We start from the raw sequence: 113,184 nt of genomic DNA on the forward strand, positions 1-113,184 counted from the left end.
CCATCCCAGACCGAAAAATCTTTCCAACTGCTGACCATGCGATCGCAGCTCATATCCGGTATTAGACGCCGTTTCCAGCGCTTATCCCAGAGTCAGGGGCAGGTTGCTCACGTGTTACTCACCCGTTCGCCACTGATCCACAGAGCAAGCTCTGCTTCACCGTTCGACTTGCATGTGTTAAGCACGCCGCCAGCGTTCATCCTGAGCCAGGATCAAACTCTCCGTAAAAGAAAAATACTGACAACGACCGGAATAGGCCGAAGCAGCGAGTTTGAACTGACCAAAAAGATAAATCATTGCTGACTATCCATCGCCGACACCGAAATGCCGACTTTGATCCAAAGGAATCTCACCTCAGCCGAAGCCGAGATCGAGGTTATTTGGCATTTGACAAGTGCACGCTGTTGAGTTCTCAAGGATCGGATGCTCCCACACCACCCCCGCAAGGGCTTCGTAGTGAGGCAACTTCTCTACCTTAGGACGACACCCGCGAACCCGTCAAACCCGACACGCCGGCGATCTCGAAAGATCCGGAGTGTGGGAGGTGACGGCTGCGGGAGCGTCCCGATGCCCCGTCCTAGACCTGAGGTCAGACCCAATCGCAGAGCGACTGTTTCTTCTTGGAGGGGGTGGTTCGCCATCTTGAGGGCGGCGGGCCTTTCGGCCTCTCGCTCTTCCCTGTGGGGCGAACAAGTAATAAGTTACGCGGGGTTCGGGGACTGGGCAAATCAGCCCCGCATCCCGGGCGTGTCGGGCTCGCAGACCCGCTCAGCGCTTGTAATTCGGCGCCTCGACGACGATCTGGACGTCGTGCGGGTGGGACTCCTTCAGACCGGCCGAGGTGATGCGCACGAACTTGCCGCGCGCCTTCAGCTCCTCGATCGTGCGGGCGCCCACATAGAACATCGACTGGCGAAGCCCACCGACGAGCTGGTACGCGACGGCCGAGACCGGACCGCGGTATGCGACCTGCCCCTCGATGCCTTCGGGGATCAGCTTGTCGTCGCTCGGCACGTCCGCCTGGAAGTAACGGTCCTTCGAGTAGGAGGTCTTCTTGCCACGCGTCTGCAGCGCACCGAGCGAACCCATCCCCCGGTAGAGCTTGAACTGCTTGCCGCCCTGGAAGACGACCTCCCCCGGGGACTCGTCGGTACCCGCCAGGAGTGAACCGAGCATGACCGTGTCCGCACCGGCGACGAGCGCCTTCGCGATATCTCCCGAGTACTGCAGACCACCGTCTGCGATGATCGGCACGCCGGCCTCGCGCGCCGCGAGCCACGCCTCGTAGATGGCGGTCACCTGCGGCACGCCCACGCCGGCGACGACGCGGGTCGTGCAGATCGACCCCGGCCCGACGCCGACCTTGACGGCATCCACTCCGGCGTCGATCAACGCCTGCGCGCCTTCGCGGGTCGCGACGTTGCCGCCGATCACGTCGATGTGGGCGAACGAGGCGTCGGCCTTGATCCGCTTGACCATGTCGATGACTCCGGCGGACTGGCCGTTGGCCGTGTCCACCACGATGACGTCGACCCCGGCATCCCGCAGCGCCTCGGCGCGCTCCCAGGCGTCGCCGAAGAACCCGATCGCTGCGCCGACCCGCAGCCGGCCCTGATCGTCCTTCGTGGCGAGCGGGTACTTCTCGCTCTTGTCGAAGTCCTTGATGGTGATGAGCCCGGCGAGCTTTCCCTCCTCATCGATGAGGGGGAGCTTCTCGACACGGTGGTGGGCGAAGAGGGCGATGACCTCGTTCGCCCCGATGCCGACCTTGCCGGTGACGAGGTTCTCGCTCGTCATGACGTCGCGCACCTTCGTCGTCTGGCGCTCGAAGCCCGAGACGAAACGCATGTCGCGGTTGGTGACGATGCCGACGAGGTGCCCCTCGTCATCCACCACGGGGAGACCCGAGATGCGGTATTGCCCGCAGAGCGCGTCCACCTCTTCGATGGTCGCGTCGGGGGTCGTCGTGATCGGGTCGGTGATCATCCCCGACTCGCTGCGCTTCACGCGGTCGACCATGGATGCCTGGTCGGCGATCGACAGGTTGCGGTGGATGATGCCGATGCCGCCCTCGCGCGCGATGGCGATCGCGAGGCGCGACTCGGTGACGGTGTCCATCGCGGCGGAGAGGAGAGGAGTCGCGACGGTGATGCGTCGCGTGACCCGGGAGGAGGTGTCGGCCTCGGACGGGATGACGTCCGTGTGACCGGGCAGCAGCAGGACATCGTCGTACGTCAGTCCCACGAATCCGAACGGGTCGTTGTGCTCCATGTGCTCTCCTGCATCGAACGGCTTGTCTGAATTCTAAGGCGCGGGGCGCTGCTTTCATTCCCTCCGCCCGAGATGAGGGCAAGAGGCGGAGTGTCGATGGTTGCGGCAGGGAAACACAGCGGCAACAATCGCTGGATACGGTCGTGTGGCGCCGGGGGCACCCGTACCTCTGCGCGCTGACCATGCTTCAACCAGGAGGTGTCGGTGACGACCACCCGCTCTGTGCGCGCCCGCAATCGATGGCGACGCGCACTCGTAGCCCTCATCGCCGGAGTCTTCTCCGGCGCTCTGCTGTTCGGCCTCGCGAATCCCGCGATGGCCGGCACCCAAGATCCGGAGGATTTCCCTTTCGCCGTCCAAGGCAACGTCCGGGCCGCTGGTGAGCCCGTCGAAGGTGCCACGGTGGTCGTGATGGGCGGTGAATACACGGGTGAGGCGGAGACCGCAGCGAACGGATCGTGGCGCGTGCCCGTCCCCACGAAGGACGTGCCCTACACGGTCGAGCTCGTCGAGGACTCGCTTCCGGACGGCGTGAGCGCGCCCGACGGCTTCGAGTTCACGCAAGAGGTGGAGTTCGGCGCGACGAGCAACGTGACGCGCAACTTCACGCTGGGAGCGGCGGAACGGACGACGACGTCCTTCTTCGACCAGTTCCTGTCTCGAGCCGTGAACGGGCTGAACTTCGGTCTCATGCTCGCCCTCGCCGCGATCGGCGCCTCCCTCGTCTTCGGCACGACCGGTCTGTCGAACTTCGCGCACGGCGAGATGGTGACCTTCGGCGCACTGGCAGCGCTCTTCTTCTCCGTAGCCGTGGACATGCCGATCTGGATCGCGATCCCGCTCGCGGTGATCGTCTCGGGGCTGTTCGGATTCGGGATGGATGCCGGCCTGTGGCGGCCATTGCGACGAAAGGGCATCGGCACGGTCCAGCTCATGATCGTCTCGATCGGCCTGTCGCTGGCGCTGCGCTACGTCTTCCAGATGTTCGTCGGCGGTGGGACGGTCAATCTGCCGGGCGGAGCATCCGCAACGATCCCGGGGCTCGGCCCGATCCGGCTGACGGTGACCGACCTGATCAGCATGGGCGTCTCCATCGTCGTCATCGTGGCATTCGCCTTCTGGCTCATGCGCACCCGCATCGGTCGCGCGACGCGCGCCGTCTCCGACAATCCGTCCTTGGCAGCGGCAAGCGGCATCGACGTCGACAACGTCGTCCGCATCGTCTGGATCATGGCCGCTGCGCTCGCGGGACTGTCGGGCGTCCTGTGGGCTTACTTCCGCCCGGGGATCAAGTGGGACATGGGCACGAGCATCCTGCTCCTGGTCTTCGCCGCCATCACGCTGGGCGGTCTCGGCACCGCCTTCGGCGCGCTCGTGGGCGCGATCATCGTCGGCCTGCTCGTCGAGGTCTCGACGCTGTGGATCCCGTCCGATTTGAAGTACGTCGGCGCGCTCGTCGTGCTCATCGTCATCCTTCTGTTCCGTCCGCAGGGTCTCCTCGGGCGCCGAGAGCGAATCGGATAACGCCTCATGGACTTCCTCCAGATCCTCAGCAACACCGCGGCGCAGATCCTGTCGCCGGTCACCCTCGGCTTCGTTCTCGCGGCGATCGGTCTCTCCGTTCATTTCGGCTTCGCCGGCCTGCTCAACATGGGCGTCGCGGGCTTCATGGCCGTCGGCGCTTACGGCTTCGCGATCTCGACACTCACCTTCGGCCTTCCCTGGGCGGTGGCAGCCCTGATCGGCTTGGTCGGCGCGGTGCTGTTCTCCCTGGTCATGGGCATCCCGACTCTGCGTCTGCGAGGGGACTACCTGGCCATCGTCACGATCGCTGCGGCGGAGGTGGTGCGTCTGCTCTTCCTGACGTCCTCCTACCGCGAGGTGACGGGTTCGGCGGACGGCCTCTCGGGCTTCCAGCGCGACTTCCGCGCGAGCAACCCGCTGCCGCCGGGCCGCTACGGCTTCGGACCGTGGACGTATCAGTCCGACCAGTGGTGGGTCATCATCGTCGGCATCGTCGTCATCGCGGTCGTCGTCGCCTTCGTCTGGCTGCTGATGCGGAGTCCCTGGGGACGTGTCATCCGCGGGATCCGCGAAGACGAGGACGCCGTGCGCTCGTTGGGGAAGAACGTGTTCGCCTTCAAGATGCAGGCGCTCATCGTGGGCGGCGTGATCATCGCGGCCGGCGGAATCGTGACGGCGATGGGTACCAACGTGAACCCGAACGTGTACGTGACGTCGCAGACGTTCTACGTCTGGACGGCCCTGCTGCTCGGCGGCGCCGCCACGATCTTCGGCCCCGTGCTCGGAGCGGTGCTCTTCTGGGTCGTCCGCGCATTCCTGTCCAACCTCCTCCCCGCGCTCGTGAAGATCGGCTGGCTGCCCTTCCTCACCGCGGAGCAGAGCCAGATGCTCGTGTTCGTCCTGGTGGGTGTCGCCCTCATGCTGCTGGTCATCTTCCGACCGCAGGGCATCCTCGGAAGCAAGAAGGAGCTGACCTTTGTCCGCTGACGTCGCGCCCCCCGCTCCCCGTCCCAAGGCCACCGGCCTGCACAAGGGCGAGATCCGCCCCGGTGTGGAGAAGGTCGACCCGATCATCGTCGCCGACGGTGTCAAGCGAGTCTTCGGCGGCTTGACCGCCGTCGACGTCGACCACCTCGAGATCCCGCGGAATGCCATCACCGCGCTCATCGGCCCGAACGGTGCCGGCAAGACCACCTTGTTCAACCTGCTGACCGGGTTCGACAAGCCCAACGAGGGCACCTGGTCCTTCGACGGCCAGAACCTCGCCGGCATCCCGGCGTTCAAGGCCGCCCGGATGGGCCAGGTGCGCACCTTCCAGCTGACGAAGTCGCTGGGACTGCTCACGGTGCTCGAGAACATGAAGCTCGGGGCGCCCGGTCAGGGTGGCGAGACCATCTGGCGCGGCATCCTGCCGTTCCTCTGGCGCAAGCAGGAAGCAGCGATCGAGGACAAGGCCCGCGGCCTGCTCGCCCGGTTCAAGCTCGACGCCAAGGAGAAGGACTTCGCAGCATCGCTTTCTGGCGGTCAGCGCAAACTCCTCGAGATGGCGCGCGCCCTGATGAGCGACCCGACGCTGGTCATGCTCGACGAGCCGATGGCCGGCGTCAACCCGGCGCTCACGCAGTCCCTCCTCGACCACATCCTGGATCTCAAGGACCTCGGGATGACGGTGCTCTTCGTCGAGCACGACATGCACATGGTCCGTCACATCGCCGACTGGGTCGTCGTGATGGCCGAGGGGAAGGTCGTCGCCGAGGGGCCGCCCGACACCGTCATGAAAGAGCAGGCCGTCATCGACGCCTACCTCGGGGCCCACCAGGACGTCGATCTCGGCGTCGTCACGGGCCGCTACGAGGGCGAGCTGACCGCCGAAGCTCAGGAACTGATCGAGGAGCAGCACAAGCTGCAGGACACCGTCGAGGCGGATGCCACGACGCACGCCGCGGAGGATTCGTCGGCACCCGGCACTCCGGGCTCGACGCGCGGAACGGAGGAGACCAAGTGAGCGACACCGCCGCATCCCCCGCGGGCGCGACTGCGACTGCACGTGCTCAGAACGTCGTCGAGCTGCGAGATGTGCACGCCGGCTATCTGCCGGGCGTCAACATCCTCAACGGCGCCAATCTGACGGCCGCGAAGGGCGAGCTCATCGGGATCATCGGCCCCAACGGCGCCGGTAAGTCCACGATGCTCAAGGCGATCTTCGGGCAGGTGAAGGTCCGCTCCGGTGCCGTCATGCTCAATGGCGAGGAGATCACGGGCCTGCGAGCGAACAAGCTGGTGGCGAAGGGTGTCGGGTTCGTCCCGCAGACGAACAACGTCTTCCCGAGCCTGTCGATCGCTGAGAACCTGCAGATGGGTGCGTATCAGCGGCCGAAGGTCGTCAACGAACGCATCGACTTCGTGACGTCGATCTTCCCCGACCTCGCCAAGCGTCTGCAGCAACGGGCCGGTTCGCTCTCGGGCGGCGAGCGGCAGATGGTCGCCATGGGCCGCGCACTGATGATGGACCCCTACGTCCTCCTGCTGGACGAGCCGTCGGCCGGTCTGTCGCCGTCCCGCCAGGACGAGGCGTTCCTCCGCGTCTCGGAGATCAACAAAGCCGGTGTGACGACCATCATGGTCGAGCAGAACGCGCGCCGGTGCCTGCAAATCTGCGACCGGGGCTACGTCCTCGATCAGGGCCGTGACGCCTACACGGGCACCGGCCGCGAGCTGCTCAACGATCCGAAGGTCATCGGCCTCTACCTGGGGACGCTCGGCACCTGACCTCCAGAAGGACCCTTCGACGCCCCCGGCTTTCGGTCGGGGGCGTCGTCATGTGCGCACGAAATGCCGCCGGCGGACGTCCTCGGCGGCGGCATCCGCTCCCCTGCCGCGATGCACCGAGCGCCGGCCCATCGCTGCCGGTGACAGCGCGTCGGGCGCACAGAGAACGGCCCCGGTCCGAGGACCGGGGCCGTTCTGTGATCGTCGAATCAGCCGACGTTGAGGAACGAGTAGTTGTTGTCCTCGCCGTACTGGAAGACACCGATGGATGCCTCCGTCGGGTCGCCCACCTCGTTGAAGGTGATGGGGCCCGAGACACCGTCGTAGTCGGCGACCTCACCGGCGTTGATGATGTCGGCGCACTCCGCATAGGTGGTGCACTTCGTGCCGTCACCCGAGCCGCCGGACACCTGCTGCAAGTGCGCAGCGACGTCCGGACCCTCGCTGGAGCCGGCCTCGAGGGCAGCGAGTGCGAGGAGGATGACCGCGTCGTAGGACTCGGGACCGTAGGTGTAGTCCTTGAGCTCCTCGTTGCCCTCGCCCGTCCAGAACGCGTTGAGATCCTCGCGGAACGTGGCGATGCTGTCGGGGTCGACGGCGGGGTAGGTTCCCTTGGCGCCCGTCAGGGTGCCGGCCTCGAATTCGTCGCCGAAGTTCGAGAGGTTGCCGTCCACGAGGTACATCTTGTCCTTCGGGAAGTCGGCACCCACGAGCTCGGGGATGATCGTCTTCACCTCTTCGAACGTGATCAGCGCGATGGCGTCGGGGTCAGCCGCGAGGACGTCCTCGACCTGAGCCGAGAAGTTGGTGTCACCCGTGTTGTACAGCGACGCGGAGACCACCTCGCCGCCGGCGTTCTCGAAGGCGGCCTTCGTGAAGCAGGCGAGACCCGTTCCGTACGAGTCGTTGAGGATGATCATGCCGAGCGTCTCGGCGCCGTCGCCCGCGATGAGGTTGCCGAGCACCTCGCCCTGCAGGACGTCGGAAGGAGCGGTGCGCCAGTAGAGACCCTTGTCCTCGTAACCCGTGAAGGCGGCCGAGGTGTTGGCGGGCGAGAACTGGATCGCGTCGGCGGCGATGACCTGATCGATGAACTGCAGCGACGTGCCGGAGGACGCCGCGCCGATGATCGCCGTGGCGCCCGCGTTCAGCAGACGGGGGATCTCGGTCTCGTAGGCCTTGTTGTCGGTGTCGCCCGAGTCGCCCTGGACGAGGTTGATGGTCACACCCTTCGCCGCTTCGTTGACCTCAGCGGCAGCGAATTCAGTGCCGGCGATCTCGGGCGGGCCGAGGAAGGCGAGGTTTCCGGTGACAGGCAACGCGGTGCCGATGGTGAACTCGAGGTCGGTGGCGGGGCCCTCCGACGTGGAGGTGTACTCCGGGGTGTACGAGGCCGGTTCGGCCTCGTCGCAGTTGACCGGGAACTTGAAACCGGCCGGCTCGTTGGACGCGCCGCCGGACGCTGTGGGGGTCGAGGATCCGGCGCAACCGGCCAGGACCAATGCGCTCGCGCCGACCAGGGCGATGGCGCCCATGACCTTTGCGGAACGCGAACGGGAGAGAACGCTCATTGTGCTCCTTGCTGTGGTGACACGGGTCAGTTCGGGACCAGCCCGGTGTGTTCAACCTAGTGGCGCGCTCGTCTCCCCAATGTTGCCGTTCGTTAACGATGTGTAACGAGGTGGGCACGCTCCCATAACGGTCTCGGAAAGCGCGGTCAGACGGGGTCGGGCACCAGCGCTTCGGCGCGGGTCCGGTTGCGCCGGGACGACAGAAGCGAGTCCACCGTGAAGACCGCGACGGCGACCCAGACGAGGCCGAATCCGATCCAGCGCTCGAAGGGCATCGGCTCGCCGAGGATGAGCACCCCGGTGAGGAACTGCATGATCGGCGCGATGAACTGCAGGATGCCGACCACGGTCAGCGTGGTGCGGCGGGCGCCGGCGGAGAAGAAGAGGAGCGGAACGGCGGTGACGGCCCCCGCCAGCAGGAGCAGGACGGTGTGCCCGGTCCCTTCGCGGCCCATCGTCAGTCCGGAGGTGACGCCGACGAGGACGAGCTGGAGGACGGCGATCGGCACGAGCCAGAAGGACTCGAGGGTGAGGCCGCTCACGGCATCCACCGACGGTCCGATCTTCTTTTTGACGAGACCGTACGTCGCGAAGCTCGCCGCGAGGGCGAGCGCGATCCAGGGCACGCGGCCGACCGCGACGATGATCACGACCACCGCGACGCCCGCGATGCCGACCGCGACCCACTGCGCAGTGCGCAGGCGTTCCTTCAGCACGATGACGCCGAGGAGCACGGTCGCGATCGGGTTGATGAAGTACCCGAGGCTCGTCTCTACGACGTGACCGGTCAGGGTCCCGATGAGGAAGACCTGCCAGTTGACGTAGATGAGCAGGCCCGCCAGGAGCGTCCAAAGCATGAGGCGACGATCGCGCAGGATGACCCGCATCCGCCCCCAGCCGCGGGTGATCGCGAGCAGCGCGATGCAGAAGACGAGGCTCAGCAGGATGCGCCAGCCGACGACCTCCCACGGGGTCGTCGGGGCGAGGCTGACGAAGTAGAGCGGCAGGAAGCCCCACAGGACGTAGGCCGAGAAGACGAAGACGCCCCCGAGGGACTTCTCGCGCGCGGCCTGCTCGGGTGTCATGAGCACAAGCCTACGACGGTCATGACAGCGGGCGCGTCATCCGCACTGCCGTCGATCGCCCGGATCCTGCCATCAACGGAACAGGGCCCGGATGCCGAAGCATCCGGGCCCTGCGCTGCAGTCGCTGCGTGTCAGCGGACGACGACCGCCAGGACGTCGCGAGCCGACAGGACGAGGAACTCGTCGGCGCCGAACTTGACCTCGGTGCCGCCGTACTTGCTGTACAGGACGCGGTCGCCGACGGCGACGTCGAGCGGAACGCGGTTGCCGTTGTCGTCGATGCGGCCGGGGCCCACGGCCACGACCTCGCCCTCCTGGGGCTTCTCCTTGGCGGTGTCAGGGATGACCAGGCCACTTGCGGTGGTCTGCTCGGCCTCGACCTGCTTGATGACGATGCGGTCTTCGAGCGGCTTGATGGAAACCGACACGGTCTACCTCTTTCTTGCTGGTGGGGTCCTGCTACAAGACTCATCAGCACTCGCTTACCGAGAGTGCTAACAAGAGTCTAGAGCGCGGTTGGCACTCATGCAACGCGAGTGCCAACACGATGACGGATGCGGCGACGCACCATCCGACCGCGGAGACCTAGGCTGGCCGGATGGACAAGGCCGAGCTCACCGCCCTCCTGACCCCCCAGGGGCTGCGGATGATCGACGAGGTCGGACCCCTGGCATCCACCGCCGAGGTCGCGGCGGCCGTCTCGCGGCTGCGTGCCGCCGGCCACTCCCCCGATCTCGTGTCGGCCGTCGTCGGTCAGGCGCACCTGCGGGTGCGTGCAGAGGGCAAGTTCGGTCCGTTCGCCGAGCGCATGCTGTTCACCCGCGCGGGACTCGAGCAGGCGACCCGCCTCGAGGTCGCCGCCCGGCACGCCGGACGGTTCCGGGCCGCGGGGATCACCCGCGTCGCCGACCTCGGATGCGGCATCGGCGGCGACGCCCTGGGACTCGCGGGCATCGGCCTCGACGTGCTCGCGGTCGACGCCGACGAGACGACGGCCGCCCTCGCCGCCTACAACCTCGCGCCGTTCGGCGATGCGGTCACCGTGCGGCAGGGCCTCGCCGAGGAGACCGACCTGGACGGCTGGGACGCGGTCTGGCTCGACCCCGCCCGTCGGACCGCGGGGCACAGCGAGACCAGCCGCACCCGGCCCGAGGACTGGTCGCCCTCGCTCGACTGGGCGTTCGCCCTCGCAGAGCGGATGCCGGTGGGCATCAAACTCGGACCGGGCCTCGATCGCAGCCTGCTCCCCGACGACGTCGAGGCGCAGTGGATCAGCGTCGACGGTTCGACCGTCGAGCTCGTGCTGTGGTCGGGCGCCCTGCGTCGCGACGGCGTGGCACGCTCGGCGCTCGTGATGCGGGGCCGGGCCGCGGCGGAACTGACGGCGGCCGCCGACGCGCCCGACGAGCCGGTCCGCGAGCTCGGCGCCTTCCTCCACGAGCCCGAGGGCGCCGTCATCCGCGCGCGCCTGATCGGCGAGGTCGCCCGGGAACTGCGGGCGGGGATGGTGGCCGAGGGCATCGCCTACCTGACCTCGGATGCCGCCTTGACGAACCCCTTCGTGCGGACGTTCCGGGTGCGGGACGTCCTGCCGATGAAGGTGCCCGCGATCAACGCCGCTCTCCGCGACAGGGGCGTCGGCACGGTCGAGATCAAGAAGCGCGGCGTCGACGTCGACCCGGCGCAGTTCCGGCGCAAGCTCGCGCTGCGCGGCGACGCCTCAGCGACGCTGATCCTCACGAGGGTCGGCGAGGGGCGGGACGCGAAGCGGGTCGCCGTGCTCGCGGAGCGCGTCTGAGTCAGGCGGACAGGGCGCCCTGCGAGGCCGCCCACCACAGCCAACCGGCGCTGTAGGCGAGCGAGGCGATGCTCAGGCCGAGCCCCCAGAGCGCGGTCTCGCGCTTCTCCCACGGGCGTCGCAGCGCGAGGACCGCGAGGACGACGCCGATCACGCCGACCGGGAACCCCCAGCCGACGAAGCAGGCCAGCACGAGCGCGAGCGACCCGAACAGCAGCGACCAGCCGGCGCTCCGCGGCAGCACCGGCGCCGGGGGGATCCAGCGGACGTCCGGGGCGGCGGCCTCGGCGGGATCCGGGTGCACCGCGAGTGGCGGCGCGACGGGCAGCGGCTGCGTGAGCTCCCGACGGAAACCGCCCCGGTGCACGCCGGGGAGCGCGGTGTCCGTCGGCGCGAGGACGACGTCGGGCGATGCCACCTCGACGGCGGGGGCGGCGGGGGGCTCGTCCGCGGCAGGTACGGCGGGCGGCGGCATCCGCTCGTCGCTCATGACGAGGGCTCCACCTGGATCGTCGTGACGGGCAGGGTCGAGTCGGCGCCGAACGCGAGGGTCGAGGCGGGGCGACCGCTCATGATGAGCTCGGACGCCAGTGCCGCGATCATCGCCCCGTTGTCGGTGCAGAGCGAGAGGGGCGGGATGCGGACGGCCACCCCCGCGGCCTGCGCACGCTCGAGCGCGACGTCGCGCAGGCGCTTGTTCGCGATCACGCCGCCGCCCAGCAGCAGGCGGGGCACGTCGTGACGCGCGCAGGCGTCGAGCGCCTTCGTCACGAGGACGTCGACGACCGCTTCGCGGAAGGATGCCGCCACGTCGGGCACCGAGACGGGCTCACCGGCCGCCTCGCGCTGCTCGACCCAGCGCGCGACGGCCGTCTTGAGCCCTGAGAACGAGAAGTCGTAGCGGTGCTCGGCCATGTCCGACGCACGCGACATGCCGCGCGGGAACCGGATCGCCTGCGGGTCGCCCGTCGCGGCGGCCTTGTCGATCTCGGGGCCGCCGGGATAGGGCAGACCGAGGATGCGGGCGATCTTGTCGAAGGCCTCGCCGGCGGCGTCGTCCATCGTCTCGCCGAGCAGCTCGACGTCGGAGACGAGGTCGCGGACGAGGAGCAACGAGGTGTGCCCGCCGCTCACGAGCAGCGCGACGGTCGGGTACTCGACCTCGTCACCGGTGAGGATGTCGGCGGCGATGTGCCCCACGAGGTGGTTCACGGCGTACAGCGGTTTGTCGAGGCTGACGGCGAGCGCCTTGGCGGCGCCCACGCCGACCATGAGGGCGCCGGCGAGACCCGGCCCGCTCGTGACGGCGACCGCGTCGAGGTCGGCGAGCGAGACCTGCGCCTCGGCGAGCGCCGCCTCGATCGCCGGCTGCAGCGCCTCGAGGTGGGCGCGCGCGGCGACCTCGGGCACGACGCCGCCGTAGCGGGCGTGCTCGTCCATCGAGCTCGCGATCGTGTTCGAGAGCAGGGTGCGACCCCGGACGATGCCGATGCCGGTCTCGTCGCAGCTCGTCTCGATACCGAGCACCAGGGGTTCGTGCGTCATCTCAGCACCATCCTTCGGCGGCGGTCGGCGCCGCGGTGCGACGGGCGTCCCAGGCGACGAGATTCAGCTGCATGACGACCGCGTCGACGTCGTCGGGCTGGTAGTAGCGCGGCCGGCGGCCCACCTCGGCGAACCCTTCGGACAGGTAGAGCGCGGCGGCTCCGGGATTGTCGGCGCGCACCTCGAGGAACACCTCGCGCGCGCCGCGGGACCGGGCCGTCGCGAGCAGTTCGCGCAGCAGCGCGCGGCCCCGGCCGTGCCCCCGCGCGTCGGCGGCGATGGCGATCGTCTGGATGTCGGCATCCGCTGCGCCCTGCACGGCGCGCACACCGCCGTACCCGACGAGGCGGCCCGCCTCGACGTCGACGACGTACCGCCCGTGGGGGGAGGCGAGCTCGCCCGCCATGAGGGCGTCGCTCCACGCGTCGGTCGGGAAGGACGCGCGCTCGAGGCGCATGATGTCGTCGAGGTCCGCGGCGGTCGCGGTGCGGAGGGTCACGAGCCGACCCTCTTGCGAGCGCCGGGGAGGGTGACGTCGGGTGCGCGCAGGTAGAGCGGCTCGCCGAGGGACTCGACCCGGCCCGCCGCGACCGCGCGCGCCGCGACGAGCGCGACCATCGCGCCCGGGATCGCCGTCACGTCCCGGCGCTCGGCGCCGTGCGCGGCGAGCGCGTCGTCGACGGCGTCGCGCGGGGTCAGGGTGGCGTCGATCACGCGCCGCGGGAGTCCGTCGTCGTCGATGCCGTCGTAGACGGTGTACGCGAACTCGCGGCGGCGGACGTCGGTAACGACCGCGAACCGCGGCAGCTCGGCGAACGGGTCGGCGAGCAGCACCGCGAGGGCGGCCACGTCGTGGCTGCGGACGGGGACGACCGGGATGCCACGGCCCAGCGCGAACGCGCGCGCCGCCGCGATTCCGACCCGCAGCCCCGTGAACGGCCCGGGACCCATGCCCGCGGCCACGTGGGTCAGGGCGACGGGCTGCGGAGCGCCGGTCGCACCGATGGGGCCGTGCGCGGCATCCGTCATCACCTGCTGCAGCAGGGAGCCGATGATCTCGGCGTGCCCGAGCGGGTCGGCACTGGCGACCTCGGCGCGCACCGCACCGTCGACATCGGTGACGGCGACGGCCGTGCCGAGGGACGTGTCGATGCCGAGGATCACAGGATCAAGGGTATCGGGAGGACGGATGCCGCGACGCGGCCGCCGCGGTCAGGGACGTCGCGTGACGGTGACGATGCGCGGCGCGGCGTCTTCGAGCTCGGCGGCGTAGGGGCCGGTCGTGCCGCAGGCGTTGTCGATGCCCGTACCGCTCCAGCCGCGCTCGATCTCGAGCTCCCACCACGTGTCGACGAGGCCGTCGACCATGCCGCGCCCCCATTCGACGATCGTGACCGACCGGTCGGGGTCGAGGCCCAGGTCGTCGAGCTCGGCCGGGGAACCGAGCCGGTAGGCGTCGACGTGCACGAGCGCCGGGCCGCCGACTTCGGACGGGTGGGTGCGGGCGATCACGAATGTGGGGCTCTGGACCGGGCCGCGGACCCCCAGACCCGCGCCGATGCCGCGGGTGAGCGTCGTCTTGCCGGCGCCGAGGGGACCCGTGAGGACGAGCAGGTCGCCGGCGCGCAGGGCGCCGCCCAGCTCGCGGCCGAGTCGCTCCATGTCCTCGGGCGAGGCGACCTCTCGGCGCCCCTCGAAGTGCTCCATCCCGGTCACGACCGCACCTCCCGTCGCGGCACGCGCGGGCCGATGCGCGTGACGATCTCGTAGTTGATGGTGTCGGCGGCGTCGGCCCAGTCGGTCGCCGCGGGCACACCCGTCGCGGGGTCGCCGAAGAGCACGGCCTCGTCGCCGACCGCGACCGGGGCGTCGCCGACGTCGACGACGAACTGGTCCATCGCGATGCGTCCGGCGACGGGGAACGTGCGCCCGCCGATCGAGACGGGGCCGGCTCCCGAGGCCGCGCGCGGAACACCGTCGGCGTAGCCCATCGAGATCAGCGCGAGCGTCGACTCGCTGGCCGTGCGGTGCAGGTAGCCGTAGGAGACCCCCTGCCCCGCGGGCACGCGGCGCACAGCGGCGACCGCCGCCCGGAGCGTCATCGCGGGACGCAGCCCGAGGTCGGCGGACGACCGGTCGGCGAACGGCGACAGCCCGTAGATCGCGACACCGAGACGGACGCAGCCCAGGCGCGCCTCGGGCAGGTCGAGGGCGGCGTGGGATGCCGCGATGTGACGCAACGGCGGACGGAGACCCGCCGCTTCGGCCGCCGCCTGGGCGACCGTGAAGCGCGACAGCGCCGTGCGGTCGTCGGCGGCGGACGTGTTGGAGAGGTGACTGAACAGGCCCAGGACCCGGATGACACCGGCCTCCTCGAGGGCCGCCGCCTCGGCGAACACCGCGCCGTAGTCGGCGGGGGCGATGCCGTTCCGGCCGAGGCCCGTCTCGACCTTGAGCTGCACCGTGACGGGCCGCTCCGGCGACCCGGCCGCCGCGGCGGCGCGGACCTGCTCGAGGCTCGACACGCCGAGCTCGACGCGGGCGGCGGCGGCCTCGGCGAAATCCGCGCCCGGGGCGTGCAACCAGGCGAGCACGGGGGCGTCGATGCCCGCGGCGCGCAGCTCGAGCGCTTCGCCGACGTCGGCGACCGCCAGGCGCGCCGCCCCGCCGGCGAGGGCCGCCCGCGCCGAGCGGACGGCTCCGTGACCGTACCCGTCGGCCTTCACGACGGCGATGACCTCGGACGCGGTCACCCGCGCGAGGTGTCGTACGTTGTGCTCGATCGCGCCGACGTCGATGACCGCTTCCCGCGCGACGCCCTCCGGCATCCGGGTCACGATCCCACCTCCGCGACGACGTAGGCCGTCGCGAGTCCCGCGTCGTGCGAGAGCGACAGGTGCACGGTCGTGATGCCGCGGTCGGCGACGGTGACGGCGGTCTCGCCCGACAGCGCGAAGACGGGGCGCCCCGAAGGTTCGGAGGCCACCTCGATGTCGGTCCAGTGCACGCCGTCCGAGCCGCCGAGCGCCTTGATGAGCGCCTCCTTCGCCGCGTAGCGGGCGGCGAGCGAGTGCGGCTTGAGGGTCTGCTCGGCGGGCGTGAACAGGCGCTGCATGAGTTTCGGGGTGCGGGCGATCGACGCCTCGAAGCGCGGGATGTCGACGAGGTCGACGCCGATGCCGATGATCATGCCGCCTCCCCCTCGCCGCGCTCTACGGCATCAGATCAGGATATCCGGGGTGCGCGGCAGGACGTTCGCACGGCGCGGCCGGCACGTACTTCGGAGATCCGGCGCCGGTGTGCGAGGAGAAAGGCGGACTTTCCGCCCGGAGTCGCTCCGTGGCGCCGATTTCTCCGCGGATGTTGCCGCCGCCGGGATCAGCCGCCGGGATCAGCCGCCGGGATCAGCCGACGGGATCAGCCGCCGAGATCAGCCGCCGGGATCAGCCGACGGCGAGGCGGACGACGCGCTCGACGGCGTCGAGACCCGGCGAGAGCTGCGCGTCGGAGCGTGCGTAGGTCTCGCGGGAGCGTCCGTAGGGGTCGACCACGTCGTCGTCGGCGGGATCCGCGGGCGGGAGCACGAGACCGCGCTGCCCCGACAGGACGGCGAGCGCGCCGCGGAGGCGGTCCCGCGGCTCCGCGCCGACCGCACCGGCCCGCAGCGCCTCGTCGGGGGTCGCCGCGGCGAGCCGCTCGAACTCACGGATCGTGAACGCGGTCCGCAGCTGACCGGGGGCGAGCTCGACCACCGCGCGCCGGTGGTCGCGATCCATGGCGAGCACCAGGTCGGGGCCCTGCAGGATCGCCTCGGTCAGGTACCGCGATCCGTGGGCCGCGATCCGGTCGGCGGGCACGCCGCGGGCGATCGCAAGCTCAGCGGCTTCGACCGGCATCCGCACTCCCTCGCGAGCGCGGATGCCCGCGCTCGTCGCCACCACGCCGAGGTCCGCGAGGCGCTGCTCGAGGACGAGCGCCACGAGCGGCGAGCGGCAGATGTTGCCCGTGCAGACGGTGAGGATGTGGATCACGCGGGGCCCTTCGAGACGGATGCCGCGACTCGCCCTCGCCGGAGTCTCCCCCTCGGTGCTCGGCGGGACGGTGGCGCGGGGGTGGGACGCGGACGGGCACCCGATACGGTAGGCCCGTGCAGGATCAGCTTAGCGACGGCCCCTCGTCCCCCGCGGCGGAGGCGGAGACCCCGATCGCCGAGCCCGAGCACCGCCCCGACGGCGATGAGCGGCGCCGCCGCGGCCGTCGCCGGCGCCGCACCGACTGGCGCCTCGGCGGCACCGGGGTGCGCCCCTGGAACGGCAGCCTGCTGGTCATCGCGCTGCTCAGCCTGGGCGCGGCGATCTTCGCCGGCTCGCTCGTGCAGCTGCTGTGGCGGTCGCCGTCGGCGCCGCTGGTCTCGACGGCGGTCCTGTGGGTCGGGATGCTGGTCCCCGTCGTGGTGGCGTTCCGCCGAGGACGCCCGGCCGGGCTGCTGCGCGTGCGCGGCGCGGACCTGATCTACGGACTCGCTCTGGGCCTCGGCCTGCGGGTGATCGAGGGATGGGTGTCGGATGCCGCGGCCCGCCCGTTCCCGTCCGCGAACCTCACCTCGTCGTGGCTGCTGACCGAGGCGATCCCGTCGGGGCTCGTCGGCCCGGTGGTCGAGGAGTTCTTCTTCCGCACCGTCATCCTCGTCGCGATGTACGGGCTGCTCCGTCGCACCGCGGGTCGCGCGGCGGCGGCGGTCGCGGCGGTCCTCGTCTCGACGGCGAGCTTCATCCTCATCCACGTCGTCGACGGCTCGCTGCCGCTCGGCGAGTCCCTCTCGGTGGGCGCCGTCGGCCTCGTCTGCGCGACCCTCGTCATCCTGACCGGTCGCGTGTGGGGCGCCGTGTTCGCGCACATCGTCTACAACGCGACGGCGCTGCTCCTGATGGCGGCGGGCGCGGCGATCTCCGGCGGGCAGTGACACCACCCGCCGGAGCGCAGCGCATCGGTCAGGGGCGACCCATCCCGTAGTACGTCCAGCCGGCGGCGCGCCACGCGGCGGGGTCGAGGGCGTTGCGGCCGTCGACGACGACGCGGCCGGTGGCGAGGGATGCCGCATGCTCGGGGGCGAGCTCGCGACGGTACTCGTCCCACTCGGTGACGAGGATGACGGCGTCGGCGCCGGTCAGCGCCTCGTCGCGGTCGGCCACGTAGGTGAGCTGCGGGTGCTGGCGACGGGCGTTCTCGATGGCCTCCGGGTCGGTGAGGGTGACGTTCGCGCCGAGCCCGTGCAGCCGAACGGCGACGTCGAGACCCGGGGAGTCGCGGATGTCGTCGGAGTGCGGCTTGAAGGCGGCACCGAGCACGGTGACCTTCTTGCCGTAGACCTCGCCGCCGAGGCCCTCCTGGACGAGCTGGACGGCGCGCTCGCGGCGACGCATGTTGATCTCGTCGACCTCGCGCAGGAACGCGACCGACTCACCGCGGCCGAGTTCCTCCGCGCGGGCGGAGAAGGCGCGGATGTCCTTCGGCAGGCAGCCGCCGCCGAACCCGATGCCGGCGCCGAGGAACCGGCGACCGATGCGAGCGTCGTGGCCGATCGCGTCGGCGAGCATCGTGACGTCGGCGCCGGCGACCTCGGCGATCTCGGCCATCGCGTTGATGAAGCTGATCTTCGTCGCGAGGAACGCGTTGGCCGACACCTTCACGAGTTCGGCGGTCGCGTAGTCGGTCACGATGAAGGGCGTGCCCTTCGCGATCGACGGGTGGTAGACCTCGCGGAGCACCTGGGTGGCGCGCTCGCCCTCGTCACCTGCGGGGACACCGGCGACGAGGCGGTCGGGGTCGATCGTGTCCTGCACGGCGAACCCCTCGCGCAGGAACTCGGGGTTCCAGACGAGGGTCGCGCCCGTCGCGCTGACGCGGGGAGCGAGGGATGCAGCGGTGCCCACCGGAACCGTCGACTTGCCCGCGACGATGTCGCCCTCGGACAGGTGCGGGAGGAGCGCGTCGACGGCCGCGTTGACGTAGGTCAGGTCGGCCGCGTAGCCGCCCTTGACCTGGGGCGTGCCGACACCGACGAAGTGGACGGCCGCGCCCGCGGCGGCGGCGAAGTCGGTCGAGAAGGACAGTCGACCGGAGGCGATGCCCTCGGAGAGGATCTCGGACAGGCCGGGCTCGAAGAACGGCGCCTCCCCCGCGGCGAGCGACGCGATCTTGCGCTCATCCACGTCGATGCCGACCACCTCGTGGCCGATCGAGGCCATGGCCGCGGCGTGCACGGCGCCCAGGTAGCCGCATCCGATGACAGAAAGTCGCATTGAAAAAGTCCCTCCACAACGAACGCCGTGTCGTCGACGCCCCGGTCGTGTCTACCAGATTCCGGTCACGTTCTTTTTTCGCCGCCGTGTCGTCGCGCGTGCGGATCGTGTCGACGGGCCGGGTCCGACACGTGACGCCGAGGGCACGGGTCGCTATCGTGAGCGCAACCGCACCATCGCTTCCGAGTTCTGACATCACCTCACCCGAAGAGGACGTCACGATGAGCACCTCCGCAGAAGGCGCCTCACAGGCCGGATCACCTCCGCCTGCGCACACCGACGCGCCCGCGTACACGCCCGACGACCGCGTCGCCCCCGAGGATCATTCGCTCCTCTGGCCAGACGCGCACCTCCTGGCCGCGCCGCCGCCGGACTACGAGCCGCTCGAGATGCCGGAGGTGTGGGAGCCGGATGCCGCGCCGGCGGCGCCCCCGCAGCCGTGGCCGTACGCGCCGTATGCGCCGACCCGGCAGCAGCCGCCGGAACCGGAGCCCGCGCCGGCGGCCGGTCCCGTCCCGGGCTACGTCATCTCGGTGCCCTACGAGGGGTCACCGGCCCCGGCCGCGACGCCCCGCGCTCCCGCGGGGCCGGCGACGCCGCGGAGCTTCCGGGACCTCCGCACCGGTCCGCTCGCCGGCCGGGATTTCGGGTCGATGCAGGAGTTCGCGGTCGCGGCCGTGCTCGAGGCGGGCTATGCGCAGGCGGACGTCGCCCGGCTGTTCCGGTTCGCGCCGTGGCAGCTGCGCGCCTGGGTCGACGAGGCGCGGAACGCGTCGTTCGGGCCGGGACCGAACCCGGCCTGACTCACTCGACCGTGACGGACTTCGCGAGGTTGCGCGGCTGATCGACGTCGAGGCCCTTCGCCGTGGCGAGACCCATCGCGAAGATGTGGAGCGGCACGACCGCGAGCAGCGGCTCGAAGAGCGGACCGGCCAGCGGGATGCGGAGCACCTCGTCGGCGAACGGGAGGACGGCGGCATCCCCCTCTTCGGCGACGGCGATCACACGAGCGCCGCGAGCGCGGATCTCTTGGATGTTCGAGACGACCTTCTTGTGCAGCTCGCGCGAGGCCCGCGGCGACGGGACGATGACGAACACCGCCTGACCGGGCTCGATGAGCGCGATCGGGCCGTGCTTGAGCTCGCCGGCCGCGAACCCCTCGGCGTGGATGTAGGCGAGCTCCTTGAGCTTCAGTGCACCCTCGAGGGCGATCGGGTACCCGACGTGACGGCCGAGGAAGAGCACCGACTGGGTGTCGCCCATCCACCGCGCGAACTGCTCGATGTGCTCCTGCTCGGTCTCGAGGACCCGTGCGATGCCGGCCGGGACGGCCTCGAGCTGGGCGACGGCGTCGCGGGCGACCTCCGTCGCCAGCGACCCGCGGACGCGCCCGATGTGGAGGGCCAGCAGGTAGAGGGCGGTGATCTGGGCGACGAACGCCTTCGTCGAGGCGACGGCGACCTCAGGACCGGCGTGCGTGTAGACGATCGCGTCGGACTCGCGCGGGATCGTCGCGCCCTGCGTGTTGCAGATCGACAGCGTCTTGGCGCCCTGCTCACGGGCGTACTTGACGGCCATGAGGGTGTCCATCGTCTCGCCCGACTGCGAGATCGAGACAACGAGGGTGTCGGGGCCGATGACGGGGTCGCGGTAGCGGAACTCGTGCGCGAGCTCGACGTCGACGGGCACGCGCGTCCACTGCTCGAGCGCGTACTTGCCGACCATGCCGGCGTACGCGGCGGTGCCGCAGGCGACGACGATGACGCGGTTGATGCCGAGGAACAGGTCGTCGAGCCCGTCGAGCTCGGGGATGACGACCGCACCCTCGTGCAGTCGGCCGCGGAGCGTGTTCGCGACGGCTTCGGGCTCTTCCGAGACCTCCTTGGCCATGAACGACGACCAGCCGCCCTTCTCGGCGGCGGACGCGTCCCAGACGACCTCGAACGGCTCGACCTCGACGGTGCTCCCGGCGAAGTCGGTGACCTCGACGCCCTGCGGCGTGATGGCGACGATCTGGTCCTGCCCGATCGCGAGGGCGTTGCGGGTGTGCTCGACGAAGGCGGCGACGTCGGAGCCGAGGAAGTTCTCCCCCTCGCCGAGCCCGATCACCAGCGGCGAGTTGCGACGCGCGCCGACGACGAGGCCCGGCTGGTCCTGGTGCATCGCGAGCAGCGTGAACGCCCCCTCGAGACGGGCGACGACGGCGCGGAAGGCGGCGACCAGATCGTGGGATGCCGCGAACTCCCGCCCGAGCAGGACGGCGGCGACCTCGGTGTCGGTCTCGCTGCGGAACGTGTAGCCCTCGGCGAGGAGCTCGGCCTTGAGCTCGGCGAAGTTCTCGATGATGCCGTTGTGGATGACGGCGAGCTTGCCGTCGTCGGCGAGGTGCGGGTGCGCGTTGACGTCGGTCGGTCCGCCGTGGGTGGCCCACCGCGTGTGGCCGATGCCCGTCGTGCCGTCGGCCATCGGGTGCGCGGTCAGGTCGTCGCGGAGCACCTGGAGCTTGCCGGCGCGCTTGCGCATGTCGAGGTCGCCCTCGCGGTCGATGACGGCGATGCCGGCGGAGTCGTAGCCACGGTACTCGAGACGGGCGAGACCCGAGAGAAGGATGGCCTGGCTGTCCCGAGGCCCCACGTATCCGACGATTCCACACATGCGCTCCATGCTAGGTGCGGGCGGCTGGGACTCCGCCCCCGGCGGGGCGCCGGGCGCGTCGCCGTCGGCAACGGCAAGGGGTGGTGCCCGAAACATGCGTTTGGTACCTATGGACTTCCGCGTCCCCAGCGCGGCCGTGCCCCCACACGATGGAGTTCCCCCCATGTCCGCATCCCCTCGCGTCCGACGACGGTCGGCGCTCGCCCTCACCGCGGCCCTCGCGCTCGCCCTCTCCGTGCTGCCCGCCGGCACGGCGTCGGCGGCCGTGTCGACGTCCTGCACCGGAACGACCCAGTCCGCTGTGCAGAAGCGGATCCTGGCCGACGTGAACGCCGCCCGGAAGGCGAAGGGCAAGTCCGCCCTGTCGCTGAACTCGGCGATGTCGACCGTCGCGGTGAACTGGTCCGGCAAGCAGGCCGCCGCCAACCGGATGAGCCACAACCCGTACTACGCATCGCAGATCCCGAAGGGATGGACCCGCGCGGGTGAGAACGTCGCCTTCGGGTACACCCCGCAGAAGGTGACCGCCGCGTGGATGGGATCGACGGGTCACCGCGCCAACATCCTGGGTTCGTACAACCGCATCGGGATCGGCGTCGCGTGCTCGTCGAAGGGCCTCCCCTATTACACGCAGGTGTTCGGGTACTACCCGGCGCGGTGACGGGCGCGGTGACGGGCGCGCGCTGCGGTGCCGGGAGAACGGCCGGCGTTTCGAGCGGGACACCGGCCGTTCTCAGACGTCACCGCACCGTGATCGGCTTGCTCGTCTTGCTCGTCGTGGCATACAGCTTCTTGGTGGCCGTCACCTCGACGCTGATCTTCTTTCCCTTGTCCGCCTTCGTGAGCGTGTAGGTCGACTTCACCGCGCCACGGATCGCCTTGCCGTCGCGAAGCCATCGGTACGAGAGGGTCGCCGTCGCGGGGGCCCACGTACCGGGCTTGGCCGTGAGCTTCTTGCCCACGGTTGCCAAGCCGGAGATCGTCGGAGTGGGGGCTTTCGTGAAGGAGTAGAGCGGCTTGACGGCCTTGCTGGTGCGCGTCACGGAGACGTAGCCGGACTTGGAGCCTGTCGTGCGGACCGAGAGGGATGTTCCCGCATCAGCAGCGACGACCTTGTACGTGGACGACGTCGCCTTCGCGATCGGCTTGCCGTTGCGGAGCCACTGGTACGAGACCTTCACGCCAGACGGTGCCCACGTGCCGGCTTCGGCCGTCAGAGTCTTGCCGACGCGGGGCGGTCCGGAGATGCTCGCCGTCGGCGTCTTCGTGAGCTTCTGGCCGATGGTGAGGGTGTACGTCTTGCCCCACGTCATGCGGTTGTTCCGGCTGTACACCCGCAGGTAGACGTACCCCTTCGGTGCCGTCACGCGTTGCGCTGCGAGCCAGGATCCGGTGTTGACGACGCTGTCCAGATCCGCGCTGAAGAGACTGTTCCCGATGGCGTCGTACAGTTCGACGTCGTACGTGCTGCCGCTCGTTCCGCGGGGACCGCGTAAGTCGACGACGAGGGGCCCGGCTGAGGGGACCCGAACGGCGTACCAGTCCTCGTCGTAGTAGGACGCCGTCAACGAGGAACCCGACACGGTCTTGCCGAGCGAGATCAGATCCGCCGCGGCCTGCTCGCCGTTGCCCTCCGTCTCGACGTACCCCGCCTTCGAGGTCACCGACAGGGAGTAGGACGCGCCCCAGCTGTCACGATTGTTCCTGCCGTACACGTGGATGAACGCGCGCCCCGCGGACAGGTACGTGGCGGAGTCACGAAGCGCCTTGCCGTCGTAGTCGAGAGCGTTGAGGTCGAACGCGTATCTCTGATTGCCGGCTGCGTCATAGACCTCGAAGTCGTACGCCTGACCCGTGAGATTCCGCGGGAATCGCACATCGAACGTCACCCTCCCCGCCTGCGGGATGTCGACCGCGTACCAGTCGTCGTCGTAATAGGACGACGACAACGACGAAGCCGACACGGTCTTGCCGAGCGAGATCAGATCCGCCGCGGCCTGCTCGCCGTTGCCCTCCGTCTCGACGTACCCCGCCTTCGAGGTCACCGACAGGGAGTAGGACGCGCCCCAGCTGTCACGATTGTTCCTGCCGTACACGTGGATGAACGCGCGCCCCGCGGACAGGTACGTGGCGGAGTCACGAAGCGCCTTGCCGTCGTAGTCGAGAGCGTTGAGGTCGAACGCGTATCTCTGATTGCCGGCTGCGTCATAGACCTCGAAGTCGTACGCCTGACCCGTGAGATTCCGCGGGAATCGCACATCGAACGTCACCCTCCCCGCCTGCGGGATGTCGACCGCGTACCAGTCGTCGTCGTAATAGGACGACGACAACGACGAAGCCGACACCGTGTCACCCAACGCGATGAGGTTGGCCGCCGCCATCCCGTTGTTCGGCTCCACCTCCGACACCGTTGCTGCGGTCGCTGCCGATCCGCCGCCCAACGTGAGCACGGATGCGACGAGGGCCGTCGCGATCGATACCGCGGCGGCCCGGAAACCCCTGATCTTGCGCGCTGAAACGCTCATTGTTCTCCCCAGAATCCAGGGATCCCCACGACCCCTGGCCGCAACCTAGCAGAGTGGGGGAGGCCGTGGTGTGTCATGACGATGTGAGCCCGCGCGGGCCGTAGACTCGCGCTCACGTCGCAGCGTCGCGTCACCCCCGAGGAGGACCGATGCCCGACACCCCGCCCCCGCTGCCGCCGGGGACGCCGCCCCGCCCGCCGCTTCCCGCGCGGACGCGGCGACCGCCGGCATCCGTCCCCGTGCTCGTCCTGGCGGGGTACCTGCTGTTGCTCGCGGTCATCGCGTTCTGGCCGACGCCCGTCGACGCCGATGTCGCCCCGCTGATCGACGCGCTCTCGCGGCGCCTGCCCGCGATCACGCGACCCCGTGTCGAGTTCGCGGCCAACGTCGCCCTGTTCGTGCCGTTCGGAGTGCTGCTGCCGCTGATCCTGCGCCGCTCGCCCGAACTCGTGCTGCCGATCGCCCTGGTCGCGACCGTCACGATCGAGTGCGGGCAGGCGCTGCTGCTCAGCCACCGGGTGCCGAGCGTGCTCGACATCGTCGCGAACGTGACCGGAGCGAGTATCGGGATGCTGGTGCTCGCCCTGTGGCGCCGGATGCGGCGCGCCTGAGTCAGAGCTTGCGCAGGCGCACCGTCTCGACGGTGTGGTCCGCGGCCTTGCGGAGGATGAGCCTCGCACGGTGACGGGTGGGTTCGACGTTCTCGACCAGGTTGGGGAGGTTGATCTCGTTCCAGTATCCGAGCGCGCGTGTCACGGCCTCGTCGTCGGAGATGTCGGCGAAGACCTTGAAGAACGAGTTCGGGTTCGAGAACGCCGCTTCGCGGAGGGCGAGGAAGCGGTTCACGTACCACTGGGCGATGTGGTCGTGGTCGGCGTCGACGTAGACCGAGAAGTCGAACAGCTCGCTGACGGCGATGTCGTGGGGATTCGGTGCCGGGGCGAGCACGTTCAACCCCTCGACGATGATGACGTCCGGCCGGCGCACCGTGACCTGGGCGTCGGGGATGATGTCGTACCGCATGTGCGAGTAGTAGGGCGCCTTCACCTCTGCCTCGCCGGACTTCACCGCGAGCAGGAACTCGACGAGCGCGCGGCGGTCGTACGACTCGGGGAAGCCCTTTCGGTCCATGATCCCGCGGCGTTCGAGCTCGGCGTTGGGGTAGAGGAAGCCGTCGGTCGTCACGAGTTCGACGCGCGGGGTCCCGGGCCACCGGCTCATCAGCTCGCGGAGCAGTCGGGCGACCGTCGACTTGCCGACCGCGACCGATCCCGCCACCGCGACGATGAACGGCGTCGTGGCGTCGTTCTCGCCGACGAACTCCGCCGTGTCGGCGCCGAGCCGTTTGGTCGCCGAGGCGTACAGGGACAGCAGCCGGCTCAGCGGCAGGTAGACCTCGCGCACCTCGGTGATGTCGAGGCGGTCGCCGATGCCGCGCAGCTGCACGACCTCGGTCTCGGTGAGGGGCTGCTCCATGCCGGCGGCCATCCGCGCCCATTCGGCACGGGGGATCTCGCGGTACAACGAATCGTTCGTCGTCGGCGTCTCGTCGGGGGACATTGCGGCAACTCTAGCCGTGCCGCCGTCGCCCCTGACGCGCGCGCGTGCGGGTCCGCGTGCCGTACCCTGAGATCCGGTGTTCCGACGCGGCGATTCTGCCGCTCTCGACGGGGGTTTTCCATGTTCCGACGCGTGCTCGCGGTCGCGACCGCGCTCGTGCTCGCGGCATCCCTCGGCATCGCCGCGACACCGACGACGGCGGATGCCGCGACGGCCCCCCTGTCGTGGCTGAAGACCAACGGCAACAAGATCCAGTACGTCTCGACCGGCAAGACGTTCACGATCCGCGCGACATCGTGGTTCGGCATGGAGACCGAGACCTGCGCGCCCCACGGACTGTGGTCGATCTCGCTCGATCAGGGCATGGCGCAGATCGCCGGCATGGGGTTCAACACCGTCCGCGTGCCGTTCTCGAACGAGTGCCTGGCGAAGAAGTCCGTCGGGTCGGTGAACACGGCCCTCAACCCGAAGCTCGCGGGCGCCTCGACGCTGACGGTATTGGATGCCGTCGTCGCGACGGCGCGCAAGTACAAGCTGCGCGTGATCCTCGACCGGCACCGCCCGGGGTCGGACGCGCAGTCCGCGCTCTGGTACACCGCGCGCTACTCCGAGGCGAAATGGATCTCGGACTGGAAGGCGCTCGCGAAGCGCTACAAGGGCGAGCCGACGGTCTTCGGGTTCGACCTGCACAACGAGCCGAGCGGGAACGCCTGCTGGGGGTGCGGCGTGCGTTCGCGCGACTGGCGGGCCGCGGCGATGCGGGCGGGTGACGCGATCCACGCCGTCAACCCGAAGCTGCTCATGATCGTCGAGGGCGTCCAGTACGGCGCCGACGGCAGCAACTCCTGGTGGGGCGGCAACCTGACCGGCGTGAAGACGAAGCCGGTCACCTTGAAGGTGAAGAACCGGGTCGTCTACTCGCCGCACGAGTACCCCGCCTCGGTGTTCGACCAGACCTGGTTCTCCGCGAAGAACTACCCCGCGAACCTCACCTCGGTGTGGGACAAGCAGTGGGGCTACATCTCGCGGAAGAACATCGCTCCGGTCTTCGTCGGCGAGTTCGGGACGAAGCTGCAGAGCGCGTCCGACAAAGCGTGGATGAAGAAGCTCGTCGCCTACCTGAAGGATCGGCGCATGAGCTGGGGGTACTGGTCGTTCAACCCGAACAGCGGTGACACCGGCGGCCTGCTGAAGGACGACTGGTACACCCGCGAGAAGACGAAGCTCGCGGCGCTGAAGCCGATCCTGACGCCGAAGAAGGTGCCGTACCCGGCGCCGCCGGTACCGAGCCAGCAGCCGCAGCCGCAGCCGCAGCCGCAGCCGCAGCCGAGCCAGCCCTCGCAGCCGCAGCCGTCGCAGCCGCCCGCCGTCGGCGGGACGTCGAGTGCGTCGTCGAACGGGGTGTCGGCGACGCTGACCGTCACGAGCGCGTGGCAGGGCAAGTACCAGGTCGGGCTCTCGCTGACCGCACCGTCGACGGGCAGGGTGCGGTCGTGGACGACCTCCTGGGCGTCGCCGGGGGCCAGCGCGATCGACAACGCGTGGGGCATGTCGTGCGCCGTCGCAGGGGCCGGCTCGTCGTCGGCACGCGTCACGTGCCGCGGTTCCGAGTGGGGTGTCGCAAACCTCACGAACGGCGCGCGCGTCGACGTCGGTGTCATCCTCAGCGCGCCGCAGCCGCCCGCGAGGCCGAAACTCTCGCTCTCGGTCACCCGCTAGCCCCGGATTGGAACGCGCCGGGCGTCTGACGGTCAGGGCGTGACCATGCCGCCGTTGACGTTGAGGGTCTCGCCCGAGACGTAGCTGGACTCCGCCGACGCGAGGAAGACGAAGGCCGGTGCGACCTCGGCGGGTTGGCCGGCGCGCTTGTACTCGTTCTCCTCGTCGAACGCGCGCATCTGCTCGTCAGAGACCCCGTCGCTCACCTGCAGGGCCGTCCATACCGGGCCGGGAGCGACGACGTTGACCCGGATGCCGCGAGGCGCCAACTGCTGCGCGAGACCCTTCGACAGGTTGTTGACCGCGGCCTTCGTCGCCGCGTAGTCGAGGCGGTCGGGCGCCGGCTTGTAGGCCTCGAGAGAGGCGGTGCTGATGATGGATGCCCCGGGAGGCATGTGAACCAGGGCGGCCTTCACGATCCAGAAGAACGCGAAGACGTTGGTCTCGAACGTCTCGCTGAACTGCTCGTCGGAGAGGTCCTCGACGCGCTCGACCGCCACCTGCTTGCCCGCGTTGCTGACGAGGATGTCGATGCCGCCGAGGAACTCCGCGGCCTCGGCCACGAGTTCACGGCACTGCTCACGATCGCTGATGTCGGCGACGATCGCATGACCGCGGACGCCCGCGTCGGCGATGACCTCCAGGACGTGGTCGGCATCCTCCTGCTCGTCGGCCAGGTGCACGATGACGACGTCGGCGCCCTCGCGCGCGAACGCGATCGCCGCCGCCGCGCCGATGCCCGAGTCGCCGCCCGTGACGAGCGCCCGGCGCCCGCGCAGCCGCTCCGACCCGCGGTACGTCGACTCGCCGAGGTCGGGCACCGGCGTCATTCGCGCCTGCACGCCCGGCTCGGGCTGGTGCTGCAGGGGCGGCTCGACACGCGGGTACCGGGTGACAGGATTGTCGAACGTGTACTGATCGGTCATCGCGCCACCGTAGATCGGGATGCGGCATCCGCTCGCCCCCTTGCGAGCGGCGGCTTCTGGTGCAAACGGGGGTGCGGTGCGCGCCGGGATGATCGCAGGTGCCCGCCCCGGGCGCAAGCGTTCGGACGAGGCGGCCCCCGTTCCTAGAGTGAGCGCGTGCCGAGCGCCTCTTCCCCCACCCCCGAGTGCACCGTCTTCTTCCTGCCCGGGTTGGGATTGGATGCCGCCGCTGCCGACCCGATCATCGCCGCCGCCGACCCGCGTCTGCGCATCGTCGGGATCGACCTGCTGGATCGCGGACGGGCGGCGTCGGTCGACGACCTCGCCGACACGGCGCTCGAGCGGATCGCGGCCGCGTCCGACGGCGGCCCGTTCCTCGTGTGCGGGCACAGCCTCGGCGGCAAGGTCGCCGCGCGGGTGATGGCCCGCGTGCTCGCGGGCACCGAGCCGGTGTTCGGGCTCGCGGGCGCCGTGCTGCTCGCCGCCTCTCCCCCGACGCCCGAGCCGATGCCCGACGACAAGCGCGCCGAGATGCTCGCGACGGCGCAGGGCGCGCACCTGTCGCGCGAGGATGCCGCGGCCTTCGTCGCCGCGAACGTCGCCGCCCCGCTCGCCCCCGAGCTGCACGAGGCCGCCGTCGACGCGGTCGTGCGACAGCCGGCATCCGCGTGGCGCGACTGGCTCACCGCCGGCAGCCTCGAGGACGCGACCGGACTCGTGGGCGTGCTGGATCTGCCCGTGGTCGTCCTGGCGGGGACGGGGGACGACGCGCTCGGTGCCGATGCGCAGCCCGGGCTGATCGCCGACGTCTACCCCCGGGCGCGGGTCGAGCGGATGCCGGGGGTCGGCCACCTGCTGCCGTACGAGGCTCCCCAGCGGGTCGCCGCCGTGCTCGCCGAGCTCTGGGACGGCATCCGCACGACGGCGCCGACGGTCCCCGCGGAATGGGGTCGGGTGATCGCGTCATCGCGGGTCGACGTCGCGGTGCGGCGGACGCTCGCGCACCGCGCGATCGCGGATGACCCGCGTCGCGTGCCACGCGCCCTCACCGACGCGCAGATCGGGACTCTGCGCGAGCTGGCCGCACGGATCGTGCCGCAGCACGGCGCCGCCGTCGACCTGGCCGCGCGCATCGACGACATGCTCGCCGACGGCGGCGGCGACGGGTGGCGGCCGGCGGGATCGCCCGTAGACACCGTCGCGTACGCTCGCGGGCTCGACGCGATCGCCGAGGTGTGGCCGAGCGACGCCGCCGAGCAGCGCGCGTTGATCACTCGGCTCATCACCGACGGGATGCCGGCGGCGGGTCTGGGGGCCGACGGCATCCGCTCATGGTTCGAGGATGCGCGCAACGACATGCTGCGCATGTGGCTGTCGCACCCCGCGTCGCTCGCGCGGATCGGGTTCGACGCGTTCGCGATCGGCGGGACGGGTCCGCGACCCGTGGGGTGGTCGGAGATCTCCGCCGGCAGACGCGAGTCGTGGGAACCGGCCGAGCTCGGGGAGGGGGCGGCATGAGCGGCGATCGTCGCCGGGTGACCGACGCCCCCGGCATGCAGAGGTTCGATCTGGACGAGGTCCTCGACGTGGTCGTGGTGGGCACGGGCGCCGGCGGTGCTCCGCTGCTCGCACGGCTGGCGCAGGCGGGGCTGCGAGTCGTGGCGCTCGAGGCGGGGCCGGACTTCGCGCCCGCCGAGTTCACGCCCGACGAGCTGGAGTCCACCGAGATCAACTGGATGTCGGACCGGCTGAGCGGCGGCGCCGACCCGACGGCGTTCGGACCGAACAACAGCGGCTACGGGATCGGCGGCAGCACGCTGCACTGGGGTGCGTTCACGCCGCGGCCCGATGCCCGCGACCTGCGGCTTCGTTCGGAGACCGGCGAGGGCCGGGATTGGCCGATCGATCATGCGGAGTTGATCCGCTACATCGAGCGGGTGGAGTCCGACATCGGGGTGAGCGGCCCCGCGCACTACCCGTGGGATCCGTCGCGCCGGTACGCCTATCCCCCGGTGCGCCGCAACGGGTCGTCCGACGTGATGATCCGCGGCTGCGACGCACTCGGTATCACCGCGACGGACGGACCGGCCGCGATCCTCACGCGCGACCACGATCAGCCGCACTTCGGCGTGCGTCCGGCGACGCTCGACAACGGCGACATCCACCAGGGCGACCGGTTCGGCGCGAAGGCGACGACCGCGAACACGTACCTCCCCGCCGCGGTGGCGGCCGGTGCCGAGGTGCGCCCGGATGCCTTCGTCCACGGGATCGAACGGGATGCCGCAGGCCGGGTGACCGCGGTCGTGTACCGCTCGGGCGGGGTCGAGCGGCGGCAGCGGTGCGCCGCCCTCGTGCTGGCGGCGGGCGGCGTGGAGACGCCGCGGCTGCTGCTGCACACCGGGGTCGGCAACGCGAACGGCGTCGTGGGGCGCGGGTTCATGGCGCACGGCGGCGTGCAGGTGTGGGGCCGGTTCGACAAGCCGATCCGCGCATACCGGGGCTACCCGTCGTCGATCATCAGCGAGGACTTCGTGCGCCCCGCGGATGCCGACTTCGTGGGCGGGTACCTGCTGCAGAGCCTCGGCGTCATGCCGCTGAACTTCGGCACGCAGCTCGTGCGCGGCGCGGGGCTGTGGGGCGAGGAGCTCATGGCGGCGGTCGACGAGTACCCGTACAGCGCGGGTGTCGGCATGAACGGCGAGTGCCTGCCCGACGACCGCAACGCGCTGACGTTGAGCGACGAACTCGCCGAGGACGGGATGCCGCGCGCCGAGATCTCGTTCTCGAAGGGAGAGAACGAGCGCGCCATCGACAAGCACGGTGCGGCCGTCATGGAGCGCATCCTGCGGGCGGCGGGGGCGCGCAGCACGCGCGTCACGCAGCGCTCGTGCCACACGCTCGGGACGGCGCGCATGAGCGACGACCCCGAGGACGGCGTCGTCGACGCATCCGGTCGTTCCCACGAGGTCGACAACCTCTGGATCTGCGACAACTCGACGTTCCCGAGCGCGCTGACCGCGAACCCGGCACTGACGCAGATGGCCCTGTCGCTGCGGACCGCCGACCTCATGCTCGCCGCGCGTTGAGGCTGGTCGGTCGCCGGCGTTGACGGATGCAACAGATCCGAGCCGACACCCCGTCCCCGAACCATCGGATGCCGCGTGTCGCCCGGCATCCATTGCATCCGCGAACGGTGGGCCGCCCGCGCTACCGGCGTTGACGGATGCAACAGATCCGACCCGACACGCCGACCCCTGACCATTAAATGCCGCGTGTCGCCCAAGATCCATTGCATCCGCGAACGGTGGGTCGCCCGCACCGACCCGCGCTACCGGCGTTGACGGATGCAACAGATCCGACCCGACACGCCGACCCCGAACCATCGGATGCCGCGTGTCGCCCGGCATCCATTGCATCCGTGAACGCGGCAACGCGACGACACCCAGCCCCCAAGCCGCAGGGTCCCGTTAACGGCGACGAAATGCATGTGTGCGAATATGACCGCTCTGGGGGAGGAAACTGATGTCAGCTCGCTCGTCGACCCGTCGCCGTCGCAAACGGTCTGCTCCGAAGCCGCCGGGCCTGCCCCGGTGGGCGTATGCCGTGCTGGTCGTGGTCGCTCTCGGCGCGCTCGCGCTGGTCGTCGCGGCGCTGCTCGAGTACTGATCCCCGAGTACTGATCCTCAGCCGACGCGCGACGCCCGAGACGTCCACCATGGCCGCCGAACCGGCTCGGCCGCGACGGCGAGCCCGGGGCTGAGCGGCACCGGCACCTCGAGCACGACGACGTCGTCGCGCTGGTAGATGCGCGACCCGACGCCGAGCACGCCGATGCCGCGGAGCTCGGGACCCACCGCGGGCAGGCGATCGAGCACTCCGCGCGACCACGTGCGGACGAGCAGCGCACCGTCGACGACGTCGATCGACAGCCACACCTCCTTCGCCTCGGAATGCTTGATCGCGTTGACGAACCCCTCGTTCACGACGGTCGCGACGCGGCGTGACAGCACCGGGTCCTGCAGCGCGTCGACCGCCTCGGGCGAGATCTCGCTCGACACCCCGAGCACCGTCCGCCAGGTCGCGACGAGTTCGAAGAGGTCCTCGTGCGCTCCCTGCAGGGTTCCCTCGAGCGCGGCCGAATCCGTCTCGGCGATGAACGCGAGGATCGAGTCGAAGGCGGCATCCGTCTCTCGCCGGAACGTCTCGATGTCGTCGGGCGTGAGCTCCCACTCGTCGGCGGCCGCGGCGAGCAGCACGCACCGTCCCTGCACCCGCCCGTGCAGCACGTGCGCCGCGTGCCGCAGCGGGCGGCGGGCCGACGCGGTCTTCGCGGTCAGGGTGCGGGCGACGAGGCTCAGCACCGCTTCGAGGCGATGGGCGCTGTCGGCGGCGCGGGCGAGCGCGTCGGTGCACGCGGCGAGCGCGAGCGCGACGAGCGGCAGCGAGATGAGGGGCACGAAGCGGGTCGGATCGGCCGGTCCGAGGATGCCCCACGCGACCGCCGTCATCGCGATGCCGGCTGCGAACCACACGCCGACGAGGATCCGTCCGCGTCGCGCGGGGGCTTTGCCGGGGGCGAGCCACCGGATGACGGCGTCGGCCGCGAGGGTCACCGGCGCTCCGGCGAGGATCGCGGCGAGCGCCGCCCACGGTCCGTTCGACTCATACGCGTACGGCACGGCGCCGACGAGGAAGACGAAGCCGGTGAGCAGGTACGGCGCGGGGCGGAGCATCGTCAACGCCGACCGGGTCGGCGGCTCGATGGCGTGCTCACCGGTACCGCCCTCGACGGCGCGCAGGTCGAGCCCGGCGCGTTCCTCGAGACGGTGGCTCGCGGTGCGCACCTCCTCGGAGTATGCGCGGACCGCGGCGAAGTCGACCGTGCCGGCGAGCATCTCGTCGCGGCGGCGACGCAGCCGCGAGACGAGCGGGGTGAGCTCGGCACGGTTCTCGGATTCGAACCGGGCGAGACGCCGGCGACCGGCGGTCAGCACCGCGATCGCCTCGGTGAGTCGCCGGCGCGAACCGCGGGTGAGCTCGATCGACCGCACGGTCATCGCGATGATCGACAGGCCGGCGAGCCAGACGAACACGTTCGACCCGATGCGTGCGGCGATCCCGTCGAAGTCGGGCACCCCGTCGTACAGCCCGACGTAGATGGCTTCGTTGACGAACGGACGGATGCCGGCGGCCACCGCGACCGCGGTGAGGACGAGGATGCCGCGGTGCGACGCGCGGCGCAGTCGCCGCTCGGCGAGCGCGACCGGGACGAGCAGCACCGCGAGCGCCGCCCACCCGAGGAATCCGACGGACACGACGTGGACCACCCCGGCGCCCTCGTCGATGTGCTGGAACGGGGCGAGGACCGTGACCGCGATGAGGATGCTGATCCACAGCGCCGCGGGCGAGAAGAAGGCACCGCTGGTCACGGCATCCCACCACACGTGAGCGCCGAGACCGATGCGTCGCCGAGCGACGGGTGCGGGATCTCCCCCGGCCATATTGCGTCTTTCCCCAGCGGGCCCGGGTCGGCCCGGCGTCAGTCTAGCGAGGGGTCAGGCGCGGTGCGCGTGGACGTCGGGCGCGATGGGCGCGTGCGGCTGCGGCCGCTTCTTCGTGCGCGCACGGACGAAGTCGCCGACGCGACGCGACAGCTTGTGGCTCGGGATCTCGACGATCTTGAAGAACACCCACGACAGCGGGATCGACAGGACGACGCTGACGAGGGCGGCGATGCGCAGGTTCTGGTCGCCGAACAGGTGCGCCATCGAGATCACGACGGGCTCGTGCACGAGGTAGAGGCTGAACGAGATGAGCCCGAACCACTGCATGACGCGGCTCTCGAGGAAGCGGCGGAAGATCGGGACGACGATCGCGGCGATCACGGCGACGACGGCGCCGATGGTGGTGACCGCGTCGAACGGCTTCACGAGGAAGCGGAGCGACTCGAACGGGCGGATGAGCCACGGCGAGACGAGCAGGATGGGTGCGGCGAGGAGGAGCAGCGCCTGCGTGCCGCGGCTCGGCTTCCACGCGCGGATGGTCGGCAGCCAGGTGGCGATGACGACGCCGATGAGGAACATCGGCAGGTACACGAGCGCACGGTTGCCGAGGGATGCCGAGACGCCGATGCCGACGACGGCGGCGATCGCGAGGATCCAGTTGTACCGGGCGAACCGGACGCCGAGGAAGACGAAGACGGGCAGCAGGAACGAGAACGCGATCTCCCACTGCAGCGACCAGAGCGGGCTGACGAGGTCACCGGTGCCGAAGAGCAGGGTCGCGTCGCCCCAGATCGCTTCGGGGCTCACCGGTTTGCTCGTGATGTCGAGCCAGGCGCTCTCCATGCCGCGGTCGCGCGGGATGATCAGCACCCAGCCGAGGTAGACGATGATCGCCGCCCAGACCGGCAGGTAGAGGCGCAGGAGTCGCTGCGGGTAGTAGCCGACCCATGAGAAGTCGCGGCCCTGCTTGAGCACGGGCAGCGTGAGCACGACACCGCTCAGGACGAAGAAGATGAAGACCGCGCCCGCGCCGTCCCAGAAGATGTGGAGAGGCGTATATGCGAGCAGCTCGGGAAGGCCGTTCTCGGCGCGGCCCTTGAGATAGGGCTCCGCGAACAGCGGGAACGTCAGCATGATGTGGTGCACGAGGACGATGAGCGCGGCGAGTCCGCGCAGACCGTCGAGCGATGTCAGCCGTTTCATGGATCTCCCGGGGCGCCCGCCGACGGCCGTGAAGGGGGGAGTTCACGCGTCGCGTCGGGGAAAACGTCGAGTGAAGTGTACGTGAACGGGTGTGGCGGGCCCCGGCATCCGTCTGTGAGTCGTCGGATGCGGGGTGGGATGCCGAACGCCCGGGTCCGTGGCGGGCCCGGGCGTTCGGTGGAGGGAGGCTTACTTGAACGCGTCCTTCACGTTCTCGCCGGCCTTCTTGAGGTTGGCCTCGGTCTGGTCCTGGTGGCCTTCGGCTTCGAGGCGCTCGTTGTCGCTCGCCTTGCCGGCGGCCTCCTTGCCCTTGCCGGTGAGGTCCTGTGCGGCGTTCTTGATCTTGTCGTCGAGTCCCATGATCTGGTCCTTCCGTCGATCTTTCCGGAAGCGGCGCGTTCCGGGACCACCCACGCTAGGCAGGCGCCGGATGCGAACCAACCCCTGGCTATTCGCGGCGTGATGGGTTAGCGCGTCATGGTCGACGGGGCGCGGGTTGTCAACGCCCCGGCGGGCGGCGGTGTCGCGACCTATCGTGGCGGGGTGGGAGAAGAAGTCGAGAGCCAGGAGATCACGGGCGCGGACCGCACCCTTCATCGCGAGAAGATCCGTCGCAACCTCGACGTGTTCGAGCGGATGCTGCGCGAGGCGCGCTTCGACACGGATGATCCGATGACGGGGCTCGAACTCGAGTTGAACCTCGTCGACGCCGTCGGTGACCCGGCGATGCGGAACGAGCAGGTGCTGCGGGCGATCGCGGACCCGGCGTTCGTGACGGAGCTGGGGCGTTTCAACGTGGAGATCAACGTCCCGCCGGCGAAGCTGCGCGAGGGCGGGCTGACGACGTTCGAGGAGGGTCTGCGCGAGCGGCTGAACGAGGCCGAGGCGCGGTCGGAGGACCTGGGTGCGCATCTGGTGATGATCGGCATCCTTCCCACGCTGGCGGAGCGGCACCTGAGCCGGAGCACGTTGAGCGCGGATTCGCGGTACGACCTGTTGAACGAGCAGGTGCTCGATGCGCGCGGCGAGGATCTGGCGATCTCGATCGCGGGGCCGGAGCGGCTGCAGACGACGGCCGACTCGATCGTGCCGGAGGCGGCGTGCACGAGCACGCAGTTCCATGTGCAGACGTCGCCGGCGCAGTTCGCGGCGTATTGGAACGCGTCGCAGGCGATCGCGGGGGCGCAGTTGGCGGTGGCGGCGAACTCGCCGTATCTGCTGGGGCGGGAGCTGTGGCGGGAGTCCCGCATCCCCCTGTTCGAGCAGGCGACCGACACGCGCAGCGAGGAGTTGAAGGCGCAGGGGGTGCGTCCGCGGGTGTGGTTCGGCGAGCGCTGGATCACGTCGGTGTTCGACCTGTTCGAGGAGAACGTGCGGTACTTCCCGGCGCTGCTGCCGATCATCGACGATGAGGATCCGTTGGAGGTGCTCGAGGCGGGCGGGGTGCCGTCGCTGGCGGAGCTGAAGCTGCACAACGGGACGGTGTACCGGTGGAACCGTCCGGTGTACGACGTGGCCGACGGGATGCCGCATCTTCGCGTCGAGAATCGGATCCTCGCGGCGGGGCCGACGGTGGCGGACACGGTCGCGAACGCGGCGTTCTACTTCGGTCTGGTGCGTTCGCTCGGGGAGGATGAGCGGCCGGTGTGGTCGCGTATGCCGTTCGCGACGGCGCGCGAGAGCTTCCTCTCGGCGGCGCGCGACGGCATCGACGCGCGGCTGTCGTGGCCGGGTGTGGGCCACGTGCCTGCGACCGAGTTGGTGCGCGACACGCTGTTGCCGCTCGCCGCCGAGGGCCTGGACGCGTGGGGCGTGTCGGCTGCGGAGCGCGACCGGTATCTCGGGATCATCGAGGGGCGCTGCGCGACGAAGACGAACGGTGCGGAGTGGTTCGCGAAGCGGATGCGGGCCCGCACCGGCATGGAACGTGCGGACGCCCTGCGCGCCACCCTTCTGGAGTACCGCGAAGCGATGCACACGAACGAGCCGGTCCACACCTGGTCGTAACCCGCGCCGCACCTTCCGCCGCGACACGCCCCGTCACGACGCCCGCGCCTGCACCCCGGCGGTGCGCCATCCGGCACGATCGGGCGGCGGGTCCCACAGCCATCGCAGCGGCGATTTCGACCGGAGCGGCACGGGCTCCCGCCCGCTGCCGGGCGGAGCGTGCAGCACGAACCCGGCCTCGACCCGCTCGATGCGCCACCCATTGTTGTGTAGGAGCAGGTGATGGAACCGGCAGAGCAGCACGCCCTCGTCGGTGTCGGTCCTCCCACCCTCGGACCACGGCACGCTGTGGTGCGCTTCGCAGTACGACGGCGGTCGTTCGCACCCGGGCCAGAGGCATCCTCCGTCGCGGGCGGCGAGCGCGACCCGCTGCGCGCGGGTGAACAGTCGCTCGTCACGTCCGACGGCGAGGGGTGTGCCGGCGGCATCCACCTCGATGCGGATGCGGCCGCCGGTGCAGTGCGCGCGGTCGACGACCGAGCCGGGCAGGGCTGAGCCGCCGTCCTCGACGATCCCGGTCGCTCCGTGACGCCCGAGCCCGTCGCGGGGCGCCTCGGTGACGATGACGCGCACGCCGGGCTCACGCGCTCCGAACACGTCTTTCGCGGTGGCGAGCGCGCCCGCGCGCAGGACGTCGACGAGCACGTCGTACGAGAGCTGCTCGTTCGACCGCGCGTCGTCGACGAGCGCGGCGGCTTCGGCACGTTCGGCGTCGGTCATGAACCTGGGCCCACCCCGGCGGGGGCGGAGGGCGGCGTCGAGGACGCTCCGCATCCACGGCCCCATCTCGTCGTCGAAGACCATCGATCCTCGGGAGAATCCGTCGCCGTCGGTCCAGAGCCGGAACGACCTGCGCTCGAAGCGCCGCGCGAACCGCTCTTCGGCTCCGGCGGGGTCGAGCATGTCGCGCAGTGTGCGCGCCTGCGCGGTGAGCTGTTCCACCGACCACTGGTCGGCCTCGTCCGCGAGCCGTTCCGCTCCCCTGGACCACGCCGCTGCAACACCGAGCGTCGGCGGATCGCCGAGCCCCGTCAGGATCGCCCCGTACTGCGCCGACGACAGCGCCCCGTCGTAGAGGAGCCGATCGAGCGCGCCGTGCCACCCGGCATCCCCCGTGCCCATCAGCGCCTCACCCACTCGCACGGCGCGCGTTGCCTCGGCGCGCGTGATGCCGGTGGTCGCCTGGATCATCTCGACCGGCGTGCGATGCCCGGTCTCGGCGCTGAGCCCACCGCTTCCCCGCTCGCGGCTCGATCGCTGCGCCGCGACACCGGCGAGCACCGCCTGCAGCACACCGATCTCGCGGGCCACCCGCCCCGCGCGGGCGATGAGCGTCCGCACCGTGTCGTCATCGAGACGACCGACGGATGCCGCCAGGTCAGACGCGTCGACGTCGAGCGCATCGAGGGCGGTGAGGCCCTCGACACTCTCTCGCAGCGTCGTCGCGAATGGCATATCTGTACGATGCCACACACCTCCGACATTCGTACATGTGTTCCCCAACCTGTGGATAACCCACTGGCCCAGCATGGTGCAGGGGTGTTCGGAATCGTCCGGGTTCCGCATTCCCACCCGTCCCCGCCCCCGCCGGACCCTAACGTCGCACCGACGGCGGGTGTTCGCCCCGCCTGCCGCTCCGCGCGCGTCCGCCTCCCGACACGTCTGCGCACCAGCGACGGCCGAGGAGAACTCGCATGACCGACGAAGACAGCATCCGCCTCCGCGACCGGCGGTGGGTGTGGCTCACCGGGCGTATCGCTCTCTGGGTCCTGATCGCCGCCCTCAGCACGGCCCTGCTTCTGACGATGGCGGCGTCGATCGTCGCCGCTTTCCAGACCGCGGCCGCTCCCGGCGACGAGCACTGGAGCGACCGGACGGGGGCGGTCGGCGACACGTTCGGCGGGCTCCTCGGCCCGTTTCTCAACGCCCTCGTGCTCGGCGTCACGGTGGTGTTGGCCGTCGCCTGGCAACCGCGGCGGGATCGACGGCAGGAGCCGAGTCCCTGGTGGCGTGGCTCGCGCGGTCGGATGCCGACGACCAGGGTGTCGTCATCACGAACGGCGCGGGCGCGATCGCCCATGACGTCGGCGTGAGGTTCGGGGCGAAGAAGGAGGGGCAGAGCGACCTCGACCTCTGGGAGGCACACGTTCCGCCGGGCGAATGGAAGGGCGTCGAGAAGACCCTGTCCGAACGCGGGGCGACCGCCCCCTCGTCACCGCCCTCGCCGACGGCCGACGCCGACAACCGCATCGCCGCGCACGACGCCGTGCGCTGAATCCTCACCGAAAGGCTTCTGATGACCGACCCCGACCCCCGCGCCGATGACCTCGCCGATGCCCTGCTCGCACTGCTCGACGAGCCGGCGATCGAGCGGCGCGCCCTGCCGCCGGCGAACTTCTGGAGCATCGTCCACTACGGCGAGCAGAGTTACGAGAACCGGTACAACCGGGTGGTGCGTTGGCTGCTCGACCCGACCGAGAACCACGGGTTGGATGCCGCGGTGGTCAACGCGCTGATCGCCGCCGTGTGGGGTGGGCCGGGCGAGCAGCCCGTGGTCGGCGTACGCCGGGTGCGGACGGGCATCGAGACGCCGGTCCCCCGCGCCTCGGACACCGCGCTTGCGGGGCGCATCGACATCACCGTCGTCGATCATGCGAATCGGGTCGTGATCGCGATCGAGAGCAAACTCGCCTCGAGCGCGCACGACGAGCAGCTGCGCCGATACCGCGAGTGGATCACGTCGGCGTATGCCGGGTGGCAGCACGTGTTCGTGTTCCTGACCGAGGTCGCCGAGCAACCCGACGACGAGGGGTGGACCGCGTTGACGTACGGCGATTTCGTCGACGTGATCGCGGCGGCACGGGAGACGCGCAAGGTGGCGTCGCGGGTCGACGCCGTGATCGACGACTTCGTGGCCGACGTCGACCGACGCGGTGCGGGACCTGCGGACGAGCGCATCGCGGGGCTCTTCTTCACGGATGCCGCTGAGCCGAAGCCCGCGCAGGTGCGGTTCGCCGACCTGCTGCTGGCGGTGGCCGACGAGATCGAACCTGCGGATGCCGAGAGGCGAGCGCCGCATGCGCGGCTCGCCGCGTACGTGGCGGGGCTGAGGAGCTCGGCGCCGGCACCGGCGGCGTCCGATGTCTTCGGCAGGTTGACGACACGGTTCGAGGAACGGTCACGCTCGTCCTCGGAGCTGGTGCGGACGCTGTCCTACGTGTTGGATCACGCGCCGCGCATACTCGCACAGGACCATGCAAAGGCGCCGGGCGTGGCGGCGTTCTTCTCCGCCTACGCGGAGCGCGTCACAGGGAGGGCGCTGCGGAGCGCCCGCGACGGTGTGGCCACGGTGCGCCCGGAGCAGAGCCTCGGCGGCTATCTGCGCACGGTGCGCGTGAACCAGGGCGGCAAGGGTGTCACGTTCAACGAGCGGGTCGAGGGCGTGGCGCGGTTCCGGGTGTCCGGCAACGACCTCGACGTCTTCCCGTGGTGGGTGGGGCACATCGGCGATGAGACGCGCAACATCCCGCGCTCGGCCTGCGGGATCGTCGGTGCGCGGGTGCAGACGCGCCCTCTCGCCGAATGGACGCCGGAGGAGTTGCACGCCGCGGTGCTGGCCGCGCTCCGGGACATCGCCGCGCACGGCGACGGCCGATGCGGTTGCGGCGAGGCGATCCGCTGATCGGGGCCGTAGGCGGTGGCGATCAGGCCGAGCAGCGTGAGGCCGAAGATGATCGGCACGGTCGCGCAACAGCGGTAGAGCGCGAGCAGTCCGGGGGCGAGGACGCCGAGGTAGCAGAGGTACTCCCAGAACAGCGTCCAGAGCGATCCGTTCCAGTACCCCGGATGCGGCACGTTCAGAGGCGTGCCGGCGGGGATGCCGCGCGCCCCCTGATCTCGGCGGGCACAGCACCCTCAGCCCCGCACGACCTCCGCAAGCTGCTCCGCGACTCGCTGCGCGTCGGCCTCCGACGCCGCTTCGACCATGACGCGCACGAGCGGCTCGGTGCCCGAGGGCCGCAGCAGCACCCGCCCCGAATCGCCGAGCTCCGCCTCGACTTCAGCAACGGCCGACAAGACATCGCCATCCGTCGCCCGCGACCGCTCGACGCCCTTGACGTTGATGAGCACCTGCGGGAACACGGTCATGACCTTCGCGAGCTCCGAGAGCGGCTTGCGCTGACGGGCGACCTCTGCGGCGAGGTGCAGGCCGGTGAGCAGCCCGTCGCCGGTGGTGGCGTAGTCGCTCATGATGACGTGGCCGCTCTGCTCACCGCCGAGCGAGAAGCCGCCTTCGTTCATGCGCTCGAGGACGTATCGGTCGCCGACGGCGGTCGTTTCGAGGTGGATGCCGTGGGCCGCCATCGCTCGGTGGAGTCCGAGGTTGCTCATCACCGTCGCGACGAGCGTGTCGTCGCGCAGCAGGCCGCGCTCCTTCATCGAGACAGCGAGGATCGCCATGATCTGGTCGCCGTCGATGATCCGGCCGTCGGCGTCGACGGCGAGGCAGCGGTCGGCGTCGCCGTCGTGGGCGATGCCGAGGTCGGCGCCGGTGCGCAGGACTTCGGCGGTGAGCACGTCGAGGTGCGTCGAGCCGACGCCTTCGTTGATGTTGAGCCCGTCGGGGTCGGCGCCGATGACGGTGACTTTGGCTCCGGCATCCCGGAACGTCTCGGGTGAGACGCCGGATGCGGCACCGTTGGCGCAGTCGAGCACGACGTGCAGGCCGCGCAGGCTGGTGCGCAGGGATGCGAGCAGGTGCACGACGTAGCGGTCTTCGGCGTCGGCGAAGCGGCTGATGCGGCCGACGGCTCCCCCGGTAGGGGCGAGCTTTGGTCCAGCCATGGCTTCTTCGATGCGCTGCTCGACCACGTCGGGGAGCTTGACGCCGCCGCGGGCGAAGATCTTGATGCCGTTGTCGGGCGCCGGGTTGTGGGAGGCCGAGATCATGACGCCGAAGTCGGCGTCGATGTCGCCGACGAGGAACGCGGCGGCCGGGGTCGGCAGGACGCCGGCATCGAGCACGTCGACGCCGGAGGATGCGAGTCCTGCGGCGACGGCTGCGCTGAGGAAGTGACCCGAGACCCGCGGGTCGCGTGCGACGACGGCCGTCAGACGGCGTCCGCTGCGGCGGCGAGCTTCGGCGATACGACCCTGGCCCAGGACGACCGCGGTCGCCTGGGCCAGGGTGAGCGCGAGATCGGCGGTGAGGGGGCCGTTTGCGAGGCCCCGCACACCGTCCGTCCCGAACAGTGCCATCGAAGGGTTAACGCTTCGAGTACTGGGGAGCCTTGCGCGCCTTCTTGAGACCAGCCTTCTTGCGCTCCTTGACGCGAGCGTCACGCGACAGGAAGCCGGCCTTCTTGAGGGTCGGGCGGTTGTTCTCGGCGTCGATCTCGTTGAGGGCGCGCGCGATACCGAGGCGCAGGGCGCCGGCCTGGCCCGAGGGGCCACCACCCGAGATGCGGGCGATCACGTCGTAGCCACCGGCGAGGCCGAGGACCGTGAACGGGTCGTTGATGAGCTGCTGGTGCAGCTTGTTGGGGAAGTAGTCCTCGATCGTGCGGCCGTTCACCGTGATGGTGCCCGAGCCGGGAACCAGGCGCACGCGGGCAATGGCCTGCTTGCGGCGGCCGACGGCTGCGCCGGGGACGGAGAGGACGGGACGAGCCGGGGCGGCCTCGGCGGCAGCCGGCGTCTCGGTCGAGTAGTTCTCGGGAGTCTGGTCGAGGGAGTCAGCGATCTTCGCCATCAGATAATCCTTGTTCTTCTCTGCGGCGCTTACTGGGCGACCTGGTCGAAGGTGTACGTGGTGGGCTGCTGGGCCGCGTGCGGGTGCTCGGCACCGGCGTAGACCTTGAGCTTGGACAGCTGCTGGCGACCCAGGCTGTTCTTGGGGAGCATGCCGCGGACGGCCTTCTCAACGGCGCGCACCGGGTTCTTCTCGAGGAGCTCGGAGTAGGTGACCGACTTGAGGCCGCCCGGGTAGCCCGAGTGGCGGTAGGCCTTCTTCTGCTCGAGCTTCTGGCCGGTGAGGGCCACCTTGTCGGCGTTGATGATGATCACGAAGTCGCCGGTGTCGACGTGGTTCGCGAAGGTGGGCTTGTGCTTGCCGCGCAGGAGCGTGGCGGCGTGCGAGGCGAGGCGGCCGAGGACGACGTCGGATGCGTCGATGACCACCCACTCACGGGTGATCTCACCGGCCTTGGGGGTGTACGTGCGCGTCACAGTAGTGCTGCTTTCATTGATTCGAACGGAGGAGTTCGTGAATCCCACTCCGGGGTGGTTCGCTCGGGATGCCGGTCGAACACGCCAGTGGAGGGCTCACGTTCGTGGTGCGAGGCCAGCAGGGCGCAGGCACCAAATGTCTAGGGTATCCGGATGTGGCATCCCCCGCAAGGCGACGCATTTCTGAGCGAAGCCAGTCGGGCGAAACAGTGACGTTACGTCCACCTGCTACGGTTGCTCGACCCTAGGCGCCATGCGCCGGCCCTCGTAAAGTTGGGACCCGAGTGAAGATCGTCACGCTAGCTCGAGACATCGAACGGTCGGCACGGCGAGTGGTTCTTTCTATCATCAATTCAGATGCGTTTCCCCGCTCGCTGCGTTCGAGAGCTTGGACTGCACTTGGCCTTGACGTCCACCCGACGGCGCTGATCGACGCAGGTGCATTCATTGGTGCACTATCCGGCCTCCACATCGGTGAGCGATCTTTCGTCAACGTCAACTGCTTCTTCGACCTTGCGGCTCCCATCCACATCGGCAGTCGGTGCGACCTGGGTCCCGAAGTTGCGCTCATAACAAGCACCCATCAGATCGGGCCCGCATATCGCCGCGCTGGAGCAAACGAAAGTCACGCGATCCACATCGGCGACGGATCGTGGTTGGGCGCCCGCGTCACAGTCCTGCCAGGGGTCACAATCGGGTCGTCTTGTGTGATCGCGGCCGGCGCGGTCGTCACGACAGACTGCGAGCCCGGATACCTGTACGCGGGGATCCCGGCCCGGCGAGTTCGTGAATTGACGCAAGGGGGCGCGTAATGATCAAAGGCGCTCAAGTCCCCGAACAGTTCTCAACGATTACCCGCGCCTCAGTCGTGCGCTCGCCCGACGGATGGTCGAAGTCGCTTGCCGTCGGACTTTGCGTATTGCTCCCCGCGCGAGTGCTGTCTCCCGTCTTCCCGAGCGCCACGTCGATCGGGATTCTTCTCGCATGCCTGCTCATTCCGGTCCTCGCAAGGCGTGCATGGCAGTACTCCGGCGTGCCCGCGATGTCCGTATTGATCCTGCTCTGCCTAGCCGCGACGCCGGCGAATCTCGCCCTGACGCGGCGTGATCACGGAATCGATCAAGTCGCGATGTTGGCACTGTTGGTGGCCGTGGCGGGCTTCGCGCTATTTGTTTGGGGGGCGATTTGGGCGCGAACCACTATTGGAACCAGAGCTACAGCACTATTTCTCGCGTGCGGGTTCATGATTCAGGTTCTGGGCCGCCCAGACGTTTGGCAGATCCAGCCGTGGAAGTTTGGGTTCGCGTTTCCTGTCGCGCTGGCCGCGCTCGCCGTCGCGTCACGGTCAAAGAAGTTGCGCGCTTCGATCATCACGCTCGCAGCGATTGGGATTGTCTCCGCCCTCAACGACTATCGCACCTACTCCGGAGTCGCTCTTGCCACTATCGCCATGATCATTGCGATGAAACTGATCAACCGTCAGTCGATGGGTCGCACCAGGCAGATTGCCACACTCGTCATCACGGCACTGGCTGCCGTCCTTGTTTACCGCGTCATCGAGTTTCTCGCAGTTAGTGGGCTTTTGGGCGCTCGAAATCAAGATGTGTCGGTGGCACAGATCGCCCGCGGCGGATCCTTGATCGCTGGTGCGCGAGTCGAGACTCCGATCTTCTTCGAACTCCTCGCCGCTCGCCCCTCCGGCTACGCGCCCGGCGTGATCGCAAACAGTGCGGACTTCGTGGATGGCGGCACCGCACTGATAACGGCTGGCTCAGACGAGGTCCGATACCTGACCGACTACGTCTTCGCAGCGACGATCAAGTTGCACTCCATTCTCGCTGACTTGTGGGTCGGGTTCGGACCGATCGGTATCGTCCTCGCCGCCAGTATCGGTCTGGTTTTTGTTCGTAGCATCATGCGCTCCTGGGGCGATCCCGCGATTGCGCTCAAGATATTCCTGGCTGCCCTGGGGCTGTGGCACCTGGGATTCTCACCTATCGGCACGAACTGGTGGGAACTGGCGAGCGCCCTCGCGCTCGTGACGTTCCACCGAACTAATGCTCGAGACAACAGAGAGATGTCAGTCAGATGATGCAGTCCGTGATGGTCGCGACCGTTAATTATGGGTCGACAGAGCTCCTTGTCCGGCACCTTCCCGACCTCCGCGATATCGCCGCCCAGACGATCGTGGTCGACAACTACTTCTCACACGAAGAGCGACTCAATGCGCAGCGCGCTTGCGCCACCCACGGGTGGAAACTGATCGAGAGCAACAAAAACCTTGGTTTCGGCGCGGCAGCAAATCTCGCCGTCGATGAAGCGTTTGCAGCTGGAGCGAGTCTCGTATTGCTACTCAACCCAGATGCGCGAATCGATAGCTCAGCTCTCGAACGACTAACCGCCAGAGCCGAGAGCATGGAGATTGTTTCGCCCCGGATCCTGCAATCGGACGGAACGGTCTGGTTCGACGGAGCAGCCCTAAATCGCGTGACGGGCATCGCACGCCACTCTCACCGACTCAACAAGACGACCACTCCCGACTGGCTCACCGGCGCCTGCCTCCTGATCCCACGAGAAGCGTGGGATCGCTTGGGAGGATTTGACGCCTCGTTCTTTCTCTACTGGGAGGACGTCGACCTCAGCGTGAGAGCCCGCGCTATGGGCATAAGGCTGCGAATTGACCAGGAAGTAGTCGCCTACCATGACGCCGGTGGAACTCAAGAGGGGGACGGCAAGTCGCCCACGTACGTCCGATATATCTTCCGAAACCGCCGACTCGTCGGTCGACGCTTCGGGGCACCGGTACGCCTCCTCTGGCTACTTTCAACGCCCTATTACGCAGCCCTCATGGCTCGAGTCATCGGAGTTCGCAAGTTCCTTGGGGACGAAGGTGCAGCGCATCGACGCGCTTTGTGGCTTGGTCTGACTGAGCGACTGCCTAGGCCCGCGCGGACTTGATGACCGCGCGCCACTCCTCGCGACATCGATGAAGCCAACCCGGCAGCTCATCGTCGTCGACGCGGGGAGTCACTTCGGTCGCCAGGTCGTCCACGATCTCCGCCAGTTCCCTGACCGTCTCTGCGGAACGTACCAACCTCGACGGGAGGCCCTCGAGGGCGGGGGAGTCGAACGTGACCACCGGAACGCCGAGAGTGGCAGCAAGCACCATCGTGCCACTCGTCGTGACACTGTCATAGGGAGCAACAAGTGCCCACGCGGCGGATAGCTCGTGCGCGAGGATCTCGTCAGACGGCCGCGCATGCTCGGGCAGGTTGACCACTCGGATGGGCGGCCTCATCTGGCTCGCGAACGCGTCAGCCGCCGCGCCGGCACCAACAAACTGGAGCGTCCAGCTTCTTCGGGCCTCTTCTCCAAGCTCAAGCAGCGCTGCGCTTCCTTTGTCGGGGCGGAGCGCGCCGACATAGATGAAGGTGGGTTCGTCCGCGACACGGTCGGCCCTGAACCTACGCATCGTCAGGTATGGCGGATGTGTCGCCACCCTGACGTGAGGGAGGTCCGCCTGAACGACCTGCTTGAGCCAAGCGGAATGAACTACCGCGATGCCCCGCTTGAGGAGGCGCTGCTCAAGCCAACCAACGAGCCCAGAGCGCGGCCTGATCTGACGAGGATTGTGATAGACCGTTACGATCCTGCCTCCCGCCAGCGTACGCAACAGCAGAAGGCCAGTGTCCCAGCAATCGCGGGTCCACGCGACCACCACGACGTCGGTCCTCCGGGCCGATGCAACGAGCCGGACTATTCCCCAAAGGCGTTCCACGACGGCTTTGACGAGAGACACCCCCGCGCTTCGGTCTGCCGCCAGGACGCGCTTCACTTGGAGCGCTCCGCTCGCGACAGGTCTGGATGGTTGTGCCCGAGACGTCCACAAAGTCACGTCCTCGCCGCCCTCAACCAACGTTCGCGCCAGCTCGAACCCGTAGGGATTCAGCACGTTGGGGTCGTAGATATGGACGCGGGAAAGACCCTCATTCATTAGGAGCTTCCTTTCGTGACCCACAGCGCGACCGACATCGTCGGAATCAACTGCCCAACTAGAACGCCGATGGCGGCGGCGAGAGCCGGGCCAGCCGCGCCGATCCCAGGGGCGAGCAGGACGCTCAGACCAACCGTTACTACACACATGGCGACTGCGCAGACCGCCTGGATCGCGAGAAGGTTGGGGCGGGTGAGGAGCATCCCGGGAGCTTGCAAAGCGCTCGTGAAAAGTATCAGCGCTCCCAAAGAAGCGGCGGTTGCGAAGGAGACCTTGATCTGGCCGTGGGACACGAGTTGCGCCACCGGGTTGATCAGGAGAGTGAAGCCGACCGATAAGGCGAGACCGAGGGCGAGCATGTACCCACTCGCGACCAGTAGACCGCGACGTTGCCCCGAGGACCTCCGCGCGAACGTCGACCACAGCGTCACGCCTGCTGCGGACGCTACTGACACAGCCGGGAGATAGAACTGGAACGCCAGAGAGTATTGCGCCAGCTCATGTGCTGAGCTCACATTCGCGAGGACGATGCGTCCCGACTGCTGACCGACTGGCGAAGCGATGGTTATGACGAGCATCGGGGCAGCGGCAGCCCACAGCGCCCCGGACAAAACGCCTGTCTGAGCGGAGTCTCTCTTTCGGAGGAGCACCGACCCTGACCACCCGCTCTGACGCACAGCAACGAAAAACATCGCAATAGCGCTGAAAAGGATTCCGACCGGCGTAGCGACGCCGAGATAGAGGGCAGGCGCTCCGAGCGTAATGAGCGAGGCGGTCGCTGCCAACGCAACAATCGGCGTCAGAGCGGCGAGGAGGTTGACCACGTGCGCCCGACCGAGTCCGACCAGGATTCGCTGGCCGATTCCAAACGGCAAAGAGAAGGCAAACGGCATGATCGCCAAGAAGACTGCCCACCGATCCGGCGACGCGACCAGGTCTTGTGGGAGCCCCAACCATCGAGGAAGTGACCCCGTCGCCGTCAGTGCCGCTGCCACCACGCCAAGGAGCACCGCGACCCCCGACAGGACGACCATCGATGCGCGCACGACCGCAATCGCATCGCTCTCCCTGGTGACCGACCCATCCCGCGCCGCCACGGCATTGACCACGGCAGCGCCAAGTCCGAGATCTGCAAAAGGGAGGAGGAGGAACAGAGTGCCCAACAGAGTCACGAACCCGAAACCGCTTGGGCCGACGGCGCCGATGACGAGCGCGGAGGACTGGTGCGGACCCCCATCGTCCTGAACCCCGTCATCGCCGAGCTCGACCTCGGCGTCACGGCCGAGTCCCTCGCCCAGCAGGTCACCGCGTCGTCCGCGCTGAACACCACGATCATCACGATCACGGTGTCCGACCCCGACCCCGTCGCGGCGGCGAACCTCGCCAACCAGATCGCCGCCAGCTTGTCGACCGTCGTTCCCGAGATCGAGCCGCAGATCGAGGAGGGCGGCAGTCCGATCCGCCTCACTCGCGTCAGCGACGCCCAGCCGGCCCTCGCGCCGGCCAGCCCGAACGTCCCGCTGAACCTCGCCCTCGGCGCCCTCGTCGGCCTCGCGCTCGGCATCGGCATCGCGGTGCTGCGCACGGTGCTCGACAACAAGGTGCGCACGCCGCGCGAGGCCGAGCAGATCACCTCCTCCCCCTCGCTCGGCGCGATCGCCTACGACGCGAAGGCCAAGGAGCGTCCGCTCATCGTCCACGCCGACCCGCTCAGCCCCCGCGCCGAGTCGTTCCGCGCCCTGCGCACCAACCTGCAGTTCCTCGACATGGGCGGTCGGTCGAGCTTCGTCATCACGAGCTCCGTTCCCAGCGAGGGCAAGTCCACGACGACGATCAACCTCGCGATCGCCCTGGCGGATGCCGGCAAGAAGGTCGCGCTCCTCGACACCGACCTGCGCAAGCCCAAGGTCGCTGAGTACCTCGGCATCGAAGGCGGCGTCGGCCTCACCGACGTGCTCATCGGTCGCGCCCGCGTCGGCGACGTCATGCTCCCGTGGGGTGGCCGCAGCCTGTTCGTCCTGCCCGCCGGCAAGATCCCGCCGAACCCCAGCGAGCTGCTCGGCTCGACGCAGATGGGCACCCTCCTCGACGTGCTCGAGCGCGACTTCGACGTCGTCCTCTGCGACGCTCCCCCGCTGCTGCCCGTGACGGATGCCGCCATCCTCGCCCGCAGCACCAGCGGCGCGATCCTCGTCGCCTCGGCCGGCAAGGTCACCCGCCACCAGCTCGAGGGCGCCGTCGAGGCACTCCACACGGTCGGTGCGAAGGTCGCCGGATTCGTCATGTCGATGGTGCCGACCCGCGGACCCGACTCGTACTACAGCGGTTACGGGTACGGCTACGGCTATGGATACGGGGGCTACGGCTACACGCAGGAGCAGCCCAAGGCCGCACGCGGCCGCAAGCGCAAGGCGCCCGTCGCCGTCGTCCCCGACACCGCCCCCGCCATCGGCGAGATCGGTTTCGACACGCGACGCGAAGCGCGTGACGCCGGCGACACCGCCGTCCGCTGATCCATGGCTCGCCGGTCGCGGGTGCGCCGAGGCCTGCCCTCCGTCGTCGTCGCCGTCCTCGTCGTCGCGCTGACGGTGGCGGTCGGCGGCCTGGTCGTGCTCGCACTCCAGCGCGGCCAGGGCACCCCCGTCGCCGACCGCAGCGCCGACCCCGTTCCTGCGACGACTCCCTCACCGGCACCGTCGGCCTCCGCGGCACCGACGGCGATCGCCGCGCCCGGCGCCGCCGAGCGCTTCCTCGCCGCGGGCGACGACGTGATCTGGCGTGCGATCGCCGGCAGCTGCGGCACAACCGCCCCGGTGGTCGAGCGATCCGACGACGCCGGAGAGACCTGGGACGACGTGACACCCACGTACCGCGACATCGCACAGGTCCGCGCCCTGACCCCCCTCGCCGACACGCAGGCCACCGCCGTCACCGACGTCGGTAGCGACTGCGAGATCCAGGCGCTGCAGACCTTCACCGACGGCGCCTTCTGGTCGCCGTACGAGAAGGTCCTCGCACAATCGACCTACCTCGAAGGCGACGCCGTCGTGATCGACGGAACCGCACTCGCCGCGCCCTGCGCCGAGCCGTGGGGACTGCGCGCCTCCGGCGACACCGCGGCTTTCCTGTGCGGCGGGACCGCGTACGAGACGACGGACGGCCAGACCTCACGCATCGGTGACGGCGTCGTCGCGCTCGACATCCACGACGGCGACGTCGTCGCCGCATCGGTGGCACCGGACTGCGACGGCCTGCAGCTGACCGCACTGTCGGGCGACGGCCAGGAGATCGCCTGCGTCGACGCGGATGCCGCCGCACCGACGGCCCTGGCCCTCACCGACGACGCGATCTGGCTCTGGAACGCCGACGAACTGACGTCCGCGCCCCGCTGATCCGAGCGCTACGCTTCCCATGGCCGTCATGCAGGAAGGGGGGACGGTGACGCGTCACGATCGTCGCGCCGCGCTGCAACGACGCATCCACGCCTCTCTCGCCGTGCTGTCCGCACCGTTCGTCAGCGGCGAGTACTTCACGCGGTGGTCGCTCCTCATGTCGTTCGTCGTCGGCACCTTCCTGAGCGTGCCGAGCGTCGGCATCCCCTCGTTCGACGGATACCTGCGGGGCGTCGTCGTCGCGGCTGTCGGGTGGATACCGCTCGCCGCGCTCGGACTGCTCGCCGCCTACGCCGAGCGACGCCTCGCGTCGAGCCCGGGCGAGCGGGTCGCCGTGATCGCGACGGCCCTCGTCGGATTCTCGGTGATCCGTCCCTTCGTGAACGATGCGGTCAGCGCGTTCCTCTTCGGGCTCTCGACCGGCGGCAACTGGGCGACGCGCATCACCACGAACATCGTCACGTCGGTCATCCTGTTCACCGTCTGCGCGATCGCGGTCACGTACCACCGACGCCTGCGGGCGACCACGCGTCGCCTGCGCTCGGCGAGCGCGCTCATGCGCGTCAGCACGGCCGAAGCCGCGCACCTGCAGAGCACCGTGCCGACCGTGTTCGCGCAGATCGCCGACGACCTGCGGCGGCATCGCGATCTTCTGCTCGACGGCGCCGTCGACTACGACGCGGTGCGCGATTACGCCGCCCGCGTGCGCGCAGCGAGCCATCGACTCGACGAGCTGACGCAGTGGCCGCCGGACGACACCCCCGTCGACATCGATCTCGACGATGCGCGGGGTGTGCCGGTCCTCGCACGCCTCAGCACCACGCCACCGCTGAGCGTCGGACTGACCTACGTCGCGGCGACACTCCCCTTCGGGCTGTCCCGCGGCGGTCCCTCGGTCGCCGTGGCGGCGGTGACGGCCTGCGCGGCCCTCGACCTCGCCGCATATCTCATCACGCGCCGTGCGCGAGGCCTGCGGGTGACGCTGCGCGGCCTCGTGTTCCTGGCGACCTGGGCCCTCGCCGGGGTGGGAGTGGTGGCGCTCACCTATGCCCTGCTTCCGAACGTCGGCGCTCTCGGTCTGGTGCCGCTGCTGGCGCTGCCGCTCACGGCCTCCGTCATCAGCATGTCCGTCGACGCCTACCGCCGAGCACGAGCCGAAGAGGTACGAGCGACCTCCGTCCTGCGAGCCTCGGCACGCGCCCTGGCCTCCGCCGCCGAGTCGGCGCGTGCACCGCTGCGCCGCGCGAGCGACCTGCTCCACGGCCGCCTGCAGAGCAGGTGTGTGATTCTCGCCGCGCACGTGGACGAGTCCCCCGCCGACGCGGAGACCCTCGACACCTTCCGCACGCAGACCGACGAGGTGCTCGACGAACTCCGCACGGGCGCGAACCTCGTCATCGAGGAGACGATCGAAGATCTCGTCGAGGCATGGTCCGTCGTGATGGACGTGCGCGTCGGCGCCGAGCCCGCGGCACGCGCGGCCTTCGACGACCCCGCCATCGGAGAGGAGGCGAGCCGGCTGATCAATGAGGCGCTCGTCAACGCCGTGAAGCACTCCGCCGCACGCGAGGCAGCCGTCGAGCTGGAACACACCGGCGACCGGCTGCGGCTGCGCGTCTCGAGCCCCGGCATCCTCTCCCCACGGGCATCCGCGAACGCCGCGCCGCAGGGAATCGGGACACGCGCCGCCGGCACGACCCTCCGTCAGGTCGGAGAGCACGTCGTACTCGAGCGCGAGTTCGAGCTCCCGCCGCAGTGATCCGCCCGCTCAGCCGGCGAGAAGCAGCTCGATCCGCTCGCGCAGCTGCCGCGGCGTGAACGGCTTCGTGACGTAGTCGTCGACTCCCGCCGCCTTCGCGCGCGAGACGTCCTGCGGCGACGAGCGGGCCGTCAGCATCATGATGCGCGTGTCGGCGAAGCCCGGGTCCGACCGCAGTTCCGAGCACACCTCGATGCCCGACTTGATCGGCATCATCCAGTCCAGGATGACGACGTCCGGATGCCGGGCATGCGCGGCGTCCAACCCGGCACCGCCGTCGTGGACGACGTCCACCTCGTGACCGACGCGCGAGAGCACCTGCTGCAGCAACGACGCCACATCGACGTCGTCCTCCACGACCAGCACATGCGCCACGCGGTCACCTCGCGTCATCCCGCCGAACCCGGACATCGGCGATGGTGCTGAGATTACACTTCGTCACCGCAGAAGAGTCACCGCATATACGGTGTGAGCGTGAGCGGGATCCAGAGTGAGCGCGCCGGCCGTATGCCGGCGTCTCACCGGATCGCGCTGTGGACGCTCACCGCGCTCTCCATCCTGCTCCTCGCGCTCATCGGCGTCCGCTTGCAGGCGAGTGGACTGCCCATCGCGATCTGGTGGCCCGCCGCCGGTGTCTCGCTCGCTTTCGCGCTGCGGGTCGCACGCGAGCACCGATGGGTCGTGATCGTCCTGATCTTCGGACTCACTGCCGTCGCCAACGCGATCGGCGGGCGCCCCTGGCAGCTCTGTCTGCTGTACGGCGCCTTCAACGCGGTCGAGATCGTGCTCGTCGTCGGCCTCCTGAGCCGACGCGACAGCACGTTCCGGCTCGACTCCTTGAATGCCGCCACGCGGTTCGTGGGCGCGGTGCTCGCCTCCGCCGCCGTCGCGGCCGTCGGCATCACCACCGCGAACGTCGTCGTCGACGGCGGCGGCTTCTTCCCCACGTCGGTCGTCATCTTCGCCTCGCACAGCTCGGCGATGATGCTGATCGGAAGCCTCGCGATCCTGCCCCGCGACGGCGGCCCGCGCGCCCACCTGGCCGAACTCGTCGCGCATGTCCTGGTCGTCGGCGGCGCCGTCGTCCTCGCCTTCGGCCCGCTCGGGTACACCCAGCTGTCGTTCCTGACCTTCGCCGCTCTGGCAGCCGGATGCCTGCGCTTCCCGCTCCGCGTCGCGATCTGGTCCTCCCTCATCACCTCAGTCGCCGTCCTCCTGCTCACCCTCACCTCCGGAGGAACCGCGAAGCTCGGCACCGTCGGTTCCCCCGAGGCCGCCGTCACCCTCGTGGTGTTCATGAGCGCCATCGGCCTGTTCACCGTCCTCGTCTCCGTCGCACGGTTCGAGGGGCGCCGCAACGCCGCCGTAGCGGTGCAGGCCGCGGAGGAGATCGCCGCCGCAGAGCGCGCACGCGCATCCGCCATGGCCACCCAGCTCGATCTCGAGCGTCAACGCGAGGACTTCGTCACGGCCGCCAGTCACGAGTTGCGCACCCCCGTCACCACCGTGCTCGGGTACGCCGACCTGCTGGGCGAGTCGCCGCTCACGGCCGAGCAGCGCTCGTGGGTCGACGCCACGCGACGAGGTGCCGCGCGACTTGCCGGCCTGCTGGACGGACTGACGCAGGCAGCCGCCGGGGGCGAGCGGGTCCGCCTGTCCGTCGACGACCTCATCGGTGACGTCTGCGCGGCGCACCACGCCGAGGCCGTCGCGCGCCGCACGGACCTCGTGACGACGCGATCCGGCCTGCACGTGACCGCGGTCGAATCCGACGCCCGGCGAGCGCTGTGGAGCCTGGTCGCCAACGCCGTCACCTTCGCCGAAGCCGGAACCGTCGAGGTCTCCGCCCGACGCGCCGGCGACGACGTCACGATCGTCGTGTCCGACGACGGTCCCGGGATGTCCCCCACCACGCTCGCGAACGCCTTCCAACGCTTCTTCCGCGGCCCCGAAGCCGAGGGGCGCACGGCGAGCGGGATCGGTCTCGGCCTCGCGACCGCCCGCGACCTGGCCCGCCGCAACGACGGCGACATCACCCTGACCTCGACACCGGGCAAGGGTGTCGTCGCCACACTCCGGCTGCCGTCGGCGTAGACCGATGACATCTCCGACACACGGGTGTTACAGGCCCCTGGTACGGTGCATCCGAGAGCGCGTGAGAGCACTCTCGTGTGGGGGGAAAGATGGCGAGCACGGTGACCGCCGACACCGGGGATGAGCAGGCCGAGCGGATGCCGCACGCCGCCGCGCCTGCAACTCGCTCGGTCTCGTGGCGTCGCGTCTACGCCCGGCGCCTGTGGGTCAGCGACCTCCTCGCTCTGATCTGGGTGGTCTACGGCACCCAGATCGCCTGGTTCGGCCTCGGCGCCGCAGAGATCGCCATCCGCGACGGCAGGGTGGCGGGCGAGATCTCGTACTGGACCTTCTCGACCGGGCTCATCCTGGTGTGGATGCTGACCCTCAGCCTCGCCGACACCCGCGATCACCGGGTGATCGGCGCCGGCTCGGCCGAGTACGTGCGGATCGCCCGGTCGAGCGTCACCCTCTTCGGAGTCATCGCGATCGTCGCGTTCCTGACGCAGATCGAGGTCGCGCGCGGCTTCCTGCTCATCAGCCTGCCCCTCGGCATCCTCGTCCTTCTCTTCGAACGGTGGCTCTGGCGGCAGTGGCTCATCGCCCAGCGCCGCACGGGCGACTTCTCGGCGCGCGTCCTGCTGGTCGGGTCGCGGCGGTCGGTCGTCGACATCGCGAACGAGCTCGTCCGCACCCCGAGCGCGGGGTACCACGTCGTCGGCGCCTGCATCCCGGGTGCGGCGGTCGCCGACACGGTCGAGGGCACCGACATCCCGATCATCGGGTCGATCTCGGCCCTCAGCAGCGCGATGGAGGTCACGAACGCCGACACCGTCGTCGTGACCAGCACCGACGAACTGCCCGCCGACAAGGTGAAGCAGATCTCGTGGAGCCTCGAGGCGGGCAGGCAGCACCTCGTGATCGCCCCCGGCATCGCCGACATCGCCGGCCCCCGCATCAGCAGCCGCCCCGTCGCCGGCCTGCCCCTGCTGCACGTCGAGACGCCGCGCTTCAGCGGCGGTCAGCGTGTCGCCAAGCGCATCCTCGACGTGAGCGCGGCGTCGCTCGGCGTGGCGCTCATCAGCCCGGTCCTGTTGTTCCTCGCCGCATCGATCCGGCTGTCCAGCCCCGGCCCGATCCTCTTCCGCCAGACGCGCGTCGGCCACGGCGGCCGCGAGTTCACGATGCTGAAGTTCCGGTCGATGGTCATCGACGCCGAGCAGCGTCTCGACGCCCTCCTCGCGCAGGAACGGGATGCCGGCAACACCGTCCTCTTCAAGATGAGGAACGACCCCCGGGTCACCCCCATCGGTCGCATCATGCGGCGGCTCAGCCTCGACGAGCTGCCCCAGCTGTTCAACGTCATCGGCGGATCGATGTCGCTCGTCGGCCCCCGTCCTCCCCTGCCGCGAGAGGTCGAGCTGTACGCGGACCACGTCCACCGCCGGTTCCTCGTCAAGCCCGGCATCACCGGACTGTGGCAGGTCAGCGGCCGCTCCTCGCTGTCGTGGGAGGAGTCGGTGCGGCTCGACCTGTCGTACGTCGAGAACTGGACGCTCGTCGGCGACGTCGTCATCCTCTTCAAGACCGCACGAGCCGCGCTCGCCCCCGGCGACACCGCCTTCTGACGTCGCGCGCTCTGCGCGTGGTTACACTGGCGACGGAGCCAACTGATGCCGACAACCGAAAGCCGCTGGGCGGACAGTCAGCTCATCGGCACGCGTGTGAGATCCGTGTGGCAGTGGCAGCTGGTATTCACCTTCAGCGTCGTGGCCATCACCGTCGCCGTCGGCGTCCTCAACGTCGGCCTGCTCGCGAGCCCCGGCTTCCTCGTCGGGATCTTCGTCATCATCATCTGCTCGATGGCGACCCTGGTCACTCCGTGGGCCCGCACGCCTCGGCACGCTGCCTTCGTCCTCCCACTGGTCGACATCGTCGCGATCGGGTTCCTCACCCTCAGCGAACCGAGCCTCGGCTACCTGTGGGTGTTCCCGATCGCCTGGATCGCGACCTACTACGGATCGGCCGAGATCGTCCTCGCCATCAGCGCCGTCGCGATCATGAGCCTCGCCGACCCGTCACACTGGGGCTTCTCGCCCGACGTGATCGTCGACCTGCTGATCATCCTGCTGGCGCTCGCGTTCCTCGCCATCACGGTCGCCAGCGGCGCCCGCCGCATCCGCGCGTTCCGGGTCCTCGCCCGCAACCAGGCGCGCCGCCTGGCCGCCACGGTCGACCGGGTCCAGGCCGCCGAGCAGCGGGTCAATGCCGTGTTCGACTCCATCTCGGTCGCGCTGGCGCGGGTCACGCCCGGCGGCGAGATCATCTCGGCGAACGCCGCGTACCGCGCCCTGTACTCCCTCGACACGCAGGACCTGCGCTTCCCCGTCGGCGGCGCCGTCGAGTACTCCGACTATCGCGGGCGGGCGCTCAGCCCTGCCGAGACGACCGTCGCGCGCGCCGTGCGTGGCGAGCTGGTCGAGAACGAGCGGCTCTGGCTCTTCGACCGCAGCGGCACCTGGCGTGCGCTCGGACTGTCGATCCGCGCCGCCGCCCCCAACTCCCTCGGCCAGCAGACGGTCGTCATCGAGCTCGCCGACCTCACCGCCGTCGCCGAGGCCCAGCGCGAGCGACCCCACGTCACCCGCGTCGTCGCGCACGAGCTGCGCAACCCGCTGACGGTGATCCTCGGCCACGCCGACCTGCTCCTCGAGGGCTCGAACCTCACCCCCGGGCAGCGCGACCACCTCGACGTCATCGAATCGGCGAGCGAGCGCATGCTCACCCTCATCCAGGGCCTCCTCTCGCAGTCGACGGATGCCGCGGAGGACCACGCGAGGTTCGACGCCGCCGCGCTCGTCGAGGCCTCGATCGAGGCGTTCGAGCCCGCGGCATCCGCCTCGGCCCTCGCCATCGAATCCGTCGTCGCGGGTCCCCTCCTCGTCGAGGGCGACGAGTTCCGGCTGCGCCAGGTCGTCGACAACATCATGAGCAACGCGATCAAGTACAGCGACCGCGGCACCCTGCGCGTCGCGGCGGCGCTCGACGACGACGGCTGGGTCGCCGTCTCGATCGCCGACGAGGGCATCGGCATGACAGCCGAGGACGTCGAGCGCGTGTTCACCCCGTACTTCCGGGCGCAGAACGCGCAGGAGGGCTCAGCGTCGGGCACGGGGCTGGGCATGGGCATCGCCCGCGACATCGTCGAGGCCCACGGGGGTAGCATCGCGGTGGAGAGCGCCCTCGGACGCGGGACGACCGTCACGGTCCGACTGCCCGCCGCGGATCGTGATGAGGGGGTCGAGTCATGACGCAGGTCGATGTGACCATCGCGCTCGTCGCGATCGCGACCGCCTGCACGATCATGATGATCGGGCTGGGCTTCCTCCCGTTCCCGGGCCGCGCCGCGGCGATCTGGTCGTCGGGCTTCGCCCTCGCCATGCTGAGCTGCTACCTGCTCGTCGTCGCCGACCAGCTCGACTCGAGCTTCCTGCGCGCCGCCGCGCACGGCCCGATCCTGTGCGCCTCCGCCTTCGTGTGGGTCGGACTGCGAGCCCGTCGGGGGCGTGAACCGATCATGCTGGTGCCCACGATCGTCGTTTTCAGCGCGCTCGCGATCATCCTCGGCCTCGCCGCCGAGAGCGGCGCCTACGGCACGGTTCTGCGCATCTCGTTCACGGTGGCGGCCGTCGTCGCGGCCCTCACGGCGGTCGAACTGCTGCGGCTGCGCAAGCCGGAGCGCGAGATGTCGCTGCCGCTGCTCGTCGTCTCGCTCGGGTTCATCGGCCTCGCGGCCCTCGTCGTCGTCGACGGTGTGGTGCGCCTCGCCCAGGGCGCCGGCGCGCAGACCGAGGCCGACATGACTGCCCTCTACTCGCTCAACGAGCTCGTCGCGCTCGTGTACCTCGTGTGCGCGGTCGTCACCCTGCTCTACCTCGTGCGTCGCGGCTCGCAGAACGTCGACCCCCGACAGGGACTCGACTTCTTCGGCATCGCGCGTGACCGCCTCGCGCGCGCCAAGGCCGCGGAGGACCGGTGGTGGTCGATCCTCGACGTGCGCCTCGACGATCCGGGCGAGCTGCTCGAGGCGTCGAGCGGTCGCGCCTTCCAACGCGTGACGGCGCGCTTCGCGCAGGACATCCGCGACGTCATGCCTCCCGAGGCCGACATCCACGCGGTCTCCGCCACCCAGGCCCTCGTCCTGCTGCCGCGCCCCGACACCGCCGTCCGCGGTCTGCTCTCGCGACTGCTCGATCGCATCGGGACGCTCACCGACCAGCAGGCGGTGCCCGTCCGGCTCTCGGCGAGCATCGGTGTGGCCGCCGCGCCGCTCGCGGACTGGAACCTCGACCGCCTCTGCGCCGCCGCGGCCGAGGCCGCCGCGCACGCGCAGGTCTCGGGCGGCGACCGCTGGGAACGCGCGGTCTTCGCCCCCTGATCCGGCGCGGTCGGCCGACCCCCGTAGGATCATGCCGATGCCCGAGACCTTCCTGCCCCCTGCCGCCCGCACCGCGGGGCGCGTCGTCGTGTGGGTCCTCGGGCTCGCGCTCCTGTTCGTCCTCTTCGCCCTGGGGTGGATCGCGGTGCGCGGGTACCTCGCCTACGACCACCTCTCGAGCGCGCAGAAGCGGGCGCCCGAGATCGCGTCGGACCTCGGCGACCTGAGCGCCGCGGGTGAGGCGATCGACGAGATCGCGCGCCACACCGCCGCCGCGCGGGAGCTGACCTCCGACCCCCTCTGGCAGGGCGCCGAGGGCGTGGCCTGGATCGGCCCGCAGCTCGCCGCGGTCGCCGACGTCGCCGCGGCGGTCGACGACGTCGTCACCGGCACCGCCCGCCCCATCGCCTCCGTCGCCGTCGGGTTCGGCGCCGAGGCGTTCGTTCCTGTCGACGGGCGCATCGACACATCGGCGTTCGCGGCGCTCGCGGATCCGGCCACGGATGCCGCAGGGGTCGCGGCATCCGCTCGTGACGACGTGGCGGCGATCGACCGCACGCCCCTCGTCGCCCCCATCGCCGACGCCGTCGACCAGCTGGGCGACGCCCTCTCGCAGGTCGCCGCGGGGACCGACGCCCTCGCTCGTGCCAGCACGCTCCTGCCGTCGATGCTCGGCGCCGAGGGCGCGCGCAACCACCTTCTGCTCGTGCAGAACAACGCCGAATGGCGCACCCTCGGCGGCATCGTCGGCTCGATGACCCCGGTGCGCGCCGACGACGGACGCCTCGCGCTCGGCGAGCAGATCCAGGCCCGCGCGACGACGCAGTACCCCGAGTCGATCCTCGATCTGGGCGAGTACGCCTCGATCTACCAGGCCAAACCGGGGCGCTTCCTGCAGAACATCACGCAGGTGCCCGATTTCCGGCTGACCGCCGAGTTGGCGAAGGAGTTCGCGGCGCGCGAGGACGTGCCCGTCGACGGCGTCATCTCCATCGACCCCGTCGCCCTGTCATACCTGCTCGAGGCGACGGGCCCCGTCGACCTTCCGACGGGCGTGACGTTGACGAGCGCCAACGCCGCACAGTTCCTGCTCAACGACGTGTATCTCGACTACCCCGACGCCGACCAGCAGGACCTCGTCTTCTCGGCTGCGGCGGGCACGGTGTTCTCGGCGCTGACGAGCGGCGACGTCGACGCCGGCGCACTGTTGCGGGCCCTGTCCCGCGCCGGTTCCGAGCACCGGCTCTACCTGTGGAGCGCGGTCCCGACCGACGGCGAAGCTCTCGCCGGCACGACGCTCGCAGGGGCTCCCCCGACGAACGACGCCGACACCGCGCGATTCGGCGTGTACCTCAACGACGGCACCGGCTCGAAGATGGACTACTACGTCACGCCCGACGTGAACCTCGCCATCACCGGATGCGGGGTCGGCGCCACCCCGCGCACCCTCACCGTGCAGGTCACGCTGACCTCGAACGCCCCCGCCGACGCCGCCACCTCGCTCCCCGACTACATCACGGGCGGCGGCGCCAACGGAGTCCCACCCGGGATCGCCCGCGTCGTCGGCGAGGTCTACCTGCCCGAGGGCTTCGAGGTCGCCTCCTCCGAGATCACGACGGAGCGCGGGTTCGGCGGCGGCACGGTCGGCGGCCGCCAGGTGCTGTCGTACTCGGTCGACCTGAAACCCGGCGACACGCAGACGGTGACGATCGAGGTCACCGCCGACACCGACATCCGCGACGCCGAGGCATGGGTCACCCCCACCGCCGACGCCGATCTCTCGCCGGTCGTGCGCGCGTCGTGCGACCCCGACGGCGCGATCCTCGGCTGACCCGGCGGGCACCCCGAATCGTCACGCGACGGAAACCGCAGGTCGGGCGGCCTCAGTTACACTCGGGTGAGTACCCGCCCTGAAAGCAGCATCCATGCGCCGTCTCCCCCGCGCCCTCCTCACGACCGCCGTCTTCGCGACACTGGCCGTCGGCGCGCCCGTCGCCGCTCACGCCTCGACGATCTACCCGCCGGTCGACGCCTGCCAGTCGGATGCCGCCGGTGCCGGCCCGGGCGACACGGTCAGCTTCTCGTGCGACGACACCACGTTCGGCCCGAACGAGACCGTCACGGTCACCGTCACGGGAGAGAACGGCGCCGGCGCGACCTTCGCGATGGTGCGCATGGCCGTCTCGACGGCGAGCGCCGTGTACGAGTCCGACGCGAGCGGGGCGCTGCCCACCGTCCGCATCACCCTGCCCTCCGACGCCCGCGGGGTCTACAACATCGCCGCCGTCTCGGCGACGTCGGCCGGCGGCACCGCCAGCGCCGTCATCGACACCAGTCAGAGCACCGACCCGCTCGTGCGGGCGGGCTTCGACGGCAGCCAGCTCACGGGGCTGTGGATCGGCGCCGGCGCCCTCGTCGCCGCGGGTGCCGTCATCCTCGTCACCGCGGGTCTGCGTGGCCGACGGGACCGGATCGACGACTGACGTCAGGCGACGTCGGGCTTCGCCCGCGCGATCGGCTCAGCCGTCACCAGGATCGGCAGGTGGTCGCTCGCGCCCTGCGGCAGCGTCCGCACCTGCTGGATCTCGAACCCGCTCGAGGTCGCGAAGTCGTAGTAACCCTTGAAGAACTTGTACCGCGTGTACGTGCGCGCATCGCTGAGACTCAGCTCGTATCCGCTCTCGCGGATGACCTGCCCCAGGTTCTCCTTGAACACCGGGTAGTTGAAGTCGCCGACCATGAGGATCGGCGCGCCCTTGCCGAGCGTCGACAGCTCGCGCAGCGCCGCCCGGATCTGATGACGACGCAGCGAGTTGAGCGCGGTGAGCGGTGCCGCGTGGAAGGACGCGACGATGAACTCGGTGCCGTGATCGATGTCACGCAGGTGGAGCCCCAGCATCCGCTCGTCGGCGGGCTTGAGGACGATGTCGTGCAACGACTTCTTGAGCGAGAAGGTGCGGCTCGCACCGGCGCGGAACCCGTTCTCGCGGTAGTAGATCGCCAGACCCAATCGATTGGAGCGGGTCGCATCGGCGAGGACGAGGCCGCCGATGCGCTCGGGCATGTCGGTCGTGTCCACCTCTTGCAGACACAGCACGTCGACGTCGTAGCGACTCACCAGTTCGGTGAGTTCGCCCGCCGCGGCGTGCTTGCGCAGGTTGTACGAGACGACAGTGATCATCGGAGTATCAGCCTATGACTAGAGTTCAAGAGTGGCTCGCAGGAAGAAGCTGCGGATGCCGCCGGCCCGCGTACTCGTCCCCCTGGGCATCGTGCTGGGACTCGTCGTGGTCCTCGTGCTCGTGGGCGTCATCGGAGGCGCCGTGACCCGCGGATTCTACGCCCTCACGGCGCGCGCCCCCGAGATGGGGACGACGGTCATCGCGCCGACCCAGGCGAAAGTTGCCGCAGCCGCGCGCGAGCTCTCCGGTGAGCAGAAGGATGCCGCCGACTACCTCGCGGCGCAGCCGACCGCCTACTGGCTGACCCCCGAGCAGGACCCCATCGGCACCGCCGGCGGGACCGTGCTCGACCTCATCTCCCAGGCGCGCGATCAGGGTCGCTCCGTCGCACTGGTGGTCTACGGGCTGCCCGGGCGCGACTGCGGCAACCACTCCGCCGGCGGCCTGTCCGAGCAGGACTACCCGGTCTGGCTGCGCGAGATCGGCTCGGCCCTCGAAACCGCGCCCGACGTGCAGAAGATCGTCGCGCTCGAGCCCGACAGCATCGCCCTGTCGGAGGAGTGCGGCAACATCGCCGATCGCGCGCGCCAGCTCAGCACGGCAGTCGACCTGATCACGTCGCCGAACACCTGGATCTACATCGACGGCGGGCACAGCGACTGGCTGCCGCCGCAGAAGATGGCCGACCTCATCCGGCAGACCGGTGTCATCGACCGGGTGCGCGGCTTCGTGACGAATGTCTCGAACTACCAGTCCCCCGCCGACGAGTTCGCCTACGCGGCATCCTTGTCGTCGCTCCTCGACGGTGCGCACGCCATCGTCGACACCTCCCGCAGCGGCGCAGCGACCTCGGGTGGCGAATGGTGCAACCCCCCGGGTCAGCTCGTCGGCGAGCCGGGCGGCACCTTCCACGACACCGTCGTCGACACGAACCTCTGGATCAAACCGCCGGGCGAGAGCGACGGCGAGTGCAACGGCGGACCGGCGGCCGGTGTCTACTGGCCCGAAGCCGGCGTCGAGCTGACGCGGGACGTCCGGTGAGCGCGACGGCGACCGCGCGAGGCGGTGCCTGCCGCCTGTGTAGCATGAGGACCGACTTTCACACCGGAATCGGGGGCTACATCGATGAGTGATTCGATGTCGATGCATAAGACGGCGGTCATCGTCGAGGACGATCCCGACATCCGTCATCTCATCGTCGAGGTCCTCGAGGCCGCCGGCTTCTCGACCGTCTCGGTCGGCAACGGCATCGACGGCGTCCGCGCCGTGCTCTCGTACCAGCCGCTCATCACGACCCTCGACGTGAACATGCCCGGCATCGACGGGTTCGAGGCGGCCCGCCGCATCCGTGCGCAGAGCGACACCTACATCATCATGATCACCGGCCTCGAAGAAGAGGCGGACGTCGTCCTCGGCCTCGGTGCCGGCGCCGACGAGTACGTCGTGAAGCCGTTCCGCCCGCGCGAACTGCGTGCGCGCGTCGAGTCGCTGCTGCGCCGCCCGCGCGCCACCGGCACGGCCGTCGCCGCCGCGCCGCGGCAAGAGGCGACCGGTCCGTCGTTCCCGGGCGCGCGACCCGCCGTGCCGCAGTACGACGCCGTGCCCACCTCCCCCGTCTTCGACGAGCGCATCATGACGCCCGTCTACAGCGAGCAGCCGCCGCAGGGCGGGGCGGTGGTCCTGCCGCCGCAGGGCGCTCCGCAACAGGGTGGGTCTCAGCAGGGCGGGCAGCAGCAGGTGATGCCCCCGCAGGGCGCGCCGCAGTACGGCGCGCAGCCGCCGGTCGCGCATCCGGGCAACGCCGTGGCCCCGGCATCCGCTGTCCCGCCGGTCGGTGGACCGGGCTGGACCGTGCACCGCGACCTCGCCGTGCACGCCGAGCACCGGGTCGTCCTCGTCGCGGGGCGCGAGCTGACGCTCACCCGCACGGAGTTCGACCTGCTGTCGACGCTCATGGAATCCAAGCGTCGTGTGCGCAGCAAGGCCGACCTGACGCTCGTGCTGCGCGGCGAGTCGTACGTGACGAGCTACTTCGTCGGCGAGGCCGACAAGCGCGCGATCGAGGCGCACATGACGAACCTGCGCCGCAAGCTCGGCGACAACCCGAACAACCCCCGGTACATCGAGACCGTCCGGGGTGTCGGCTACCGCCTCACCTCCGAAACCGTCGCCGGCGCCTGACGCTCGCCCCGGCATCCTTTCGCCGAATCACCACCCCGCTGCCGAGTCACCACCCGACGGCGCGCATCTGAGTGGTGAGTCGGCACGCGAGTGGTGAATCGGCACGCCGATCGTGAGTCGGCGCAGACCGGATGCCGGGGCTCGGACATCCGATCTCGATCGCCGTATCCGCGGAGATCCCGCCCGACACGCCGCACCGAGACCCCGGCACGCGGCGTGTCGCCGAGAATCTCCGCGGTTGTGGCCCACGCCACCCGGTGCCGGCACCCGAGAGCGGATGCCGCGCACCGGGAGTCGGCGCAGAGCGGATGCCGCGCAACCTGGGGCCGCGCCGGCGCGAGGTCAGACCTTGTAGCCCTGGTGACGCTGGAACAGCTTGATGGCCATCGTGAGGGTCTGCAGCACCGTGACGACACCGACGATCGGCCAGCCGACCCACAGGATCGCGGACTGGGTGATCGGGTCGAGCAGGTTCCAGATGACGGCGATCGCGACGGCCACGATGGCGAGGATGATGAAGGGCGTCCAGTGTCCGAAGCTGACGCCGCCCTTCTCGGCTCTCGCCTGCAGGGCCCAGTTGTCGACCTTCTTCTTGGAGAGGAAGCGGGTCCACGACCGGATGAAGTGACTGATGCGGATCCACATGAAGATCTCGGCCGGGAACAGCAGCACGGCGAAGGCGATGTCGCGCGAGTTGCACTTCTCCATCGCGCGGGCCATCCGCAGGTTCAGTCCGGCCGCGACGAGCGGCGGGATCAGCCACCACGGCGAGAACACGAACGCGTTGATCGACAGCGACGCGATCAGCAGGGTGATGAACGCGACACGGACGAAGAAGTTCGTGAGCATCGAGAACTGCTCGAACCAGCGCAGACGCAGGTTCGGGTGGAACGGCTGCCCCTTCGTGTCACCACGCTGACCGGGCCACATGAGCTCGATGGCGCCGTAGGTCCACTTCACCTGCTGCGCGTCGTACCCCTTGAGGGTCGTCATGCCACCGACATCCGCCCGGGCGAACGGGCTGATCTTCGTCAGGTACCCGGCCGACTTGATCTGGAGGGAGAGCAGCGAGTCCTCGACCTCGGAGTCCTTGACCCACGGCGAGTTCTGGTGGTTCTCCTTCATGATGTCGCGGAGCGCGGTCGTCGAGAAGATCGAGAACTGTCCGCCGAGCACCGCCATGTTGCGGCCGCGCAGCAGGTTCTGCATGTTGAAGGCCGCGAACTGGGTGCGCTGACCGGCGATCAGCCACTTGGCGATGAAGCCCTTGATGGGGCGGTCGTCGATCGTGTAGATCGCCGAGATGCCGCCGATGCGCGAGTCCGACACGGCCTCGTTCTCGAGGTACTCCACGGCGCGGCGGTCGGCGGTCGTGTCGCCGTCGACACCGAGCAGGTAGTCGTACCCCTCGACGAGGGCGTAGCCGTAGTTGAGCGCGCCGACCTTCTTGTCGGGGTTCTTGCCGATGTCGTGGACGAACACCTCGGTGAACTGCAGCCCGAGCTCGGTCTCGACCTCGTGCGGTCCCGAGAACTCCGATGCGATCTTGACCGTGTCGTCCGAGGTGTTGTTGACGACCACGTGGATGACGTCGGGCACGCGGCTCTGCTCGAGGAGCGACCGGATGACGTCGGCGATCGACTCCGCCTCGTTGTACGCCGGGATGATGCATCCGATCGTCGACCGGTGCACCGAGTGGTTCTCGAGCACCGAGGCGAAGTCGTCGGCGAACTCATCCACCGGGACGATCTCGCCGGGACCGCCGGGCGACGCGGCATAACCGGCCGCTTCGGGGGCCGCCTGCCAGGAAGCCTGCGGGGCGACGCCCTGCCACTGCGCCTGCGGCTCCTGCCACTGCGAGGCGGGCTGCTGCCACTGCGGCGGCTGCGGCGCCTGCTGCCATTGCGGCTGCTGCTGCGCCTGCGGAGGCTGCCACGCGGGCTGCTGGCCCCACTGCGGCTCCTGGCCCGGCCAGGCGCCGGCCGCCGGCTGCGCGCCCACCGGGGGCTGCGCGGGCTGCCAGCCCTGCGGGCCGGGGATGTACGGACTCGTCACGTCGGTTCCTCGAGCTGGATCACGGAGTGGTGGGACCGCCGGTACCGGGGGTGGTGGTCCACCCGTCGGTGCCGGTGGTTCCCTGGGAGCCGTCGTTCGACGTGCCGTCGGTTGCGCCCCCCGTGGACCCGTCGGTCTCTGTTTCACGAGGATAGATCGCAATCGGGATGACGGGGTAGACCGTCTGCTGCACGAACGACTTGTCGTCGTTGGCCGTCCCCTCGACCCAGACGTCGAGCGCGAACTGCAGCGTGATCCCGTAGGTGTCCGGCGGCAGCTGGTTGATCGTCGTCTCGGGGACGAGCAGACCGCCCTGGTAGCTGTTGATCAGCAGGCCCTTGCTCGAGCGGATCGTGTCGGTGGGCACGAGCGTGCGGGGGTCGGCGCTGAACTGGAACGGCGAGCTCACCTGGTTCGAGGACTGCGCGGTCTGCGACGAGATCGACACGTTCGAGAGGAACACGCGACGCTTCTGCTTGAGCACCGCCTTCTCGTCGACGCGGGTGTCCTTGACGTTGACTGCGAAGCCGAAGGTCTTCGCGTTGTCGGGGTACCACTCGCGGGTGCGCTTGGAGTCGACGGCCCAGAAGTCGAGGATGATGTCGAGACCGTCGGCGATCTCGTACGTCATCTGCACCGAGCCGTCGTAGGTGAACTGCGAGTCGAACGGCATCTCGACCGTCCCGGCGGCGGGCGTCGCGTTCGGAGCGGGGGTGGCGGCCACGTTTTCGCTCGTCCCCGAGATGGAGTTGAAGGCTTCGACGACCTGAGCGCACCCCGAGAGCGACAGCGCAGCCGCGGCGGCCAGGGCGACGACGCCGAGCCGGCGACGGGCGGTGGGACGGATGGACATGCGCGAACCTCGCTCGGTCGGAAGGGTGGAGGGCACCGGCGGCGGGGTTCGGGTCGCCGCCGCCAGTGCCACGTCTTCACCGTAGGGGCGAAAACCCTCGCTCACCGGTGACTTCGCGAAGCCTCGCGCTGGTCTTTACCGGACCTTGAGGTTCTTGAGGTTCAGCCGGATGCCGCCTGCTGCGCGATCGCGACCGTCACCGTGTCGGTCGCGGTCTGCTTCGCGTACTCGTCGGCTTTGGGTTTGGTCTGCACGAGGAAGTCGTACGTGAACTGCAGCGTCACGTACGTGGCGCCTTCGGGGACCTGCCCGACGTTGAAGGTCTGCGAGTAGCTGTAGGGCTTGAGGACGAGGTAGCCGTTCTTCACGCTCGCCTCGTCGACCTGCGGATCGAGGGCGGGGAAGGTCTCCTCGGCGTTCGCGGGGACCGCGAGCATCGTGGCCTTCTGCAGGTACACCTTCTGCCCGTCGTTGGGCGTGATGGTCGTCACCAGCGACAGACTGACGGGCTTGACGGCGTTCGCCGTCCACCGGTCCATCCTCAGGTCCGACCAGTAGTTGACGGCGACGCTCACGGCGCCCGCCTTGAGGTCCCGCTGCGTGGACCCGCTCGAGAGGTCGTTCTCGACCGGAGGCGCGACCACGACCGGCGAGCTCGACACCGCGGCCGGGGCCGTCGGGGTCGGGCTCTGCAGGGCCCATGGGGACGGGCCGCATCCCGACAGCACGACAGCGCTGCCGACGAGCGCCGCCGCGGCGGCCAGACGCATGGTTCTCATCCGCATCATGACCCCTCCCTGCGGTGCCGTCAGTCTACAAGTGCGGATGCCGCGGCCCGCCCGACGCGCATGTGTCGGAGTGCGACAGTGTTTACCTGTTCGAAACCCGCGTTAGTTGCCAATCCTGAGCGATTCCTGAATACTGGCTCTGTCCAACCAACGGGGGGCGGGCGGTTGGATCTTCTTTTGCCGTCTGCGTCCCGAACTCACGACGACCGAAAGAAGCACCATGAAGCACAAGATCAGCAAGGCTGCGGCAGCTCTCGCCGTTGCCATCGCGGCGGTCTTCGCGGCACCGGCCGTCGCGAGCGCCTACACTCCGACCCCCGCCGGCCCCGGGACCATCACGGTCACGCCCGGCGGCACGGTTCCGGTTCAATTCACCGGCTTCGAGCCCGCCGAGCTGGTCACCTTCACCCTGACGGGTGAGGGCGTCGGCCCCGCCAACCTCGCTTTCGTCTCCTTCGCTGTGACCTCGACGTCTGTCTCGAAGACCGCGAGCGAAGACGGCGCGGCCACGGCCACCGTCACCCTCCCCGACAACGCGACCGGCACCTACACCCTGGCCGCAGTTGGCGCTGAGAGCGGCGCCGCCGAGACCGTGACGATCGCGCTCGCGGCTGCCGCGGGCGGCTCGGACAGCGACGGCGGCAGCGCCGGCGCCCCCGCCCTCGGTGACACCGGTTTCGACGGTGACGCGCTCCTCGGCCTCTGGGTCGGCGGCGGCGTCCTCGTCCTCGCCGGTGCGAGCATCGCGGTCGCGACCTCGGTGCGCCGCACGCGTCGGGCATAAGGCACTCGCGAACCATCGCAACAGGAGAACCCCCGGGCCACGGCCCGGGGGTTCTCCTGTTCTCGCGTCATCCCCGCTCAGTCGTCGACGGCGCCCAGTTCCCGGCGGGCCCGGGTCTGCTCCGCGCGCGCGGCCAGCAGATCATCCGCTGGGTAGCCGACTTCGGTGAGCGTCAGCCCGCGGGCGGCGAGCACCTTCACCTCGTTCGTGCGGACCAGCTCATCGCGGATCTCGGCGACGCGGTCCACGCCGATCCGCCCCTCGCCGACCGCGACGCAGGCGCCCACGAGCGCGCGCACCATGCTGTGGCAGAAGGCGTCGGCTTTCACCGAGGCGACGAGGACGCCGGACTCCTCACGACGCCAGCCGTACTCGAGCAGCGTGCGGATCGTCGTCGCCTCCTCGCGCGGTTTGCAGTACGCCGCGAAGTCGTGCAGGCCGCGCAGGCTGCGGGCAGCGGCATCCATCGACGCCACATCGAGATGCGCCGCGACCCAGGTCGTGCGCCCTCGCTCGAGCGGGTCGTATCCGGTCGCCCGGTCGGCGACGCGGTAGGCGTACCGACGCCACACGGCGGAGAATCGCGCGTCGAAACCCTCGGGCGCCACGCTCACGCGGTGCACGGCCACATCCGGGTACGGACCGAGCACACCGTTGATGCGCGCGGCGAGCGCCTCGGGCTCCGGTCGCCGTCCCGACAGCAGCCGGCGCTCCTGCCCGTCGGTCAGGTCGAGGTGAGCCACCTGCGCCGACGCGTGCACCCCGGCATCCGTCCGACCCGCGACCACGAGCCGCGGGTCTCCGCCGAGGATGCGGGCGATCGCCGCCTCGAGCGTCCCCTGCACGGTCCGCAGGCCCGGCTGCCTCGCCCAGCCTCGGAAGTCGGTGCCGTCGTAGGCGAGATCGATCCGCAGGCGCACGGTGTCAGCCTATCCGCGGCCGTCAGACCGTCGCGTCGACCTCCGCACGGGTCGGCGGGTTCGCGCCGGGCCGCGACACGGTGATCCCCGCCGTCACGACGGCGCGGCGGAGCGCGCGCGGCAAAGCGTCGGCGTCGCCCGCGAGCAGTCCGGGGTCGTCGACGAGGCTCGTGATGAGGCTCGCCATGAACGCGTCGCCCGCGCCGATCGTGTCGGCGACGTCGACGACGAGCGGCGCAACCTCGACGAGACCCGACGGCCCGAGCGCGAGGGCGCCCTCGCCGCCGCGCGTCATCACGACGATCTGCGGCCCCCGGGCGGCGATGGTCTCGAGCACGCGCGCGGCGGGCACACCCGGGTAGAGCGCCTCGGCATCCTCATCGCTCAGCTTCACCAGCGTCGCCGCCGCGAATGCCCGCTCGGCGACCGGCCGCGGGTCGGGTCCGACGAGCGCCGGCCGCACGTTCGGGTCGACCGTCACGACACGGCCCGCCTGCCGTGCGCGTTCGAGGGTCGCGAGCGCGACGTCTCCCCCGGGCTGCAGGAACAGCGCGATCGACCCGGAGTGGACGACGGATGCCGCGGCCGCCGCGCCGGCCGCGGCGTCCGCTTCGAGCGCCCAGACGATGTCGAAGTCGTACTCGGCCGAGCCGTCGGCGCGTAGCCGGGCACGGGCGGTGGAGGTCGCGGCATCTGTCCAGGACGCCTCGTGGACGACCGCACCCGACGCGGTCACCTGCTCGGCGATCCGGCGGCCGCGGTCATCGCGGCCGAGGCACGTCAGGAGGGTTGCCGGCACGTCCTGCCGCGCGATGCCGACGGCCACGTTCGCGGGACTGCCGCCGACGAACTCGGCGTCACCGCCGTCCCGTTCCACGATGTCGATGAGCGCTTCGCCGAGGACGAGGACGGCGTGCCGAGAGGTCATGCCCTCACTTTCGCACGTCGCCCGCGGGCGCGCACGTCGATGTCAGCGGACGACGGCGGTGACGGTCGGCAGGTGCGAGAGGATCTCCTGACTGATCGACCCGAGCAGGAAGCGGGCGAGCGCACCCCGGCCATGGGTGCCGACGACGACCATGCGGGCGTCGGCGGCGATCCCGGCCAGCACCTGCGACGGATAACCGCGCTCCACGCGGCGGACGATGCGCAGGTCGGGGTAGCGCGACGACAGGCCGGCGACGGACAGCGCCAGCACCTCCTCGGCCGTCGACTGCATGTTCGCGAGGTAGAGGTCGGGGTAGACCTCCATCGCGTTCCGCGGCGTGTGCAGCGGCGTCCAGACGTTCACCGCGATGAGCGGCTCGCCGAGCCGGTCCGCCTCGGCGGCGGCGAACTCGATCGCGTGCTCGGACACCTCGGACCCGTCGATGCCGACGACGATCCCCGCCCCCTCCCCGAGATCGCGGTCGGGGACGACCACCACGGGGCACTTCGCGCCGGCCGCGATCCGGATGCCGTGCACCCCGCGCGCCGGACCGGTCCCCGGTCCCCGGTAGTCGCTGCCGATGACGAGGAGCGCGGCGTCCGCCGCGGCTTCGATGAGCGTGGTGACGGGGTTGCCGGATTCGACGCGGGTCGTGACCGGGACCCCGGCATCCGTCACCCGCGCCGCCTCGCCGTCGAGCAGACGCTGCGTCGCAGTCTGCGCCGCACCGAGCACCTCGGCCTCGCCGACGGCCCCGACCGCGCCGCCGACGACCGAGACGAGCTCGACCGCCTGCCGGCGCTGGGCGGCACGAGTCACGGCCCAATCCACGGCACGGCGCGACACCGGGGCACCCGTGACTCCGACGATGATCTTTCCGGCCATGCTGCACGTCCCTTCTGGGGGCGACGCGCCTGCCGGATCGCGGTGACGTCTGCGGGCGCTCGTCCGTGTCTCGGTCATGCCAACCTATCCCAGCCACGGGCGAGGCGGGAAGGGGCAGGCCCGTTCAGGATGCCGATCTAGACTGGATGCCGCGAATCGCCCGCTCGCCTCGAGATCCCTCCCCGCTTCGACATGACTCGATCTTCTTCCGCGCGCCTGCCGGGCCTCGACGGACTCCGCGCCGTCGCGGTCCTGCTGGTCGTCGTGTACCACCTGTTCCCGGCGCTGCCCGCCGGGTTCCTCGGTGTCGACGTCTTCTTCGTGATCTCCGGGTTCCTCATCACGACCCTCCTCCTCCGCGAGCGCGACGAGCACGGTCGGATCGGCCTGGTGGACTTCTGGCGACGGCGAGCCCGCCGCCTGCTGCCCGCGATCGGGGTCGTCGTCCTCGTGACCGCGTCGCTCGCCTGGATGGTGGGCGGCGACATCCTCGTGGGCCTCGGCGGTCAGCTGCTCGGGGCGACGACGTTCTCGTACAACTGGGTCGCCGTCGCGAACGGGTCGTCGTACTTCGGCGGCGGGCTCGACTCCTCCGCCCCCGAACTGCTGCGAAACCTCTGGTCCCTCGCCGTCGAGGAGCAGTTCTACCTGCTCTGGCCGCTGCTGCTGCCGCTCGTCCTGAGGCTGCGACGAGGCCGGGTGCCCGTCGCCGTCGGGTTGGCGGCGGCATCCGTCCTGGCCGCGGTGCTCCTCGCCGGCAGCGGCGCGACCCGCGTGTACTACGGCACCGACACGCACGCCTTCGGTCTGCTGCTCGGCGTCGCCCTTGCCTTCCTGCGCCCGGCGGAGCGCCGCGGCGGCGTGCCTGCCGTGGTCGGCGGTGCGGCGATCGCCGGGGTCGTCGCGCTCGCGTTCGTGACGCCGGGCGACGGAATCGAGACCTTCCCCGGGCTTCTCGTCGCGGCATCCGTCCTGACCGTCGTGGCGATCGCGGCAGCCGTGCGCGCGGGATCGCACCTCGGACGGGCGCTGGACGTCGCGCCGCTGCGCTGGATCGGCGAGCGGTCCTTCGGGATCTACCTCTGGCACTGGCCTCTCGTCGTCATCCTGACGGTCGCGACCACGCGCTCCTCCCCCGACGTCGCGGTGCCGGTCGAGGTCGCGCTCCTCACCCTGGCGCTCACGCTGGTCGCCGCCGAGGTGTCGTTCCGCTTCGTCGAGCAGCCGGTGCGCCGGCTGGGGTTCCGCGCGTCGCTCCGGTTCGTCGGGCGCGCGTTCCGCGGCGGCCCCGTGCGACGCCTCACCGCCACGGCCGCGATGGCCGCAGGGCTCCTCGTCGTCGCCGGCACGACCGCGGCGGTCGCCGACGCGCCGACGATGGCCTCGAGCGAAGCGGCCGTCCGCGACGGACGCGCGGCCCTCGACGCGGCATCCCCCCGGTCGGATCACGCGACGCTGCCCGGCGCCGCCCTCCGGAGCGACGACGCCGTGCTGCGTCCGGAGTGCCCATCCGCGCACCTCAGCGACGACGAGGGACTCTGCACCCCGCCGGACGGCCGCCCCGCTCCGCCCGCCTCCGTCCGTGTCGCCGGAGCGCGCGTGACCCTCGTCGGCGACTCGGTGATGCTCGCGTCCGCCGGCGGCCTCCTCGACCGGATGCCGGGCGCCCAGGTCGACGCGAAGGTGTCGCGCTCGATGGGGGCCGGCGTCGCGATCGTCGACCGCCTCGCCGCCCGCGGACAGCTGCGCGACTACGTCATCGTGGGTCTCGGCACGAACGGACCGGTGGACCCCGACGACCTCGCGCGCCTGAAGAAGGATGTCGGTCCCCACCGCACGCTCGTGCTCGTGACCGCCCACGCGCCCCGCGACTGGATCCCGGGCGTCAACGAGGAGCTCGAGTCCTTCGCGCAGCACACCCCTGGGGTCGCGATCGCGGACTGGTCGGCGGCGATCAGCGGTCACGAAGACCTGCTGGCGGGCGACGGCATCCACCCCGGCGCCCGTGGCGGACAGCGCTACGCCGACGCCGTGGCCGACGCGATCGACGGCGTCGAGAACAGCCGCGCGCAGCTGCGCTACCGCGTCGAGCTCGCCCAGTGGGCCGTCGCCCAGACCTTCGACGCCGCGCGCTGACCCCCTCGGGACCGCTCCCGCCGCCCCCGCGCCCGCCGCCCCGCCGCGCCGCCGCGCCCGCCGAGCGGCGCCGCCTCTGCGTCCACATCATGTGCTCCGAACGAGGGCACACGTTCTGGACCGTGCACAGCGTGTGATGTCGTTGCGAGCACATGATGTGGCCAGGGAAGCGGCGGCCCCACGCCCCCGCGCGGGTACGAGAAAGGGCCCGCCCCGAAACGGGGGCGGGCCCTCGGATTCCCTCCGGGGAGGGAGCCTTACTTGGCCTCGTCGGCCTTCTCGTCGTCGGACGCGACGGCGTCCTCGGCGATGGCTTCGGCAGCAGCGCCCTCCTCGGGCGACTCGGCACCGGCGTCGGCGGCGTCCTCAGCGGGCGTCTCGACCTCGGTCTCCTCAGCAGCGGGCTCCTCGGCGGCCAGCGCAGCGGCGGCCGGAGCAGCCTTCTTCGACGACTTCGCCTTCGGGGTGACGGGCTCGAGGACGAGCTCGATCACGGCCATGGGCGCGTTGTCGCCCTTGCGGTTGCCGACCTTCGTGATGCGGGTGTAGCCACCCTCACGCTCGGCGACCAGCGGCGCGATCTCGGCGAAGAGCTCGTGCACGACGGACTTGTCGCCGATGACCGACAGGACGCGACGGCGAGCGTGCAGGTCGCCGCGCTTGGCGAACGTCACCAGGCGCTCGGCGAACGGACGCAGGCGCTTGGCCTTGGTCTCGGTCGTGGTGATCGACTTGTGCGTGAACAGCGCGGCAGCGAGGTTCGCAAGCAGAAGACGCTCGTGGGCGGGGCCGCCACCGAGGCGGGCACCCTTCGTGGGCTTGGGCATGTCAATTACTCCTGGAAAGAAATTCAGTCAGTGGACCGGGGCGAACCGGAGTCCGCTCAGACGGTCTCGTCGTCGTAGCCGCCGTAGAAGTGCGCACCGTCGAACCCGGGGACCGAGTCCTTCAGCGACAGGCCGAGCGAGACGAGCTTGTCCTTGACCTCGTCGACCGACTTCTGACCGAAGTTGCGGATGTTCATGAGCTGCGTCTCCGAAAGAGCGACGAGCTCGGACACCGTGTTGATGCCCTCGCGCTTGAGGCAGTTGTACGAGCGGACCGACAGGTCGAGGTCCTCGATCGGCATCGAGAGTTCGTTGGTCAGGACCTCGGCGACCGGCGCGGGGCCGATCTCGATGCCCTCGGCCTCGACGTTCAGCTCGCGGGCGAGACCGAACAGCTCGACCAGCGTGCGACCGGCCGACGCGACGGCGTCGCGGGGGCTGATCGACGACTTGGTCTCGACGTCCAGGACGAGCTTGTCGAAGTCGGTGCGCTCACCGGCACGGGTGGCGTCGACGCGGTAGCTGACCTTGAGGACGGGCGAGTAGATCGAGTCGATCGGGATCTGACCGGCCTCGGCGTACTCGTTGCGGTTCTGCGTGGCCGAGACGTAGCCGCGGCCGCGCTCGATCGTCAGCTCGAGCTCGAACTTCGCCGAGTCGTTGAGCGTCGCGATGACCAGGTCGGGGTTGTGGACCTCGACACCCGCCGGAGCGGAGATGTCGGCGGCCGTGACCTCGCCGGCGCCCGTCTTGCGCAGGTACGCGGTGATGGGCTCGTCGCGCTCGCTGGAGACCACCAGCTGCTTGATGTTGAGGATGATCTCGGTGACATCCTCCTTGACACCCGGGACGGTGCTGAACTCGTGCAGCACGCCGTCGATGCGGATGCTGGTGACCGCGGCACCCGGGATCGACGACAGCAGGCTGCGACGCAGCGCGTTGCCGATCGTGTAGCCGAAGCCCGGCTCGAGGGGCTCGATGACGAATCGGCTGCGGAAGTCGCCGACCTTCTCCTCGGTCAGAGTGGGACGCTGTGCAATGAGCACTATGTGTTCCTTTCAGTCACGTGACCGCTATATGACACGTGCAGTTGGTGAAGTGTTGAGTTGTGACTGGGATGCCGGGGCGCGACGCACGTCGCACCCCCGGCATCCGTCGAGGATCAGACGCGGCGGCGCTTCGGGGGGCGGCAGCCGTTGTGGGCCTGAGGCGTGACGTCCTGGATCGAACCGACCTCGAGGCCGGCGGCGGTCAGCGAACGGATCGCGGTCTCGCGGCCCGAGCCGGGGCCCTTGACGAAGACGTCGACCTTCTTGACGCCGTGCTCCTGCGCCTGACGCGCAGCGGACTCGGCGGCCATGCCGGCGGCGTACGGGGTCGACTTGCGCGAGCCCTTGAAGCCGACGCCACCCGAGGAGGCCCAGCTGATGACCGCACCCGAAGGGTCGGTGATCGAAACGATCGTGTTGTTGAACGTCGACTTGATGTGGGCCTGGCCCAGCGCGATGTTCTTCTTCTCCTTGCGGCGCGGCTTGCGCGCAGCGGACTTGGCCTGTGCCATGTGAGTGTTCTCCTAAACCTGTGGCGGCCGCGCTTTAGCGCGCCTTCTTCTTGCCGGCGACGGTGCGCTTGGGACCCTTGCGGGTACGCGCGTTGGTCTTCGTGCGCTGGCCGCGCACGGGCAGGCCGCGACGGTGGCGGATACCCTCGTACGAGCCGATCTCGACCTTGCGGCGGATGTCTGCGGCGACCTCGCGGCGCAGGTCACCCTCCACCTTGTAGGTGCCTTCGATGTGGTCGCGGAGGGCGACCAGCTGCTCGTCGGTGAGGTCCTTGACGCGGATCGACTCGTCGATGCCGGTCGAGCTGAGGATCTCGACGGAGCGGGTACGGCCGATGCCGTAGATGTAGGTGAGGGCGATCACCACGCGCTTGTCGCGCGGGATGTCAACGCCGGCAAGACGTGCCATGCGATGTCTCCTAGGAGTAAGTGGAGGTGTGGAGCAGGATCGGTGCCCGGGCCTCCGACCCGAGGTGTCCCCCGCTGAGCGGGTTCTGATCCTGCCGAGATGTGTTCAGTTGTGAGCCTGCGAGGCCGCGCCGGGGCGCGGCATCCCATCAGCCCTGGCGCTGCTTGTGACGCGGGTTCGACTTGCAGATGACCATGACGCGACCGTGACGGCGGATGACCTTGCAGTGGTCGCAGATGGGCTTGACGGAGGGGTTGACCTTCATGATTTTCCTGATTCGCTGTCTTCGCCGACGCACACGGGTGTGCGGGGCGTTACTTCTCGACCGGTCTCAGCGGTAGCGGTAGACGATGCGACCGCGCGTGAGGTCGTAAGGCGAGAGCTCCACGACGACACGGTCTTCGGGGATGATGCGGATGTAGTTCTGCCGCATCTTTCCGGAGATCGTGGCCAGGACCTTGTGACCGTTGCTCAGCTCGACGCGGAACATCGCGTTCGGCAGAGCCTCGGAGATCACACCCTCGATCTCGATGACACCGTCTTTCTTCGCCATACGCTCGCTTACAGTTGGCAGACCGGTCGGTCTGCGGTGAGTGGGGATTGTGGTGACACGCCGAAACAGGCGCAACGCACCAAAGATTTAGTGTACGTGATATCGAGGCGACCCGCCACTCGACGTGTCGCCGCCGCGCGCTCAGCCCGCGATTGTTCTTCGCCGAGTCACCATCCACGTGCCGACTCACCATCCGATGGCGCGCATCTCGCTGGTGATTCGACGCACCGATGGTGATTCGACGCGCCCATGGCTTCCTGCACAGCCCGATGGATGCCGCGGACGTCCCCCGACGGCTGTTCCGCATCGCGACATCGCGACGCTGAGCCACGGAGATCTCCGAAAGCTCGCGCGGGGCACGTTCGTCGCATCGGAGACGTGGGATGCGGCGTGGCCCGCCGAACGCCATCTCCTGCAGGTGGCGGCCTATGAGCAGCGCCGGCGCGGCGGCGTCGTCTACTCCCACCTGACCGCTGCGCTGCTGCACGGACTGCCTCTCTGGGGCGCCCCGCCGACGCATGTGCACGTCTCCGGCACGCAGCACAACGGGGCGGTCTCGCGAGGGACACCGTATGTGTCCCGCCATCGATGCGCCGTACCCGACGTCGACGTGGTCTCATCGGGTGGCCTCGTCCTCACCGCGCCCGCACGCACCGTCGCCGACGTGCTGCGGACGACGCCCCGCGACACCGCGATCGCGATAGCGGATGCCGCGCTCCGCGCGGTCGCGTGGGACGCACGGCAGCGACTCTACGACGCCGATGCAGCCGAATATCTCCGCGCCGAGATCGCGCGACGGTTGACCACTGGCGCTCGCGGGGTACGTCAGGCGCGCGAACTCCTGGAGCTCGCCGACGGGCGCTCGGAGTCCGCGGGAGAAAGTGTGAGCCGCTTGCGCCTGCACGACCTGGGATTCCGGCGGATCAGGCTTCAGGTGCCGGTGGGGCCCTACTTCGTCGACTTCGGCCTCGATGACGCCGCGGTGTGGGGCGAGTACGACGGCGAGGTGAAGTACCGCGACGTCGCCATGCGGCACGGGCGGGCCCTGGAGGATGTCCTGCGAGCGGAGAAGGAGCGGGAGGACTGGATCCGCGGGCTGACCGGGCGTCGCGTCATCCGCTGGACGACCGCCGACATCCGCTCCCCCGGCGGTCTGCGCTCGAAGCTCTACCGGTTCGGCGTGTTCCCCACCCCGAATCACCGCCGAAACGCCGAATCACCACCCGACGGCGCGCATTCGGGTGGTGACGGGGCAACCGAGTGGTGACTCGGCGTGTGAGCGCCGCTTCGAGATCACCGAGCGGACAGTCGCGAGAGGATGTCGGCCTGCGGGTCGTACGTGACCGGGACGACCTCGTCGTTCACGACGAGCGTCGGGGTCCCGGTGGCGCCTTCCGGCAACTCCTGCGACTGGGCGAAGCTCTTGTACTCGTGGTCCTTGATCGACTTCTCGAGCTCGGCGGTCACGTTCACGCCGGCATCCTTCGCGATCTGGATGAGCTCGTCGTCGGTCAGGCCGGGCGTCTGCTCCTGGGGCCGCTCGTCCCACAGCGCACGGAAGAAGGCGTAGGCGTTGTCGGGGTCGGCTTCGGCGACGGCGTACATGGCGGATGCCGCACGGCTCGAGTACTCGGTGCCCTGGGAGAGCCGGTCGAGGATCGTGACCGGGTGCACCTCGAGGGTGATGCTGCCGTCGTCGACGAGGCCCGAGATCGTCTTGCCCTCCGTCTCCTCGAACTGGCCGCAGTACGGGCACATGAAGTCCACGTGGGTGGCGACGGTGTCGGGCCCGCCGCCGAAGGTGATCGCACCGGTCTCGCGGTTGATGCCGCTGGCCTGCGGGACGGGTCCGGGGCCCGACGCCTGCGAGTTCAGCACAGCGACAACGGCGACGACACCCACCAGGACCGCCACCACCGCGACGCTGATCCAGATCGCGAACCAGTTGGTCTTACCCGTGGCCGTCGCCATGTGCGTGTCCTCCTCAGGAGATGGGGGTCGGGGTGATGCCGAAGGCCGCGAGTCCCGCGGCGCCGCCGTCGGGGGCCGTCAGCACCCAGATACCTCCCTCGTGCACCGCGACGCTATGTTCCCAATGGGAGCCGTCCTGGCCGTCGACCGTGCTGACGGTCCAGTCGTCGTCCTCGACGAGGGTCGCCTCGCCCCCCGCGACGATCATGGGCTCGATCGCGACGCACAGCCCCGGCCGCACCTCGGGTCCGAGGTCGGCGACGCGGTAGTTGAAGACCGTCGGGCCCTCGTGCATCTTGCGGCCGATCCCGTGTCCGACGTAATCGCGGAGGATGCCGTAGCCCTCCCCCGACCCCTCGACGTAGGACTGCACGGCGTCGCCGATCTCGCCGACGCGCGAGGCCGAGGCGAGCGCGGCGATGCCGGCCCACAGCGAACCCTCGGTCACGTCCGACAGCCGCTGACGACGTTCGACGAGCTCGGGACGGTCCGGGTCGGGCACGACGATCGTGATCGCCGAGTCCCCGTTCCACCCTTCGAACTGCGCGCCGCAGTCGATCGAGACGATGTCGCCCGGCTGCAGGACCCGATCACCCGGGATGCCGTGGACGACCTCCTGGTTGACCGAGATGCACGTCGTGTGGTGGTAGCCGCGCACCAGCTGGAAGTTCGATTCCGCCCCGCGGGCGAGGATCGTGCGCTCGGCGATGGCATCGAGCTCCGCGGTCGCCACACCCGCGCGAACCGCCGGACGCACGGCATCCAATGCCGCCGCGGTGATGAGACCCGGTTCGACCATCGCGCGCAGCTGCGCGGGCGTCTTGTAGATGGAGCGTCGGAAGACCATCAGGCGGTGATGCCGCGCGCCGCGAGGGCCGCCGTGATGCGCTCGGTGATCTCGTCGAGCGACCCGACGCCGTCGATCTCGTCGACGATGCCGCGCTCGCGGTACACGTCGAGGATCGGCGCCGTCTCGGACTCGTAGATCGACAGGCGCTTCGCGATCGACTCCTCGTTGTCGTCGGCGCGGCCCTGCTCGGCCGCGCGACGCGAGAGGCGGGCGATCGACTCGTCGCGCGGCACCGAGAGCTCGATGACCGCGGTGAGCGGTTCGCCCCGCTGCTCGAGGAAGCCGTCGAGGTGGCCGACCTGGGTCAGGTTGCGCGGGTAGCCGTCGAGCAGGAAGCCGTGCGCGGCATCCTCCTGCGACAGCCGGTCGCGGACGATCTCGCTCGTCAGCTCGTCGGGGACGAGGTCGCCGGCGTCGATGATCGCCTTCACCTTGAGCCCGAGGTCGGTGCCGTCCTTGACGTTCGCGCGGAAGACATCGCCGGTCGAGACGGTGGGGATGCCGAGCCGTTCGGCGATGCGGGCCCCCTGCGTCCCCTTGCCCGAGCCCTGCGGGCCGATGATCAGGAGGCGGGCGGGGTTCTGCGTCATCGGAGGAGTCCTTCGTAGTGGCGCTGCTGGAGCTGGGCGTCGATCTGCTTTACCGTCTCGAGACCGACACCGACGATGATGAGGATCGATGCGCCACCGAACGGGAAGTTCTGGTTGGCGCCCACCGTCGCGAGGGCCAGGAGCGGGAGCAGGGCGATGAGGCCCAGGTAGATGGAACCCGGCAGGGTGATGCGGGTGAGAACGTAGTCGAGGTACTCCGCCGTGGGACGCCCCGCACGGATGCCGGGGATGAACCCGCCGTACTTCTTCATGTTGTCGGCGACCTCGACCGGGTTGAACGTGATCGCGACGTAGAAGTACGTGAAGCCGATGATGAGCAGGAAGTACACCGCCATGTACAGCGGGTGGTCGCCGTTGACGAAGTTCGCCTGGATCCACGACACCCAGCCCGGCACGCTGCCGTCGGCGGCGGGGTTCGCGTTGAACTGCGCGACGAGGGCCGGGATGTACAGCAGCGACGAGGCGAAGATGACGGGCACGACGCCGGCCATGTTGACCTTGATCGGGATGTACGTGTTGCTGCCGCCGAGCGTCCGGCGCCCGACCATGCGCTTCGCGTACTGGACCGGGATGCGGCGCTGCGACTGCTCGACGAACACGACCAACGCGACGGTCGCGATCCCGACGGCCAGGACCAGCAGGAAGATCTCGAAGCTGCGAGCGACCGCGATGCTCCACAGCGCCGACGGGAAGGTCGCCGCGATGGAGGTGAAGATGAGGAGCGACATGCCGTTGCCGATGCCGCGCTCGGTGACGAGCTCGGCCATCCACATGATGAGGCCGGTGCCGGCGGTCATCGTGACGATCATGAGCAGCTGCGCCCACCACGCCTCCTCGGTGAGGAGCTGTTGGCACTCGGCCACGCCAGTGATGCCGAAGAGCTGACCCGAACGGGCGACGGTGACGAGGCTCGTCGACTGCAGCAGCGCCAGCGCGATCGTCAAGTAGCGGGTGTACTGGGTGAGCTTGGCCTGGCCGGCCTGGCCCTCCTTGTACAGGGTCTCGAAGTGCGGGATCACCACGCGGAGGAGCTGCACGATGATCGTGCCGGTGATGTAGGGCATGACGCCGAGCGCGAAGATCGACAGCTGCAGCAGCGCGCCGCCCGAGAAGAGGTTCACGAGCGAGAGCAGGCCCTCGGTCGACCCGGACTGGTCGAGGCAGGTCTTCACGTTCGGGAAGTCCACGAACGGAGCCGGGATGTGCGCGCCGAACCGGTAGATGGCGATGATGCCGAGCGTGAAACCGATCTTCCGACGGAGATCCGGAGTGCGGAAGACCCGCGCGATGGCGCTGAACAAAGGGATTTCCTCCAGTGGGATGCCGGGCGCGCCGGAGCTCGCCGCATTCCAACATACGGCAACAGGGGCCGGAGGTTATCCTCCGGCCCCTGGCACGTGATTACTTGATCGAGCCGCCGGCGGCAACGATCTTCTGCTCGGCCGAACCCGAGACCTTGTCGACGGAGACCGTCAGCGCGACCGAGATGTCGCCGGTGCCGAGCACCTTGACCTTCTCGTTCTTGCGCACGGCGCCCTTGGCGACGAGGTCCGTCACGGTGACGTCGCCACCGTTGGGGTACAGCTCCGCGAGCTTGTCGAGGTTGACCACCTGGTACTCGACGCGGAACGGGTTCTTGAACCCGCGCAGCTTCGGCGTACGCATGTGGAGGGGCATCTGCCCACCCTCGAAGCCCACCTTGACCTGGTAACGAGCCTTCGTACCCTTGGTACCGCGGCCCGACGTCTTACCCTTCGAGCCCTCACCGCGACCGACACGGGTCTTCGCGACGTTGGCACCGGGGACCGGACGCAGGTGGTGGACCTTCAGCACGCCGGGGCGCGCCGCATCCTTCTTCGGGGCAGCCTTGTCGGCAGCGGGCCCAGCCGCAGCCTTCCGGGTTGCCGGCTTCTTGGCCTTGGGCTCGACGGCCTCGACCGTCTCGTCCTTCTTCTCAGCCATCAGTCGATCTCCTCAACCTTCACGAGGTGCGCGACGGTCTTGATGTACCCGCGCGTCTGCGCGTCATCGGGACGAACGACGGAGTCGTTGATCCGCTTCAGACCGAGCGAACGCAGCGTGTCACGCTGGTTCTGCTTCTCGCTCACCTTGGACTTGACCTGGGTCACCTTCAGACGAGCAGCCATCATGCACCCACCTTTGCAGCCTTGGCGGCGTCAGCCTCGGCACGGACCAGACGCGCGGGGGCGACCTGGTCGAAGTCGAGACCACGACGCGCAGCGACGGCGCGCGGCTCCTCGAGCTGCTTCAGCGCTGCGACGGTCGCGTGCACGATGTTGATCGTGTTCGACGAACCCAGCGACTTCGACAGCACATCGTGGATGCCGGCGCACTCGAGGACGGCGCGGACCGGACCACCGGCGATGACACCGGTACCGGCAGCGGCCGGACGCAGCAGCACGACACCGGCAGCAGCCTCACCCTGGACGGGGTGCGGGATGCTGGAGGCGACACGCGGCACGCGGAAGAAGTTGCGCTTGGCCTCTTCGACACCCTTCGAGATGGCGAGGGGGACCTCACGCGCCTTGCCGTAGCCCACACCGACGAGACCGTTGCCGTCACCCACGACGACGAGCGCCGTGAAGCTGAAGCGACGACCGCCCTTGACGACCTTCGACACGCGGTTGATCGTGACGACGCGCTCCAGGAACTGGTTGTCGCCGCGGTCGCGCGAGTTGCGGTCGCGGGTCTGGCTGCGCTCGCGGCCACCGCGGCGCGGCTCGCGCTCGCGCTCGGCGGGCGCCTCGGCCGTAGCCGCAGCCGCAGCGGGCTGCTCGGTCGCGGTCACTTCGTTCTCCTTGTTCTCGGTCACAGGTTCAGACCTCCTTCGCGAGCGCCGTCGGCGATCGCAGCGACGCGGCCCGCGTAGCGGTTGCCGCCGCGGTCGAACACGACCGTCTCGATGCCGGCAGCCTTCGCACGCTCCGCGACGAGCTCGCCGACCTTGCGGGCCTTGGCGGTCTTGTCACCATCGAACGTGCGCAGGTCGGCCTCGAGGGTGGAGGCCGATGCGACGGTGAAGCCCTTGCTGTCGTCGACCAGCTGGACGAAGACGTGGCGGGCGGAACGGGTCACGACGAGACGCGGACGCGCCTCGGTGCCCACGATCTTCTTGCGAAGACGGGCGTGACGACGCGAACGTGCGTCGGACTTCGACTTGAGAGCCATGGTTACTTACCACTCTTTCCGGCCTTGCGGCGAACGACCTCGCCCGCGTACCGCACACCCTTGCCCTTGTAGGGCTCCGGCTTGCGGATCTTGCGGATGTTGGCGGCTGCCTCGCCGACGGCCTGCTTCGAGATACCGGCGACGGTGAGCTTGTTGTTGCCCTCGACGGTGAGCGTGATGCCCTCCGGCGCCTCGACCAGGACGGGGTGCGAGAAGCCGAGTGCGAACTCGACCGCCGTGCCCTTCTGAGCGACGCGGTAACCGGTGCCGACGACCTCGAGGCCCTTGGTGTAGCCCTGGGTCACGCCGATGATGTTGTTGTTGATGAGGGTGCGGGTGAGCCCGTGGAGAGCACGCGACTCGCGCTCGTCGTCGGGGCGGGAGACCAGGACCTGGTTCTCCTCGACCTTGACCTCGATGGGCTGTGCCACGGTGAGCGAGAGCTCGCCCTTGGGGCCCTTGACGGCGACGTCCTGGCCGGAGACCGTGACGGTCACACCGGCGGGGATGTCGATGGGAAGACGTCCAATACGCGACATGTCAGATCACCACACGTAGGCGAGGACTTCCCCGCCGACGCCCTTCTGCTCGGCCTGGCGGTCCGTGAGGAGGCCAGAGGAGGTGGACAGGATCGCGACCCCGAGGCCACCGAGGACCTTGGGAAGCTCGTTCGACTTCGCGTACACGCGGAGACCGGGCTTGGAGACGCGCTTGATGCCGGCGATCGACCGCTCGCGGTTCGGGCCGTACTTCAGGGTCAGGGTGAGGGTCTGGCCGACACGGGCGTCGGAGACCTCCCAGCCGGAGATGTAGCCCTCCTGCTGGAGGATCTCGGCGATGTGCGTCTTGAGCTTCGAGCTCGGCAGCGCGACGGTGTCGTGGTGCGCGGAGTTCGCGTTGCGCAGACGGGTCAGCATGTCTGCGACCGGGTCTGTCATCGTCATAAGTGTGTTCCTTTAGTCATGAGGTTTCGACTGCCGTTACACGACAGGCGACCTTCTATGAATGAGCGATATTCAGTTGTGCAGTCGTTCGGCCCCGGAGCACGCCCCGAGGCCGAACGATCGATCTTATCGGATCACGCCTGAGCGTCCGCCGACTTGAACGGGAAGCCCAGGTGCTTGAGCAGCGCCCGACCCTCGTCATCCGTCTTCGCCGTCGTGACGATGGTGATGTCGAAACCGCGGACGCGGTCGATCTTGTCCTGGTTGATCTCGTGGAACACGGACTGCTCCTGGAGACCGAAGGTGTAGTTGCCGTTGCCGTCGAACTGCGTCGCCGACAGTCCGCGGAAGTCGCGGATGCGGGGCAGGGCGAGGTTGACGAGACGGTCGACGAACTCCCACGCACGGTCACCGCGGAGGGTGACGTGGGCGCCGATGGCCTGGCCCTCACGCAGCTTGAACTGCGCGATGGACTTGCGGGCCTTGGTGACGACCGGCTTCTGGCCGGTGATCTTGGTGAGGTCGTCGACCGCACCATCGATCACCTTGCTGTCGCGCGCAGCCTCACCGACACCGGTGTTGACGACGACCTTCACGAGACCGGGGATCTGCATGACGTTGGCGTAGCCGAACTCGTCCTGCAGAGCCTTCTTGATCTCGGTCTGGTACTTCTGCTTCAGGCGGGGCTGGATCTTGCCAGCCTCCGCGGCAGTTGCGTTGCTCATGTTCAGAGGTCCTTGCCGCTCTTCTTGGCGTAGCGGACGCGGACGGTGCGCTTGACGCCGTCCTTCGTCTGCTCCTCGACGCGGTGGCCGACACGGGTCGGCTTCTTGGTCGACGGGTCGACCAGCGCCACGTTGGAGATGTGGATCGGGGCTTCCATCGTCTCGATGCCGCCCGTCTTGGTGCCGCGCTGTGACTGGCCGACGCGGGTGTGCTTGGTGACGTAGTTCACGCCCTCCACCACGACGCGGTTCTGCTCGACGAGGACCTCGAGGACCTTGCCCTGCTTGCCGCGGTCGCCGCCCTTGTCCTGCTTGCGGCCACTGATGACCTGAACCAGGTCACCCTTCTTGATGTGCGCCATGATCAGATGACCTCCGGTGCCAGCGAGACGATCTTCATGAACTTCTTGTCGCGAAGCTCACGACCGACCGGACCGAAGATGCGGGTGCCGCGGGGCTCCCCGTCGTTCTTCAGGATGACGGCGGCGTTCTCGTCGAACTTGATGTACGAGCCGTCGGGACGACGGGTCGACTTGACGGTGCGGACGATGACGGCCTTGACCACATCGCCCTTCTTGACGTTGCCGCCCGGGATCGCGTCCTTGACGGTCGCCACGATGACATCCCCGACACCGGCGTAACGGCGGTTGGAACCACCGAGGACGCGGATCGTGAGGAGCTCCTTGGCGCCGGTGTTGTCGGCGACCTTGAGGCGAGACTCGTTCTGGATCATTGCTTACTTCGCCTTCTCGAGAATCTCGACCAGGCGCCAGCGCTTGGTGGCGCTGAGCGGACGGGTCTCGTTGATGAGGACGAGGTCGCCGATGCCGGCGGTGTTCTGCTCGTCGTGAGCCTTCACCTTCGACGTGCGGCGGATGACCTTGCCGTAGAGGGGGTGCTTCACGCGGTCCTCGACCTCGACGACGATCGTCTTGTCCATCTTGTCGCTGACGACGTAGCCGCGGCGGGCCTTGCGGTACCCACGGGCGTTGACGTCGCGGACGTCGTGCTCGGCCGACTCGTGACCAGCGGTCACGGGCGCCGTAGCGGCATCCTTCTTCTCAGCCATCACTCGGCCTCTTCCTTCGCGGCCTCAGCGGACTCGTCCGCCTTCTTGGCCTTGCTCTTCTTCGCCTTGGTGGCCGTCTCGACCGGGGCGGGGGTGGCACGGATGCCGAGCTCCCGCTCGCGGATGACGGTGTAGAGCCGCGCGATGTCGCGCTTGACCGCACGGATGCGGCCGTGGCTCTCGAGCTGGCCGGTGGCCGACTGGAAGCGCAGGTTGAACAGCTCTTCCTTGGCCTTGCGCAGCTCCTCCACGAGGCGCTGGTCTTCGAACGTGTCCAGCTCGCTCGGGGCGAGCGTCTTGGTGCCGACGGCCATTACGCGTCGCCCTCCTCGCGCTTGATGATGCGTGCCTTGAGCGGCAGCTTGTGGATGGCACGGGTCAGGGCCTCGCGAGCGAGCTGCTCGTTGACGCCCGCGACCTCGAAGAGGACGCGACCCGGCTTGACGTTGGCGACCCACCACTCGGGCGAACCCTTACCGGAACCCATGCGGGTTTCGGCCGGCTTCTTGGTGAGCGGACGGTCGGGGTAGATGTTGATCCACACCTTTCCGCCACGCTTGATGTGACGCGTCATGGCGATACGAGCGGACTCGATCTGACGGTTCGTCACGTAAGCGGGCGTGAGGGCCTGGATGCCGAACTCACCGAAGCTGACCGTCGTGCCGCCGGTGGCGGCGCCGTCACGCTTCGGGTGGTGCTGCTTGCGGTACTTGACCTTGCGGGGAATAAGCATCAGGCAGACGCTCCTTCTGCGACGGGGGCCTCGCTGCGGGGGCCACGACGACGGTCGCCACCGCGGTCGTCACGACGTGACTTCGGCGCGTTGGCCTGCTCGCGAGCGAGCTCCTTGTTGGTGAGGTCGCCCTTGTAGATCCAGACCTTCACGCCGATGCGGCCGAAGGTGGTCTTCGCCTCGTAGAAGCCGTAGTCGATGTTCGCGCGGAGGGTGTGCAGGGGCACACGGCCTTCGCGGTAGAACTCCGAACGGCTCATCTCGGCGCCGCCGAGGCGGCCGGAGACCTGGATCCGGACGCCCTTGGCACCGGCGCGCTGCGCACCCTGCAGACCCTTGCGCATCGCGCGGCGGAAGGCCACACGGGCGGAGAGCTGCTCGGCGATGCCCTGCGCGACCAGCTGAGCGTCGGCCTCGGGGTTCTTCACCTCGAGGATGTTCAGCTGGATCTGCTTGCCGGTGAGCTTCTCGAGGTCGGCGCGGATGCGCTCGGCCTCGGCGCCGCGGCGGCCGATCACGATGCCCGGGCGGGCGGTGTGGATGTCGACGCGGACGCGGTCACGCGTGCGCTCGATCTCGATGTTGCTCACGCCGGCACGGTCGAGCGACGTCGTCAGGAGGCGACGGATCTTGACGTCCTCCGCCACGTAGTCGGCGTAGCGCTGCCCGGGCTTGGTGGAGTCCGAGAACCAACGCGACACGTGGTCGGTGGTGATGCCGAGGCGGAAGCCGTACGGGTTGACCTTCTGTCCCATTACTTGCTCGCCTTCTTGGTCTGGGCAGCCGGGGCGGACTCGGCGACCTCGGGGGTCGAGAGCACGACCGTGATGTGGCTGGTGCGCTTCTTGATCTGGAACGCGCGACCCTGGGCGCGGGGCTGGAAACGCTTGAGCGTCGTGCCCTCGTCCACGTACGCGTTCTTCACGTACAGGTCCTGCTCGTCCAGGAACTCGTTGTCCTTGTCGGCCTTCACACGAGCATTCGCGACCGCAGCGGCCACGAGCTTGTAGATGGGCTCGCTGGCACCCTGGGGAGCGAACTTCAGGATGGCGAGAGCCTCCTGAGCCTGCTTGCCCTTGATGAGCGCGACGACACGACGAGCCTTCTGAGGGGTCACGCGGATGTGCTTCACGCGTGCGATGGATTCCACCACTTTTACTCCTCCTCTTCCTCTCTCTGAGAGCGTCGCCGCGTCAGCGGCGACGGCCCTTCTTGTCGTCCTTCTCGTGGCCGCGGAAGGTGCGGGTGGGCGCGAACTCGCCCAGCTTGTGACCGACCATGGTCTCGGACACGAACACGGGGATGTGCTTGCGTCCGTCGTGCACGGCGATCGTGTGACCCAGCATGGCCGGGATGATCATCGAACGACGCGACCAGGTCTTGATGACGTTCTTGGTACCGGCTTCGTTCTGCGAGACGACCTTGCGAAGCAGGTGCTCGTCGACGAAGGGGCCCTTCTTAAGGCTGCGAGGCATCTTCCTCTACTCCTACTTCCGCTTCTTGCCGGCGTTGCGACGGCGAACGATCAACTTGTCGCTTTCCTTGTTGGGGTGCCGGGTACGACCCTCGGCCTGGCCCCAAGGAGTGACGGGGTGACGTCCACCGGAGGTCTTACCCTCACCACCACCGTGCGGGTGGTCGACCGGGTTCATGGCGACACCGCGGACGGTCGGGCGGATGCCCTTCCAGCGGTTGCGGCCGGCCTTGCCCCAGTTGATGTTGGACTGCTCGGCGTTGCCGACCTCGCCGATGGTGGCGCGGCAGCGCGCGTCGACGTTGCGGATCTCACCCGAGGGCAGACGCAGCTGCGCGTACGGGCCGTCCTTCGCCACGAGGCGGACGGACGCACCGGCCGAGCGCGCCATCTTCGCGCCGCCGCCGGGGCGGAGCTCGATGGCGTGGATGACCGTACCGGTGGGGATGTTGCGCAGCGGCAGGTTGTTGCCGGGCTTGATGTCGGCGCCGGCACCCGACTCGACGATGTCACCCTGCGACAGCTTGTTCGGGGCGAGGATGTACCGCTTCTCACCGTCGAAGTAGTGCAGCAGCGCGATGCGCGCGGTGCGGTTGGGGTCGTACTCGATGTGAGCGACCTTGGCGTTGATGCCGTCCTTGTCGTTACGACGGAAGTCGATCACGCGGTACTGGCGCTTGTGGCCACCACCGATGTGACGGGTCGTGATGCGGCCCTGGTTGTTGCGACCACCGGTCTTCGCCAGCGGGCGAAGGAGCGACTTCTCGGGCGTCGACCGCGTGATCTCAGCGAAGTCGGCGACCGACGAACCGCGACGACCGGGGGTCGTGGGCTTGTACTTGCGAATAGCCATGTCTCTAGTCCTCTATCCCAGCTGTCAGCCGACGGCCGTGAAGATGTCGATGGTGCCCGACTTCAGGCTCACGATGGCGCGCTTGGTGTCCTTGCGCTTACCGGTGCCGAAACGGGTGCGGCGGGACTTGCCCGGGCGGTTGAGCGTGTTCACCGACGCGACCTTGACGCCGAAGATCTTCTCGATGGCGAGCTTGATCTCGGTCTTGGTGGCGCGCGGGTCCACGAGGAACGTGTACTTGCCCTCGTCGATGAGCCCGTAGCTCTTCTCGGAGACGACCGGCTTCAGGATGATGTCGCGCGGGTCCTTGTTGACGGCGGTCATGCCGAGACCTCCTCGGTGGAGCCGGCCTTCGCAGCGACGAACGCGTCGTAGGCGGCCTTGGTGAAGACGATGTCGTCGGAGACGAGCACGTCGTAGGCGTTGAGCTGGTCGAACGTGAGCACGTGGACGTACGCGAGGTTGCGGACGCTCTTGACGCTCAGCTCGTCATCACGCGTGATGACGACCATGACGTTCTTCGTCGGCGCGAGCTGAGCCAGAACCGCGGCAGCAGCCTTCGTCGAGGGCGCACCCTCGATGCCGAACGAGTCGATGACGTGCAGACGCCCGCCGCGAGCCCGGTCGCTGAGCGCGCCCAGGAGGGCGGCGGCGACCATCTTCTTGGGGGTGCGCTGCGAGTAGTTGCGCGGCTTCGGTCCGTGGACGATGCCACCACCGGTCATGTGCGGCGCGCGGATCGAGCCCTGACGGGCGTTACCCGTGCCCTTCTGCTTGAAGGGCTTGCGGCCGGCACCGGAGACCTCACCGCGACGCTTGGTCGAGTGGGTGCCCTGGCGAGCCGCCGCGAGCTGCGCGACGACGACCTGGTGGATGAGGGGGATGTTCGTCTTGACGTCGAACAGCGCGGCGGGCAGCTCCACGGAGCCGGCCTTCTTGCCGTCTGCCTTCACGACGTCGAGCGCGAGAGTCGAGTCAGCCATGTTCAGGCACCCTTCACTGCGTTGCGGACGTAGACGATGCGGCCACGAGCACCGGGGACGGCGCCCTTGACGAGCAGCAGACCCTTCTCGGCGTCGACGGCGTGCACCGTGAGGTTGAGGACGGTCACGCGCTCGCCACCCATACGGCCGGCCATGCGCATGCCCTTGAAGACGCGGCTCGGGGTCGACGAGGCGCCGATCGAACCGGGCTTGCGGTGGTTGCGGTGCGCACCGTGCGAAGCGGAAACGCCCTTGAAGTTGTGACGCTTCATGACACCGGCGAAGCCCTTGCCCTTGCTGGTGCCGACGACGTCGACCAGCTGGCCGGCCTCGAAGGTGGCGTCGACGGTGAGCTCCTGACCGAGTGAGTAGTCAGCGGCATCCGCCGTGCGCACCTCGGTGAGGTGACGACGCGGGGTCACACCGGCAGCCTCGAAGTGGGCCGTCTGCGGCTTGTTGACCTTGCGGGGGTCGATCTGGCCGTAAGCGATCTGCACGGCGTTGTAGCCGTCGCGCTCGGGCGTGCGCACCTGGGTCACCACGTTGGGGGCGACTTCGATGACGGTGACGGGAACGACCTTGCCGTTCTCGTCCCAGACCTGGGTCATGCCGAGCTTGGTGCCCAGCAGGCCCTTGGAAACCTTGGAGTTGATGTCAGCCATGATGATCGACCTCAGAGCTTGATCTCGATGTTGACGTCGGCCGGGAGGTCGAGACGCATCAGCGAGTCGACGGCCTTGGGCGTCGGGTCGATGATGTCGATGAGGCGCTTGTGGGTGCGCATCTCGAAGTGCTCGCGGCTGTCCTTGTACTTGTGCGGCGAACGGATGACTGCGATCACGTTCTTCTCGGTCGGAAGGGGCACCGGGCCCACGACCGTCGCGCCCGCACGGGTCACGGTGTCGACGATTTTGCGTGCCGACGAGTCGATGACCTCGTGGTCATACGACTTCAGGCGAATGCGGATCTTCTGTCCCGCCATTGTCTGCTCACTCTCTTTCTCGCGTCGTACCTCGAGGGCATTGGACGCACGGGGCGCTTGCGCGCCGGGCACTTCTCCCCGCCCGGAGGTGGGGGATCCGTCACCGCTGTTCTGATGTCAGTCCGCAGGAGACCTGCGGCATCCGCTTCCCCTCGCACGCACGCGTGCGCATCCGTTTCCGGAGTGGGTGTGGGGATGTGATGTTCTGCTGCCCGCGGCCTAGGCTTCTCGCCTATGCACTGCCCTGGCAGTGATCCCGCGCAGTGCGCAGGAATGTGGAACCTGTACAGTCTACGTGCCGTTCGGGCGTGTCGCAAACCCGGGCGTGTCGCGCCGCCGGGTACGCTCCCCCACCGCCGTCAGTGCGCTGTGCGTCCGGGCGCCACGACGGCGCTGAGGGTGCGGAAGAGGATCTGGATGTCCTGCATGAACGACCAGTTCTCGACGTAGTAGAGGTCCAGGCGCAGGGCGTCCTCCCACGACAGCGTGGAGCGTCCGCTCACCTGCCACAGGCCGCTCATTCCCGGCTTCACCCGCAGCCGGCGGTGGGCGGCGTCGTCGTACAGCGCCACCTCCGCCGCGCGCTGCGGACGGGGGCCGACCAGACTCATGGTCCCCACGAGCACGTTGAACAGCTGGGGCAGCTCGTCGATCGAATGCTTGCGGATGACGCGCCCGACCTTCGTGATCCGCGGATCGTCCGTCACCTTGAAGAGCGGACTGTCGCTGGTCCCCTGCAGATCGAGGAGGCTCGCGAGCTGATCGTCGGCATCCGCCACCATCGAGCGGAACTTCAACATGCCGAACTCGTCACCGCCCAGACCGACCCTGGGCTGACGGTAGATGACGCGGCCGGGGGTCTCGGACCGGATCGCGATGGCCGTCACCAGCATCACCGGCGAGAAGACCAGGATGAGGACGACCGAGCCGAGCAGGTCGAATGTGCGCTTCGCGAAGCGGCGCACGCCGTCCAGTCGCGGGAACTCCACGTGCACGAGCGGCAGCCCCGCCGCCGGTCGGGAATGGATGCGGGGCCCCGCGACGTCGGTCAACGCGGGGGCGACGACGAGGTTGCCGCTGCGGTCCGCGACGTCCCAGCCGAGCTGACGCATCATCTCGGGGTGCACCTCGTCCGCCCCGGCGACGATGATCGTGTCGGCGTCAGTGGCATCCATCGCCTCCATCGCGTAGGCGAATCCGCCGACGACGGGGACGTCGCTGATCGTCTGGCGTCCGCGCACGTCGGTCACGACCCCGACGATGTCGAAGCCGGAGGAGTCCGCTCGCCGGATCGCACGGATGATCGAGCCCGCCTTCGCGGGCTCCCCCATCACGAGCGCACGGTAGACGTACTTCGAGCGACGCTGCTGGCCGCGGAGCCAGAGCCGCCACAGCCACCGGCTGAAGATGAGGGCGACCAGGCCGGCCGGCATGGCGACGAGGAACAGGCTGCGCGACACCTCGATGCGGAGGAAGAAGGCGATCGCGACGAACAGCGCGAACACGGCCACCGTCGCGTTGACGAGGCGGCGGTACTCCTGCTCGCCACTGCCGACGATGTTGCGATCACGCGTCTCGAAGACAGCGAGGGCGATGAGCCAGACCACACCCAGCAGCACGAGCGCCGCCACGTAGGGGATCTGCGGGCCGCCGTCCCACGTGACGTCGCGGCGCTCGTCAGGGAGGACCAGGGTGTAGAAGCCCACGAGGACGGCGGCGACGACGACGGTGTCGCTGTAGACCAGGCGGCCGGCGAAACGGGCGGGCCAATCCCGCGCGGAGCGACGGGCGGGGACCACGACGGAGGCGCGGTCGAGTCGTCGATCAGCCCGCCGGATGCCACGCATCGACCGGCTTGCGACGGCACGCCTCAGCACCCGGCATCCCCCGTCATGTCCGCGAACGTCCCCGACGGCAGCAGCCGCAGCGCGGATCGGATCACGGAAATCAGCCTTCCTGTCGACGGCACAGCCAGGTCGAACCGCCCCGCGCGTCGACTCGCGCCGTCGACGACGTGTGCTGTGAATCTCACAGGATGCTACCAAACCGGCCGCATTCGGCCAGGCGTTGGATCAATGGCAGGTGTCGGTGACGGTCGTCTTCGTCTCGTTGATCATCGGCGTCGTCCACACCGAGAGCGGCCCGAAGTCGCCCTTCCCGGTGAACGTCGCGGTCACCGTGAAGGTGCCGTCCGGGCGCAGCCGCGCCTGGAACGGCTCGACGACCCGGCCGAGGTCGACATTGCCCGTCCGGAACGCGGATGCACCGCCTGTCGTCTCCGCGGAGGCGAGCTCCATCCCCGGAGGCGCGTACATGTAGACCTGGGTCCCGAAGTACGCCGCCCGCTGGCTCCGACTCTGGACGTATCGCGGAAGATCCTCGGCGTCCGCCTGACTGATGTCGAGCGAGACCGTCGCGGTCGTCGTCAGGGTCGTCACGCCATCGGCGCACGACATCGTGGATTCGACAGCGGTCTTCGTGTAGTAGTCGATCTTCGAGGCCGACACGTTGCGGAAGAACACACCGTTCACGGTCTCCGCGGTGTTGTCGGTGGGAAGGATGCCGGAGAGGCGCCCCGAGCCCGCGATGATCTTCTGCGTGTCCGGGTCCTCGCTCCAGGCCAGGATGCTGCCGGCATCGATGCTCTCGCCGATCGCCCAGAACATGTCCTTGATGTTGAAGTCGCCCCCGGCGATCTTGTCGAAGACCGCGCTCGCGACACCGGCGAAGAAGGCGTCGGACTTGAGGTCCGGGTCGGTGTACGGGTCCCACCACCGATAGACGTCGCTGAGGAGAGTCTTGACGGCGTTCTTGTTGTCGAGAGTCTTGCCGTCGACCTCGATGGGACCGGTCGCGAGAAGCATGCGCTGAAGGGCGATGGGATCGACCGAGATGACGCCGTCGATGTGCGTGTCGTCGATGTCGCGGTTCCAGAACGCCTTCACCATCTCCGCGACCCCCGGCCAGTCGGGCTGGGAGGGCGCGAGGTTGATGTAGCTGCCGTAGCGGCTGCCGTAGAGCGCCTTCGCCGACTCCGAGATGTCGAGGTCGACCGTCTCGCCCTCGACGAAGGAAGCGCTGCTGGCCTGTCCCGCGATCTCGAGGTCGCCCTTGTCTGCGGTGATGAGCGTCTGCGAGGCCGAGCTGCCCCCGAGTGGGAGCGCCTCGGCGTTGTTCTGGAAGACGAGCAGGTAGTTCTGCTTTTCTTCTGCGCCGAGGAGCTTCGGAAGGAGCGTGAACATGGGGCCGGCGCCATCCGCCACCTCGGCGACCTGGTCGACTCCCGAGCGGACCGGTCCGATGAGGGCGTCCGACGCGGCGACACCCTTCAACTCGGAGCTCAGCTTGGAGATCTCGGGAGCGGCCGCTTCGATGAGCGGCAGGGCACGGGCGAGGATCTTCCCCTGGCCGTCATCCTGCATCTTGAAGACCGGCCCCCCGACGTCGTTCGCGAACACGTCGAGGGTCTCCGCCGCCAGACGCACGCCGCGCAGGTTGTCGCCCGCGCCCGGGATCAGCTCCGCCATGCGCCAGACCGGATCGGCTGCGGCACCCGCCGCATCCGCCGCACCGGACGACAACTTCGGGATGGCGTCAGAGACGTTCCCGCCGTCCTGGATGGAGGTGACGGCCGCCTGCGCCGACTCGAGACCGTTCTTGGCGATCACGACCTTGATCACGAGCCACACCGCGAGGGCGAGGAGGAGGACGACGACGATCAGGATCACGCGGCCGACGATGCGACCGCGCGACGTCCTGTGGGTCTCGTCGCTGTCGTCGCGGTCATCGGGCGCGGCGGAACGTCCGGCCGCGGCCCGCTCGGCCGCTTCACGCGCGGCGCGTCGGGTCTCGGGAGGCATGGCTCACATCCTAGCCAGCGGGTGTCTGGGAGACCGTCGGCGCGGGCGTTGCACCGGCGGGCTCGAGTGAACTCTCGACGAACTGCGGCCGAACCGTCACCGGAATGGTCGCCACCCCGTCGACGGGCTCGATGGTCTTCGTGGCGCCCGTCATGGTGGTCACCGTCACTGCGACATCGCTGCGGACGGTCATCTCCGCCTTGCCCTTCGGAGCCCACACGACGCGCACGGCATCCTTCTCGTCACCGAAGCGCACCGAGTGGACTCCCTTCGCCGTCTCATCGGCGGCGAGGCTCCGACCACCGATGCGAGCGACCATGAGAGCCTGCGCGTACCCGACGGGCTTCGGCTGGAACGCCGCCACTCCAGAGGCCTTCTGGTAGTACATGCCGAAGTTGCCCTCGTGCTTGGCGGGGTCGGGGTCATCGTTGATGAGGTCGTACCAGAAGAACTTCTCGGCCCCGCCGGCGAGCGCCGTCACCGCGGTGCGGACAAGATAATCCGCCTGCGCCGAGACGGTGCGGCCACCGGTCTTCGACGAGCTGCCGAGCTCCGTGATCCAGATGGGACGGGTCGTCTTGCCGTTCTCCTTCATGCTGCGATTCGCTTCGTCGATGATCCCGGCCAGCGACTCCGGGTCACTCGACACCTCGTACGGGTGGAAGCTGATCGCGTCCGCGTACTTCAGGCCGCCCGCGCGCCACAATCCGTCGAACCACGGTGCGTCGTAGCGCGCGGTCGAGCCGGCGATGATCGGCAGGTCCGGGTCAACCTTCTCGACCGCATTGTGCACGGAATCGAGCAGGGGGACGTAGCACGAGGGCTTCGTGCCGCAGGCCGTCTTGTTGAAGCGCGGGTGGTTGAACTCGTTGAAGACCTCGAGCCCGACGAGGTCGAATCGCTCGGCAATGGCGGCTGCATAGTCGCCGTAGGCCTTGATCGCCGCTTTGCTCGTGGGCACCTTGCCATTGCCGTACAGCTCGTTGCCGTAGTTGACGATGCCGAGGAGCTGGACGCCGTGGGCGTGCAACCGGTCGAACCCGTCGACGTAGTGGTCCGCCCAGTCGTATTCGCCCTTCGTGGTCTCGTTGAAGCGCCACAGGACGTCGTTGCGGGCCAAGCCGATCCCGAGGGATGCCGTGAGGTCGGCAGCATCGCTGTAGAGGTCGTTCTCGACGTGGAGGCCCACACCGAACCGAGGGTCGGCGGCGATGGTCGTGCCCTCGTAGTCGATGACGCCGAGCAGGGTCTTGACGGTGCCTGCGCCCGTCTTCACGGCCACGCTGTAGTACCCCTCGTCCAGGCCCGTCAGCGGGACCGCTTCGAGCGCGTGGGACGCGTCGAGCGCGCCCTTCGCTGCGACCTTGCCGCCGGCATCCGTCGCGGTCCAGGAGATCTGCCCGGCCGGTGCGCGGACCGCGAGCATCGGGTTCGACGCCGGCAGGATGAGGGAGCGGTTGACGATCGTGTCCTTGCCGCCGACCTTCTCGAATGACGGGTTGGGGACGACGTTCTTGCCGTCGGCGCCCACCAAGGAGACATCGTCGATGCCGAGCCCGGCGACGGGGCCGTCGAGGACCACGCGGATCTCAGCGGTGTCCGCATCCGCCGGCGCGGTGAAGGTTCCCGTCACCGTCGACCACGCTGCATCCAGCTCGGACAAAGCGATCCGCTGATCAGCGATCTCGATGGACGCATCCACCGCCTCGGGGAGGGGCGAGAGGGACCGCACCTGTGCGGAGAACTCGTACGACGCACCCGCGACGACGGCGGCCTCGACGGCGAGCGCCGTCGTCTTCTGATCGATGACCGGTGCATCGATGTACGCGGCGACCGCGCCGTCCGCGGCCTGACCGACCTGGGGGACGACCCGAGCCACCTTCGTCGTGGAGGCGCGCTCCCACGAGCCGAAGGGACCCACCGCGACGACCGATTGCGGTGCGGCGACCGGGGTCGGCGTCGGGGTGGGTGTCGGAGTGGGAGCCTGAGTCGACGCCGAGGGGGTGGAGCGTGTTTCGGGCGCCGGCGCCGACCCGCTGGTCGTGAGTGCGACCGCGGTCCCGGTGAGCGCACCGACGAGGACGATGGCCGCGCCGATGTAGATGGTTCGCCGGCGAATCTGCATGGCGATGCCCCTCCAAGGGTGTGGGAAGTGAGCGTCCATCATCACAGACGCGGCTGCGAGCGCAGAATCGACGCGGATGCCGGGCCGTATGATCTGTGCGATGTCACCTGCGCCTCTCGTCTCCATCGTCGTCCCCGTGCACAACGACGAGGGCACCATCGAGGCGGCCCTCGCATCGTGCCTCGCCCAGACCCTCCGGGAGATCGAGGTCGTCTGCGTGGACGACGCGTCCGACGACGGCACGGTCGCCGTCATCGAGAGGATGCAGCGCCAGGACGGGCGCATCCGCCTCATCCGTCATGAGACCACCCGATCCGCCCTCCAGGCGCGACGATCGGGCGTGACGTCGGCCCGAGGGGAGGCGGTGCTCTTCTTGGACGGCGACGACGAACTCGATTCCCGTGCCGCAGAGGCTTCCCTGGCCGCAATGAGGGCGTCCGTTGCCGACCTCGTGCAATTCGACGTCACCGTCATTGACCGACACGGTCGATCCGGTGGCACGTACGAGCAGCGACTCGCACCGCGGCACACGACGCTCACGGGCAGCGACATCATGCGGGAGCTGTTCGCGCCGGGTGCGCCTGCGCAGGGGCAGCTTTGGCGGTACCTCTTCCACACGGACCTGCTGCGGCGCGCCTACGCGCACATCCCCGCCGACCTCGTCCTGATCCGCGTCAATGACCTGCCGCTCATGTTCCTCGTCGCGACGCTGGCGGAGCACTTCGTATCGATCGACGAGAAGCTCTATCGCTATCACCTGGGGCGCGGCGGCAGCGGACACGATGTCGACACGATGGAGCGAGCCGAGTTCTACGCCACGGCAATCGACTCCGTCGACAGCATCCGGGATGCCGTGGCATCCATTTCCGCGACGGCTCGGGACCCCGAGACGGTGCAGTTGTCATACCGCGCAACCCGACAGTGGATACTCGGCTACGTCTGCCTGCAGCTGATCGAACGAGCGGCACCGGGAGTACTTGACGCGGCCGTTGCGCATCTTCGTTCGAAGGCGAACGACCAGGAACTCCTCGCCGCGGCCGCGGCGTTCTCGCCCAGGTCTCTGTCCGCGCTCTCGCGGCACGTGTCTCATGCCTCGCTGACGGGCCGGAACGTACGCACGATCCTCCTGGCGACGTCCAGCTGGCGGACCGGAGGTGTGGCGGCGGTCCTCGCGGCGCAGGCAGGTTACCTGTCCGACGCCGGCTATCGGGTCATCGTCGTCGCCCGCTCCGCCGGGACCGATCTGAGTCTCGTCCCGGCGGAGATCGAGTTCGTGGAACTCGCCGGCGGAGATCTGCCGAAGCGGCTCGCCGCCTGGGCGGAGCTCTGCCGCGAGCGCGGCGTGGATCTTGTCATCGATCACCAGATGTTCTACACGCGATACTGGCCGGAGTTCGCCGCCATGGCGCGTGCGCACGGGGTGCCGACCATCGGGTGGCTCCACAACTTCGTCGCGCGCCCACTGCTGGATCGCGATGACCGGCTGCGCATCATCGAGCGCCACGCCGACATACTCGCCCACGTCGTCGTGCTCTCACCGTTGGATGTCGCCTACCTGAAACTGAGGGGTATCGCGCACGCGTCGTTCATCCCGAACCCACCATCCGCGATGCTGTCTCGCGATCGCCCGGCGGCGCCGAAGGACATCAGAAAGGGACCCCTCCGCCTGATTTGGTGGGGACGGCTAGAAGAAGGCACCAAACGGACGAGCGAACTCATCGAGGTCGCCGCGAATCTCCGGCGCCAGCGAGAGGACTTCACCCTCACGGTAATTGGCCCCGACTGGGAGGGATACACAGCCGCCAAGTTCAACGCTGCGGCCCGCCGGCGGGGGGTCGGCCAGCACGTGCAGGCTGTCGGCCCCCTCCGCGGAAAGCAGCTCCTCTCGGCCATCGATGAGGCACACGCCTTCGTGACGACGAGCATCATCGAGGGCTACCAGCTGACAATCGCTGAGGCGCAGTCGCGCGGTCTGCCCGTTTTCATGTACGAGCTCCCGTGGTTGACGCTCGTACAGGGCAACGGGGGCATCGTCGCCGTAGCCCAGGCGGATGCCGCCGGTCTCGCCGCCGAGATCGCTCGCGTCGCCGCAGACCCAGTTGAGTACGCGCAGCTTTCCGAAGCGTCATTGGTGGCGGCCGATCGAGCCGCCGCCCTTGACGTCGCGCTGCTGACACGCAACCTGGTCGCCGGCGGATTCAATCCTGAGTTCTCGCCCGAGCCGACTCTAGAGGATGCGAAGACGCTCCTCGGCCTCCTCCGCTTCTATGCGGAAGCGGGGGCAGCGACGATGCAGCCCGCGCCGGCAGCGGACTCCTGGATCGGCGCGCGGCTGTGGAGGTCCGTCGCACCGCTGGGGCGTCGGGCTCTCGGGCGATTCCCGGCCCTCCGCCCGATCGCTCACCGGGTGAAGAAGCGTCTGGGTATCACCGGCTGAGGCGCGGTCGTGCCGGTGGTCAACCCGCCGGTACGGAGATCTCGGGTTCGGGGATACCGCTCGACGGGTCGGCCGTCTCGACGGGGTCCGGTTGGGCTGGCTCGTCGGGATCCGTCGGAGACAGTGTCGCGCTCGGCTCCGGCGAGGTCGGCTGCGGGGGCGAGGTCGGCTGCGAAGGCGATGTCGGCTGGGGATCGGGCGATCGCACGGGTGCGGAGGGTAGGGCAGGCGCACTCTGCTGCGGCGAGGGGGTGCTCTCCGGCGCAGGGGGCCGCGTCGTGTCCGAGTCGTCCGGAGATTCTGTTTTGACCAGGACCCGCTCGATCGAAACGGAGGCACTGGCCCGCCTTCCGTCCGCGCTCTCTGCGGTGAGCGTGTAGATCCGAGTGTCCTCGACGCAGGGGAAGGCCACAACCTGGGCATCGACCTCGGCAGGCACATCCACCATCATCGGCGAGTCCAGAGCATCCACGCGAGTCGGCGCAGTTGCGAGCGCGATCTTGGCAGCGTTCAACGTCCGCCACGAGAGCGTCACGCCGACCTCGCCGTCCGCACTTGCACACGACGCCGTCGGTTCGGCCGCGCTGAAAGATCTGACAGTCGGCGCCTGATCGTTCACCTCGACAGGCTCGGCCTCGATGGTCTCGCCCGCCGCCGCCGGGGTCGCAGGCGGTTCGGGTGCGTTGGCAAGGAGGGCGATTGCGGCTCCTGCCGCCGCAGCGATGAGAAGTGTGACGATGGTTGTGACGACGGCGATGAGGCGCCGGCGTCGGCGGGCGCGAACCGTCTCCCGATATCTCGCGCGACGAGCGACAGTCCGGGCGTTTTCTGGTGTGTCGACAGTCACCGCGGCCGGGGTGCCGTTCCCGCTCGACACCCCAGCGACGGCTCCGAGGAGCTCAGCGATCTCGGCCGGCATCCCGACAGTCGGGGCGGGCTCCGTGGCGGGTGTCGTCGACGGCGTCGCCGTGACCGGTCGCGGACGATCTCTGTTGGGCTGCGGAGCGTGGGCGCCACCCACAGCGAAGCTCTTCGGGTCCTTCGTCCACTTCACATAGTCGTTGATCACCGCCTTCGCGGGGCCATCGGCACGAAGCTCCCCCTTATGCACCCAGAGCACTCGTTCACACGAGTCCTCGAGCGAGCCGACCGAGTGACTGACGATCATGACGAGTCCCGCGCTGTCGCGAAGCTGGCGGATGCGCTGCTCGCTCTTGCGACGGAACTTGCGGTCGCCGACCGCAAGCGCCTCGTCGACGAGAAGGATGGAGTGGCTCTTGGCCGAAGCGATCGCGAAACGGAGACGTGCTCCCATGCCGGACGAATACGTTCGCATCGGGTGGTGGATGAACTCGTTGAGTTCCGCGAAGTCGGCGATCTCGTCTACGTGAGCTGCGGCCTCAGCCTTGGTGAATCCCATGGCCAGGAGGCCGAGTTTTATGTTGTCCTCGCCCGACAGCTCGGGCACGAGGGCCGCATTCACACCCAGGAGCACAGGTCGTTCGCGCGCCCAGATCGCTCCGGCGGAGGTCGGGATGAGTCCACTCATTGCCTTGAAGAGCGTGGACTTTCCAGACCCGTTGTGGCCCACCACGCCGATCGTTTCGCCCTCGCTGGCGGTGAAGCTCACGCCCCGCAGTGCCTGGACGGATTTCAGGCCTCGCCCACCGCGGACCGCGCTCAGACTCAGGAGCTTTTCTCGCGGCCCCACTCGCTTGCCCGAGGCGTACACCCGGTACGTGACATGAGCGTCGTCGGCGACGATCATCGCTCGAGGAGCAGCGGGCGTGCTCATCGGGCCACCCGATTCGAGAACGTCACTCACTGAGGCCATACCTCGCCTCGGCGCGCCAGAAGAAGATGACACCGAAGATCACTGTCGCGACGGCCCAAATCGGTGCCGCGATCCAGGCGAGGATCGGGGCGGCGTAGGAGTCGAGCATGACTGACCGCGATAGAGCGATGAAGTCGTAGGTGGGCACCGCGTGGATGATCGTCATCAGCACCGGCGCGTCCGCCAGTGCACCATCGACGTTGAAGAAGATCCCGCTGACGTAGAACAGCACTCGGTTGACGATCGGGATGACCTGCTGGACGTCCCGGGCATGAACAGACAGGCGGGCGACGATGAGCGCGACGCCGAAATTGAAGACGGCCATGGTGAGCAGGATGGGGATGAGGAGTAGCCAGGACCACTGTGGACGCTCCCCCAGCACGATCAGAAGGATGCCGAGAAGGGCGATGACCGGGATGATGCGCATCGCCTGCTCGAGGACGACGGACACCGGCAACAGGATGCGGGGGAATCCGATGCTCTGGACCAGTTTCGCATTTCCGGTGATCGCCTTGGACCCCGAGCCGAGACAACCGGTGAAGAACTCGAAAATGAAGATGCCCACGATCAGGTACTGCACGAAGTTCGCAGGCCGGGCCGCACCCGACAGGACGAAATGGAAGATCGTCCCGTAGATCAGCGCCATCGACAGCGGCTTGATGACGATCCACAGCACGCCGAGCCGGTTGGGCAGGAGACCCGCGATGAGCTTCTTGCTCGCGAGGTTGATCGCGAACGCACGTCGCCGCCACGCCTCCGCGAAGTACGCGGCCAAGGGCGGTCGCTGGCCTACCGCGTGAAGACCGGGTGCGGGATAACGGCCGCCAACGGTCTCCGTCGTCGCCACATCCCACCTCATTCTCGTGCCGGCGCGCATGGAACAGCACTGGCCGCGCAGCTCCAAGACACTGTACCCGAGGCGCCACGCACCGACCCGCGTTGACGGATAGGCTCGGGCGCGTGGAAGCCCGTTCTCGCCCCGGATCCGCGCTCGCTCCGTTGCGCACTGACAGCACAGTCGCCTTCCCCTTCCGCGGAACCCTCGCTGGGGACTACTCGGCTCGTCGTCGGGCCGTTGAAGCCCAGCACGACCGCCGGATCCTCACTTCGGCACCGACGGTCGTGAAGTTCGCTCGTTGGAACGGGGACCTCTCGAAACGTCGGGTCCGGGTCGTCGACGGTGACCTGTCGTTCGACTGTTACGGGACCCCGTCGCGGACGCCCAGACTCCACGTCTTCCTGAGCGCCGGCGGCGGCAAGCTGAAAGATGGCGTCAACCCGACCTTCCCGAGGTCGAGTTGGCACCCGTGGGTGGACGGAGTCAGCGTCAACATCGATGATCCGACTTTCGCGGCCTATCCAGGACGACTGCAGACGGGTTGGTACCTCGGCACGAAGGAGCGAGATGCGATCGAGCCGCTGATCGACATCGTCGCCAGGATCCAGCTTTCTTATGGGATCGCCGATCACGACGTGATCTTCGTTGGCAGCTCCGCCGGGGGAACCGCGGCCCTCAAGCTCGCGGCGGCACTCCCGGGGTCGACCGCGATCGCGGAAAATCCCCCCATCTATCCGCATCTGCAGTCATCGATCAAGTACTTCCGGCGTGTCGGGTTCGAGCTGGACAGCGCCGAGATGAAGCAGCGGAACGCGCTGGACGGCTTGTTCGATCACTCACAATCGCGGTTCTTCATCTTCCAGAATCTCGACGACACATCGGTCATGCCGCAGCTCGACGACCTGATGGCTCAGAGAGGGCTCGTCGTCCCCGGGGTGGGTGTGCACACGATCGGCAGCGCCACCCTGACGATGACCAGCGCGCCGACGCTGTCCCCTCATCACGTGTTCCTGAATGAGGACGAGTTCAGAGCAGTACTGCGGTCTGTGGACCGCTCCGTGGCCGCGTCGGAACGGGCGGCCGTCCTGCAGGTAGTCAGCGACTGCCTGCGCAATCGAGCGTTGATGTCCGATCGACTGTCGAACCTCAAAGGGTGGGGCCGGCTCTTGGCCGAGCTCGACGCGCCTGAGCTGGACCTCAGCATCCAGCCGGTCGAAGAGGAGGTCCTGCGCATCCGCTTGCGTTCCCATCCTGAGGTGCAGTACCGGATGCGCCTCGGTTTCGCCGCCAAGCAGGTGTTCATGGCGGTCGACGTGAAGCGCTCGACCTCCTCGGCGTCGCCGGATCTCATCCAACGGACAGCGGATGCCGTGGGAGCACGCGCAGCCGTCGGTCGCGACGGATCGACCCTGAGCATCGCTCGGGTACCGATGGATGACGCAGCGCGGCGACTGCGCGATTTCGTTCGGGCAACGGTCACACTCTTCTCGTGACTCGCACTCAGGACCCTTTCGGCGAGCGCAGCCCGTCCGGAGACCCCCGCGTCTCCCTGATCCTCGCGTGTGACGATGCCGACGAGACCCTCGCCCTGCTGGCGCAGAGTCTTGTTCAGGTCGGGGGTGACGTCGAATTCGTGTGCGTTCTCGAGGAGTCGTCTCCTGCCGCCCGCGCAGCGCGTGCCCTCGGGGCGAATGATCCCCGCGTCAAGCCGAGCGTGATGGCATCGGGAGTGTCGACATTCGACGCGCGACGCGCCGGTGTGGCAGCTGCTCGAGCCCCGTACATCCTGTTCGTCGATGGCAGGACGCCGCCGCCCGCGAACCCGACGGAAGGAGCGCACCGTGCGGCCCGACATCCGGATGCCGACATCATCGGACTCGACCTGCGTTCCCTCGGCACCTCCCGCGCGACGGCCGTCACGCAGTTCACCGTGGACGCGGCCATTGCTGCTCTGTACCTGTCAGAGCCACCAGCCGACATCGGCGCCCACGCATTCTTGTTCGCGAAGAAGCTCCTCGAGCGCGTATATGTCGATTTCCCGTCGGCATCTTTGTCGCAGTCGACGTCTACGTCGTTGGTGACCTTGCTCGCGCTCGCGCGAGCAAGGCGACCTCTCCTGCATCCGTCGCCCGACAGCAGGTGGACAGCCGACGATCAAGGGACATCCGAGGTACCGCAGGATGTCGATGAGTGGCTGTCCGCGCAGATCGAGGAGGCGCGAGATCTGGCTCGAGCACAGTCCAAGGTCGAGGCGCTCGTGCGCCAAGCCGACTCGCCCGCAATCGCCTCGCTTGCCTGCTCGGCTCTACGCGCCAACCACCTCGGCGCGCTGCTGCACGACCTTCACCGCCTGTCCCCCGCGCATCTTCGGGTGTCGCGGTTGCGCGCCCTGCTCGGCGGCGTCGATACGCTCGACGTCCTACGCGGCGCCGCGCGGTTCGAACCCGCCTGGCTTCCGTGGCTCGCGCAGACAGCCGGGCCCCCGCCCCGGCTGAAGCCCGAGGTCACCTCCGTCCTGCTGTCCACCGGGAATCTTCGAACCGGCGGGCTGCAAGGCGTCGTTACCCAGCAGGCGGACGCCCTGAACGAGCGCGGAATCGAGACTGCAGTGGTGCTGGCGCAGTCGACGGATCGCGACTCTCCGCTCCCCGACGGGGTCGCCAAGATCGCTCTCCCCACGGCCGACCTGCCGATCCGCCTCGACGCGTGGGTGGAGCTCTGCCGGGAACACCGCCCAGACGCGGTCCTGGACCACGACGTCCTCTACAACGACGAGTGGCCCTGGTTCGCGCTGGTCGCGCAGGCGATGGGCATCCCCGTGATCGGGTGGTTGCACAACTTCGCGCTACGCCCCGTGTTCGATGGGACCGACCGCCTGGACATCCTCACGCGGTACCTTCCCACGCTCTCGAAGGTCGTCGCACTCACCCCGCTCGACGTGGCCTTCTGGAAGCTTCGGGGGCTCGAGAGGACCGCCTTCGTCCCCAACCCCCTGTCGACTCTGGCTCGCCTCGGACTCGCGGAGTCACACTCGCGGGTCGTGGGGACGACACTCAACATCTGCTGGTGGGGGCGACTGGACCCGAACACCAAGCAGGTGCTGCACCTCGTCGATGTCGCGGCGGAGCTCGCCGCCCGTTCCGTGGACTTCCACCTGACTATTCTCGGACCGGATTCGCGCGCCCTCACCGCACGCGACGTGAGGTCGTACGCGAGCGCGAAGGGCGTGGGCGACCGCGTCACGGTGCTTGGGGAGCGCCGCCCGGAGGAACTGGCCGCGGTGCTCCGCACCGCGCACCTCTTCCTCATGACGAGCGCGATCGAGGGATCGCCCTTGACCGTCGTAGAGGCGCAAGCCTGGGGACTGCCCGTTGTCATGTATTCCCTTCCGTGGGCCGTGCCGTCCGGAGAGGATGCGGGCATCCTGGCCGTGCCGCAGGGACAGAGTTCCGCTCTCGCGGCCGAGATCGTCGCGATTGCGGCCGACCCCGATCGGTACGCGGAACTCTCTGGGGCCGCGCGCAGAAATGCGGAACGGGCGGCATCCCTGGACGTCGGCGAGCTCCTGCTGGCGCTGGTCGAGGACCGACTGCCCGAGAGTTTCTCGCCCTCTCCCACCCTCGCTGACGCAGAACTGCTCATCGACTGGTTCGTCCGCTACTCGGCGCGCAACGCTGAGGCGTTGAGCCGCGTCCGGGCAGTGGAGCGCGAGCGGGACGCTGCCCGCCGAAAACTCGAGCAGATCTCGCGTGGGGCTTCTTTCCGTATCGGACGTGCAATCACTTCCGCAGCACGGAAGTTGAGTGGCCGCGCATGACCGGGCCTTCCGGCGAATCCGCAGACGCCGCCGTGGACATCTCCTTTGTAATCCCTGTATTCAACTCAGCGCCGTGGATCGAGGCATGCATCGAAAGCGCGCTCCGACAGTCGGGCGTGCGGGCCGAGGTGATCTGCGTCGACGACGGCTCCACGGATGCGAGCAACGAGATCATCTCGTCGATGGCGGCGAGAGATACGCGCGTGATCCTTCTCGAACAAGTCAACAGCGGACAGTCCGTTGCACGAAACAAGGGAGTGGACGCGGCTCGCGGACGTTACGTCGCCTTCCTCGACAGCGATGACCTCTGGCATATGGACGCTGCGGCGTCTCTCATCGACATCGCAGACCGGGATGAACTGGACGTGCTCCTCTTCGACGGACATGCCTTCCTCGAGGGAGGGGTGGAAAGCGCGACGTGGGAGCGTTATAAGGGCTATTACCAGCGGGACGCCGGTGACTACCCCGACTGCGTCACGGGGATCACGCTCATGGCTCGGATGCGGCGACGTGGCCACTATCGACCGCATGTGGGGCTTTATCTCGCCCGCCGTGCATTCGTGCACGCCAGTGGGGTCGGTTTCATCCCGCACATCGTGCACCAGGACAACGCGTACACGTTTGCATTGATGCTTCGCGCCGAACGCGCGAGTCACGTAGCGACAGACGTGTACGCACGGCGCCTTCGGCCGCATTCGACGATCACGAGCCTTGACGCCTACCGGTCGGTTCTAGGCTACGTCACGGCCTACGTCGACATGCGGCATCAGCTCAGGCGCGCGAGCGCTCCCCTTCGATACCGTGCGCCGCTACGGGACATCGTTCGTTATGCATTGCGAGGGGCTGCGAGGCGATACGGTGAGTTGACACCAGCATCAGTCGACGCGTTGAGGAAAGAGCTTGCAGGAACCGAAGCCCGCGAAGTGCTTGACGCTCTGCAGCGGCACCTCAGCAGAAGAGCTCTGGGATTCCGACGACGCTGACGCTTCGTCTCGGCGCCCGATCTGGGCGCCGAGACGAGAGGCTAGTACCTCGCGAGCCCTCGTGACGCACTCCGCCTCTGGTGCTCCTTGAACCGTCCGGCATGAGACCAAGGAAATCATTTGAGCCATTCACCCCAGGTGTCGATCGTGGTGCCTCTTTTCAATGACGAGGACCACGTTGCGGCAGCCCTCGATAGTTGCCTTCGTCAGTCACTTCGCGATATCGAGATCATCTGCGTCGATGATGCCTCCACGGACGAGACCGCCAGCATTGTTTCGGAGTACGCGTCGCGCGACGCTCGCGTACGACTCATACGGCAGCCGCTCAACATGTCCGCGTTCCAGGCGCGAAGAGCCGGCGTCGATGCTGCCACCGCGCCGTATGTCATGTTCCTCGACGGAGACGACGAACTAGCCGAGGGCGCGGCCCGCACCGCTCTCGGTTGCGCGAAGCGAGCTGACGCCGACGTGGTCGGCTTCGGCGTCGAGATCGTCACACGCGATGGCGACGCACACCCGCGTCGTTTTGAGGCGGCTCTGCAACCGCAGTTCGACACTCTGCTCGGTCCGCAGATCATTCCGGGCCTGTTTCCGGTTGGGCAAGTGGCGAACGGTCATCTGTGGCGCTACCTGTTCTCCACTCATCTCCTCCGCCGGGCTTATAGCAGGATGCCTGCTGACGCGACCTTCTACCGCGCAAACGACCTCCCCATCACCTTTCTGGCCCTGTCGTACGCGAAGAAGTATGTGTCGACCGCCGAACGTCTCTACCGCTACTTCTTCCGACGGGGAACGAGCGGGCACGCAATCGACGCGTTGGAGCATTTCCATTTCCTCATGAGCGGGATCGACCCGATCTCGCACATTCGAGACATCGTCTTCCACGAGACGTCATCTGGGGCGACCCCCCAACCGACACTCAATTCATACGAGTCCGCGCGTCTTCACATCATCGCGAGCGTCCTTCGCAGCTGCCTGAATGAGACTTCGGGTGAATTGCAGAGGGAGTGCATCGATCTGCTCGCCGATAAAGTCGGCGATTTTGACCTCATCAAGGCCGCAGCCACTTTCGTTCCCGAGTCCCTGTCCGCGGTGTCCGCACGTTTCCCGCGCCCCTCGCAACCAGAATCCGCGATCCGGAACGTGTTGCTGACGACGGCGCACCTGGATCGGGGCGGCCTGCAGTCGGTTCTCCTCCGTCAAGCCGCCGACCTGACACGAGCCGGATACGGCGTGACGGTCGCCGTCTTCCGCGAATCCGACCACGCGGTCGTCCTCCCCGATGGCGTGGCGCTCGTCGTCATCGGAGAAGGCATGGCTGACCGCCTGGCGCAATGGGTCGATGTCTGCCGGACCCATGAAATCGACCTCATCATCGACCACCACATCCTGTACAACAACAGGTGGCCGTGGTTCGCCATAGCCGCCCAGATCGCGGGAATACCGACGATCGGTTGGGTACACAACTTCGCCCTCCGACCCATCTTCGACCACCGGCGCCACCTGACGTTCATGGCCGCCAATATGCGAAACCTCCTCCGCGTCGTGACGCTCTCACCGACCGATGTCGCCTTCTGGAAGCTCCAGGGCGTGCCGAATGTGGTCTACCTTCCCAACCCTCCCTCACCGCTGACGGTGTATGCCCTGGAACGAGAGGGATCTCACCGCGAGATCACGGCGCCTCTGAAGCTGGCGTGGTGGGGACGCCTAGACCGGCCGACCAAACAGGTCGACCACCTCATCGCGGTCGCGGCCGAGCTCACCAGGCGGCAGGTCGATTACGAACTCACGATCATCGGGCCCGATTCCCCGGAGCTCACCGGTGCGGACGTGAGGGACATGGCTGCCGACCGTGGTGTCGGTCGGACCGTCAAGGTCGTGGGCGATCTAACTCCGGAAGAACTGCTGACAACGCTCGAAGAAGCACACCTGCTTGTCTCTACGAGCGCTATCGAAGGGTATCAACTGACGATCGTCGAAGCTCAGGCGATGGGCATGCCGGTGGCGATGTATGAGCTTCCCTGGCTCGAGACCATCCGGGGGAACGATGGCGTCCTGACGACCACGAGCGAGCCGGCGAGTCTCGCCGACGCGATCGTTGCTCTCGCGTCTGACCCCACTCGCTATCGTCAGATGTCTGAGGCTTCCGCAGCATTCGCACGCGCCTCGACATCTCTCGATGTGGGCGAGCTCACTGATCGGCTGATCTCAGGGACGCTGCCCGAGAAGTTCTCCCCTGACCCGACTCTGCACGACGCTGAGATCCTCATTGACTGGCTTGTGCGCTATGCCGAGCGGGGAATCCGTGTCATCAACCGAGGATCAAAGAATGGCGGTGATGCTCGCGCGTTGAGGCGCAAGGTTCGTCGAGCCGAGGCGGAGGTCCACCACATCACCTCTGGTCCGTCATACCGAATCGGCCGTCTTGTGACGTACATCCCCCGAAAGCTCCGCGGTATGCTCCGGCGCCGAGATCCACGTTGAGACGGGCTCGCGTCACCTGACCCGAGGGGTGTCCCTCCGCGCCAGTGGCAGGGTCCTCGCTACGAACTCGCTCAGCCGAGACGCTGCCTCATCGACAGGAATCGCTGACTTCACCATCGTCTGCCCGGACGAGGTATCGAACAGTTTGGCCCCGACCGCCACGGCGATGCGTTCCGCCTCCGCGCGTTCTGCGCGAGTCCGAGGAGCGGTCACATCGACCGCGAAAGTCATGTCCGCGGCCTGGTGGCGCAGCCTCAGCCGATAGTGAACACCCGCATCGGTCGCCGGCCGCACACGGATCATTTCCGACTCGGATGCAACGGTCGGCATGTCGAGTTCCGGCATGTCCACCATCGACAGAAAACGCGCCCACGCTCTCACGTTGGACAATCGCGTGGAATAGACGTGCGCCCGGCGACTCGCCCGATCCCTCTGACGCTGGAGCGCGTTGAGAGCGGCAGGGTCCGTACGAAGACGCTGATCGAGGAGATTCTCATGTGCGTTGCGCAGACGGTCGCGAACCGCTGGCCGTGAAAGCTCCTCGAAGTGATCCGTGCTGTGCAATACCGACTTCACCTGCTGGGCGCTTGCGGTCCACTGCACCCCAGGCAGCTGGAAGAAGCGATACCTCTCGTCCATCACCGGCAGCAGATCGATGTCGGGTCGCTGGTCCGGATCGAAGATCCCGGACACAGGCATGTACACAGATTCGGCCTTCTCCGACAGCCACCCAGCAAGCCAACTGAAGGTGCTGACGCCGAAGACGAGGTGCTTCGCGCTCCGCACCAGCTCGAAATCCTCCGCCGGTGATCGGCTCTCGATGATCGGCGCTCCGTCGAATCGGCGCCGAATCTCCCGGGAGTACGCGTCGTCGCCCAGCTGGCCGACGATGACGGGCGCCAGTCCCGTCTGCTCCACGATCTGCTGGAAGAAGGCGACGGGCACCGGCCCATAATCCGGATGTGTATCCTCGAGGACTTCTCTCCCCCGCACGTTGATCACCAAAGTGTCGTCGGTGATCACCGAGGATCCCGGGGCTTCCTTCGCGACGAAGAGTGCCGCGCAGCTCTTGCGGTCGTCGTAGTATTCGAGCCGCTGAGCGTAGCTGCCGAGCTGGACGCCGCGGAAGACGCCGGTCCGCAGAGCGTAGGCCACCGCGCCGAGGTTCACGTCGTGCGGGGCGTCGATCCTCAAACTGGCGTGCGGCATCGCCACATCGGGGATCTCGACACCGAACTCCGGCAGGCTGACGTTGGCCACTCGCGCGTCGGGAACGAGGGCACACAGCCTCTGAGCGAGCATGTACTGGAACATGGTGTTCCCGAGCCCCCCCAGGCGTCGGATCCGGATCGGAATCATGTCACCCCCTCGTCACATGAGGAACATTCGAGATCGAAATGCTGCCGCCCGCCCCGTCGTTCGCGACCGCCATCAGCGTCGGTGGACCGCGAGAGCAGAACACTCAGAGTATATTGGTCACCGGACGTGGGGGGCCCGCGGACCGATGTAGGCCTGCCGGGAGGATTTCGCGCTGTGATCAACGACGTCTTGGTAAAGTTCGTTTCCGGAGAAGTCCCCGACTACATGGGTGACCTCCAGACGTCGGAGCCCCTCGAACACGCGCACTGGCAACCACCTCGAACGAACACGTCGTTCAGTCGGCCGACGCTCAACTACCTGCATCCCAACTCGAGTACGAGGGAACGGGTGTCTGTTCTCCGGATGAGCTCTGCAGTTCTGCCGATGCAAAACCTCCTAACCTTCGGGTCGCGGAACAAGTCGATCTGGGCTCTCGACGCCGTGTCACAGCGCCTGACCCGTGGCCTTCTCGATTGGGACGGACTGCGTGCCGAGCTCTTGCACGCGTCAGAAGCGAAGCGGGACTATGAACCGCTGCTGGACCACATCACTCCTGATGAACTGTGGCAGCTCCGCCAGGTGCTCACCTCACACCACCTGGACGCAGAAGCGGAACGTGTGCTGCTGATCCTCATAGCCGATCGCGTCTTGGCGGGTGAATCGATGGATCGCGGGTCATTGCCGGCTCTCGCCGTGCATCTCCTCGGTGCCGGCCTCGACAGCCGAGTCCGCCACCTCCTGCGCATATGGACAGCCGACAATTACCTTCGTCACGCGATCGGGACCGAACTCGAGCACCCGCGGTTCGGGGGCAGTTTGGACCTGCTGCTCGCTCGGTTCAATCAGATCTACCGACGCTTCGGTCTCGAGACCGTCTTCCTCGATGACGCGGGAACCACACCGTTCACTCGGCTCCGGGCAGAACCGGCGGAGCGCATCGTCGACGGTCCGCTCGTGACGGTCATCATGAGCTGCTGGTCGCCGGGAGAGGAGCTGCTCCTCGCAGTCAGGTCGATCATCGATCAGACCTACCAGAACTGGGAGCTCATCGTGACCGATGACGCCTCTCCCGACCGCCACGACGATGTGCTCGAACAAGTCGCCCTGATGGATGGTCGCATCCGTGTCATCCGTAACGAGGTCAATGCGGGAACTTACATCCGCCGGAACGAAGCGCTCGACATCGCCCGCGGCAAACTCGTCACAATGCAGGATTCGGATGACTGGTCGCATCCTCGCCGGCTCGAGATCCAGGTACGCGATCTCGAGCATGCACCCGACCGCTTCGCCAACGTCGTCCGAAACGTGCGACTCACCGAGGACTTGTCCTTGTACAGCGAGCGTGGAATGCAGCCCGGCATCTGCGAGCCTGCCATCATGTTCCGCCGCGAATCCGTCCTCGCGAAGATCGGTTACTTCGATGGTGTCCGCAAGGCCGCGGACCGTGAATACCGTGAGCGCCTCGAGGCGGCGACAGGCGAACCGGTACCGCTCGCGGGACCGGAGGTGCCTCTCGTCCTCATGCTCGCGGATGTGAGCTCGCTCTCCGGTTCTGACTTCAGGGGCAAATGGGTACACCCCGCCCGCATTGCATATCGCAGCTCCATGTGGCGCGTGCACGACCTGATCAGAGACGGGGAGGTCAGCCCGCACTTCCCGGCTCATCAAACGACGCGAGTACTGGACGCGCCGGCCCCGCTGCTGGGGCACAGTGAGGCCCCCGCCTCGATGGATCTTCTCGTCATCCTCGACGGCCGGCCCGTCTCGGGTCGCAGACAGTTCCTCGCGGAAGTGACCCAGGAACTGCGGGGGGCCCTGGACAGCGGCCTCGTTGTCGGCGTAATGCACTCCGACTCGCTCCGCGGCGGGAAATCGCAAGGGTACTTCGACACCCACATGCAAGAACTCGTCGACGAGGCCGGCCTGCACCGTGTCATCGACGATCAGCAGGTGAAGGTCGGAACCGTCATAGTCCGTCACGCCGTGGCGGCGCAAGGTCATCCGCCGACCCGCCGACGTATCACCGCCGACCGCGTCGTCGTCATCGACGATAGCGATGGGGGTGATGAGCGCGGGGTCACCTACGCACGGGCCGACGTAGATGCTACTTTGCGAGGATGGTTCGCCTGCGAATGCGACTGGTACGTCGCGGC

110 protein-coding genes and 1 rRNA gene (1 of these 111 only partly in view) are annotated in these 113,184 nt (G+C 68.7%); 40 read left to right on the forward strand and 71 right to left on the reverse strand.

Going from position 1 to position 113,184, the window contains the following annotated elements; all coding sequences use genetic code 11:
- Positions 1-228, reverse strand: a 16S ribosomal RNA gene (locus ACPEH2_RS10740); the annotation flags it as partial.
- 540 nt (positions 229-768) lie between these two features.
- Complete coding sequence (gene guaB / locus ACPEH2_RS10745) at positions 769-2,271, reverse strand: IMP dehydrogenase (RefSeq protein WP_359919841.1); 1,503 nt, start codon at positions 2,269-2,271, stop codon at positions 769-771.
- A 204-nt stretch (positions 2,272-2,475) separates the two neighbouring features.
- On the opposite strand from guaB, the gene ACPEH2_RS10750 reads away from it, so the two are divergent.
- From ACPEH2_RS10750 to ACPEH2_RS10765, 4 genes are read left to right on the forward strand one after another with little or no spacing between them, the layout of a single operon-like run.
- Positions 2,476-3,795: a branched-chain amino acid ABC transporter permease gene (locus tag ACPEH2_RS10750; protein ID WP_423718662.1), complete on the forward strand. Its 1,320-nt coding sequence runs from the start codon at positions 2,476-2,478 to the stop codon at positions 3,793-3,795.
- Between the two features lie 6 nt (positions 3,796-3,801).
- Positions 3,802-4,782, forward strand: coding sequence for a branched-chain amino acid ABC transporter permease (locus ACPEH2_RS10755; RefSeq protein WP_217528277.1), 981 nt, complete (start codon positions 3,802-3,804; stop codon positions 4,780-4,782).
- The gene (locus ACPEH2_RS10760; protein WP_217528279.1) at positions 4,772-5,800 is read left to right on the forward strand and encodes an ABC transporter ATP-binding protein; all 1,029 of its coding nucleotides are present in this window, start codon (positions 4,772-4,774) and stop codon (positions 5,798-5,800) included. The genes ACPEH2_RS10755 and ACPEH2_RS10760 overlap by 11 nt, the downstream gene beginning before the upstream one ends.
- Positions 5,797-6,564, forward strand: a complete 768-nt coding sequence (locus ACPEH2_RS10765; RefSeq protein ID WP_366214317.1) for an ABC transporter ATP-binding protein — start codon at positions 5,797-5,799, stop codon at positions 6,562-6,564. Before ACPEH2_RS10760 ends, ACPEH2_RS10765 begins: the two co-directional genes overlap by 4 nt.
- A 209-nt stretch (positions 6,565-6,773) precedes the next feature.
- Here the strand turns inward: ACPEH2_RS10765 and ACPEH2_RS10770 are convergent, their stop codons facing one another.
- The 3 genes from ACPEH2_RS10770 to groES all read right to left on the reverse strand — a co-directional run bounded on the left by ACPEH2_RS10770 (position 6,774) and on the right by groES (position 9,648).
- Positions 6,774-8,135, reverse strand: coding sequence for an ABC transporter substrate-binding protein (locus ACPEH2_RS10770; RefSeq protein WP_217528283.1), 1,362 nt, complete (start codon positions 8,133-8,135; stop codon positions 6,774-6,776).
- 146 nt (positions 8,136-8,281) lie between these two features.
- Positions 8,282-9,220, reverse strand: a complete 939-nt coding sequence (rarD, locus tag ACPEH2_RS10775; RefSeq protein WP_253035318.1) for an EamA family transporter RarD — start codon at positions 9,218-9,220, stop codon at positions 8,282-8,284.
- 131 nt (positions 9,221-9,351) lie between these two features.
- Positions 9,352-9,648, reverse strand: a complete 297-nt coding sequence (groES, locus tag ACPEH2_RS10780) for a co-chaperone GroES (RefSeq protein ID WP_017203655.1) — start codon at positions 9,646-9,648, stop codon at positions 9,352-9,354.
- A 170-nt stretch (positions 9,649-9,818) separates the two neighbouring features.
- Between groES and ACPEH2_RS10785 the strand changes: the two genes are divergently transcribed.
- Entirely contained in the window at positions 9,819-11,018 is a 1,200-nt protein-coding gene (locus ACPEH2_RS10785; protein ID WP_423718663.1) for a THUMP-like domain-containing protein, read from the forward strand.
- A 1-nt stretch (position 11,019) separates the two neighbouring features.
- Here ACPEH2_RS10785 and ACPEH2_RS10790 read toward each other — a convergent pair whose 3' ends face one another.
- The 8 genes from ACPEH2_RS10790 to ACPEH2_RS10825 form a co-directional block, all read right to left on the reverse strand.
- On the reverse strand, positions 11,020-11,508 hold the full coding sequence (locus ACPEH2_RS10790) for a hypothetical protein (protein WP_423718664.1): 489 nt from the start codon (positions 11,506-11,508) through the stop codon (positions 11,020-11,022).
- Positions 11,505-12,563 carry a tRNA (adenosine(37)-N6)-threonylcarbamoyltransferase complex transferase subunit TsaD gene (tsaD, locus tag ACPEH2_RS10795; RefSeq protein ID WP_064003267.1) on the reverse strand — a complete coding sequence of 353 codons (1,059 nt, stop codon included), beginning with the start codon at positions 12,561-12,563 and terminating at the stop codon, positions 11,505-11,507. Before tsaD ends, ACPEH2_RS10790 begins: the two co-directional genes overlap by 4 nt.
- Position 12,564: 1 nt before the next feature.
- Positions 12,565-13,062: a ribosomal protein S18-alanine N-acetyltransferase gene (gene rimI, locus ACPEH2_RS10800; RefSeq protein WP_423718665.1), complete on the reverse strand. Its 498-nt coding sequence runs from the start codon at positions 13,060-13,062 to the stop codon at positions 12,565-12,567.
- Complete coding sequence (gene tsaB / locus ACPEH2_RS10805; RefSeq protein WP_423718666.1) at positions 13,059-13,727, reverse strand: tRNA (adenosine(37)-N6)-threonylcarbamoyltransferase complex dimerization subunit type 1 TsaB; 669 nt, start codon at positions 13,725-13,727, stop codon at positions 13,059-13,061. The genes rimI and tsaB overlap by 4 nt, the downstream gene beginning before the upstream one ends.
- A gap of 48 nt (positions 13,728-13,775) precedes the next feature.
- A complete protein-coding gene (gene tsaE / locus ACPEH2_RS10810) occupies positions 13,776-14,279 on the reverse strand; it encodes a tRNA (adenosine(37)-N6)-threonylcarbamoyltransferase complex ATPase subunit type 1 TsaE (RefSeq protein ID WP_217528297.1) in 504 nt (167 codons plus the stop codon).
- Positions 14,276-15,391, reverse strand: a complete 1,116-nt coding sequence (alr, locus tag ACPEH2_RS10815; protein ID WP_423718794.1) for an alanine racemase — start codon at positions 15,389-15,391, stop codon at positions 14,276-14,278. The genes tsaE and alr overlap by 4 nt, the downstream gene beginning before the upstream one ends.
- A 5-nt stretch (positions 15,392-15,396) precedes the next feature.
- Positions 15,397-15,753, reverse strand: coding sequence for a holo-ACP synthase (locus tag ACPEH2_RS10820; protein WP_366214313.1), 357 nt, complete (start codon positions 15,751-15,753; stop codon positions 15,397-15,399).
- A 253-nt stretch (positions 15,754-16,006) separates the two neighbouring features.
- Positions 16,007-16,594 carry a low molecular weight phosphatase family protein gene (locus ACPEH2_RS10825; protein WP_423718667.1) on the reverse strand — a complete coding sequence of 196 codons (588 nt, stop codon included), beginning with the start codon at positions 16,592-16,594 and terminating at the stop codon, positions 16,007-16,009.
- A gap of 116 nt (positions 16,595-16,710) precedes the next feature.
- Between ACPEH2_RS10825 and ACPEH2_RS10830 the strand changes: the two genes are divergently transcribed.
- Positions 16,711-17,526, forward strand: a complete 816-nt coding sequence (locus tag ACPEH2_RS10830) for a CPBP family intramembrane glutamic endopeptidase (RefSeq protein WP_253035327.1) — start codon at positions 16,711-16,713, stop codon at positions 17,524-17,526.
- Between the two features lie 28 nt (positions 17,527-17,554).
- On the opposite strand, the gene ACPEH2_RS10835 is transcribed toward ACPEH2_RS10830, so the two are convergent.
- Complete coding sequence (locus ACPEH2_RS10835) at positions 17,555-18,865, reverse strand: UDP-glucose/GDP-mannose dehydrogenase family protein (RefSeq protein WP_311861601.1); 1,311 nt, start codon at positions 18,863-18,865, stop codon at positions 17,555-17,557.
- A gap of 221 nt (positions 18,866-19,086) precedes the next feature.
- On the opposite strand from ACPEH2_RS10835, the gene ACPEH2_RS10840 reads away from it, so the two are divergent.
- On the forward strand, positions 19,087-19,668 hold the full coding sequence (locus tag ACPEH2_RS10840) for a hypothetical protein (protein ID WP_423718668.1): 582 nt from the start codon (positions 19,087-19,089) through the stop codon (positions 19,666-19,668).
- Position 19,669: 1 nt separating this feature from the next.
- On the opposite strand, the gene glmS is transcribed toward ACPEH2_RS10840, so the two are convergent.
- The gene (glmS, locus tag ACPEH2_RS10845; RefSeq protein ID WP_423718669.1) at positions 19,670-21,520 is read right to left on the reverse strand and encodes a glutamine--fructose-6-phosphate transaminase (isomerizing); all 1,851 of its coding nucleotides are present in this window, start codon (positions 21,518-21,520) and stop codon (positions 19,670-19,672) included.
- A gap of 163 nt (positions 21,521-21,683) precedes the next feature.
- Between glmS and ACPEH2_RS10850 the strand changes: the two genes are divergently transcribed.
- Complete coding sequence (locus tag ACPEH2_RS10850; RefSeq protein WP_311861595.1) at positions 21,684-22,181, forward strand: CAP domain-containing protein; 498 nt, start codon at positions 21,684-21,686, stop codon at positions 22,179-22,181.
- A 79-nt stretch (positions 22,182-22,260) separates the two neighbouring features.
- Here ACPEH2_RS10850 and ACPEH2_RS10855 read toward each other — a convergent pair whose 3' ends face one another.
- Complete coding sequence (locus ACPEH2_RS10855) at positions 22,261-24,045, reverse strand: hypothetical protein (protein ID WP_423718670.1); 1,785 nt, start codon at positions 24,043-24,045, stop codon at positions 22,261-22,263.
- Positions 24,046-24,194: 149 nt separating this feature from the next.
- Between ACPEH2_RS10855 and ACPEH2_RS10860 the strand changes: the two genes are divergently transcribed.
- A complete protein-coding gene (locus ACPEH2_RS10860) occupies positions 24,195-24,656 on the forward strand; it encodes a VanZ family protein (RefSeq protein ID WP_423718671.1) in 462 nt (153 codons plus the stop codon).
- Position 24,657: 1 nt separating this feature from the next.
- On the opposite strand, the gene coaA is transcribed toward ACPEH2_RS10860, so the two are convergent.
- Complete coding sequence (gene coaA, locus ACPEH2_RS10865) at positions 24,658-25,605, reverse strand: type I pantothenate kinase (RefSeq protein WP_423718672.1); 948 nt, start codon at positions 25,603-25,605, stop codon at positions 24,658-24,660.
- Positions 25,606-25,725: 120 nt separating this feature from the next.
- Between coaA and ACPEH2_RS10870 the strand changes: the two genes are divergently transcribed.
- Positions 25,726-27,324: a cellulase family glycosylhydrolase gene (locus tag ACPEH2_RS10870; protein WP_423718673.1), complete on the forward strand. Its 1,599-nt coding sequence runs from the start codon at positions 25,726-25,728 to the stop codon at positions 27,322-27,324.
- Positions 27,325-27,356: 32 nt separating this feature from the next.
- On the opposite strand, the gene ACPEH2_RS10875 is transcribed toward ACPEH2_RS10870, so the two are convergent.
- Entirely contained in the window at positions 27,357-28,250 is an 894-nt protein-coding gene (locus ACPEH2_RS10875; RefSeq protein ID WP_423718674.1) for an SDR family oxidoreductase, read from the reverse strand.
- A 156-nt stretch (positions 28,251-28,406) separates the two neighbouring features.
- Between ACPEH2_RS10875 and ACPEH2_RS10880 the strand changes: the two genes are divergently transcribed.
- From ACPEH2_RS10880 to ACPEH2_RS10890, 3 genes are all read left to right on the forward strand, one after another.
- Complete coding sequence (locus ACPEH2_RS10880; protein ID WP_423718675.1) at positions 28,407-29,768, forward strand: alpha/beta fold hydrolase; 1,362 nt, start codon at positions 28,407-28,409, stop codon at positions 29,766-29,768.
- Positions 29,765-31,336 (forward strand): GMC family oxidoreductase, encoded by a 1,572-nt coding sequence (locus tag ACPEH2_RS10885; protein WP_423718676.1) that lies wholly within the window; start codon positions 29,765-29,767, stop codon positions 31,334-31,336. Before ACPEH2_RS10880 ends, ACPEH2_RS10885 begins: the two co-directional genes overlap by 4 nt.
- 436 nt (positions 31,337-31,772) lie before the next feature.
- A complete protein-coding gene (locus ACPEH2_RS10890) occupies positions 31,773-31,916 on the forward strand; it encodes a hypothetical protein (RefSeq protein WP_197471646.1) in 144 nt (47 codons plus the stop codon).
- 17 nt (positions 31,917-31,933) lie between these two features.
- Here the strand turns inward: ACPEH2_RS10890 and ACPEH2_RS10895 are convergent, their stop codons facing one another.
- The 3 genes from ACPEH2_RS10895 to ACPEH2_RS10905 all read right to left on the reverse strand — a co-directional run bounded on the left by ACPEH2_RS10895 (position 31,934) and on the right by ACPEH2_RS10905 (position 35,317).
- The gene (locus tag ACPEH2_RS10895) at positions 31,934-33,751 is read right to left on the reverse strand and encodes a hypothetical protein (RefSeq protein WP_423718677.1); all 1,818 of its coding nucleotides are present in this window, start codon (positions 33,749-33,751) and stop codon (positions 31,934-31,936) included.
- Positions 33,752-33,805: 54 nt separating this feature from the next.
- On the reverse strand, positions 33,806-34,957 hold the full coding sequence (locus ACPEH2_RS10900; protein ID WP_423718678.1) for an acyltransferase family protein: 1,152 nt from the start codon (positions 34,955-34,957) through the stop codon (positions 33,806-33,808).
- A gap of 189 nt (positions 34,958-35,146) precedes the next feature.
- Complete coding sequence (locus tag ACPEH2_RS10905) at positions 35,147-35,317, reverse strand: CsbD family protein (protein ID WP_064003284.1); 171 nt, start codon at positions 35,315-35,317, stop codon at positions 35,147-35,149.
- 183 nt (positions 35,318-35,500) lie between these two features.
- Between ACPEH2_RS10905 and ACPEH2_RS10910 the strand changes: the two genes are divergently transcribed.
- Positions 35,501-36,964 carry a glutamate--cysteine ligase gene (locus ACPEH2_RS10910; protein ID WP_423718679.1) on the forward strand — a complete coding sequence of 488 codons (1,464 nt, stop codon included), beginning with the start codon at positions 35,501-35,503 and terminating at the stop codon, positions 36,962-36,964.
- Positions 36,965-36,997: 33 nt separating this feature from the next.
- Here the strand turns inward: ACPEH2_RS10910 and ACPEH2_RS10915 are convergent, their stop codons facing one another.
- Positions 36,998-38,419 carry a DUF222 domain-containing protein gene (locus ACPEH2_RS10915; RefSeq protein ID WP_423718680.1) on the reverse strand — a complete coding sequence of 474 codons (1,422 nt, stop codon included), beginning with the start codon at positions 38,417-38,419 and terminating at the stop codon, positions 36,998-37,000.
- A gap of 239 nt (positions 38,420-38,658) precedes the next feature.
- Here ACPEH2_RS10915 and ACPEH2_RS10920 point away from each other — a divergent pair, with 239 nt between their 5' ends.
- Genes ACPEH2_RS10920 through ACPEH2_RS10930 form a run of 3 tightly spaced genes read left to right on the forward strand, consistent with a single transcriptional unit; the run spans position 38,659 to position 40,646 of the window.
- Positions 38,659-39,057, forward strand: coding sequence for a hypothetical protein (locus ACPEH2_RS10920; RefSeq protein WP_423718681.1), 399 nt, complete (start codon positions 38,659-38,661; stop codon positions 39,055-39,057).
- The gene (locus tag ACPEH2_RS10925) at positions 39,054-39,239 is read left to right on the forward strand and encodes a hypothetical protein (protein WP_423718682.1); all 186 of its coding nucleotides are present in this window, start codon (positions 39,054-39,056) and stop codon (positions 39,237-39,239) included. Before ACPEH2_RS10920 ends, ACPEH2_RS10925 begins: the two co-directional genes overlap by 4 nt.
- A gap of 21 nt (positions 39,240-39,260) precedes the next feature.
- Positions 39,261-40,646 carry a PD-(D/E)XK nuclease family protein gene (locus ACPEH2_RS10930; RefSeq protein ID WP_423718683.1) on the forward strand — a complete coding sequence of 462 codons (1,386 nt, stop codon included), beginning with the start codon at positions 39,261-39,263 and terminating at the stop codon, positions 40,644-40,646.
- A 233-nt stretch (positions 40,647-40,879) separates the two neighbouring features.
- Here ACPEH2_RS10930 and glmM read toward each other — a convergent pair whose 3' ends face one another.
- Genes glmM through rplM form a run of 3 tightly spaced genes read right to left on the reverse strand, consistent with a single transcriptional unit; the run spans position 40,880 to position 43,192 of the window.
- Positions 40,880-42,223 (reverse strand): phosphoglucosamine mutase, encoded by a 1,344-nt coding sequence (gene glmM, locus ACPEH2_RS10935; protein WP_423718684.1) that lies wholly within the window; start codon positions 42,221-42,223, stop codon positions 40,880-40,882.
- A 7-nt stretch (positions 42,224-42,230) separates the two neighbouring features.
- The gene (rpsI, locus tag ACPEH2_RS10940) at positions 42,231-42,716 is read right to left on the reverse strand and encodes a 30S ribosomal protein S9 (RefSeq protein WP_064003289.1); all 486 of its coding nucleotides are present in this window, start codon (positions 42,714-42,716) and stop codon (positions 42,231-42,233) included.
- Between the two features lie 29 nt (positions 42,717-42,745).
- On the reverse strand, positions 42,746-43,192 hold the full coding sequence (gene rplM, locus ACPEH2_RS10945) for a 50S ribosomal protein L13 (protein ID WP_064003290.1): 447 nt from the start codon (positions 43,190-43,192) through the stop codon (positions 42,746-42,748).
- Positions 43,193-43,524: 332 nt separating this feature from the next.
- Here rplM and ACPEH2_RS10950 point away from each other — a divergent pair, with 332 nt between their 5' ends.
- From ACPEH2_RS10950 to ACPEH2_RS10960, 3 genes are read left to right on the forward strand one after another with little or no spacing between them, the layout of a single operon-like run.
- On the forward strand, positions 43,525-44,004 hold the full coding sequence (locus ACPEH2_RS10950) for a DapH/DapD/GlmU-related protein (protein ID WP_423718795.1): 480 nt from the start codon (positions 43,525-43,527) through the stop codon (positions 44,002-44,004).
- Positions 44,004-45,284, forward strand: coding sequence for a hypothetical protein (locus ACPEH2_RS10955; RefSeq protein ID WP_423718685.1), 1,281 nt, complete (start codon positions 44,004-44,006; stop codon positions 45,282-45,284). Before ACPEH2_RS10950 ends, ACPEH2_RS10955 begins: the two co-directional genes overlap by 1 nt.
- Positions 45,285-45,295: 11 nt before the next feature.
- Positions 45,296-46,150, forward strand: coding sequence for a glycosyltransferase family 2 protein (locus tag ACPEH2_RS10960; protein WP_423718796.1), 855 nt, complete (start codon positions 45,296-45,298; stop codon positions 46,148-46,150).
- Here the strand turns inward: ACPEH2_RS10960 and ACPEH2_RS10965 are convergent.
- Positions 46,131-47,186, reverse strand: coding sequence for a glycosyltransferase (locus ACPEH2_RS10965; protein ID WP_423718686.1), 1,056 nt, complete (start codon positions 47,184-47,186; stop codon positions 46,131-46,133). The genes ACPEH2_RS10960 and ACPEH2_RS10965 overlap by 20 nt on opposite strands.
- Positions 47,186-48,295, reverse strand: a complete 1,110-nt coding sequence (locus ACPEH2_RS10970; protein ID WP_423718687.1) for a hypothetical protein — start codon at positions 48,293-48,295, stop codon at positions 47,186-47,188. Before ACPEH2_RS10970 ends, ACPEH2_RS10965 begins: the two co-directional genes overlap by 1 nt.
- 114 nt (positions 48,296-48,409) lie before the next feature.
- On the opposite strand from ACPEH2_RS10970, the gene ACPEH2_RS10975 reads away from it, so the two are divergent.
- From ACPEH2_RS10975 to ACPEH2_RS10985, 3 genes are read left to right on the forward strand one after another with little or no spacing between them, the layout of a single operon-like run.
- Positions 48,410-49,699, forward strand: coding sequence for a polysaccharide biosynthesis tyrosine autokinase (locus ACPEH2_RS10975; RefSeq protein ID WP_423718688.1), 1,290 nt, complete (start codon positions 48,410-48,412; stop codon positions 49,697-49,699).
- A 3-nt stretch (positions 49,700-49,702) separates the two neighbouring features.
- On the forward strand, positions 49,703-50,578 hold the full coding sequence (locus tag ACPEH2_RS10980; RefSeq protein ID WP_423718689.1) for a hypothetical protein: 876 nt from the start codon (positions 49,703-49,705) through the stop codon (positions 50,576-50,578).
- A 19-nt stretch (positions 50,579-50,597) separates the two neighbouring features.
- Positions 50,598-52,337: a hypothetical protein gene (locus ACPEH2_RS10985; protein WP_423718690.1), complete on the forward strand. Its 1,740-nt coding sequence runs from the start codon at positions 50,598-50,600 to the stop codon at positions 52,335-52,337.
- A 9-nt stretch (positions 52,338-52,346) separates the two neighbouring features.
- On the opposite strand, the gene ACPEH2_RS10990 is transcribed toward ACPEH2_RS10985, so the two are convergent.
- Positions 52,347-52,712 (reverse strand): response regulator transcription factor, encoded by a 366-nt coding sequence (locus tag ACPEH2_RS10990; RefSeq protein WP_423718691.1) that lies wholly within the window; start codon positions 52,710-52,712, stop codon positions 52,347-52,349.
- A 99-nt stretch (positions 52,713-52,811) separates the two neighbouring features.
- Here ACPEH2_RS10990 and ACPEH2_RS10995 point away from each other — a divergent pair, with 99 nt between their 5' ends.
- The 6 genes from ACPEH2_RS10995 (at position 52,812) to ACPEH2_RS11020 (ending at position 61,331) form a co-directional block, all read left to right on the forward strand.
- Entirely contained in the window at positions 52,812-54,431 is a 1,620-nt protein-coding gene (locus ACPEH2_RS10995; RefSeq protein WP_423718692.1) for a sensor histidine kinase, read from the forward strand.
- Positions 54,432-54,520: 89 nt separating this feature from the next.
- Entirely contained in the window at positions 54,521-56,038 is a 1,518-nt protein-coding gene (locus ACPEH2_RS11000) for a sugar transferase (protein ID WP_217528365.1), read from the forward strand.
- 45 nt (positions 56,039-56,083) lie between these two features.
- Positions 56,084-57,721 (forward strand): sensor histidine kinase, encoded by a 1,638-nt coding sequence (locus ACPEH2_RS11005; protein WP_217528366.1) that lies wholly within the window; start codon positions 56,084-56,086, stop codon positions 57,719-57,721.
- Positions 57,718-58,848: a hypothetical protein gene (locus ACPEH2_RS11010; RefSeq protein WP_423718693.1), complete on the forward strand. Its 1,131-nt coding sequence runs from the start codon at positions 57,718-57,720 to the stop codon at positions 58,846-58,848. Before ACPEH2_RS11005 ends, ACPEH2_RS11010 begins: the two co-directional genes overlap by 4 nt.
- Positions 58,849-58,885: 37 nt before the next feature.
- Positions 58,886-60,679 carry a DUF4012 domain-containing protein gene (locus ACPEH2_RS11015; RefSeq protein WP_423718694.1) on the forward strand — a complete coding sequence of 598 codons (1,794 nt, stop codon included), beginning with the start codon at positions 58,886-58,888 and terminating at the stop codon, positions 60,677-60,679.
- 94 nt (positions 60,680-60,773) lie between these two features.
- A complete protein-coding gene (locus tag ACPEH2_RS11020; protein WP_423718695.1) occupies positions 60,774-61,331 on the forward strand; it encodes a cell wall protein in 558 nt (185 codons plus the stop codon).
- A gap of 2 nt (positions 61,332-61,333) precedes the next feature.
- Here the strand turns inward: ACPEH2_RS11020 and ACPEH2_RS11025 are convergent, their stop codons facing one another.
- Complete coding sequence (locus tag ACPEH2_RS11025; RefSeq protein WP_366214287.1) at positions 61,334-62,029, reverse strand: endonuclease/exonuclease/phosphatase family protein; 696 nt, start codon at positions 62,027-62,029, stop codon at positions 61,334-61,336.
- 31 nt (positions 62,030-62,060) lie between these two features.
- Here ACPEH2_RS11025 and ACPEH2_RS11030 point away from each other — a divergent pair, with 31 nt between their 5' ends.
- Positions 62,061-63,071, forward strand: a complete 1,011-nt coding sequence (locus ACPEH2_RS11030) for a glycoside hydrolase family 6 protein (protein ID WP_423718696.1) — start codon at positions 62,061-62,063, stop codon at positions 63,069-63,071.
- Positions 63,072-63,155: 84 nt separating this feature from the next.
- Positions 63,156-64,211: a response regulator gene (locus tag ACPEH2_RS11035; protein WP_423718697.1), complete on the forward strand. Its 1,056-nt coding sequence runs from the start codon at positions 63,156-63,158 to the stop codon at positions 64,209-64,211.
- A 342-nt stretch (positions 64,212-64,553) separates the two neighbouring features.
- Here the strand turns inward: ACPEH2_RS11035 and ACPEH2_RS11040 are convergent, their stop codons facing one another.
- The 3 genes from ACPEH2_RS11040 to ACPEH2_RS11050 form a co-directional block, all read right to left on the reverse strand.
- Positions 64,554-66,266: a glycosyltransferase family 2 protein gene (locus ACPEH2_RS11040; protein ID WP_423718698.1), complete on the reverse strand. Its 1,713-nt coding sequence runs from the start codon at positions 66,264-66,266 to the stop codon at positions 64,554-64,556.
- Positions 66,267-66,285: 19 nt separating this feature from the next.
- Positions 66,286-67,119 (reverse strand): fructose 1,6-bisphosphatase, encoded by an 834-nt coding sequence (locus ACPEH2_RS11045; protein WP_423718699.1) that lies wholly within the window; start codon positions 67,117-67,119, stop codon positions 66,286-66,288.
- A 161-nt stretch (positions 67,120-67,280) separates the two neighbouring features.
- Positions 67,281-67,889, reverse strand: coding sequence for a hypothetical protein (locus tag ACPEH2_RS11050; RefSeq protein WP_423718700.1), 609 nt, complete (start codon positions 67,887-67,889; stop codon positions 67,281-67,283).
- Positions 67,890-68,127: 238 nt separating this feature from the next.
- Between ACPEH2_RS11050 and ACPEH2_RS11055 the strand changes: the two genes are divergently transcribed.
- Positions 68,128-68,691 (forward strand): hypothetical protein, encoded by a 564-nt coding sequence (locus ACPEH2_RS11055; RefSeq protein WP_217528376.1) that lies wholly within the window; start codon positions 68,128-68,130, stop codon positions 68,689-68,691.
- A 77-nt stretch (positions 68,692-68,768) separates the two neighbouring features.
- Here the strand turns inward: ACPEH2_RS11055 and truA are convergent, their stop codons facing one another.
- Genes truA through ACPEH2_RS11070 form a run of 3 tightly spaced genes read right to left on the reverse strand, consistent with a single transcriptional unit; the run spans position 68,769 to position 71,424 of the window.
- Positions 68,769-69,611 carry a tRNA pseudouridine(38-40) synthase TruA gene (gene truA / locus ACPEH2_RS11060; RefSeq protein ID WP_423718701.1) on the reverse strand — a complete coding sequence of 281 codons (843 nt, stop codon included), beginning with the start codon at positions 69,609-69,611 and terminating at the stop codon, positions 68,769-68,771.
- A 22-nt stretch (positions 69,612-69,633) separates the two neighbouring features.
- Entirely contained in the window at positions 69,634-70,539 is a 906-nt protein-coding gene (locus ACPEH2_RS11065) for a carbohydrate kinase family protein (protein ID WP_423718702.1), read from the reverse strand.
- Between the two features lie 42 nt (positions 70,540-70,581).
- Positions 70,582-71,424: a universal stress protein gene (locus tag ACPEH2_RS11070; protein ID WP_423718703.1), complete on the reverse strand. Its 843-nt coding sequence runs from the start codon at positions 71,422-71,424 to the stop codon at positions 70,582-70,584.
- A 192-nt stretch (positions 71,425-71,616) separates the two neighbouring features.
- On the opposite strand from ACPEH2_RS11070, the gene ACPEH2_RS11075 reads away from it, so the two are divergent.
- Positions 71,617-73,560, forward strand: coding sequence for an acyltransferase family protein (locus tag ACPEH2_RS11075; protein ID WP_423718704.1), 1,944 nt, complete (start codon positions 71,617-71,619; stop codon positions 73,558-73,560).
- Between the two features lie 257 nt (positions 73,561-73,817).
- On the opposite strand, the gene rplQ is transcribed toward ACPEH2_RS11075, so the two are convergent.
- The 6 genes from rplQ to infA all read right to left on the reverse strand — a co-directional run bounded on the left by rplQ (position 73,818) and on the right by infA (position 76,910).
- Positions 73,818-74,387 carry a 50S ribosomal protein L17 gene (rplQ, locus tag ACPEH2_RS11080; RefSeq protein WP_423718705.1) on the reverse strand — a complete coding sequence of 190 codons (570 nt, stop codon included), beginning with the start codon at positions 74,385-74,387 and terminating at the stop codon, positions 73,818-73,820.
- A 56-nt stretch (positions 74,388-74,443) separates the two neighbouring features.
- On the reverse strand, positions 74,444-75,433 hold the full coding sequence (locus tag ACPEH2_RS11085; RefSeq protein ID WP_217528388.1) for a DNA-directed RNA polymerase subunit alpha: 990 nt from the start codon (positions 75,431-75,433) through the stop codon (positions 74,444-74,446).
- 116 nt (positions 75,434-75,549) lie between these two features.
- Entirely contained in the window at positions 75,550-75,948 is a 399-nt protein-coding gene (gene rpsK / locus ACPEH2_RS11090) for a 30S ribosomal protein S11 (RefSeq protein WP_018171470.1), read from the reverse strand.
- Between the two features lie 34 nt (positions 75,949-75,982).
- Positions 75,983-76,357 (reverse strand): 30S ribosomal protein S13, encoded by a 375-nt coding sequence (gene rpsM, locus ACPEH2_RS11095; RefSeq protein ID WP_251581832.1) that lies wholly within the window; start codon positions 76,355-76,357, stop codon positions 75,983-75,985.
- 148 nt (positions 76,358-76,505) lie between these two features.
- Entirely contained in the window at positions 76,506-76,622 is a 117-nt protein-coding gene (gene rpmJ, locus ACPEH2_RS11100; RefSeq protein ID WP_005050492.1) for a 50S ribosomal protein L36, read from the reverse strand.
- Positions 76,623-76,688: 66 nt separating this feature from the next.
- Positions 76,689-76,910 (reverse strand): translation initiation factor IF-1, encoded by a 222-nt coding sequence (infA, locus tag ACPEH2_RS11105; RefSeq protein ID WP_017201569.1) that lies wholly within the window; start codon positions 76,908-76,910, stop codon positions 76,689-76,691.
- A gap of 196 nt (positions 76,911-77,106) precedes the next feature.
- Between infA and ACPEH2_RS11110 the strand changes: the two genes are divergently transcribed.
- Positions 77,107-78,177: a hypothetical protein gene (locus tag ACPEH2_RS11110; RefSeq protein WP_423718706.1), complete on the forward strand. Its 1,071-nt coding sequence runs from the start codon at positions 77,107-77,109 to the stop codon at positions 78,175-78,177.
- 26 nt (positions 78,178-78,203) lie between these two features.
- Here ACPEH2_RS11110 and ACPEH2_RS11115 read toward each other — a convergent pair whose 3' ends face one another.
- The 27 genes from ACPEH2_RS11115 to ACPEH2_RS11245 all read right to left on the reverse strand — a co-directional run bounded on the left by ACPEH2_RS11115 (position 78,204) and on the right by ACPEH2_RS11245 (position 97,279).
- Entirely contained in the window at positions 78,204-78,881 is a 678-nt protein-coding gene (locus ACPEH2_RS11115) for a DsbA family protein (protein WP_423718707.1), read from the reverse strand.
- A gap of 13 nt (positions 78,882-78,894) precedes the next feature.
- On the reverse strand, positions 78,895-79,728 hold the full coding sequence (map, locus tag ACPEH2_RS11120; RefSeq protein WP_423718708.1) for a type I methionyl aminopeptidase: 834 nt from the start codon (positions 79,726-79,728) through the stop codon (positions 78,895-78,897).
- Positions 79,728-80,321, reverse strand: coding sequence for an adenylate kinase (locus ACPEH2_RS11125; RefSeq protein ID WP_423718709.1), 594 nt, complete (start codon positions 80,319-80,321; stop codon positions 79,728-79,730). The genes map and ACPEH2_RS11125 overlap by 1 nt, the downstream gene beginning before the upstream one ends.
- On the reverse strand, positions 80,318-81,643 hold the full coding sequence (gene secY / locus ACPEH2_RS11130; protein ID WP_423718710.1) for a preprotein translocase subunit SecY: 1,326 nt from the start codon (positions 81,641-81,643) through the stop codon (positions 80,318-80,320). Before secY ends, ACPEH2_RS11125 begins: the two co-directional genes overlap by 4 nt.
- 100 nt (positions 81,644-81,743) lie before the next feature.
- A complete protein-coding gene (gene rplO / locus ACPEH2_RS11135) occupies positions 81,744-82,304 on the reverse strand; it encodes a 50S ribosomal protein L15 (protein ID WP_082886191.1) in 561 nt (186 codons plus the stop codon).
- Positions 82,304-82,489: a 50S ribosomal protein L30 gene (gene rpmD, locus ACPEH2_RS11140; RefSeq protein ID WP_020098644.1), complete on the reverse strand. Its 186-nt coding sequence runs from the start codon at positions 82,487-82,489 to the stop codon at positions 82,304-82,306. The genes rplO and rpmD overlap by 1 nt, the downstream gene beginning before the upstream one ends.
- Positions 82,489-83,175 carry a 30S ribosomal protein S5 gene (rpsE, locus tag ACPEH2_RS11145; protein WP_064003320.1) on the reverse strand — a complete coding sequence of 229 codons (687 nt, stop codon included), beginning with the start codon at positions 83,173-83,175 and terminating at the stop codon, positions 82,489-82,491. The genes rpmD and rpsE overlap by 1 nt, the downstream gene beginning before the upstream one ends.
- Positions 83,172-83,531 carry a 50S ribosomal protein L18 gene (gene rplR / locus ACPEH2_RS11150; protein WP_064003321.1) on the reverse strand — a complete coding sequence of 120 codons (360 nt, stop codon included), beginning with the start codon at positions 83,529-83,531 and terminating at the stop codon, positions 83,172-83,174. The genes rpsE and rplR overlap by 4 nt, the downstream gene beginning before the upstream one ends.
- Positions 83,532-83,533: 2 nt before the next feature.
- Positions 83,534-84,070 carry a 50S ribosomal protein L6 gene (rplF, locus tag ACPEH2_RS11155; RefSeq protein ID WP_217528400.1) on the reverse strand — a complete coding sequence of 179 codons (537 nt, stop codon included), beginning with the start codon at positions 84,068-84,070 and terminating at the stop codon, positions 83,534-83,536.
- Positions 84,071-84,076: 6 nt separating this feature from the next.
- Positions 84,077-84,475, reverse strand: a complete 399-nt coding sequence (rpsH, locus tag ACPEH2_RS11160) for a 30S ribosomal protein S8 (RefSeq protein WP_064003323.1) — start codon at positions 84,473-84,475, stop codon at positions 84,077-84,079.
- Between the two features lie 134 nt (positions 84,476-84,609).
- Positions 84,610-85,200 carry a 50S ribosomal protein L5 gene (gene rplE / locus ACPEH2_RS11165; protein WP_064003324.1) on the reverse strand — a complete coding sequence of 197 codons (591 nt, stop codon included), beginning with the start codon at positions 85,198-85,200 and terminating at the stop codon, positions 84,610-84,612.
- Between the two features lie 2 nt (positions 85,201-85,202).
- A complete protein-coding gene (rplX, locus tag ACPEH2_RS11170) occupies positions 85,203-85,562 on the reverse strand; it encodes a 50S ribosomal protein L24 (RefSeq protein ID WP_064003325.1) in 360 nt (119 codons plus the stop codon).
- A 2-nt stretch (positions 85,563-85,564) separates the two neighbouring features.
- A complete protein-coding gene (gene rplN / locus ACPEH2_RS11175) occupies positions 85,565-85,933 on the reverse strand; it encodes a 50S ribosomal protein L14 (RefSeq protein WP_064003326.1) in 369 nt (122 codons plus the stop codon).
- Positions 85,934-85,936: 3 nt separating this feature from the next.
- A complete protein-coding gene (gene rpsQ / locus ACPEH2_RS11180; RefSeq protein ID WP_082886192.1) occupies positions 85,937-86,269 on the reverse strand; it encodes a 30S ribosomal protein S17 in 333 nt (110 codons plus the stop codon).
- On the reverse strand, positions 86,269-86,583 hold the full coding sequence (gene rpmC / locus ACPEH2_RS11185; protein WP_018187344.1) for a 50S ribosomal protein L29: 315 nt from the start codon (positions 86,581-86,583) through the stop codon (positions 86,269-86,271). Before rpmC ends, rpsQ begins: the two co-directional genes overlap by 1 nt.
- Positions 86,583-87,002, reverse strand: a complete 420-nt coding sequence (gene rplP / locus ACPEH2_RS11190; protein WP_217528404.1) for a 50S ribosomal protein L16 — start codon at positions 87,000-87,002, stop codon at positions 86,583-86,585. Before rplP ends, rpmC begins: the two co-directional genes overlap by 1 nt.
- Positions 87,002-87,757, reverse strand: a complete 756-nt coding sequence (gene rpsC / locus ACPEH2_RS11195) for a 30S ribosomal protein S3 (protein WP_064003328.1) — start codon at positions 87,755-87,757, stop codon at positions 87,002-87,004. The genes rplP and rpsC overlap by 1 nt, the downstream gene beginning before the upstream one ends.
- The gene (gene rplV, locus ACPEH2_RS11200; RefSeq protein ID WP_064003329.1) at positions 87,757-88,155 is read right to left on the reverse strand and encodes a 50S ribosomal protein L22; all 399 of its coding nucleotides are present in this window, start codon (positions 88,153-88,155) and stop codon (positions 87,757-87,759) included. Before rplV ends, rpsC begins: the two co-directional genes overlap by 1 nt.
- 40 nt (positions 88,156-88,195) lie before the next feature.
- Positions 88,196-88,477 carry a 30S ribosomal protein S19 gene (gene rpsS, locus ACPEH2_RS11205; RefSeq protein ID WP_018187348.1) on the reverse strand — a complete coding sequence of 94 codons (282 nt, stop codon included), beginning with the start codon at positions 88,475-88,477 and terminating at the stop codon, positions 88,196-88,198.
- Positions 88,478-88,489: 12 nt separating this feature from the next.
- The gene (rplB, locus tag ACPEH2_RS11210; RefSeq protein ID WP_036309862.1) at positions 88,490-89,329 is read right to left on the reverse strand and encodes a 50S ribosomal protein L2; all 840 of its coding nucleotides are present in this window, start codon (positions 89,327-89,329) and stop codon (positions 88,490-88,492) included.
- Between the two features lie 24 nt (positions 89,330-89,353).
- Entirely contained in the window at positions 89,354-89,653 is a 300-nt protein-coding gene (rplW, locus tag ACPEH2_RS11215) for a 50S ribosomal protein L23 (RefSeq protein WP_064003330.1), read from the reverse strand.
- Positions 89,650-90,312, reverse strand: coding sequence for a 50S ribosomal protein L4 (gene rplD / locus ACPEH2_RS11220; RefSeq protein ID WP_064003331.1), 663 nt, complete (start codon positions 90,310-90,312; stop codon positions 89,650-89,652). Before rplD ends, rplW begins: the two co-directional genes overlap by 4 nt.
- A gap of 2 nt (positions 90,313-90,314) precedes the next feature.
- Complete coding sequence (gene rplC, locus ACPEH2_RS11225; RefSeq protein ID WP_064003332.1) at positions 90,315-90,974, reverse strand: 50S ribosomal protein L3; 660 nt, start codon at positions 90,972-90,974, stop codon at positions 90,315-90,317.
- Between the two features lie 11 nt (positions 90,975-90,985).
- Entirely contained in the window at positions 90,986-91,294 is a 309-nt protein-coding gene (rpsJ, locus tag ACPEH2_RS11230) for a 30S ribosomal protein S10 (RefSeq protein WP_018171443.1), read from the reverse strand.
- Between the two features lie 359 nt (positions 91,295-91,653).
- The gene (locus tag ACPEH2_RS11235; RefSeq protein ID WP_423718711.1) at positions 91,654-93,093 is read right to left on the reverse strand and encodes a sugar transferase; all 1,440 of its coding nucleotides are present in this window, start codon (positions 93,091-93,093) and stop codon (positions 91,654-91,656) included.
- Positions 93,094-93,366: 273 nt separating this feature from the next.
- Positions 93,367-95,154 carry a DUF4012 domain-containing protein gene (locus tag ACPEH2_RS11240; protein ID WP_423718712.1) on the reverse strand — a complete coding sequence of 596 codons (1,788 nt, stop codon included), beginning with the start codon at positions 95,152-95,154 and terminating at the stop codon, positions 93,367-93,369.
- 10 nt (positions 95,155-95,164) lie between these two features.
- Positions 95,165-97,279, reverse strand: a complete 2,115-nt coding sequence (locus ACPEH2_RS11245) for a hypothetical protein (protein WP_423718713.1) — start codon at positions 97,277-97,279, stop codon at positions 95,165-95,167.
- A gap of 100 nt (positions 97,280-97,379) precedes the next feature.
- On the opposite strand from ACPEH2_RS11245, the gene ACPEH2_RS11250 reads away from it, so the two are divergent.
- Positions 97,380-99,716, forward strand: coding sequence for a glycosyltransferase (locus ACPEH2_RS11250; RefSeq protein ID WP_423718714.1), 2,337 nt, complete (start codon positions 97,380-97,382; stop codon positions 99,714-99,716).
- 19 nt (positions 99,717-99,735) lie between these two features.
- Here ACPEH2_RS11250 and ACPEH2_RS11255 read toward each other — a convergent pair whose 3' ends face one another.
- Together ACPEH2_RS11255 and ACPEH2_RS11260 are read right to left on the reverse strand one after the other, a co-directional pair.
- On the reverse strand, positions 99,736-101,511 hold the full coding sequence (locus ACPEH2_RS11255; RefSeq protein WP_423718715.1) for an ABC transporter ATP-binding protein: 1,776 nt from the start codon (positions 101,509-101,511) through the stop codon (positions 99,736-99,738).
- A gap of 22 nt (positions 101,512-101,533) precedes the next feature.
- On the reverse strand, positions 101,534-102,325 hold the full coding sequence (locus tag ACPEH2_RS11260; protein ID WP_423718716.1) for an ABC transporter permease: 792 nt from the start codon (positions 102,323-102,325) through the stop codon (positions 101,534-101,536).
- Between the two features lie 347 nt (positions 102,326-102,672).
- Here ACPEH2_RS11260 and ACPEH2_RS11265 point away from each other — a divergent pair, with 347 nt between their 5' ends.
- From ACPEH2_RS11265 to ACPEH2_RS11280, 4 genes are all read left to right on the forward strand, one after another.
- Positions 102,673-103,881: a hypothetical protein gene (locus ACPEH2_RS11265; RefSeq protein WP_423718717.1), complete on the forward strand. Its 1,209-nt coding sequence runs from the start codon at positions 102,673-102,675 to the stop codon at positions 103,879-103,881.
- Positions 103,878-106,205 carry a glycosyltransferase family 4 protein gene (locus tag ACPEH2_RS11270; RefSeq protein ID WP_423718718.1) on the forward strand — a complete coding sequence of 776 codons (2,328 nt, stop codon included), beginning with the start codon at positions 103,878-103,880 and terminating at the stop codon, positions 106,203-106,205. Before ACPEH2_RS11265 ends, ACPEH2_RS11270 begins: the two co-directional genes overlap by 4 nt.
- Entirely contained in the window at positions 106,202-107,188 is a 987-nt protein-coding gene (locus ACPEH2_RS11275; RefSeq protein WP_423718719.1) for a glycosyltransferase family 2 protein, read from the forward strand. The genes ACPEH2_RS11270 and ACPEH2_RS11275 overlap by 4 nt, the downstream gene beginning before the upstream one ends.
- A 138-nt stretch (positions 107,189-107,326) precedes the next feature.
- Positions 107,327-109,672, forward strand: coding sequence for a glycosyltransferase (locus ACPEH2_RS11280; protein WP_423718720.1), 2,346 nt, complete (start codon positions 107,327-107,329; stop codon positions 109,670-109,672).
- 12 nt (positions 109,673-109,684) lie between these two features.
- On the opposite strand, the gene ACPEH2_RS11285 is transcribed toward ACPEH2_RS11280, so the two are convergent.
- The gene (locus ACPEH2_RS11285; RefSeq protein WP_423718721.1) at positions 109,685-111,031 is read right to left on the reverse strand and encodes a hypothetical protein; all 1,347 of its coding nucleotides are present in this window, start codon (positions 111,029-111,031) and stop codon (positions 109,685-109,687) included.
- A 174-nt stretch (positions 111,032-111,205) separates the two neighbouring features.
- Here ACPEH2_RS11285 and ACPEH2_RS11290 point away from each other — a divergent pair, with 174 nt between their 5' ends.
- Positions 111,206-113,184 carry the 5' portion of a glycosyltransferase family 2 protein gene (locus ACPEH2_RS11290; RefSeq protein WP_423718722.1) on the forward strand. 748 nt of this gene lie beyond the right edge of the window, so only the first 1,979 of its 2,727 coding nucleotides appear in the window; its start codon is at positions 111,206-111,208; its stop codon lies beyond the right edge, outside the window.

It is taken from the genome of Microbacterium sp. NPDC064942 (genome assembly GCF_049545525.1).
GTDB classification, from domain to species: Bacteria; Actinomycetota; Actinomycetes; order Actinomycetales; family Microbacteriaceae; genus Microbacterium; species Microbacterium gawkjiense.

Bases quoted from the DNA above. Each gene is read 5' to 3' on its own strand.
- guaB (WP_359919841.1), bottom strand. From the start codon at position 2,271: ATGGAGCACAACGACCCGTTCGGATTCGTGGGACTGACGTACGACGAT.
- ACPEH2_RS10755 (WP_217528277.1), top strand. From the start codon at position 3,802: ATGGACTTCCTCCAGATCCTCAGCAACACCGCGGCGCAGATCCTGTCG.
- ACPEH2_RS10770 (WP_217528283.1), bottom strand. From the start codon at position 8,135: ATGAGCGTTCTCTCCCGTTCGCGTTCCGCAAAGGTCATGGGCGCCATC.
- rarD (WP_253035318.1), bottom strand. From the start codon at position 9,220: ATGACACCCGAGCAGGCCGCGCGCGAGAAGTCCCTCGGGGGCGTCTTC.
- ACPEH2_RS10785 (WP_423718663.1), top strand. From the start codon at position 9,819: ATGGACAAGGCCGAGCTCACCGCCCTCCTGACCCCCCAGGGGCTGCGG.
- ACPEH2_RS10790 (WP_423718664.1), bottom strand. From the start codon at position 11,508: ATGAGCGACGAGCGGATGCCGCCGCCCGCCGTACCTGCCGCGGACGAG.
- tsaD (WP_064003267.1), bottom strand. From the start codon at position 12,563: ATGACGCACGAACCCCTGGTGCTCGGTATCGAGACGAGCTGCGACGAG.
- alr (WP_423718794.1), bottom strand. From the start codon at position 15,391: ATGCCGGAGGGCGTCGCGCGGGAAGCGGTCATCGACGTCGGCGCGATC.
- ACPEH2_RS10820 (WP_366214313.1), bottom strand. From the start codon at position 15,753: ATGATCATCGGCATCGGCGTCGACCTCGTCGACATCCCGCGCTTCGAG.
- ACPEH2_RS10835 (WP_311861601.1), bottom strand. From the start codon at position 18,865: ATGCGACTTTCTGTCATCGGATGCGGCTACCTGGGCGCCGTGCACGCC.
- ACPEH2_RS10840 (WP_423718668.1), top strand. From the start codon at position 19,087: ATGAGCACCTCCGCAGAAGGCGCCTCACAGGCCGGATCACCTCCGCCT.
- glmS (WP_423718669.1), bottom strand. From the start codon at position 21,520: ATGTGTGGAATCGTCGGATACGTGGGGCCTCGGGACAGCCAGGCCATC.
- ACPEH2_RS10850 (WP_311861595.1), top strand. From the start codon at position 21,684: ATGTCCGCATCCCCTCGCGTCCGACGACGGTCGGCGCTCGCCCTCACC.
- ACPEH2_RS10855 (WP_423718670.1), bottom strand. From the start codon at position 24,045: ATGAGCGTTTCAGCGCGCAAGATCAGGGGTTTCCGGGCCGCCGCGGTA.
- ACPEH2_RS10860 (WP_423718671.1), top strand. From the start codon at position 24,195: ATGCCCGACACCCCGCCCCCGCTGCCGCCGGGGACGCCGCCCCGCCCG.
- coaA (WP_423718672.1), bottom strand. From the start codon at position 25,605: ATGTCCCCCGACGAGACGCCGACGACGAACGATTCGTTGTACCGCGAG.
- ACPEH2_RS10870 (WP_423718673.1), top strand. From the start codon at position 25,726: ATGTTCCGACGCGTGCTCGCGGTCGCGACCGCGCTCGTGCTCGCGGCA.
- ACPEH2_RS10875 (WP_423718674.1), bottom strand. From the start codon at position 28,250: ATGACCGATCAGTACACGTTCGACAATCCTGTCACCCGGTACCCGCGT.
- ACPEH2_RS10885 (WP_423718676.1), top strand. From the start codon at position 29,765: ATGAGCGGCGATCGTCGCCGGGTGACCGACGCCCCCGGCATGCAGAGG.
- ACPEH2_RS10890 (WP_197471646.1), top strand. From the start codon at position 31,773: ATGTCAGCTCGCTCGTCGACCCGTCGCCGTCGCAAACGGTCTGCTCCG.
- ACPEH2_RS10895 (WP_423718677.1), bottom strand. From the start codon at position 33,751: ATGGCCGGGGGAGATCCCGCACCCGTCGCTCGGCGACGCATCGGTCTC.
- ACPEH2_RS10900 (WP_423718678.1), bottom strand. From the start codon at position 34,957: ATGAAACGGCTGACATCGCTCGACGGTCTGCGCGGACTCGCCGCGCTC.
- ACPEH2_RS10905 (WP_064003284.1), bottom strand. From the start codon at position 35,317: ATGGGACTCGACGACAAGATCAAGAACGCCGCACAGGACCTCACCGGC.
- ACPEH2_RS10915 (WP_423718680.1), bottom strand. From the start codon at position 38,419: ATGCCATTCGCGACGACGCTGCGAGAGAGTGTCGAGGGCCTCACCGCC.
- ACPEH2_RS10920 (WP_423718681.1), top strand. From the start codon at position 38,659: ATGACCGACGAAGACAGCATCCGCCTCCGCGACCGGCGGTGGGTGTGG.
- ACPEH2_RS10930 (WP_423718683.1), top strand. From the start codon at position 39,261: ATGACCGACCCCGACCCCCGCGCCGATGACCTCGCCGATGCCCTGCTC.
- glmM (WP_423718684.1), bottom strand. From the start codon at position 42,223: ATGGCACTGTTCGGGACGGACGGTGTGCGGGGCCTCGCAAACGGCCCC.
- rpsI (WP_064003289.1), bottom strand. From the start codon at position 42,716: ATGGCGAAGATCGCTGACTCCCTCGACCAGACTCCCGAGAACTACTCG.
- ACPEH2_RS10955 (WP_423718685.1), top strand. From the start codon at position 44,004: ATGATCAAAGGCGCTCAAGTCCCCGAACAGTTCTCAACGATTACCCGC.
- ACPEH2_RS10960 (WP_423718796.1), top strand. From the start codon at position 45,296: ATGGTCGCGACCGTTAATTATGGGTCGACAGAGCTCCTTGTCCGGCAC.
- ACPEH2_RS10965 (WP_423718686.1), bottom strand. From the start codon at position 47,186: ATGAATGAGGGTCTTTCCCGCGTCCATATCTACGACCCCAACGTGCTG.
- ACPEH2_RS10980 (WP_423718689.1), top strand. From the start codon at position 49,703: ATGGCTCGCCGGTCGCGGGTGCGCCGAGGCCTGCCCTCCGTCGTCGTC.
- ACPEH2_RS10985 (WP_423718690.1), top strand. From the start codon at position 50,598: ATGGCCGTCATGCAGGAAGGGGGGACGGTGACGCGTCACGATCGTCGC.
- ACPEH2_RS11000 (WP_217528365.1), top strand. From the start codon at position 54,521: ATGGCGAGCACGGTGACCGCCGACACCGGGGATGAGCAGGCCGAGCGG.
- ACPEH2_RS11005 (WP_217528366.1), top strand. From the start codon at position 56,084: ATGCCGACAACCGAAAGCCGCTGGGCGGACAGTCAGCTCATCGGCACG.
- ACPEH2_RS11010 (WP_423718693.1), top strand. From the start codon at position 57,718: ATGACGCAGGTCGATGTGACCATCGCGCTCGTCGCGATCGCGACCGCC.
- ACPEH2_RS11015 (WP_423718694.1), top strand. From the start codon at position 58,886: ATGCCCGAGACCTTCCTGCCCCCTGCCGCCCGCACCGCGGGGCGCGTC.
- ACPEH2_RS11020 (WP_423718695.1), top strand. From the start codon at position 60,774: ATGCGCCGTCTCCCCCGCGCCCTCCTCACGACCGCCGTCTTCGCGACA.
- ACPEH2_RS11025 (WP_366214287.1), bottom strand. From the start codon at position 62,029: ATGATCACTGTCGTCTCGTACAACCTGCGCAAGCACGCCGCGGCGGGC.
- ACPEH2_RS11035 (WP_423718697.1), top strand. From the start codon at position 63,156: ATGAGTGATTCGATGTCGATGCATAAGACGGCGGTCATCGTCGAGGAC.
- ACPEH2_RS11045 (WP_423718699.1), bottom strand. From the start codon at position 67,119: ATGTCCATCCGTCCCACCGCCCGTCGCCGGCTCGGCGTCGTCGCCCTG.
- ACPEH2_RS11050 (WP_423718700.1), bottom strand. From the start codon at position 67,889: ATGCGTCTGGCCGCCGCGGCGGCGCTCGTCGGCAGCGCTGTCGTGCTG.
- ACPEH2_RS11055 (WP_217528376.1), top strand. From the start codon at position 68,128: ATGAAGCACAAGATCAGCAAGGCTGCGGCAGCTCTCGCCGTTGCCATC.
- ACPEH2_RS11065 (WP_423718702.1), bottom strand. From the start codon at position 70,539: ATGACCTCTCGGCACGCCGTCCTCGTCCTCGGCGAAGCGCTCATCGAC.
- ACPEH2_RS11070 (WP_423718703.1), bottom strand. From the start codon at position 71,424: ATGGCCGGAAAGATCATCGTCGGAGTCACGGGTGCCCCGGTGTCGCGC.
- ACPEH2_RS11075 (WP_423718704.1), top strand. From the start codon at position 71,617: ATGACTCGATCTTCTTCCGCGCGCCTGCCGGGCCTCGACGGACTCCGC.
- rplQ (WP_423718705.1), bottom strand. From the start codon at position 74,387: ATGCCCAAGCCCACGAAGGGTGCCCGCCTCGGTGGCGGCCCCGCCCAC.
- rpsK (WP_018171470.1), bottom strand. From the start codon at position 75,948: ATGGCACAGGCCAAGTCCGCTGCGCGCAAGCCGCGCCGCAAGGAGAAG.
- rpsM (WP_251581832.1), bottom strand. From the start codon at position 76,357: ATGGCACGTCTTGCCGGCGTTGACATCCCGCGCGACAAGCGCGTGGTG.
- rpmJ (WP_005050492.1), bottom strand. From the start codon at position 76,622: ATGAAGGTCAACCCCTCCGTCAAGCCCATCTGCGACCACTGCAAGGTC.
- infA (WP_017201569.1), bottom strand. From the start codon at position 76,910: ATGGCGAAGAAAGACGGTGTCATCGAGATCGAGGGTGTGATCTCCGAG.
- ACPEH2_RS11110 (WP_423718706.1), top strand. From the start codon at position 77,107: ATGGCGCGCATCTCGCTGGTGATTCGACGCACCGATGGTGATTCGACG.
- ACPEH2_RS11115 (WP_423718707.1), bottom strand. From the start codon at position 78,881: ATGGCGACGGCCACGGGTAAGACCAACTGGTTCGCGATCTGGATCAGC.
- map (WP_423718708.1), bottom strand. From the start codon at position 79,728: ATGGTCTTCCGACGCTCCATCTACAAGACGCCCGCGCAGCTGCGCGCG.
- ACPEH2_RS11125 (WP_423718709.1), bottom strand. From the start codon at position 80,321: ATGACGCAGAACCCCGCCCGCCTCCTGATCATCGGCCCGCAGGGCTCG.
- rplO (WP_082886191.1), bottom strand. From the start codon at position 82,304: ATGGCTGAGAAGAAGGACGAGACGGTCGAGGCCGTCGAGCCCAAGGCC.
- rpmD (WP_020098644.1), bottom strand. From the start codon at position 82,489: ATGGCTGCTCGTCTGAAGGTGACCCAGGTCAAGTCCAAGGTGAGCGAG.
- rplR (WP_064003321.1), bottom strand. From the start codon at position 83,531: ATGGCTCTCAAGTCGAAGTCCGACGCACGTTCGCGTCGTCACGCCCGT.
- rplF (WP_217528400.1), bottom strand. From the start codon at position 84,070: ATGTCGCGTATTGGACGTCTTCCCATCGACATCCCCGCCGGTGTGACC.
- rpsH (WP_064003323.1), bottom strand. From the start codon at position 84,475: ATGACGATGACAGACCCGGTCGCAGACATGCTGACCCGTCTGCGCAAC.
- rplE (WP_064003324.1), bottom strand. From the start codon at position 85,200: ATGAGCAACGCAACTGCCGCGGAGGCTGGCAAGATCCAGCCCCGCCTG.
- rplX (WP_064003325.1), bottom strand. From the start codon at position 85,562: ATGGCGCACATCAAGAAGGGTGACCTGGTTCAGGTCATCAGTGGCCGC.
- rplN (WP_064003326.1), bottom strand. From the start codon at position 85,933: ATGATCCAGAACGAGTCTCGCCTCAAGGTCGCCGACAACACCGGCGCC.
- rpsQ (WP_082886192.1), bottom strand. From the start codon at position 86,269: ATGGCTGAGAAGAAGGATGCCGCTACGGCGCCCGTGACCGCTGGTCAC.
- rpmC (WP_018187344.1), bottom strand. From the start codon at position 86,583: ATGGCCGTCGGCACCAAGACGCTCGCCCCGAGCGAGCTGGACACGTTC.
- rplP (WP_217528404.1), bottom strand. From the start codon at position 87,002: ATGCTTATTCCCCGCAAGGTCAAGTACCGCAAGCAGCACCACCCGAAG.
- rpsC (WP_064003328.1), bottom strand. From the start codon at position 87,757: ATGGGACAGAAGGTCAACCCGTACGGCTTCCGCCTCGGCATCACCACC.
- rpsS (WP_018187348.1), bottom strand. From the start codon at position 88,477: ATGCCTCGCAGCCTTAAGAAGGGCCCCTTCGTCGACGAGCACCTGCTT.
- rplB (WP_036309862.1), bottom strand. From the start codon at position 89,329: ATGGCTATTCGCAAGTACAAGCCCACGACCCCCGGTCGTCGCGGTTCG.
- rplW (WP_064003330.1), bottom strand. From the start codon at position 89,653: ATGACCGCCGTCAACAAGGACCCGCGCGACATCATCCTGAAGCCGGTC.
- rplD (WP_064003331.1), bottom strand. From the start codon at position 90,312: ATGGCTGACTCGACTCTCGCGCTCGACGTCGTGAAGGCAGACGGCAAG.
- rplC (WP_064003332.1), bottom strand. From the start codon at position 90,974: ATGGCTGACATCAACTCCAAGGTTTCCAAGGGCCTGCTGGGCACCAAG.
- rpsJ (WP_018171443.1), bottom strand. From the start codon at position 91,294: ATGGCGGGACAGAAGATCCGCATTCGCCTGAAGTCGTATGACCACGAG.
- ACPEH2_RS11240 (WP_423718712.1), bottom strand. From the start codon at position 95,154: ATGCCTCCCGAGACCCGACGCGCCGCGCGTGAAGCGGCCGAGCGGGCC.
- ACPEH2_RS11245 (WP_423718713.1), bottom strand. From the start codon at position 97,279: ATGCAGATTCGCCGGCGAACCATCTACATCGGCGCGGCCATCGTCCTC.
- ACPEH2_RS11250 (WP_423718714.1), top strand. From the start codon at position 97,380: ATGTCACCTGCGCCTCTCGTCTCCATCGTCGTCCCCGTGCACAACGAC.
- ACPEH2_RS11255 (WP_423718715.1), bottom strand. From the start codon at position 101,511: ATGAGCACGCCCGCTGCTCCTCGAGCGATGATCGTCGCCGACGACGCT.
- ACPEH2_RS11275 (WP_423718719.1), top strand. From the start codon at position 106,202: ATGACCGGGCCTTCCGGCGAATCCGCAGACGCCGCCGTGGACATCTCC.
- ACPEH2_RS11285 (WP_423718721.1), bottom strand. From the start codon at position 111,031: ATGATTCCGATCCGGATCCGACGCCTGGGGGGGCTCGGGAACACCATG.